The 115,343-nt window shown below is 38.7% G+C and carries 97 protein-coding genes (2 of these 97 cut by a window edge); 66 read left to right on the forward strand and 31 right to left on the reverse strand.

The window, feature by feature from the left end; translation table 11 throughout:
• From ABJH98_RS04325 to ABJH98_RS04350, 6 genes are all read left to right on the forward strand, one after another.
• On the forward strand, positions 1-862 hold the 3' portion of the coding sequence (locus ABJH98_RS04325; protein WP_348306403.1) for a sugar phosphate isomerase/epimerase family protein. 86 nt of this gene lie to the left of the window's left edge; 862 of the gene's 948 nt are visible here — the last part of the coding sequence; its start codon lies beyond the left edge, outside the window; the stop codon is at positions 860-862.
• Between the two features lie 52 nt (positions 863-914).
• Positions 915-3,230: a chondroitinase-B domain-containing protein gene (locus tag ABJH98_RS04330; protein ID WP_348306404.1), complete on the forward strand. Its 2,316-nt coding sequence runs from the start codon at positions 915-917 to the stop codon at positions 3,228-3,230.
• The gene (locus tag ABJH98_RS04335) at positions 3,230-5,464 is read left to right on the forward strand and encodes a heparinase II/III family protein (protein ID WP_348306405.1); all 2,235 of its coding nucleotides are present in this window, start codon (positions 3,230-3,232) and stop codon (positions 5,462-5,464) included. Before ABJH98_RS04330 ends, ABJH98_RS04335 begins: the two co-directional genes overlap by 1 nt.
• Positions 5,465-5,524: 60 nt before the next feature.
• Positions 5,525-6,232 (forward strand): membrane or secreted protein, encoded by a 708-nt coding sequence (locus ABJH98_RS04340; protein ID WP_348306406.1) that lies wholly within the window; start codon positions 5,525-5,527, stop codon positions 6,230-6,232.
• Between the two features lie 23 nt (positions 6,233-6,255).
• Positions 6,256-6,648: a DUF1801 domain-containing protein gene (locus ABJH98_RS04345; protein ID WP_348306407.1), complete on the forward strand. Its 393-nt coding sequence runs from the start codon at positions 6,256-6,258 to the stop codon at positions 6,646-6,648.
• A 158-nt stretch (positions 6,649-6,806) separates the two neighbouring features.
• Positions 6,807-7,793, forward strand: coding sequence for a hypothetical protein (locus tag ABJH98_RS04350; protein ID WP_348306408.1), 987 nt, complete (start codon positions 6,807-6,809; stop codon positions 7,791-7,793).
• Positions 7,794-7,916: 123 nt separating this feature from the next.
• On the opposite strand, the gene ABJH98_RS04355 is transcribed toward ABJH98_RS04350, so the two are convergent.
• The 3 genes from ABJH98_RS04355 to tilS form a co-directional block, all read right to left on the reverse strand.
• Entirely contained in the window at positions 7,917-8,843 is a 927-nt protein-coding gene (locus tag ABJH98_RS04355; RefSeq protein WP_348306409.1) for a malate dehydrogenase, read from the reverse strand.
• A 103-nt stretch (positions 8,844-8,946) separates the two neighbouring features.
• Entirely contained in the window at positions 8,947-9,471 is a 525-nt protein-coding gene (locus tag ABJH98_RS04360; protein WP_348306410.1) for a cyclic nucleotide-binding domain-containing protein, read from the reverse strand.
• On the reverse strand, positions 9,464-10,804 hold the full coding sequence (tilS, locus tag ABJH98_RS04365; protein ID WP_348306411.1) for a tRNA lysidine(34) synthetase TilS: 1,341 nt from the start codon (positions 10,802-10,804) through the stop codon (positions 9,464-9,466). The genes ABJH98_RS04360 and tilS overlap by 8 nt, the downstream gene beginning before the upstream one ends.
• Positions 10,805-10,956: 152 nt before the next feature.
• Here tilS and ABJH98_RS04370 point away from each other — a divergent pair, with 152 nt between their 5' ends.
• The 8 genes from ABJH98_RS04370 to ispE all read left to right on the forward strand — a co-directional run bounded on the left by ABJH98_RS04370 (position 10,957) and on the right by ispE (position 19,670).
• Complete coding sequence (locus tag ABJH98_RS04370; protein ID WP_348306412.1) at positions 10,957-12,630, forward strand: OstA-like protein; 1,674 nt, start codon at positions 10,957-10,959, stop codon at positions 12,628-12,630.
• 74 nt (positions 12,631-12,704) lie between these two features.
• Positions 12,705-13,520, forward strand: coding sequence for an outer membrane protein assembly factor BamD (bamD, locus tag ABJH98_RS04375; protein WP_348306413.1), 816 nt, complete (start codon positions 12,705-12,707; stop codon positions 13,518-13,520).
• A 2-nt stretch (positions 13,521-13,522) separates the two neighbouring features.
• On the forward strand, positions 13,523-13,846 hold the full coding sequence (locus ABJH98_RS04380) for a DNA-directed RNA polymerase subunit omega (protein WP_348306414.1): 324 nt from the start codon (positions 13,523-13,525) through the stop codon (positions 13,844-13,846).
• A gap of 11 nt (positions 13,847-13,857) precedes the next feature.
• Positions 13,858-15,060 (forward strand): bifunctional phosphopantothenoylcysteine decarboxylase/phosphopantothenate--cysteine ligase CoaBC, encoded by a 1,203-nt coding sequence (gene coaBC / locus ABJH98_RS04385; RefSeq protein WP_348306415.1) that lies wholly within the window; start codon positions 13,858-13,860, stop codon positions 15,058-15,060.
• Entirely contained in the window at positions 15,041-15,949 is a 909-nt protein-coding gene (locus ABJH98_RS04390; RefSeq protein ID WP_348306416.1) for a DUF4835 family protein, read from the forward strand. Before coaBC ends, ABJH98_RS04390 begins: the two co-directional genes overlap by 20 nt.
• 107 nt (positions 15,950-16,056) lie before the next feature.
• Positions 16,057-17,712 carry a DNA repair protein RecN gene (gene recN / locus ABJH98_RS04395; RefSeq protein WP_348306417.1) on the forward strand — a complete coding sequence of 552 codons (1,656 nt, stop codon included), beginning with the start codon at positions 16,057-16,059 and terminating at the stop codon, positions 17,710-17,712.
• Positions 17,713-17,898: 186 nt separating this feature from the next.
• Positions 17,899-18,711: an SDR family oxidoreductase gene (locus ABJH98_RS04400; protein ID WP_348306418.1), complete on the forward strand. Its 813-nt coding sequence runs from the start codon at positions 17,899-17,901 to the stop codon at positions 18,709-18,711.
• 146 nt (positions 18,712-18,857) lie between these two features.
• Positions 18,858-19,670: a 4-(cytidine 5'-diphospho)-2-C-methyl-D-erythritol kinase gene (gene ispE / locus ABJH98_RS04405; RefSeq protein WP_348306419.1), complete on the forward strand. Its 813-nt coding sequence runs from the start codon at positions 18,858-18,860 to the stop codon at positions 19,668-19,670.
• A 29-nt stretch (positions 19,671-19,699) separates the two neighbouring features.
• On the opposite strand, the gene ABJH98_RS04410 is transcribed toward ispE, so the two are convergent.
• Entirely contained in the window at positions 19,700-20,098 is a 399-nt protein-coding gene (locus ABJH98_RS04410; RefSeq protein WP_348306420.1) for a hypothetical protein, read from the reverse strand.
• A gap of 432 nt (positions 20,099-20,530) precedes the next feature.
• Between ABJH98_RS04410 and ABJH98_RS04415 the strand changes: the two genes are divergently transcribed.
• Entirely contained in the window at positions 20,531-20,866 is a 336-nt protein-coding gene (locus tag ABJH98_RS04415) for a T9SS type A sorting domain-containing protein (RefSeq protein ID WP_348306421.1), read from the forward strand.
• Between the two features lie 659 nt (positions 20,867-21,525).
• Entirely contained in the window at positions 21,526-21,864 is a 339-nt protein-coding gene (locus tag ABJH98_RS04420; protein ID WP_348306422.1) for a T9SS type A sorting domain-containing protein, read from the forward strand.
• A gap of 106 nt (positions 21,865-21,970) precedes the next feature.
• On the opposite strand, the gene ABJH98_RS04425 is transcribed toward ABJH98_RS04420, so the two are convergent.
• From ABJH98_RS04425 to ABJH98_RS04440, 4 genes are all read right to left on the reverse strand, one after another.
• Positions 21,971-22,165, reverse strand: coding sequence for a helix-turn-helix transcriptional regulator (locus ABJH98_RS04425; protein WP_348306423.1), 195 nt, complete (start codon positions 22,163-22,165; stop codon positions 21,971-21,973).
• Positions 22,162-22,575 (reverse strand): hypothetical protein, encoded by a 414-nt coding sequence (locus tag ABJH98_RS04430; RefSeq protein ID WP_348306424.1) that lies wholly within the window; start codon positions 22,573-22,575, stop codon positions 22,162-22,164. Before ABJH98_RS04430 ends, ABJH98_RS04425 begins: the two co-directional genes overlap by 4 nt.
• Positions 22,576-22,684: 109 nt before the next feature.
• Positions 22,685-23,575: an oxygen-dependent coproporphyrinogen oxidase gene (gene hemF / locus ABJH98_RS04435; protein WP_348306425.1), complete on the reverse strand. Its 891-nt coding sequence runs from the start codon at positions 23,573-23,575 to the stop codon at positions 22,685-22,687.
• Between the two features lie 9 nt (positions 23,576-23,584).
• A complete protein-coding gene (locus ABJH98_RS04440) occupies positions 23,585-25,960 on the reverse strand; it encodes a BamA/TamA family outer membrane protein (protein ID WP_348306426.1) in 2,376 nt (791 codons plus the stop codon).
• A gap of 182 nt (positions 25,961-26,142) precedes the next feature.
• Between ABJH98_RS04440 and ABJH98_RS04445 the strand changes: the two genes are divergently transcribed.
• Positions 26,143-26,886 carry an RNA methyltransferase gene (locus ABJH98_RS04445; protein ID WP_348306427.1) on the forward strand — a complete coding sequence of 248 codons (744 nt, stop codon included), beginning with the start codon at positions 26,143-26,145 and terminating at the stop codon, positions 26,884-26,886.
• Positions 26,887-27,056: 170 nt separating this feature from the next.
• Entirely contained in the window at positions 27,057-27,446 is a 390-nt protein-coding gene (locus ABJH98_RS04450; RefSeq protein WP_348306428.1) for a hypothetical protein, read from the forward strand.
• A 35-nt stretch (positions 27,447-27,481) separates the two neighbouring features.
• Here the strand turns inward: ABJH98_RS04450 and ABJH98_RS04455 are convergent, their stop codons facing one another.
• Entirely contained in the window at positions 27,482-28,366 is an 885-nt protein-coding gene (locus tag ABJH98_RS04455) for a LysR family transcriptional regulator (protein ID WP_348306429.1), read from the reverse strand.
• Between the two features lie 145 nt (positions 28,367-28,511).
• On the opposite strand from ABJH98_RS04455, the gene hutH reads away from it, so the two are divergent.
• From hutH to ABJH98_RS04475, 4 genes are all read left to right on the forward strand, one after another.
• Complete coding sequence (gene hutH / locus ABJH98_RS04460; RefSeq protein WP_348306430.1) at positions 28,512-30,074, forward strand: histidine ammonia-lyase; 1,563 nt, start codon at positions 28,512-28,514, stop codon at positions 30,072-30,074.
• Positions 30,052-31,728, forward strand: a complete 1,677-nt coding sequence (gene hutU, locus ABJH98_RS04465; protein WP_348306431.1) for a urocanate hydratase — start codon at positions 30,052-30,054, stop codon at positions 31,726-31,728. Before hutH ends, hutU begins: the two co-directional genes overlap by 23 nt.
• 65 nt (positions 31,729-31,793) lie before the next feature.
• Positions 31,794-32,639: an SDR family oxidoreductase gene (locus ABJH98_RS04470; RefSeq protein WP_348306432.1), complete on the forward strand. Its 846-nt coding sequence runs from the start codon at positions 31,794-31,796 to the stop codon at positions 32,637-32,639.
• Between the two features lie 2 nt (positions 32,640-32,641).
• Positions 32,642-33,118, forward strand: coding sequence for a nuclear transport factor 2 family protein (locus ABJH98_RS04475; protein WP_348306433.1), 477 nt, complete (start codon positions 32,642-32,644; stop codon positions 33,116-33,118).
• Here ABJH98_RS04475 and ABJH98_RS04480 read toward each other — a convergent pair whose 3' ends face one another.
• Complete coding sequence (locus tag ABJH98_RS04480) at positions 33,119-34,186, reverse strand: AI-2E family transporter (RefSeq protein ID WP_348306434.1); 1,068 nt, start codon at positions 34,184-34,186, stop codon at positions 33,119-33,121.
• Positions 34,187-34,217: 31 nt separating this feature from the next.
• Positions 34,218-35,129, reverse strand: coding sequence for a DUF58 domain-containing protein (locus ABJH98_RS04485; protein ID WP_348306435.1), 912 nt, complete (start codon positions 35,127-35,129; stop codon positions 34,218-34,220).
• 241 nt (positions 35,130-35,370) lie between these two features.
• Between ABJH98_RS04485 and ABJH98_RS04490 the strand changes: the two genes are divergently transcribed.
• From ABJH98_RS04490 to ABJH98_RS04555, 14 genes are all read left to right on the forward strand, one after another.
• The gene (locus ABJH98_RS04490; protein WP_348306436.1) at positions 35,371-35,727 is read left to right on the forward strand and encodes a DUF3276 family protein; all 357 of its coding nucleotides are present in this window, start codon (positions 35,371-35,373) and stop codon (positions 35,725-35,727) included.
• A gap of 67 nt (positions 35,728-35,794) precedes the next feature.
• The gene (locus ABJH98_RS04495) at positions 35,795-36,898 is read left to right on the forward strand and encodes an AI-2E family transporter (RefSeq protein WP_348306437.1); all 1,104 of its coding nucleotides are present in this window, start codon (positions 35,795-35,797) and stop codon (positions 36,896-36,898) included.
• Complete coding sequence (gene ychF / locus ABJH98_RS04500) at positions 36,899-37,996, forward strand: redox-regulated ATPase YchF (RefSeq protein ID WP_348306438.1); 1,098 nt, start codon at positions 36,899-36,901, stop codon at positions 37,994-37,996.
• A 134-nt stretch (positions 37,997-38,130) separates the two neighbouring features.
• Positions 38,131-38,538 (forward strand): CBS domain-containing protein, encoded by a 408-nt coding sequence (locus tag ABJH98_RS04505; RefSeq protein WP_348306439.1) that lies wholly within the window; start codon positions 38,131-38,133, stop codon positions 38,536-38,538.
• A 185-nt stretch (positions 38,539-38,723) separates the two neighbouring features.
• Positions 38,724-40,991, forward strand: coding sequence for an aconitate hydratase (locus ABJH98_RS04510; RefSeq protein WP_348306440.1), 2,268 nt, complete (start codon positions 38,724-38,726; stop codon positions 40,989-40,991).
• Between the two features lie 135 nt (positions 40,992-41,126).
• Positions 41,127-41,600 (forward strand): transcription elongation factor GreA, encoded by a 474-nt coding sequence (gene greA, locus ABJH98_RS04515; protein WP_348306441.1) that lies wholly within the window; start codon positions 41,127-41,129, stop codon positions 41,598-41,600.
• Positions 41,601-41,602: 2 nt separating this feature from the next.
• Entirely contained in the window at positions 41,603-42,001 is a 399-nt protein-coding gene (locus tag ABJH98_RS04520) for an HIT family protein (RefSeq protein WP_348306442.1), read from the forward strand.
• A 9-nt stretch (positions 42,002-42,010) separates the two neighbouring features.
• Complete coding sequence (locus tag ABJH98_RS04525) at positions 42,011-42,910, forward strand: WD40 repeat domain-containing protein (RefSeq protein WP_348306443.1); 900 nt, start codon at positions 42,011-42,013, stop codon at positions 42,908-42,910.
• 187 nt (positions 42,911-43,097) lie between these two features.
• Positions 43,098-43,934 carry a DivIVA domain-containing protein gene (locus ABJH98_RS04530; RefSeq protein ID WP_348306444.1) on the forward strand — a complete coding sequence of 279 codons (837 nt, stop codon included), beginning with the start codon at positions 43,098-43,100 and terminating at the stop codon, positions 43,932-43,934.
• 3 nt (positions 43,935-43,937) lie between these two features.
• Positions 43,938-44,291: a dihydroneopterin aldolase gene (gene folB / locus ABJH98_RS04535; protein WP_348306445.1), complete on the forward strand. Its 354-nt coding sequence runs from the start codon at positions 43,938-43,940 to the stop codon at positions 44,289-44,291.
• Positions 44,292-44,365: 74 nt separating this feature from the next.
• Positions 44,366-45,451, forward strand: coding sequence for a DUF4097 family beta strand repeat-containing protein (locus tag ABJH98_RS04540; protein WP_348306446.1), 1,086 nt, complete (start codon positions 44,366-44,368; stop codon positions 45,449-45,451).
• A gap of 141 nt (positions 45,452-45,592) precedes the next feature.
• Positions 45,593-46,807 (forward strand): di-heme oxidoredictase family protein, encoded by a 1,215-nt coding sequence (locus tag ABJH98_RS04545; protein WP_348306447.1) that lies wholly within the window; start codon positions 45,593-45,595, stop codon positions 46,805-46,807.
• A 1-nt stretch (position 46,808) separates the two neighbouring features.
• Entirely contained in the window at positions 46,809-47,216 is a 408-nt protein-coding gene (locus ABJH98_RS04550) for a Rieske (2Fe-2S) protein (protein ID WP_348306448.1), read from the forward strand.
• A 24-nt stretch (positions 47,217-47,240) separates the two neighbouring features.
• Positions 47,241-48,437, forward strand: coding sequence for a hypothetical protein (locus tag ABJH98_RS04555; protein ID WP_348306449.1), 1,197 nt, complete (start codon positions 47,241-47,243; stop codon positions 48,435-48,437).
• 109 nt (positions 48,438-48,546) lie between these two features.
• On the opposite strand, the gene ABJH98_RS04560 is transcribed toward ABJH98_RS04555, so the two are convergent.
• From ABJH98_RS04560 to ABJH98_RS04590, 7 genes are all read right to left on the reverse strand, one after another.
• A complete protein-coding gene (locus tag ABJH98_RS04560; RefSeq protein WP_348306450.1) occupies positions 48,547-48,846 on the reverse strand; it encodes a hypothetical protein in 300 nt (99 codons plus the stop codon).
• A 344-nt stretch (positions 48,847-49,190) separates the two neighbouring features.
• Positions 49,191-50,102: a PhnD/SsuA/transferrin family substrate-binding protein gene (locus tag ABJH98_RS04565; protein ID WP_348306451.1), complete on the reverse strand. Its 912-nt coding sequence runs from the start codon at positions 50,100-50,102 to the stop codon at positions 49,191-49,193.
• A gap of 185 nt (positions 50,103-50,287) precedes the next feature.
• Entirely contained in the window at positions 50,288-51,610 is a 1,323-nt protein-coding gene (locus ABJH98_RS04570; RefSeq protein WP_348306452.1) for an MFS transporter, read from the reverse strand.
• Positions 51,611-51,613: 3 nt separating this feature from the next.
• Complete coding sequence (locus ABJH98_RS04575; RefSeq protein ID WP_348306453.1) at positions 51,614-52,972, reverse strand: alpha-amylase family glycosyl hydrolase; 1,359 nt, start codon at positions 52,970-52,972, stop codon at positions 51,614-51,616.
• The gene (locus tag ABJH98_RS04580; protein WP_348306454.1) at positions 52,972-54,975 is read right to left on the reverse strand and encodes a glycoside hydrolase family 97 protein; all 2,004 of its coding nucleotides are present in this window, start codon (positions 54,973-54,975) and stop codon (positions 52,972-52,974) included. Before ABJH98_RS04580 ends, ABJH98_RS04575 begins: the two co-directional genes overlap by 1 nt.
• A gap of 10 nt (positions 54,976-54,985) precedes the next feature.
• Positions 54,986-57,403, reverse strand: coding sequence for a glycoside hydrolase family 31 protein (locus tag ABJH98_RS04585; protein ID WP_348306455.1), 2,418 nt, complete (start codon positions 57,401-57,403; stop codon positions 54,986-54,988).
• Positions 57,404-58,359: 956 nt separating this feature from the next.
• Positions 58,360-59,382: a LacI family DNA-binding transcriptional regulator gene (locus ABJH98_RS04590; RefSeq protein WP_348306456.1), complete on the reverse strand. Its 1,023-nt coding sequence runs from the start codon at positions 59,380-59,382 to the stop codon at positions 58,360-58,362.
• Between the two features lie 637 nt (positions 59,383-60,019).
• Between ABJH98_RS04590 and ABJH98_RS04595 the strand changes: the two genes are divergently transcribed.
• The 5 genes from ABJH98_RS04595 to ABJH98_RS04615 all read left to right on the forward strand — a co-directional run bounded on the left by ABJH98_RS04595 (position 60,020) and on the right by ABJH98_RS04615 (position 70,283).
• Positions 60,020-63,028 (forward strand): TonB-dependent receptor, encoded by a 3,009-nt coding sequence (locus tag ABJH98_RS04595; RefSeq protein ID WP_348306457.1) that lies wholly within the window; start codon positions 60,020-60,022, stop codon positions 63,026-63,028.
• 11 nt (positions 63,029-63,039) lie between these two features.
• Positions 63,040-64,641, forward strand: coding sequence for a RagB/SusD family nutrient uptake outer membrane protein (locus ABJH98_RS04600; protein WP_348306458.1), 1,602 nt, complete (start codon positions 63,040-63,042; stop codon positions 64,639-64,641).
• Between the two features lie 72 nt (positions 64,642-64,713).
• On the forward strand, positions 64,714-65,763 hold the full coding sequence (locus ABJH98_RS04605) for a SusE domain-containing protein (protein WP_348306459.1): 1,050 nt from the start codon (positions 64,714-64,716) through the stop codon (positions 65,761-65,763).
• 115 nt (positions 65,764-65,878) lie between these two features.
• Entirely contained in the window at positions 65,879-68,647 is a 2,769-nt protein-coding gene (locus ABJH98_RS04610) for an alpha-amylase family glycosyl hydrolase (protein WP_348306460.1), read from the forward strand.
• A gap of 25 nt (positions 68,648-68,672) precedes the next feature.
• Entirely contained in the window at positions 68,673-70,283 is a 1,611-nt protein-coding gene (locus tag ABJH98_RS04615) for an alpha-amylase family glycosyl hydrolase (protein ID WP_348306461.1), read from the forward strand.
• Between the two features lie 49 nt (positions 70,284-70,332).
• Here ABJH98_RS04615 and ABJH98_RS04620 read toward each other — a convergent pair whose 3' ends face one another.
• Complete coding sequence (locus ABJH98_RS04620; protein ID WP_348306462.1) at positions 70,333-72,120, reverse strand: ATP-binding protein; 1,788 nt, start codon at positions 72,118-72,120, stop codon at positions 70,333-70,335.
• 185 nt (positions 72,121-72,305) lie between these two features.
• Between ABJH98_RS04620 and ABJH98_RS04625 the strand changes: the two genes are divergently transcribed.
• Entirely contained in the window at positions 72,306-72,983 is a 678-nt protein-coding gene (locus ABJH98_RS04625) for a SiaB family protein kinase (RefSeq protein ID WP_348306463.1), read from the forward strand.
• 53 nt (positions 72,984-73,036) lie between these two features.
• Here ABJH98_RS04625 and ABJH98_RS04630 read toward each other — a convergent pair whose 3' ends face one another.
• Complete coding sequence (locus ABJH98_RS04630) at positions 73,037-73,462, reverse strand: OsmC family protein (RefSeq protein WP_348306464.1); 426 nt, start codon at positions 73,460-73,462, stop codon at positions 73,037-73,039.
• A 126-nt stretch (positions 73,463-73,588) separates the two neighbouring features.
• Positions 73,589-75,073 carry an NAD(P)/FAD-dependent oxidoreductase gene (locus tag ABJH98_RS04635; RefSeq protein WP_348306465.1) on the reverse strand — a complete coding sequence of 495 codons (1,485 nt, stop codon included), beginning with the start codon at positions 75,071-75,073 and terminating at the stop codon, positions 73,589-73,591.
• 214 nt (positions 75,074-75,287) lie between these two features.
• Here ABJH98_RS04635 and ABJH98_RS04640 point away from each other — a divergent pair, with 214 nt between their 5' ends.
• Together ABJH98_RS04640 and ABJH98_RS04645 are read left to right on the forward strand one after the other, a co-directional pair.
• Positions 75,288-75,791 carry a paraquat-inducible protein A gene (locus ABJH98_RS04640; RefSeq protein ID WP_348306466.1) on the forward strand — a complete coding sequence of 168 codons (504 nt, stop codon included), beginning with the start codon at positions 75,288-75,290 and terminating at the stop codon, positions 75,789-75,791.
• A complete protein-coding gene (locus tag ABJH98_RS04645; protein ID WP_348306467.1) occupies positions 75,784-76,545 on the forward strand; it encodes a hypothetical protein in 762 nt (253 codons plus the stop codon). Before ABJH98_RS04640 ends, ABJH98_RS04645 begins: the two co-directional genes overlap by 8 nt.
• Positions 76,546-76,607: 62 nt before the next feature.
• Here ABJH98_RS04645 and ABJH98_RS04650 read toward each other — a convergent pair whose 3' ends face one another.
• On the reverse strand, positions 76,608-77,690 hold the full coding sequence (locus tag ABJH98_RS04650; protein ID WP_348306468.1) for a DUF2911 domain-containing protein: 1,083 nt from the start codon (positions 77,688-77,690) through the stop codon (positions 76,608-76,610).
• 218 nt (positions 77,691-77,908) lie between these two features.
• Between ABJH98_RS04650 and ABJH98_RS04655 the strand changes: the two genes are divergently transcribed.
• The 10 genes from ABJH98_RS04655 to ABJH98_RS04700 all read left to right on the forward strand — a co-directional run bounded on the left by ABJH98_RS04655 (position 77,909) and on the right by ABJH98_RS04700 (position 94,307).
• Positions 77,909-78,946 carry a histidine kinase gene (locus tag ABJH98_RS04655; RefSeq protein ID WP_348306469.1) on the forward strand — a complete coding sequence of 346 codons (1,038 nt, stop codon included), beginning with the start codon at positions 77,909-77,911 and terminating at the stop codon, positions 78,944-78,946.
• Complete coding sequence (locus ABJH98_RS04660; RefSeq protein ID WP_348306470.1) at positions 78,933-79,655, forward strand: LytTR family DNA-binding domain-containing protein; 723 nt, start codon at positions 78,933-78,935, stop codon at positions 79,653-79,655. The genes ABJH98_RS04655 and ABJH98_RS04660 overlap by 14 nt, the downstream gene beginning before the upstream one ends.
• A 78-nt stretch (positions 79,656-79,733) precedes the next feature.
• Positions 79,734-80,759 carry a DUF4421 domain-containing protein gene (locus ABJH98_RS04665; RefSeq protein WP_348307241.1) on the forward strand — a complete coding sequence of 342 codons (1,026 nt, stop codon included), beginning with the start codon at positions 79,734-79,736 and terminating at the stop codon, positions 80,757-80,759.
• Positions 80,760-80,818: 59 nt separating this feature from the next.
• Complete coding sequence (locus ABJH98_RS04670) at positions 80,819-81,259, forward strand: IPExxxVDY family protein (protein WP_348306471.1); 441 nt, start codon at positions 80,819-80,821, stop codon at positions 81,257-81,259.
• 16 nt (positions 81,260-81,275) lie between these two features.
• Entirely contained in the window at positions 81,276-82,697 is a 1,422-nt protein-coding gene (gene pyk, locus ABJH98_RS04675; RefSeq protein ID WP_348306472.1) for a pyruvate kinase, read from the forward strand.
• An 83-nt stretch (positions 82,698-82,780) separates the two neighbouring features.
• Positions 82,781-84,610 carry an ABC transporter substrate-binding protein gene (locus ABJH98_RS04680; RefSeq protein ID WP_348306473.1) on the forward strand — a complete coding sequence of 610 codons (1,830 nt, stop codon included), beginning with the start codon at positions 82,781-82,783 and terminating at the stop codon, positions 84,608-84,610.
• Positions 84,594-85,889 (forward strand): glutamate-1-semialdehyde 2,1-aminomutase, encoded by a 1,296-nt coding sequence (gene hemL, locus ABJH98_RS04685; RefSeq protein WP_348306474.1) that lies wholly within the window; start codon positions 84,594-84,596, stop codon positions 85,887-85,889. The genes ABJH98_RS04680 and hemL overlap by 17 nt, the downstream gene beginning before the upstream one ends.
• A gap of 17 nt (positions 85,890-85,906) precedes the next feature.
• Entirely contained in the window at positions 85,907-88,432 is a 2,526-nt protein-coding gene (gene priA, locus ABJH98_RS04690) for a primosomal protein N' (protein ID WP_348306475.1), read from the forward strand.
• Between the two features lie 157 nt (positions 88,433-88,589).
• Complete coding sequence (locus ABJH98_RS04695; RefSeq protein ID WP_348306476.1) at positions 88,590-92,849, forward strand: CHAT domain-containing tetratricopeptide repeat protein; 4,260 nt, start codon at positions 88,590-88,592, stop codon at positions 92,847-92,849.
• A gap of 186 nt (positions 92,850-93,035) precedes the next feature.
• Positions 93,036-94,307: a M48 family metalloprotease gene (locus ABJH98_RS04700; RefSeq protein WP_348306477.1), complete on the forward strand. Its 1,272-nt coding sequence runs from the start codon at positions 93,036-93,038 to the stop codon at positions 94,305-94,307.
• Positions 94,308-94,393: 86 nt separating this feature from the next.
• Here ABJH98_RS04700 and smc read toward each other — a convergent pair whose 3' ends face one another.
• The gene (gene smc, locus ABJH98_RS04705; protein WP_348306478.1) at positions 94,394-97,942 is read right to left on the reverse strand and encodes a chromosome segregation protein SMC; all 3,549 of its coding nucleotides are present in this window, start codon (positions 97,940-97,942) and stop codon (positions 94,394-94,396) included.
• A gap of 200 nt (positions 97,943-98,142) precedes the next feature.
• Positions 98,143-99,288, reverse strand: a complete 1,146-nt coding sequence (locus ABJH98_RS04710; protein WP_348306479.1) for a N(5)-(carboxyethyl)ornithine synthase — start codon at positions 99,286-99,288, stop codon at positions 98,143-98,145.
• Between the two features lie 330 nt (positions 99,289-99,618).
• On the opposite strand from ABJH98_RS04710, the gene ABJH98_RS04715 reads away from it, so the two are divergent.
• Positions 99,619-100,107: a hypothetical protein gene (locus ABJH98_RS04715; protein ID WP_348306480.1), complete on the forward strand. Its 489-nt coding sequence runs from the start codon at positions 99,619-99,621 to the stop codon at positions 100,105-100,107.
• On the opposite strand, the gene ABJH98_RS04720 is transcribed toward ABJH98_RS04715, so the two are convergent.
• The 4 genes from ABJH98_RS04720 to ABJH98_RS04735 are packed head-to-tail and all read right to left on the reverse strand — an operon-like array spanning position 100,104 to position 104,249.
• On the reverse strand, positions 100,104-101,966 hold the full coding sequence (locus ABJH98_RS04720; RefSeq protein ID WP_348306481.1) for a nitrilase-related carbon-nitrogen hydrolase: 1,863 nt from the start codon (positions 101,964-101,966) through the stop codon (positions 100,104-100,106). The genes ABJH98_RS04715 and ABJH98_RS04720 overlap by 4 nt on opposite strands.
• Before the next feature lie 18 nt (positions 101,967-101,984).
• Positions 101,985-102,701, reverse strand: a complete 717-nt coding sequence (gene rnc / locus ABJH98_RS04725) for a ribonuclease III (protein ID WP_348307242.1) — start codon at positions 102,699-102,701, stop codon at positions 101,985-101,987.
• A 25-nt stretch (positions 102,702-102,726) separates the two neighbouring features.
• Complete coding sequence (gene fabF, locus ABJH98_RS04730; RefSeq protein ID WP_348306482.1) at positions 102,727-103,980, reverse strand: beta-ketoacyl-ACP synthase II; 1,254 nt, start codon at positions 103,978-103,980, stop codon at positions 102,727-102,729.
• Positions 103,981-104,012: 32 nt separating this feature from the next.
• Positions 104,013-104,249 carry an acyl carrier protein gene (locus tag ABJH98_RS04735; protein ID WP_084373960.1) on the reverse strand — a complete coding sequence of 79 codons (237 nt, stop codon included), beginning with the start codon at positions 104,247-104,249 and terminating at the stop codon, positions 104,013-104,015.
• Between the two features lie 314 nt (positions 104,250-104,563).
• On the opposite strand from ABJH98_RS04735, the gene infC reads away from it, so the two are divergent.
• From infC to ABJH98_RS04765, 6 genes are all read left to right on the forward strand, one after another.
• A complete protein-coding gene (gene infC, locus ABJH98_RS04740) occupies positions 104,564-105,124 on the forward strand; it encodes a translation initiation factor IF-3 (RefSeq protein ID WP_084373961.1) in 561 nt (186 codons plus the stop codon).
• A 20-nt stretch (positions 105,125-105,144) separates the two neighbouring features.
• A complete protein-coding gene (gene rpmI, locus ABJH98_RS04745; protein WP_084373962.1) occupies positions 105,145-105,339 on the forward strand; it encodes a 50S ribosomal protein L35 in 195 nt (64 codons plus the stop codon).
• Between the two features lie 100 nt (positions 105,340-105,439).
• Positions 105,440-105,784, forward strand: a complete 345-nt coding sequence (gene rplT / locus ABJH98_RS04750) for a 50S ribosomal protein L20 (protein ID WP_348306483.1) — start codon at positions 105,440-105,442, stop codon at positions 105,782-105,784.
• A 203-nt stretch (positions 105,785-105,987) separates the two neighbouring features.
• A complete protein-coding gene (locus ABJH98_RS04755; protein WP_348306484.1) occupies positions 105,988-106,623 on the forward strand; it encodes a DUF998 domain-containing protein in 636 nt (211 codons plus the stop codon).
• A 4-nt stretch (positions 106,624-106,627) separates the two neighbouring features.
• Positions 106,628-107,275: a hypothetical protein gene (locus ABJH98_RS04760; protein ID WP_348306485.1), complete on the forward strand. Its 648-nt coding sequence runs from the start codon at positions 106,628-106,630 to the stop codon at positions 107,273-107,275.
• A gap of 10 nt (positions 107,276-107,285) precedes the next feature.
• Positions 107,286-108,443 carry a DUF2235 domain-containing protein gene (locus ABJH98_RS04765; protein WP_348306486.1) on the forward strand — a complete coding sequence of 386 codons (1,158 nt, stop codon included), beginning with the start codon at positions 107,286-107,288 and terminating at the stop codon, positions 108,441-108,443.
• A gap of 2 nt (positions 108,444-108,445) precedes the next feature.
• On the opposite strand, the gene ABJH98_RS04770 is transcribed toward ABJH98_RS04765, so the two are convergent.
• Positions 108,446-108,961 carry a DUF350 domain-containing protein gene (locus ABJH98_RS04770; RefSeq protein WP_348306487.1) on the reverse strand — a complete coding sequence of 172 codons (516 nt, stop codon included), beginning with the start codon at positions 108,959-108,961 and terminating at the stop codon, positions 108,446-108,448.
• Complete coding sequence (locus ABJH98_RS04775) at positions 108,951-109,748, reverse strand: hypothetical protein (RefSeq protein ID WP_348306488.1); 798 nt, start codon at positions 109,746-109,748, stop codon at positions 108,951-108,953. The genes ABJH98_RS04770 and ABJH98_RS04775 overlap by 11 nt, the downstream gene beginning before the upstream one ends.
• Before the next feature lie 92 nt (positions 109,749-109,840).
• Here ABJH98_RS04775 and ABJH98_RS04780 point away from each other — a divergent pair, with 92 nt between their 5' ends.
• Positions 109,841-110,629, forward strand: a complete 789-nt coding sequence (locus tag ABJH98_RS04780; protein ID WP_348306489.1) for an RMD1 family protein — start codon at positions 109,841-109,843, stop codon at positions 110,627-110,629.
• 7 nt (positions 110,630-110,636) lie between these two features.
• Here ABJH98_RS04780 and ABJH98_RS04785 read toward each other — a convergent pair whose 3' ends face one another.
• Positions 110,637-111,197: an RNA polymerase sigma factor gene (locus tag ABJH98_RS04785; protein WP_348306490.1), complete on the reverse strand. Its 561-nt coding sequence runs from the start codon at positions 111,195-111,197 to the stop codon at positions 110,637-110,639.
• Between the two features lie 69 nt (positions 111,198-111,266).
• Here ABJH98_RS04785 and ABJH98_RS04790 point away from each other — a divergent pair, with 69 nt between their 5' ends.
• The 4 genes in view from ABJH98_RS04790 to ABJH98_RS04805 are tightly spaced (at most 3 nt apart) and all read left to right on the forward strand, a layout consistent with a single transcriptional unit that may run on beyond the window.
• Entirely contained in the window at positions 111,267-111,992 is a 726-nt protein-coding gene (locus ABJH98_RS04790; RefSeq protein WP_348306491.1) for a C39 family peptidase, read from the forward strand.
• 3 nt (positions 111,993-111,995) lie between these two features.
• Entirely contained in the window at positions 111,996-113,432 is a 1,437-nt protein-coding gene (locus ABJH98_RS04795) for a RimK family protein (RefSeq protein WP_348306492.1), read from the forward strand.
• Between the two features lies 1 nt (position 113,433).
• Entirely contained in the window at positions 113,434-114,690 is a 1,257-nt protein-coding gene (locus ABJH98_RS04800) for a glutamate-cysteine ligase family protein (protein ID WP_348306493.1), read from the forward strand.
• A protein-coding gene (locus ABJH98_RS04805) for an N-formylglutamate amidohydrolase (RefSeq protein WP_348306494.1) crosses the window boundary here: on the forward strand, positions 114,669-115,343 show its 5' portion. The gene runs 33 nt beyond the window's last position; 675 of the gene's 708 nt are visible here — the first part of the coding sequence; the start codon lies at positions 114,669-114,671; the stop codon falls past the right edge of the window. The genes ABJH98_RS04800 and ABJH98_RS04805 overlap by 22 nt, the downstream gene beginning before the upstream one ends.

Genomic DNA, 115,343 nt, shown 5'->3' on the forward strand with positions numbered 1-115,343 from the left:
GAGTTCTGATGAATTGGATAAACCACTAACCGTTCATCTCTTTTCCAAACACCTTCATTTTCTCGATTGGAAAGAAGCTGCTCAGTCAGCAGCGAAAATAGGCTTTCAAGGGCTGGATCTGACGGTTCGGCCTAAGGGGCATGTGCTACCTGAAAATGTAAAAAGAGACCTGCCAAAAGCTGTTCGTGATATCAATGGAGCTGGCCTTTCCTGTGATATGATTACTACAGCCATTTCGGATGCCAATAGTCTGGTGGATGAAGAGGTGATTAAGACTGCTGCCGCAGAAGGTGTAAAATTTTACAGGAGCAATTGGTTTAGTTACATGAACGATATTTCTCTGGAAGAATCGCTGGACTACTACAAGGCGACGGTTCGTCAGCTAGCCGAACTTAATAAGTCCTATGGTATCGTAGGATGCTATCAAAACCACTCCGGATTGAAAATAGGCGCTTCGGTCTGGGAAGTGAAGAAAATTCTAGAGGATGCAGACCCAAAGTATTTTGGTGCGCAGTACGATATCCGTCATGCGATTGCAGAAGGAGGCAAGTCATGGCCGAATGGCGTACAATTGCTGCGGTCACAGATCAAAACCATCGCACTGAAAGACTTCAAATGGGATAAGGTAGAGGGGAAATGGAACATCGTGAACGTTCCCATAGGGGAAGGTATGGTAGATTTCAAAACCTATTTCAAGCAATTGAAAAGCTATGGGCTAAACCCTCCGGTCAGTCTGCATCTGGAATACCCACTGGGTGGAGCAGAAAAAGGACGAACCGAAATTAAAGTTGATCAGCAGGTGGTTTTTGATGCCATGAATAAAGACTTAGACACTATTCAGCGATTTTGGAAGGAGGCTTAAATACATACAAGACAAAAACACTCAATCAGTACGATTAATAAATTTGATACAAATGAAACACTTACTTTTAATACTCACACTTGTTGCGACAATGGTGAGTTGCGAACAAACAACAACTAAAAACAGCGTAAAAGTCTCAGATGCCAAAGAACTAAAGGCTGCCATCACTAATGCTCAGCCCGGAACAGAAATTGTGATGGCCAATGGAGAATGGGATGATATTGAGATTCGGTTTTATGCTAGCGGAACAGAGAAACAGCCCATTACGCTTAGAGCGGAAACGCCTGGGCAGGTCATCATTCAAGGCCAATCGGATCTGAAGCTGGCTGGAGAGTATCTGGTAGTAGACGGATTATATTTCACCAATGGTGCTTCTCCCTCTCGTACCGTGATCCAGTTTGCAAAAGATAGTAAACGAGTGGCCAACCACAGTCGCGTCACCAATTGTGTGATCAAAGACTTCAATAAAGCACAGCGTAATGAAGCTGATTTATGGGTGCAATTCAGAGGCCGACACAATCAGCTTGATCATTGTTATATAGAAGGAAAGTCTAATCGAGGACCAACCATCAGAGTAGACTTAGCCGGAAATAAAAGCATCAAAAACTACCACAAGATCAACAACAACCACTTTGGACCCAGACCGCCAAAAGGCGGCCCAAGTGCAGAGACCATCCAGATAGGGAATAGCGGAACCTCGATGTCTCCAAGCCATACGCTAGTAGAGAGTAATCTATTCGATCGCTGCAATGGTGAAGTGGAGATCATTTCTAGTAAAACGAATTTCAATGAATTTAGAAATAACGTATTCTACAAGAGTCAAGGGTCATTGGTGACCAGACATGGCAACTACTGCATCGTGGATGGCAATTATTTCATAGGAGATGAAAATTCTCCACAAGTTGGTGGTATACGATTGATCGGCACCGGTCACTGGGTGATGAACAACTACTTCTACAAATTACGAGGTGAAATCTTCAGAGCGCCATTGGCTATGATGAACGGGATCCGACGGCCTGCGGTTAATCGCTATTTTCAGGTGACTGATGTGGTAGTGGCTTATAATACTTGGGTGGATTGTACTTCGCCATGGCAATTTGGTGTAGGGTCAAATGTAGATCAAAAGGACGTTTTGCCAGCCTCAGAAATCAGATCGGAAAGACCTATTCGCACCTTGCTGGCCAATAATGTGATTTACAATAGTACTGGTGACAAGATGCCGATTTTCCGTCACGATTCCATCAACGGGATTGACTTCAAGAGCAACGTGATCAATAACCAAGGAGTATCGTTTCAAGGTGTGGAAGGCCTTGAAACCAAGGATTTTAGTTTGAATGAAATTGATGAGAATATCTGGGTGCCTACCAGCGACTTCCCTTCCATAGCACCATATCAAGGGTTTGAATTTGAACAGATTACAAAAGATTTGTTTGGAAATAGTCGAAAAGGCAACAATTCTATAGGAGCGATCAATGGGTCAAAGGTGCAGAAGCCAAATATCATGGATCAGTCTCAATATGGGCCAGATTGGTATGATCCAAGTGCTATAACAGAAACATCTAAAACGTACTTAGCAAGCACAACTTCAGAATTGATAGATGCTATCGAAAATGCCAATGATGGTGATGTGGTAACGCTTTCTGCGGATAGTTATGAACTCAATGCACCATTAAAAATTGCTAAAAAGTTGACCATCCAATCAGCAGATTCTACGAAGAAATCGACCATCGTTTACCAAGGGCCGGCAGCTACTCCGGCATTCGAAATGAACCCCAAGGGTATGCTTAAGTTGAAGTCTATCGTGCTGACTGGGTCGGGAGAGAATTATGCTTTTGCTAGTTTGAAGGAAAATATGTCTAGTTTATACAATCTGAAGGTGAAGGATGTAGAAATATCCAACTTTGATTACGTGCTGAAAGGATATAAATTTTCTTTTGCTGAGTTCATCAAGTTCAAATCCACAAGCATTAAAAACTGCAACAATGGTATCGAACTGGCCGCTGAAGATGAAGACAAAGGAGAATACAATGCGGAGAATGTATTTATAACGGATTGTCAATTTGAAAATGTAGGAGCGAATGTAATCGACTACTACCGAGGCGGCTATGATGAGTCTACGGTTGGAGGCAATTTGCTTGTAAAAGGAAGCTCATTTAGCAATTGCGGAGCGAAAGATAAGTCAGGCATTTTGATCAATACCTACGGGATCATCAATGTAGCATTGATTGAAAACTCTTTTGAGAATAACCAAGTGGAATTAGTTGCCAGACTCTGGGGAGCTAAAAACAATTCGGCTTCTAACAACATAATCGAAAACTCAGGAAAAATGATCACTGAGCAAAATTTACCAATGAAATTGATGTACTAATGAGGAAGTTTGTCTTTGTTTTAATATTTCTTGGCATTGGAGAAAATGCCTTTTCTCAGCTCATAGTTTCTGATCGTGTAGTAGATAATCAGGAATTGGTAGGGTTGCTGAAAGCAGACATACGTAAGCAAATAGCTTCCGGAAATGAGATATCTGAGAGCGATCTGGCGGAATACTTCCGTCAGAAGTTCTCCGAGCGTTTCTTTTATGATTACCAATCCTTTGCTCAAAGGCTACCACATTACAATGCGGTATTCAATAAGCAGGAAGATCATGCCAAACGAGCGCTGGATCATATGGGTAAGTATGCGGATTCCACCCTATGGAAGTTGCCTTTTAATTACCTGAATGGTGAGCCAGTGAATGCGTATGCTTTACGACACTTGGCACGTCAGCACAAGATGGTCGACATTGCACTGCATTATTTTAACACGGACAAAGATCCAAAGTATATCCAATACTTTGAAAACCAGATGGGTTCATTAAATGCGGCTTTGGAAACGGGTGAGTACGAGAAAATTGAGGATGGAAATGGAGTTTACGAAGCATTTAGGTCGGGTTATCGAATCCTAAATTGGCTCTGGATTCACAATATGTTTCTGAACGAACCTGAATACTCCGATCAGGATCAGTTGACCACGATAGCTACTTTGCTTCAGCACGGACAACACCTCTACGAAGACAATGATCGCTTTGTGCCGGGTAATCATCAAACACGAGGCATGTCCGCTTTGGCCATGCTGGCTATTTTGCTTAGGGATTTTCGAGGAACTGACCTGTGGATGGATCGTTCGATGCTTCGGCTCAAAGAGCACATAGACAAGGAAGTGAATGACGATGGCTTTCAGTTTGAGCGTACCGTTCATTACCATATGAGCGACATTAACAATTATTACTATGTTTATCAGTTAGCCAAATTAAATGACATTCCGATTGATCAGGCATGGGAAGAAAAACTCAGAGGTTTATTTACTACGCTAGTCAAAGTAGCTTATCCTGACCGGACGGCACCCGTGCTGCAGGACGACACGGAGATTCCTTGGGCTGAGAAAAATGATATTTCTGGCGCCATGACCCTAGGGTATTTGTTATTTGAAGATCCTGAATTCGGGTATTTTGCTACTGATAAAGTAGATGATCGGGTGTATTGGTTTCTTAGCAATGACCAAATTAAGATGCTAGAAAACATCCAAAGAAAGCAACCAACCTATGGTTCATTGTCTTTTGATGATACGGGATATTTCATCATGCGAGAAGGTTGGGATGAAGAGGACAAAATGATGATTGTATCAGCAGGTTTGGATGAGGATAAGCCTGATCATCAGCATGGCGATATGTTAGGCATTCAAGCCATAGCCAATGGGCATGTCATTCTTCCTAATTATCAGGTGCGCTATTCGCTTGAAGACTACGGGTTTTTCAAGAATTCGATGGTCAAGAATGTGGCCTTGGTAGATGATCAACTTCAGGGAAAAAATTACACCTCCAATAGAGGAGGAAGTGGATTTGGTAAATTCAAGGGATTGCCAAACCCTGAAGTGATTGCCTGGGAGACCAATGATCATTTTGACTTTTTTGCTGGACGTCATGATGGATTTAAAAATATTGGGGTCACGTATACTAGGCAAGTGATTTTTGTTAATGATGAGTTTTGGATAGTCAAAGACGATTTCAATTCTGAAAATCAACACAACTACAAACAGGTATGGCAGGGGCACTATACGGTTGAAAATGGCCCTGGACTCTTACGATCGTTTGCACCAGACGCAAGCGGACACGATATTTTGCAGTTGATGGATGTGGATACCGTGATGAGTGATGGTACGCGTGGCAAACAATGGCGTGTGATAGTAAAAGAGAATCAAAAGGATTTCAGTTTTCTTACCGTTATATACCCCTACAAGGGATACAGCAACCGCTTGGATGAAAACTCGATAGGGCGGATAAATGATTGGAAAGTGGGTCTATCTGAATGGGAATTGGAGGGAGATGCTGCCAATAGTCTCAGTTCAGATAGCAGTACATATGTATTCGATGCGACAGCTATTAAAGGACAAAAATTTACTATACAAGCAGAAGGAGTATTGGATGTGTTTATTAAGCGCACCGAAAATCAACTTTTTATTTATTCCTTGGATTCAGAAAGTCAATCAATTACTTTGATTCCAAAAGGAAAAGGAAAGAAGGAAAGAAAGACGCTGGAGCCAGGATCGCGTTGGGTTGTAGATTATTAAATTAAGGAATTGATTAAATTGTAGAAACCCTATTTAACGAGACCAAAACCATCAATCATCATGAAAAAGCTGTTTTTACTTTTGAGTTTGTTCCTTTCTTTAAAAGCAACGGCGCAAAGCCCGATAGGAGCATGGGAAGCATTAACCACATCTGATCAGGGTGTACAATTAAGAAACGTGCTGATTTTTTCTGACGGTTATCAAGTATTGAGTATCTACGAAGCAGAATCAGGGAAATTCATCCATTCCAATGGAGGTACTTGGAAGCTGGAAGGAAGCATCATGACAGAGGAGGTAGAGTTTCATACCGATAATCCCGACAAAGTAGGTACTACTCCCAACTTTGAAATAGTGCTCACAGAGGATTTTATCCAAATTGTAGGCAGTGAGGTAAAGTTCAAAAGAATAGATAATGGAAGTCCTGGGGCACTTCAAGGAGCTTGGCTGATGTCTGGTCGAGTAAGAGATGGGAAAACTCAGACACGTGATACCACCCGACCTCGAAAAACCATGAAAATATTGTCAGGCACTAGATTCCAATGGATTGCTTACAATACAGAAACGAAGGAGTTTAAAGGAACCGGAGGTGGTACCTACACAACTGAAGACGGTGTTTATACCGAAAACATAGTGTTTTTTTCACGTGATGATACCAAGGCTGGTTTGAGTTTGAAATTTGACTACGAACTGAACAATGGCCAGTGGAATCATAAAGGCCTTTCCAGTAAAGGTGATCCTATTCACGAAATTTGGAGTGTGAGGGAGTAGGGTGGTTAACCAGCTCAATACAAATGAATCTTGAAATCAAAACATATCATCAAAAACAAAATTCTATAGATGAAGCCATTTGTGATGCCTTGTATGAAGTGATTGACCACGAATTAGCAGAATCCGAAAGTAAAATTTGGCATGCTCATCCCGTTTGGTTTTTGGATGGTAATCCGATTGTAGGCTATAGCAAACAAAAGAAAGGCTTGCGATTGATGTTTTGGAGCGGGGCAGATTTTGAGGAGGAGAGACTGAATGTAAGAGGAGTTAAGTTTAAAGATGCTTCTATGTTTTATCAGTCTGTTAATGAGATTAATCAAGTCGAACTAAAGAGATGGCTTGCAAAATCCAGAGACATTCAATGGGATTACAAAAACATCGTAAAAAGTAAGGGAGTGCTCGAACGGATAAAATAAACCTATGAAAACTCCCGCCTGATTACTCAGATGGGAGTTTTTTGTTTAAGTAGCAGTATCGCTTGAATCAAAACCGAACTAAATATCCGTACTACTAGGTATTGAAGCTGTTTGATTAGGAAATTAACTTTCAACAAATTAATCTAAACATCAAGCAAATGAAGAAATGTATTCTTAGCCTCATGGCTGTATCTATTAGCGTCATGGGATACTCACAAGACTGCCTGCCAGTGAAAAAAGGACAGAATTACAAGCTCTCCTCTATATCCTATGATACTCCCGTAGCACAGGATATTAATAAATGGACAAAAACTAAGCCAGCTAAAAGGGAAGGAATAATCGCTGAACATAATGAAAAAGTGATGGCAGGAAAGATGAAGCCAAAATATACTTTTGATATGACCTATGTGGCCACAGAAGTTGATAATAAGGAAGGGTTAGACCATGCAAAAATGGTAGCAACGATTAATAATGTTGAGTACGAATCCCATATCTCATGTACGGCTGATACGTTATACCTGGCCAGAAGAATTGGTTTTCAAGAGTCCATGAGTCCACAGGGTAAAAAGGTGGGATATTCCTTATTAGGAGTCAATAAGCTTCCAAAAGCTATCAAGGTTGGAGATCAATTGGAGCCCTATATGGATTACCTGTGGACTTATCCAGAAACTGATGTTATAGAAGTGAACGTTGTTTCAGCAAAAGGCACAAGTTATGCTGGTTTCGGAATGAATAAAAGTTGGGTTCAATATACGCCCACTAAGGTTCTTCAAACCAAATCTTTTCTGACGTTACAAATCAATAATGCGAATGCGCAGGTAACTGGAACTGTTGAGTATGCCTTAGGTAAGAAGAAATACACGGCTTATGTTATTGAGTCTGAATTGTGGACTAAAACCTTTGCGGATTTTGATTATCAGTCGAATGATAGCCGTGTGGCGGTAGAAAAAATGAATACAACCGTAGAGGACTATTGGACCAAAAAGGTGGCTAATCGTTTAGATAAAAATAAATTGGTCAATAACGATGGTTACATTGTTTCTTACAAAACAGAGTGGTTTGTGCCTGAGTTAGGTATGGTCAATCTCATAGTAAAGTCTCAAGGGTTTATTACGAATGAAACCAAATTGGTAGAATTGAAATAACACTTGATGATCAGTCAAATCACAACAAAAAACTCCCGCCTGAATAATCAGGCGGGAGTTTGTATTTTCATCAGTCTCCCTGAGTGATTAAAAGGGCAAACTTTTTACTTTAGAACTTTCAACTTATAGCTCAAGTGCGTCATTCATTTTTCTAACGGCAGTGGCACTAGCTTCGAATTTCGCTTTTTCGTCTTCGTTCAAATCCAACTCTACGATTTTTTCGATACCGTTTCTACCCAATATTACGGGCACACCAATACAGATATCTTTTTGTCCATACTCACCTTCTAAGTAAACAGAACATGGCATCATGATTTTTTTATCTCTGATGATCGCCTCAACTACTTCAGCGCCAGCAGCACCAGGAGCATACCATGCAGACGTGCCTAGAAGACCAGTCAATGTAGCTCCTCCTACCATCGTATCAGCAGCCACTTTTTCCATTCTCTCTGCAGAGATATAGTTAGAAGCAGGAGTAGCGTTGTAAGAGGCCAATCTTGTCAATGGAATCATAGTCGTATCGCCGTGTCCACCTATCACCATTCCTTTTACATCATTTGGATTACAATCTAATGCTTCAGACAATCTGTACTTAAATCTCGCACTGTCCAAAGTACCACCCATACCGATCACTTTGTTTTTAGCCAATCCACTAGTTTTAACAGACAAGTAAGTCATTGTATCCATAGGATTACTGATTACTACAAGCACGGCGTCAGGAGAGTGCTTCACTAAGTTTTCAGTCACAGATTTTACAATGCCTGCATTAGTTCCAATCAATTCTTCTCTTGTCATCCCTGGTTTTCTTGGGATACCTGATGTGATCACTACTACAGAAGAACCTGCAGTTTTAGAATAGTCGCCCGTAGTACCAATTACTTTTGCGTTGAATCCATTAAGGGTGGCACATTGGTTTAGATCCATGGCTTTACCTTCTGCAAAACCTTCTTTGATGTCTAGGATCACTACTTCATCAGCCAATTCTTTCATGGCTACATACTCAGCTACACTGGCGCCTACGTTTCCGGCACCTACTACGGTTACTTTCATTTTGTTTGTATTTTTTAATTCTAAATTAGGGATCTTTTCTTGCCGCAAAAATAGCCAAATTATGGGCTTAATTGACAAAAAGGAATGATTTCTTGAGGGCTGCTTATATTTTTCCCTGGTAGACTTTGCTCAGCTCGAAGAATCCAAAGTGAGACTTATAAGTTTTGAAAAGTTGAGTGGTGTACTCATTGTAAATTTCAGAAAAAGCACTCATCATTTTGGCTTTTACTTCTGGGTGATTTTGAAAAATCTCAAGCAAATTGATCTGAGGTATGACATAAAGCTGTGCCTTTTCAGACGTGATTACAGTAGTGTAAATTCTTTTGGCGTCTTCAATTAAGCAATTGTCCCCAAAAATACTCCCTCTATGTGATTCGGCTAATTGTTCAAATCTATTGTTTACATCTATAGAAAGAGATACTGATCCTCTTTTTATGATATAAAGTGCATGGCTGGGGTCGCCTGAGAAAAAAATCACTTCGTCTTGCTGGTAAGTTCTTAGGTGCATGCATGGAAGAAAAAGAGCCAGTTCATCTTCATTCAATTTTTCGAAGTGCCTGGTCTGAGCCAAAAATGCGATCAGTTCAAGTTCTTCTTTGTTATATTTTTTCTTAAATGGATTAAACATGATCAGTCATTTTTATGATCAATACGCGTTTAGTTTTAGGTGTGACTTTGTATCGATCGTCAATTCGGTACCCCGCCACCCAGATGATGTCATCATTTGATTCAAATAGCGTAACCCTTGATTTCAAGTTTACGGGAATTTTCTCATCAATCATAAAATCACTGATCTTTTTTTTGCCCTTCATTCCCAAGGGGATGAAGAAATCTCCTTGATTCCAATTCCTGATTTTTAGAGGTAAACTAATAAGGTCTGCATCTAGATTGGCGACTTTGGTGTCTTTAGACCAGCTTTCATTTTTATCGGTTATTTCTAAAGTAAAATCAGCAAACGGCACCGTGGCTAATTGGTTTATGTCGCTTATGAGTATCGAAAACGATTCGTTCGATTGTTGTGGTACAATACTGATTTTTTCTCTGTCAATGGCAAGTACAAATTTTCTGGAATAGAATTGTTTGCCAATGGCCTGAGCATTTGTCGCCTCTCCAATTGAAATGCATTGATCAAAATTAAATCCGTAAGGTTTTAATATCTCGGTAAGAACCGAAAGCCCGCCTTTGGATTCATCGTACCATTCCATGCCCAGAGAGTAAGTAGTATTCTTTTGTTTGAAGAATTGGCCCTTGATGCTAGACACCTCTTTCATTAATAGTTTTTCTAAAGCATCAAACCTGCGACTGTTTTGGAGCATCGTTTGCTCTAAGCCCGGATTGATCTCCTTTAGCTCTGGTATTACATTTAGCCGTAAATGATTTCGACTGTATTTGTCTTGCTGGTTAGAAGCATCTTCTCGCCATTCTAACTGATGCTCTTTGGCATACAGTTCAATCTCCTCTCGATTAGCAAATAATAAGGGTCGTCTGACATAATTATTCTTTAATGGAATACCACGCAATCCTGCTATTCCTGTGCCTTTGGTCAGGTTGTACAGCATGGTTTCCACTTGATCATTGGCGTGATGTGCGGTGAGTAGATATTTGTATTTGTGAGAAGCAAGTAGTTCTTCAAACCAGCGGTATCTTAATTCCCTTGCTGCCAACTGTGTGGATACCTGATGGTTTTCCGCATAAGTTGTTGTGTCGAATTTTTGCAAGTGAACTTTTGCATGATATGATTTCCCTAGACCTTCAATAAATGTGGCATCTTGATCTGAATCTTTACCCCTCAACTGAAAGTTGCAATGTGCAATTGCTGTTGAATACTTCAATGACATTAAAAGATGCAGTAAAACCACAGAATCTAATCCACCGCTGACGGCTATCAGCAGGTCATCTTCTGTCGTGAAGAGCGCTTCTTTATTGACGAATTTTTCGAATGATTGGAGTAATGTGCTCAACCTTTAGAATTTTGGATCAAACTTAGTTTTTTTTCGTTAGGTAAGCGAACGAACACTGCTTCATTTGGTGTGCAATTTGCTTATCGAGTTGAATGCGCTATAGTTTATTTATATCATGGTTTCCATGTAGTTTTGCTCCATATTTTTTCACTATGCGAAATACATTTCTGTTTTGGTTGGTTTGTGCCCTTCTTTTTTCTTCTGGCGTCATGGCTCAGAAAGGAGATAGAATAAAGTATAAAGCCGATAGATTAACGAATTCACGAGCTGGCAAAGTTCGATTCAAAAAGCTCTTGTACAACGTTGTTTTTACCCAAAAGTCAACTACAGTATATTGTGATTCAGCTTATTTTTATTCCAAATCGAATGAAATGGAGGCTTTTGGTCGGGTAAGAATAGTCGACGATTCAGTGACTATTACCTCCAAAAAGTTAATATACAAAGGAGATGAAGGTATGGCTCTGCTTCGAGAAGACGTGGTTTATCGAAAAGGAAGAAAAGTACTCTATACAGATATTCTTGATTATAATCTTCTTACAGAAGTGGGGGAATTCAAAGAGCATGGTAAGCTTGTGGACGAGCGAAATACCCTCACCAGTACCTATGGGGTTTATCACTCCAAGAGCAGTCAGGCATTTTTCTATAAAGACGTGTTATTGGTTGCACCAGACTTTAACCTGAAGGCAGATACATTGGAATATTCGTCGATTTCGAAAGTGGCAGTAACCAAAGGTCCTACCTATATCGTAAGGAGAGATGGAACCACCGTAGATGCAGACGGAGGAAGGTTTAGGACAGCACATGATCAGACCATATTTGATGAAGGTACAATTGAAACCAAAAACTATGTAGTAACTGGGGATGAGATTTTTATTGACGACAAAAGAAAAATTTATACAGCTAAAGGTAATGTAGTTATGACCTCAAAAAAGGATGATATCTTCATTCTAGGAGATAAGGCTGTTTATGAAAAGAGCAAAGGTTTAAGTACGGTATATGGAAGGCCATTGATGAAACGAGTGATGAAACAGGATACTTTTTTCATGGTTTCGGATACATTGATTTCCATAGAAAATGTGGACAAGGATAAGGAGAGAATTTTAGCCTTTCATAATATTCTTATGTACAAACTCAATATGCAGGGAAAATGTGATTCGGTGGCGTACTTTCTTTCTGATTCAATTATACACATGTACAATGATCCCGTTATCTGGAATAAAAGCAGTCAGATGGTGTCCGATAGTATAGAACTATTCTTTCAAGAAGATATTCTAAGAACCATGACACTCAAGAGAAATGCTTTTTTGATATCAATTGATACACTCGGTCAGCACAATCAGATCAAGGGTCGCAAAATGATCGGTGACTTCAATGAGTATGGAGATATTCAGGAAATGGATATCGACGGAAATGGCGAGAGTCACTATTTCGTTTTGAAGGGTGACAGTTTGATGATTGGTATGAATAAGATTTTTTGTAGCTCTATGACTTTGCGGTTTGATGAAAATGTAATGAAGAATATCACTTTTTACACACAGCCAGAAGCCAAGTTTATACCCCCACATGAGTTAGAGGAAAGTGAGATGTTTCTTGAAGAATTCGATTGGCGAGCTGACGAACGTCCAGAATTGTATGAAGTAGCGACATATTACAAACCTGGAGATCAGGTATCAAAACAAGAATTGATTGAAAAGAAGGCCAAAGAATTAATGGATGATCACCCTGACGCTTTGAAGAAGGGGGAGGAGTTAATGAAAAAGGGAAAAAAAATTGGAATCGACAAGCAACTAAAGCAAGCGGAACAACATTTACCTAAAGGGCGCTAAACCGTCAGAAAGGTGGATGAATCTCATCTCAATTTTTATTGTATTTAAACTAAAGAAGCTATATTTGCAGGCTTATGCGAAAAATGAGGGTTTTAGGGAATTTTGTACTGGTTTTTGCGTCGATTTTGGCTATTTCTTGTAGTGAATTCAAAAGACTACAAAAAAGTACCGATTGGCAGTTGAAGTATGAGGCCGCACTTCGCTACTACGAAGAAGAGGAGTATTACAAAGCAGGAGTCCTGTTTGATCAGGTATTACCAATCATCAAAGGTACCCTCGATGCAGAAAAAGCTAGTTTCTATAGAGCTTATTCTTATTATCACCAAAGACAATACATTCTAAGCGGAAGCTATTTCAAGGAGTTTGCGACGATCTATTCACGAAGTGACTGGGCCATAGAAGCGGCATATATGTCTGCTTATTCGGCATACTTGCAGAGCCCAGATTACAATCTGGATCAGAGTAGTACTTACTTGGCGATCAATGAGTTTCAGGTTTTCATCAATAGAAACCCTTATAGCGAATATGCTCAGCCCGCCACAAAGTACATAGATGAGCTACAGAGAAAATTAGAAAAGAAAGCATTTGAAAATGCTAAACAATATCATAAGCTAGAAAGATGGGAAGCTGCCAGGGTAGCTTTCGAAACTTTCGCTGATGAGTTTCCAGATTCTAAACTAAACGAAGAAATTCTGTACTATGCAGTCGATTCAGAGTTTAGTTATGCCAAGCAGAGTATTCGTGCGAAGCAAAAAGAACGGTTTCAAAAAACTATTGAAATCTACGAAGATTTTGTAGACAGGTATCCAGATAGTGAGTTCGTAAAAAAGGCTGAGAAGTTTTATGTGGAGTCACTAGAACAAACGAAAAAATTATCTAAAAATTCATAATAATGGCGGTTAAACCATCAATTGTAACAAGAGATATTACTGAATTGTCAAATTCTACTGGCAATATTTATAAGTCTCTAAATGTAATTTCTAAAAGAGCTAGACAAATTTCTTCTAACGTGAGAGAAGAGTTGAGCGGGAAATTGGCAGAATTTGCATCTACTGTAGACAATTTGGAAGAGATTTTTGAAAACAGAGAGCAAATCGAAATTTCTAAGTTTTACGAAAGAATGCCAAAGCCTACTGTAGTGGCTATCGAAGAATTTTCTGAAGGGAAAATTTTGGTTCGAGATGCTGTGAAAGAAGAAGGCGGCATCGAAATTTAATTCGCGCCCCAATGCTAAAGGGGAAGAAAATATTACTAGGAGTATGCGGCAGCATAGCCGCATACAAATCCGCTCTTTTGATCAGACTCCTGGTCAAGGCTGACTGTGATGTGAAGGTCGTAATGACTTCGTCAGCCAAATCATTTATTACTCCACTTACGCTTTCTACGCTGTCCAAAAATCCAGTGGTTTCTTCTTTCGAGAAAGATGATCAAGGGCAATGGGAGAACCATGTTGAATTGGGTCTTTGGGCTGATCTTATGATCCTAGCACCGGCCAGCGCCAATTCCATAGCCAAGATGGCTCATGGGCTATGTGACAACCTGTTGATGGCTACTTATTTGTCAGCCAAATGCCCGGTGATGATTGCCCCAGCGATGGATTTGGATATGTACAAACATCCTTCTACATGCACTAATCTTAAAACTTTACAATCTTATGGACATCAGGTACTGGATGCTGAGCATGGAGAATTGGCGAGTGGATTAATTGGTGAAGGCAGAATGGCTGAGCCAGAGGAGCTTTTCAACCACATTACAGCTCATTTTTCAAAAAAAAAACGATTCGAAGGTCAACGGGTGTTGATTACCGCTGGACCAACCTACGAAAAAATTGATCCTGTCCGATTTATTGGCAATCATTCTTCAGGTAAAATGGGATTGGCATTGGCTCACGCCATGGCAGATGAAGGCGCCCAAGTCCAGTTAATTGCGGGGCCAGGTAATTATGAATTAGTGACTGACGCTATTTCCCTCATACAAGTATCATCTGCTGATGAAATGTACGAAGCAGTAGCCAAATCTTATGATGAGACAAACATTGCCATTTTCGCAGCTGCAGTTGCAGATTATAAGCCGGTTTCTCAAGCAGTAGAAAAGATAAAAAAGGCAGGTCAGTCGATGACTATTGAGTTGGTGAAGAATAAGGATATTGCCGCTGAAATGGGTAAGCGCAAAGGAACTCATCAAATCAATGTTGGATTTGCTTTAGAAACAGAAAAGGAGGAGCAGTATGCCAAAGAGAAAATGTCTAAAAAGAACTTTGACCTCATCGTACTCAATTCTTTGAATGATAATGGTGCAGGATTTTCTGTGGATACTAATAAAATTACTATCTTCAGCGTTGATCAAAAACCGAAGTACTTTGAGCTTAAATCGAAGCAAAAAGTTGCCAATGACATCCTTAACTGTATTCATGAAAAAATCCAGTCTTAGCATTTTATTTCTTTTAATTTTCATCGCTTCCATTACGGGTAGCTATGCACAAGAATTGAATTGTCAAGTCAATGTGGAGGCCATTCAGATCGAAACTACAGAGCGGCGGGTGTTTGAAGAAATGGAAATTGAATTTGCTAAATTCCTCAATGACAGGAAATGGGCAGAGGATCGTTTTGAAAATAATGAGCGAATCAATTGCGGAATAAATATTACGCTAGAATCTCAGCCTTCGATTGGCAACTATCAAGCGACTGTACAAGTAGTTTCAGCTCGTCCAGTGTACAATTCTTCTTATGAAGCTGTTTTGATCAATTTTGCAGATCGTGACTTCAATTTTGAGTACACGGAGTCTCAGCCTTTGGATTTTCAACCGAACACCTATTTGTCTAATATTACTTCAATGCTAGGGTTTTATGCCTATATGATTCTAGCCAATGATTTCGATTCTTTTGAAAACCTGGGAGGACAGCCGTACTATGAGGCGGCCTGGCAAGTGGTGAACAATGCTCAGCAATCCGGTATACCTGGTTGGGATCAGTTTAATAGTGTAAGGAATCGATATTGGTGGGCTGAGAATAGCATTGATCAAGTGATGGAACCTATGCGGGAAGTGACGTATGAGTATCACCTCAAAGGATTGGATTTGATGGCTGATGATCCGGAAACTGCAAGAACTAATATTTTAGAAGCTTTGAAAAAAGTGCAAGCCGTAAACAGAGCCAAACCGCGTTCAATATTGATCATATCGTTCCTTGATGCGAAAATGGACGAAATAGTGAGCATTTTTTCACAGGGAGATTTAGCTCAAAGACGTGAAGTGTACAATATTCTAAAAGCTTTAGAACCTTCGAAAACAGAAGAGTTTAAGAAGATTTTAGAAAACTAATCCAACATCTTCTTCTTAGTGTTGAACTTTGAAAAAGATTCGTACTTAGATCGGTCTAAAATTTTTATTTTTGATTTCATTTTCAACTGAATAAGGGAAAGCATTTCATGATTTCAAGTTTGTCCATTAGTAATTACGCATTGATAAAAAAACTGCAACTCGAACCAGATGCAGGACTTAATATTATCACTGGAGAAACAGGAGCAGGAAAGTCCATCATGCTTGGTGCAGTTGGTTTGCTCTTAGGAAAAAGGGCTGATACCAAGGCTTTACTTGATAAAGACAAAAAATGTGTGGTAGAAGGGGAGTTTGATATTTCCAAACTTGACTTGGAGACTTTGTTTGAAGAGGAGGACTTGGACTACGAGGCTTCGACTATCATCAGAAGAGAAATCAACCCTAAAGGTAAATCCAGAGCATTTATCAATGATGTGCCTGTCACTTTAGAGATCATGAAAACTGTCGGGCTTCGATTGATTGATATTCATTCTCAAAATGAAAGCATACAATTGGGTAATAAGTCTGTGAAGGTGAAGCTGATTGATGACTTTGCTCAGACGTCCAAAGAACTCCATCAATTTCAATCGGATTTTCAAACCTTTAGCCAATTAGCCAAAAAATTAACCGATCTGTTGGATGAAGAGAAAAACGCTAAGTCAGACGAGGATTATAAAAAATACCTCCTTGACGAATTGGTTGCAGCAGATTTGAAAAAAGGAGAGCAAAATGACTTGGAAGAGGAACTAAAGCTCTTAGAACATGCCGAAGAGATCAAACTCAAATTATCGCAAATTTCAGGTGAATTTGATGAAAGTGAGATGGCGATCAACGACAAATTGAGAGAGGCAGCTGCTTCCTTAAAGAATATTTCTGGGTTTTCTAAAGAATTGGAATCCTTAAGCAAGAGATTCGAATCAGCAACAGAAGAGATTATAGATGTCATTCGAGATGTAGTCAATATCCAGGATAATGTAGAACACAATCCAGCGCGATTAGAAGAAGTTAGCCAAAGGCTGGACCTTATCTATAAACTACAACAAAAACACAAAGTATCTGATGTAAATGGTTTGATCGAGATTCAGACCAAATTGGAATCCGAAACCATAGGAGTCATCAACTTAGAAGAAGAAATCAAAGCGTTGAAATTAGAAAGTGAAAGGTTGAAAAAGCAAGTGATACAATCAGCTGAAATCCTTTCTGAAAAACGTCGCAGTCAGATCGATACTTTTTCTTCTTCACTCAATGACTTGCTGGCTGAAGTGGGGATGCCCGATGGTCATGTGGAGTTTGTTTACAAAAGAGTTGAGCCTTGGAAATTGGGCATAGATGAAATAGAAATTCTGTTCAGTGCCAATAAAGGGATCAAGCCTGAACCTGTAGGCAATGTGGCCTCAGGAGGAGAATTTTCCAGACTGATGTTCTGCATCAAGTATTTACTAGCCAGCAAAACGGCCATGCCAACGGTGGTGTTTGATGAGATCGATACTGGAGTTTCTGGAGAGATTGCATTGAAAATGGCCAACATGATGAGACGAATGTCAGAGAATCATCAGATTATTTCGATCAGTCATTTACCACAGATCGCCGCACGAGGCAAGGCGCATTATTTTGTGTATAAAAATAATGAAGCAGAAAAAGCAGAGAGTATGATTCGCAAACTGGAACCTGCAGACCGACTAGAAGAAATTGCCAAAATGATCGGAGGAGAGAATCCTTCAGATACGGCACGAAAGAGCGCGAAGGAACTCATAGAAATGAAATAACTTTTAACTTTTCCAAAGTTGTTTTGTCGAACTGTGCGAACAGTTCAAACTGGTGGCTTCTGAATTTGGAACTTTGAAAAAGTTGATAAGAGTAGCGTGAAAACTCACTTAATGCCAAATACTAAATACGAAATAGGGAGTAAAGTTTATCTTTACGATTTTTAAAACAAATAGAAACTAAATCAAATGTCTAATAATCTATTAAAAGGAAAAAGAGGGATCATTTTTGGTGCTTTGGATGAAAATTCAATTGCTTGGAAAGTTGCCTTGAAGGCAAAAGAGCAAGGAGCCACATTCACACTTACTAATGCGCCTATCGCATTGAGAATGGGAGCGATCAACCAGTTGGCTGAGCAATGTGGATCTGAAGTGATTCCTGCAGATGCTACCTCTATGGAGGATTTGGAGAATCTTTTTACCAAGTCTCAAGAAGTATTAGGTGGAAAATTGGATTTTGTATTACACTCGATTGGCATGAGTCCGAATGTAAGAAAAAATAAAGGATACAATGAATTGAACTACGATTGGATGCTCAAGACGATGGACATCTCAGCGATTTCATTTCATAAAGTAATGGCAGTAGCTGAAAAGCAAGATGCCATGAATGAATGGGGTTCTATCTTGGCGTTGACTTACATCGCTGCCCAAAAAACATTCCCTGATTATTCTGATATGGCTCAAGCCAAAGCCATGTTGGAGTCTATCGCACGTAGCTATGGCGAAAGATTTGCCAGATTGAAAAAAGTAAGAGTAAATACCATTTCTCAGTCTCCAACCATGACCACTGCCGGTTCTGGTGTGGGTGGTTTTGATGTATTTATGGATTATGCTGAAAAAATGTCGCCACTTGGTAATGCATCTGCTGCTGCTTGTGCAGACTACTGTGTATCCATGTTTTCAGACTTGACCAAAATGGTCACTATGCAAAATTTGATGCATGACGGTGGGTTCTCTTCTTCTGGGATTACTCAGGACATCATTGATCAAATGACTAAGTAAAACTTGAATGATCGCATCAAAAAAGTACGTCATTGCGAACGACGTGAAGCAATCTTATAGCTTGATTGGTATTCGAATTTTAAAATCACTTCGTACTCTCGTGATGACGGATTATATTTTTTGATGCGATTAATGACACTCTCGACATGATCGCCTTCCCCAACGCCAAGATCAACATCGGTCTCAATATCACCTCTAAGCGGGCGGATGGCTATCACAATCTTTCTTCCTGTTTTTTGCCTATCGATTGGAAGGATGCATTGGAAATTGTACCAGCAGACCAGTTTGAATTCACTTCTTCGGGATTAGAAATCCCAGGCGATAGCAGTGGCAATCTCTGCGTGAAGGCTTATGAGTTACTAAAAGAAAATCATGACATCCCACCCGTAAAAATGCACTTGCACAAAGTGATCCCTATGGGAGCTGGCTTAGGAGGCGGTTCGGCCGATGGTGCTTTTGCCTTGAAGCTGCTCAACGACCAGTTTGAGCTTGGTTTATCCAATGTCCAACTTGCAGCTTACGCCAAAACTTTAGGAGCTGATTGCCCTTTCTTTATAGAAAACCAACCCAAACTGGTGACAGGCATAGGAGAGGTGATGGAGGACATCAAAGTCGATTTATCAGAATATAAGATTGTGTTGGTATTTCCAGGTATGCAAGTAAATACCAAAACTGCTTTCGGAGGAATTACACCTAAAGCACCCAAGTACGATCTGAAAACCATACTCCTACAATCTCCCAAACACTGGCAAGGCACTATTATCAACGACTTTGAAGAAACGGTTTTCGTTGCTCATCCTGAAATTCAAACTATCAAAACACAGCTTCTTGAGTTAGGAGCTGATTATGCTTCTATGACTGGGACTGGGTCGGCAGTTTTTGGGGTGTTTCATGATTCGGTAGCTATGGAAAAGATGAAGAAGGAGTTTGGCCAGCATAGGATTTACTTTAAAGCGTAAACGTAGTTTTTTTGGTTGAGCTCCTATGTCTAGTTATTTGTAAACCAAAAAAATGAACCCAATACTAAAGTTATCATTAGTTGAATTGCAATCCAGTGATAACCGCTATTTGTTTTTTTGCTATCTAATTCAATTTTAATATCATCATTATTGGAGTCATTTAATTGGCTTATAATTTGATCATTTTGACGCTTATCATAGTCGAGTGAGACCTGAATTGAAATAATAAACCACATATAAACTCCAATAATTATAACTGATGAAATTAGAACTGCACAATCATTGGATAAAGCCAGTTTTGATTTATGATAGGTGGCAAATACAAATAGTGTCCAAATTGCAATGTTCATTTTCCATTGAATGGATCGTGTATTGAAAAATTTGCCTTTACGGAGTTTATAAAATTCGAGTGCTTCTTGACGGGTCATAGTATAATGTTGGTTAGTGACTTACAAGATAATATAGTATTCCTTCAAATGAAATTCCGATTTCCCTCCTAATAGCATTGATTTACAATTCGTGATTAATTGCCAGAAACCGAGTCATTCCATAGCTCCGTGAAGAAATCTCATCATTGACTTGGAGGCCAAACCTATAAGGTTTCCCAAAACCTTATAGGTTTAAAATCATTCGTTTATTCTATTTATCTGCTGTTTTCATACTTATTATCTGTCACATGACAGAAAATAATATGTGTATAGTTAGTGCCTGATTTTTACTCCAAAATGCCTCAATAAATTCATCCGAAAACGTCTACATTTCACCTATGAAATTGTGAAGCTCACCGGAAATAGCTTTCGCCAGTCGAAAATCGCCGTTAATCTTGCTACATAATTATTAAACAAGAAAAACAAATTCTTATGAAAGCTTTATCATTATTAGTGATCGCCACATTAACCTTTTCAACTGTATCAATGGCTGAGATTCACGGTGTAGAAACCAAAGAAGTTTCAGAAGTAAAGGCAAACATTTTCACTCAGAACAATGGTATGGTATTTATCCAGCTAGAGAACTCAACTGACGGCAAAGTAAGAATTGCTATCAAGGACGACGCTGGTGTTCTACTTCACGGTGAGACGGTAAAAAAAGACAAAACGCTCAAGAGATTTGACGTGTCTAACCTACCTGCAGGTACTTACTCTTACGAAGTGAATAGCGCTAATTATAGCGTAAAGAAAGAAATTGTAAAGAAATAACCGAAGCCGTCGGTTCGTAAAAAATACTTAATCGTTAAGTAGTTTTGTTTTTGTATCATGCAAAGAATCCTAGCCTGGCCGCTAGGATTCTTTTTTTGTTCAATCTATACATTTTTATTAAGTAATCCCGCTCTGGTTGGTGTTGTTATCACAAAAGTATCTAAGGACCTATGATAATAGTAGTATGTAGGTCACGCCAAAGAATCCCTTAGGGATCAGATCAACATAGGTCGCCAAATAAGACACACCGCATCTGGTAATTTCTTCTCTCACTAGAAAGCCATTCCGTAGCTAAGCAAAGGAATATCCTCGCTGACTTACAGACTGCTATGAGTTGAGGTTTCGTCTGTTGCCAATCCCCGCAGGAAGAGGCAATGATTAAAGAGGATATTTCAAGAAATCTCTTTGCAATGAATCACATAGATTATGCTCGGTATTATGACTTATATGTACTTTTCTTGCTAATTACCTGTGGTATCACAGGTAATAATATGTGTATTGTTCGAGCTATGTTTTTGTATGAAAAAGCACCCATAAATTCATCTGGAAACGTCTACATTTCACCTATCAAATTATGAAGCTCACCGGAAATAGCTTTCGCCAATTGGAAATCGCCGTTAACCTTGCTACATAATTAATAACAAGAAAAACAAATTCTTATGAAAGCTTTATCATTATTAGTGATCGCCACATTAACCTTCTCAACGGTAACTTTTGCTGAGATCCATGGTGTAACAGCCACAAAGGAAACTTCAGAAGTAAAGGCAAACATTTTCACTCAGAACAATGGTATGGTACTTATCCAGTTGGAGAATTCGACTGACGGCAAAGTAAGAATTGCTATCAAGGACGACGCTGGAGTTTTACTTCACGGTGAGACGGTGAAAAAAGACAAAACGCTCAAGAGATTTGACGTGTCCAACCTGCCTGCAGGTACTTACTCTTACGAAGTAAAAAGCGCTGATTATAGCGTAAAAAAGAAAATTGTAAAGAAATAACCGAAGCCGTCGGTTTATAAAAAATACTTAATCGTTAAGTAGTTTTGTTTTTGTATCATGCAAAGAATCCTAGCCTGGCCGCTAGGATTCTTTTTTTTTATACTATCTATTCTTCGTAAAGAAATATTTGCTCAATGGAAGTTTCGAATAGCTTAGATGCTTTGAATGCCAAAGGTAAACTGGGGTCGAATTTTCCTTTTTCAATGGCATTAATAGTTTGCCTAGAGACGGCTAGAAGATTTGCCAATTGTGCTTGAGTCATGTCTCGCTCAGCCCGGAGTACTTTCAATCTGTTTTTCATTTGTATCTGATTCTTCCTACAAATACGCCTATGGCGTAAGTTATACTTATGAGCATCAAAAGATAAGATATCTGAGCATCAGATTGTATAATGTTCTTTTGATCCAATAGCGAATAGCTCAACCCTGCAATCACTCCAATTCCTAATGCAATGGCCAAAGCTTCTAGCTGAATTTTCTTCTGCATTTCGTCTAAGCCATTGAGGTGACGCTTATTGGCTAGAATCATTCCCACGCCTAATCCGAGGTTTACTAGAATTCCTGTAATGGTCAAGGCCTGATTGTCCCATAAATACTCGGGCCCAAATGTGGCTAGTGCTAAAGATGAAGTCCAGGCCATGGTCCAAATGGCCAGGTTGACCGTGTTCTTCTTCATGGCTTTGGCCCAACTGTTATTTTGATTTGATGTCATGTATGTTTTATATTATGTAAAATAAACTTGACACAAATATACAAGTAAAATTCATAATGACAAATAAACTTTACATTATGACAATGTGACTTGAATTATTAATAAGAAATTAAACCCAATCAATGCCTTTTATGAGTAGATCCAGGGTCTGCTGTTCTTTTGAACCATCTACTGGGGTATGATTATACTCCCAATTGGCTTGTGGGGGTAAACTCATCAAAATGGACTCAGTGCGTCCATCGGTATCTAGCCCGAACTTGGTGCCTTTGTCCCATACCAAATTGAATTCCGCATAACGGCCACGCCGTAGATATTGCCACTGTTTTTGATCTTCTCCGAAAGGTAAATCCTTGTTTTTGGTCATCAAATGTGTATAAATAGGAGCAAATTGGCTTCCCACATCCTGCACAAATTTCCATCGATCTTCTTTGCTGAATTGATCATTGGCTGATAATCGATCAAAGAAAATACCGCCTACACCGCGCGTTTCTTTTCTATGTTTGATATAGAAGTAATCGTCGGCCCATTTTTTGAATTCTGGGTAAAAGGAGGCGTCATGTCGATCACAGCACTCTTTCATTTGGTTGTGAAAATATTTCGCATCTTCATCATTGATATAATGGGGCGTAAGATCGATACCACCTCCAAACCAGCTGATCCCATTGCTCATTTCAAAATAGCGAACATTCATGTGAATGATCGGTACCATTGGGCTAAGTGGATGCATGACGATGGATACACCGGTAGCGAAAAAATCAGCCTCATCAATCTTTAAAGCTTCCAATATTTTTGTAGGAGTAGGGCCATAGACTGCAGAAAAGTTGACACCACCTTTTTCAATGATATGGCCTTCTTTGATGACTCGTGTTCTACCGCCGCCACCTTCTGGTCTTGACCATAGGTCTTCTTGAAACCTACCTTTGCCATCTGTTTCTTCTAGTTGAGCACAGATATCATCTTGCAATCCTTTGAACCAGTTTTGTATTTCTTCTTTAGTCATTATTTTATATTAAAAAGGATAGCCAATTCCCAGATTCCAAACCAGACGATTGTAGTCCTTGTAATCAGGAAGCTCAAAGCTTCCGTGAGAGAGGTTTTTTTCATAGCGAGATTGGTTGCCAGGGTCATGAATTTTCCAAGCAGCATCCAATCTGAGTAAGAGGAATGAAAAATCTAATCGAAGTCCATATCCCGCACCAATAGCAATCTCTTGTAGAAAGTCATTAAACTCAAACTGTCCACCTGGTCTTGCTTCCTCATTATTTATGGTCCATACATTACCCATGTCTACGAAAACCGCGCCGAAGAGAAATCCGAAAATCTTGTGTCGGAGTTCGATGCTGGTTTCTAATAGAATCTCGCCTGGTTGCTCGAAGTCATTGCTATACACACCTAGAGAGTCTACAGGCAAGTAGGAACCAGGGCCTAGTCGTCTAGGCTGCCAAGCTCGAATACTATTGCTTCCGCCTGCAAAAAAGAACTCTTCGTACGGTAAGGTTTGGTTGCTTCCATAAGGGTATGCCACGCCCAGATGCGCTCTATACGCCAATATAATTTGTGAGTTGACTGGTGTAGAATGCCGGTAGTCTACGTCTACTTTTGCGAATTTGAAATACTCCAATTCTTCAGATTTATCAAAAGTATTCTTAGCAAGTAAGCTGTACACATTGCCTCCAGCTTCTATTTGATATCGGAAGAATCCAGACTTTACTTTTTTATTACCATAATCATTGATGTTATGCGTGACGGATAGCCATGTGCTACTGACGAATGAAGGTAAAAATGAATTTTTAAGATTATTGCCATTGAGGGCCAGAGTGTCGAGAAAGTCCTGATATTCGTCTGTGACGTTAGAATCAATCAAACTAATGTCGGCTATATTCAACGAATAGCTTCTGCGTTTTTTATAATTCTGCCAACTCAATATCAAAGAGGTATTAATATTGGTTCTAAGATATTCAGTCCTATTGGTGTAGTTTAGACCAAATGAAAGTCTGGTTTTAGGGTTTAGATGACCAAGTTTTGATCTGAAACTTGATGTAAGTGGTACCATAAATTGTGGAAACGTAAAGGCCAGATTTGCACCATAGTCCAATGATGAATAGGGGTTGCCGGTTTCTGTAGCACCAGATAGTCCTTCAAATCCCACTCGGCCACTTAACTCCATGACCTCCAGTCCTTTGAATGTATTTCTGTTTTTTATAGAAGCATTAAAAAATGGCCCCGGAAGCCCTTTGCTTACATTTAGCCCTAATTCAGATGAAGTTTGAAATTTTTTCAAAGGACTTGTGAATACATAAGGGATAAATTGCCCCCCTGTGGTGTCATAGTTGATATTGATAAATTTGAAAATATCCATGTTCGAAAGCTGTTTTTGCGTTTCGAGTGTGTTGGATTTTTGATATAAATCTCCAGGCTTCAAAAATATTCTTCGATCCAGAATTTTCTCTGAGTATCTCTTACTATAAAACTGATAAGTGACTCCTTCAAAGTTTTCTGTTTGTCTACTGGTAGCTAGTCCTGTGATATTGGCATCAGTCGTAAAAATGACGGAATCAATCGTGTAAGTTTTATGTTTCGGCTGATTGTTAGGGTTTCGAATAGTCAGACCAATAATTACTTTTTTATCTCCTAGGTAAGACGAATCAACAACGAAACTGATAAACTGTCGGTTGAAATTGTAGTAGCCATTATTGAGCATGACATCATTGAGTCGATCACGCTCCTTCACCAGATTGGCCTGTTCATAATTATTGTCAAGCTTTAAAAAGGATTCCTCCTCCGATTCTATGACTCTATTGTATATCGCGCTATCAGGAATGTTGTAAAACATGGAATCAATCACATAGGGCTGGTTTCTTTCGATGTTGTAAATTGTAGTAACCATCCTGAATGTGTTTTCAGAGGTGTAAGAGACTTTAGAATTGAAATACCCTTTGGTCTCCATGTATCCTTTTATTTTCTTTATTGTCGCTTCTTCTTTGGCGGTGTCGTAGATAGCCAATGGTTCGCCCATACGCATACCAAAATTACCTTCCTTGATGTTTCGGGTTTGTTTATTGATCTTTTTAGTCATTTTGGAACGTAGCTTTTTCTGCTTTTTTTCCTTATCTGTTTTGGCTATTTTCTGGTTGTATTTTTCACGAATGTCTTCTTTTTTGCTTTCATATTTAGCTGAGTCATATCTCTTGAGACCACGCTGGTAAATTCCCACATAGGGAGACCAAGGAATGAATAGGATTTTTCTATTGGGAGTGTAGGCATACAGGGACTGAATTTCTTCCTTGTCCAGTTTGTCTGCGCCATCCAGTTTTTGTTCGACCAGCAAGGATTCTCCAGCAGGCAAAAACCTTCGACCCATGCATCCTGTCAGCAACAGAAACATGACCAAAATGATTGGCCCATATGAAGGTTTGAAATTGTTAATACTTTTCTCTGTCTAGTCGATGATCAATTGCCTTGATTTACTGAATATCCATTAAGTTTGGAAAAATGTCAGCTGTCGGTTTTAGATCTCTGTGAATGCCGCGCAAAAGCTAAATTTTGATAAATAAAGCACAACAATTGATGATTTCAAATCGAGAGTCAAAATTCATTAAATCCCTACAATTAAAAAAATTCAGGCAACTGGAAAATCAATTTGTCGTGGAGGGGGCAAAAAATGTGCTAGAATTGATTCAGTCGGGTTTTGAGATTACAAAAATTTATGCGACTAATGAATTCCTAACCAAAAATAAGATTGAACTTAATTCTTATTCCTCCATTTTGATTGAGGCCAAAGAAGCAGAACTCAATAAAGTGGGCACTTTTACCAACAATAATGCCGCACTTGCACTGGTGAAGATTCCAAAAGATACGAAAATCGATAGCTCACAATCTATATTAGCATTCGATCGGATCAAAGATCCAGGCAATTTGGGGACAGTGATTCGTATCGCTGATTGGTATGGGTTCGAGCAGATTGTCTGTTCGCCAGAGTCGGTTGATTGCTACAATCCAAAAGTCATATCGGCAACTATGGGCTCATTCGCAAGAGTGCAGGTGCATTATGCTGATCTTGGAGAACTGCTACAAAAGTCAGATCGCGTTTATGGCACCACCTTGCAAGGTGACAATATCCACGAACTGACATTCGAAGAACCAGCAGTGGTTGTTTTTGGCAACGAGTCTGAAGGCTTGGCAGACGACTTGAAGCAATACCTCACTCAGGAAGTCTACATTCCTGGTTATGGCGGAGCAGAGTCATTGAATGTGGCTGTTTCAACCGCTGTTTTCTGTGATAATTTTAGGCGGTTGTTGAAGCTTCAATAGCATTTGTCGTCGACCACACTTACGCGTCATCACCTGATTTATTCAGGTGATCTCTTGCGGACTACTACTGCAGCCATTTTTTGATCTTTGGCTAAAAGAAACTATTCTTGAGTTATAGAGCTGCTTAGAAAAATTAAGTTATCAATTAGTGTACCGTTTAAAATTTCAATATGTCTTACGTATTAGCATTTATATTAACTCTTTTTCAAATACCAGCTGAACTCGATTGTGATTCAATAAAGTTGGGGAAATTTAAAACTGTAAACTATGTGGAAAATTCAGAACCAATAGTTACAATAATTGAGCGAACAAAAGATTTTCAAATAGAAAGGAGTGAGCAACTTGGTGTTGAGCATAAATTTAAAATTGACTGGATGAGCGATTGTAGTTATAGGCTCACATGGGCAGAAACAATTAGAGATACCAACAATTTTGGGTATCCAACAGATCAGGTATTAACTATTGAAATTATTGAGATAGGATCTGGATACTATAATTTAGTTGCTAGTTCCAACCTATTTGAACAAAAAATAGAAGGAAAAGTAGAAATACTAGAATAAAAAGCCCTTACTGTCGGAATTTTCCATATCATACCTCATTCACCCACCAAACTCACAAACTTCTTAATCAACTCATTGGTTGTGCCCTCTTTCCAAATCAGCGAGAGATAAGTAATCTGCTTTACGTTTTTGAGTTCTATGAATTTGATGTCCAGGTCATAGCCATGCTGAAGCGAAGTAGGTACGATGGCTACACCGAGACCATTTTCTACTAATCGAAAGATCGTATTGGCATGCACAGACTTATGTGAGATTTTAGGAGCAAAACCGTGATCATCGAAAATACTCATCACTTTGTTGTAATACGTACGGCTGTAGTCACTGGAGAATAAGATGAAATTATCCTGAGCAAATTGACTTAAGTCTTTGAAGTTTTCTTCACTGATTTTGTGATTTTTTGGTAATACGATAGAGAAATTGTCCTTGAAAATTTGGCGTGAAGCGATACCATCTGGTGCTTGCTTGGCTCGGATGAATCCAATATCTAGTTTGTTGTGTTCGATAGCAAAGATTTGATCTTCGTTGCTCATTTCCTCTAAGCTGGTGTGTATCTTCGGAAAATGCTCATTCAGTTTCAATAATAAATGAGGGATTACGGCCTGCATGGCCGAACCTACAAAACCGATATTCAATTCTCCTTCCTCGCCCTTGTCAATGAGTTGGATAGAGCGTTTGATAGATTCCAATTGATTCAGAAGATTTGAGCTTTCGTCTTGTAGATATCTGCCTGCATCAGTCAGTTCCACTTGTCGCTTGTTTCTGATAAATAGCTGTACACCCAATTCATCTTCCAATTGCTTGATCTGACGGCTCAACCCAGGTTGGGTAATAAAGAGTCTCTCAGAAGCCTTTCGAAAGTGAAGCTCCTGAGCCACAATCATAAAATATCGGAGGTGTCTAAATTCTATTTGATTACTCATGGTTATCAATTGTTGATCTACAAAGTATTTTCAGTAATCAAAATTAGCGTTTAATATTGTTACTGAATTAAAAGCAGAGACTTTTTCATTCATCCCGCATGGATATAGTGGGAAACAACAACCCCAATTGATAAACAACAACATCATGCCGATTTTCAATTATGGAATCGATTATTTGACCCCGGGTGTGGCCATCGACATCGCCGAAGGCCGCACACAGGGCACTTTGAATGAAGAGGCCATACAAAAGATTTTAGCCAGCAGGCAAAATGTACTGGACATTACCGAGCAAGAAAAGATCGTCTACGGTGTAAATACCGGTTTCGGTTCGCTCTGTACTACCATCATCAACAAAGCCGATGCAGGTAAACTGCAAGAGAATATACTACGAAGCCATAGTGTAGGCGTAGGGGCAGAGACTCCGCTCGACGTTGCGAAACTGATGATGATTCTAAAAGTACATGCCTTGTCTAAAGGATATTCGGGTGTGGCTTTGGAGACGCTAGAAAGAATCATATGGCACATAGAAAATGATTTCATTCCTTATGTACCACAACAAGGATCTGTAGGTGCCTCTGGTGATTTGGCACCATTGGCCCATTTGTTTTTGCCACTCATAGGAGAGGGCAAAGTTTGGAAAGAAGGTCAATGGGTTTCAACAAAGAAGCTATTCCAAAAAGAAAATAAAACCTCACTTCAATTAGGTCCAAAAGAAGGACTAGCGCTTATTAATGGCACCCAGTTCATTGCGGCTTATGCGCTGAAAGGATTTGTTCGAATGAGCAATTGTTTGGATTCTGCTGATATTATCGGTGCGATGAGCTTGGAGGCTTTGAAAGGTTCTATGAAACCTTTTGACAAGGAGTTGCATCAGATCAGACCTTATCAAGGGTCTATCTATGTGGCGGATCGTTTGGAGAAATTGGTTGCTGGTTCTGAGATTATCAATTCACATCAGAATTGCAGCAGAGTACAAGATCCGTATTCCTTGCGCTGTATGCCGCAAGTGCATGGGGCTTCGAGAAATGCCTGGTTACACCTGAAAGAGATGTTGACTATTGAGCTCAATTCAGTAACAGACAATCCGATCATTTGCAGTGTTGACAAGACCATCAGTGGTGGCAACTTCCATGGTCAGCCGATGGCTATGCCGATAGACTATGCGGCGCTAGCTTCTTCCGAAATTGGCAATATCTCAGATCGTCGCGTCTATTTGATGCTGGAAGGTGATGTCGAAGGGTTGCCTGCTTTGTTGATGAATAATACCGGATTGAATTCTGGATTTATGATCCCGCAATATACCTCAGCGGCTTTAGTGAGCGAAAACAAAGGTTTGTGCTTCCCTTCGAGTGCGGATAGTGTACCTACTTCGTTGGGTCAGGAAGATCATGTCAGTATGGGGTCGATAGGAGGGCGTAAGTTCAACACGATCCTCGACAACTTAGAAAATATTTTGGGCATCGAATTATTCTGTGCAGCGCAAGGGTTTGATTTCAGAAAACCATTGAAGTCAAGTGCTATCCTAGAAGAAGTACATGCGCATGTTCGTAAACAGATTTCGTTCGCTACGGAGGATAGAATCTTCGGAGACGATATGGTCATCGCCACGGACATCATCAGAAATAAAGAAATTGTATCTGTAGCACATGCGGCAGCAGATCGTCACAACATTAACTTATACAACCATGAAGTATTCGGAATTTATTAAAAAGTACGCTTCGCACCCTAATTATAAAGCACCTACTGGCAATCAATTACATGCCAAGTCTTGGCAAACTGAGTCAGCGCTTCGTATGCTACTTAATAACTTAGATGCTGAAGTGGCGGAAGATCCCTCTGAATTGGTGGTGTATGGCGGCACGGGGCAAGCGGCTAGAAATGTAGAATCGCTTCAGAAAATCATTGAGCTATTGCTCAAACTGGAGAACAACGAAAGTTTGCTCGTGCAGTCAGGCAAACCTGTTGGTATTGTGCGGACACATGCCGAGGCACCAAGGGTTCTGATTGCTAATTCTAACCTAGTGCCAGCTTGGTCGAACTGGGAGCATTTTCAGTCTTTGAAAGAAAGAGGACTGATGATGTATGGACAGATGACTGCTGGTAGCTGGATCTACATCGGTTCGCAAGGCATTTTACAAGGTACTTATGAGACTTTTGTAGCCTGTGGAGAAAAACATTTTGGCGGAAGCCTTAAAGGAAAATTGGTGGCAACTGCCGGGCTTGGTGGCATGGGAGGTGCTCAACCTCTGGCGGCTACAATGGCAGGTGCTACATTCTTAGGAGCTGACATAGATCCGGCAAGAATTCAAAAACGTTTGGACACCAAATACATCGATCGCATGACACATTCTTACGAAGAAGCACGTGATTGGGTGATGGAGGCGAAAGCTAAAGGCGAAAACTTATCAGTCGGGTTGGTAGCCGATGCTGGTGATATGTTGGAGCAATTGATGGCGGATGGTATCGTGCCAGAAGTATTGACTGATCAGACTTCCGCCCACGATCCAGTATTTGGCTATGTGCCAAATGGGATGACTCTAGAAGAGGCTTCTGAATTGCGAAATAAAGATCAGGCAAAATACAAAGACCTCTCTTTGAAAAGTATGGCACGTCATGTCGGTTTGATGTTGGATCTGCAGAAAAAGGGAAGTAAAACTTTTGACTACGGAAATAACATTCGAGAATTCGCCAAACAAGGAGGAGAACTTAATGCGTTTGATTTCAATGGATTTGTACCTGAGTATGTACGACCGCTGTTCTGCGAAGGGAAAGGACCTTTTCGATGGGCAGCTTTGTCTGGTGATGCAGAAGATATTTATGTGACAGATCAGGCGCTAATCGAAGCTTTTCCAGAAAACAAGCATATGATTAACTGGCTACAAGAGGCGCAGAAGAAAGTGGCTTTCCAGGGCTTGCCGTGTAGAATTTGTTGGTTGGGCATGGGAGAAAGAGAAAAGGCTGGATTGATTTTCAATGACTTGGTAAAATCAGGAAAGGTAAAAGCGCCTATCGTTATTGGCCGTGACCATTTGGATTGTGGTTCTGTAGCTTCACCGAATAGGGAGACAGAAGGAATGAAGGATGGGACTGATGCTGTATCTGATTGGCCATTGTTGAATTTGATGTCGAACGCTACTGGTGGAGCGACCTGGATATCCTTCCATCATGGAGGGGGTGTGGGCATGGGCTATTCGCAACACGCAGGTATGGTAGTGCTAGCTGATGGAACGGAGAGGGCTGAAAAATGCTTGAAGCGAGTGCTTCACAATGATCCCGCCATGGGAATTTTCCGTCATCACGATGCTGGATACGAAAAGGCATCGGAGTTTGCCAATGACTTCGATTTGAATGTCTGGAAATAAAGATTAGAATTAATACTTAATTAAGGGGGCTGTAATACGGCCCCTTTTTTTGTTATATTCGAAAGATGACCAAAGGCAATATATTAATCACAGGGGCTTCTACTGGAATTGGTGCAGCGTGTGCCAAAAAGTTTATACAAGAAGGGTATACCGTATATGGAAGTGTAAGAAAACAAGAGGATGCAGATCGTCTGTCGACCGAACTTGGCGATGCATTTCATTCTTTGATTTTTGATGTAACTGACCAATCAGGAATTGATGAGGCCGCCGAGCAGTTAAACAAAGATTTGGCTGACCAGGGGCTAAGCCTGTTGATCAATAATGCTGGCGTTGCTGTAACAGGTCCAGCGGAGTTGCTTGACTTGGCCGATTATCGACGTCAATTCGATATCAACTATTTTGGGCTGATTGCTGTGACCAAAGCTTTTTTACCTTTGTTGGGTACAAAAGAAAATGGTTCGTTTCCTGCTGGTAAAATCATCAACATGAGCTCGATTGCCAGTAAAAGAGCGATGCCATTTATGACACCTTATGGAAGTTCAAAAGCGGCGGTTGACAGTTTTTCACAGGGACTAAGAAGAGAACTGATGATTTTTGGAATTGATGTGGTTACATTCAATCCTGGCCCAATTAAAACGCCAATCTGGGAAAAAATTGACACCGATACTTCCAAATCGGATCAGTCGCCTTATAAAAATGTTTTGAGACGTTTTATGAAATTGGCGGATAAGGAGTCTACCCATGCGATTGAGGTGGATGTATTTGCCAAAAAAGTGTATAAAACATTTATGAAATCTAGTCCAGCTACCTCGGATGTAGTAGTTAAAAATAAATTCTTTAAATATTCGATTCCAAGTTTATTTTCAGAACGAACTATGGATTACTTTGTAAAGAAAATGCTTAAAATATAATTATGCTCATCAAGGAACACGTTGCTCTCATTGAAAAATTTTACACGGCCTTCAATGAAAAAGATGCCAAAACAATGGCTGAATGTTATCACGAGGATTTGGAGTTTGAAGATCCTGCTTTTGGCGTATTGGATTACAACGAGGCTTGCGCCATGTGGGCGATGCTATTGAGTGGAAATAATGACATTGAAATTACTTTCAAAAATGCCTGGTCTGAAAATGAATTTGGAGGAGTAGACTGGGAAGCTAAATATCCATTTTCTAAAACAGGCAGAAAAGTACACAACGTAATTGATGCTAAATTTGAATTTAAAGATGGATTGATTGTAGGCCATCGCGACTACTTCGATTTCTACAAATGGAGTAGAATGGCTTTAGGTATGCCTGGGATATTGCTAGGTTGGACTGGCTATCTGCATAAAAAGGTGCAAACACAATGTACTTCTATGCTAGATAAATACATGAATGAGAGTAAGTAGTTATTCGTTTTTTTCTTTGCCAAAATGAATTTCCCCATTCTTTGAAAGTAAAATAGCTAATGGTCGAGTATTGTCGAACTGGCCAAAAATTATAATCAGAGTAGCAGTAATAGGGACGGACAAAATCATACCGACGACTCCCCATAGAAATCCCCATAGTGTAAGGCTCAATAGCACCACGAGTGGGCTAATATTGAGTTTGCTTCCCATCAAACGGGGGTCAAGCACATTGCCTACGAGTATTTGAATAGCACCTACTGCAATCAATACGGTAAGTGCTACAGATGGCTCGCCGTATTGAATAAGGCCAAATAATGTAGGAAACAGCGTAGCTACTATGGACCCAATAGAAGGAATGAAATTGAATAGAAATATGATAAAGGCCCACAATGCTGGTAATTCGATTCCAATAATCAAAAGTGCAAAGTAACTCAATAACCCAGTGAGAAAACTGGTGAATATTTTTACAGATAGGTAGTCATCAAAAAGATTGGTTACTGCAGTGAATGTTTTGTAAATACTTCCACCTGCCGCAGTAGTTTTTAATACCTTTTGAATTTTCTTTTGAAACAAAGTTTCTTCTAAAAGAAGAAAGACCACATAGATCAAAATGATGATAAACTGCCCCACAGCTCCGGCAAAAGAACCAGCGTAGGTCACAATAGTGGCTTTGTACTCTGAAAATAGCGATGTGAATGATTGATTTAGATTATCTATTCCAGTCAAATCTCCTAGAGAAATAAGAGCCATAGATATATTGTCACTATACTGCGGTAGGTTTTGTGCTAAGCTTTGAAAATTTGAACTTATAATTTTTGCAAAGGTGTAGATCCCTAGAAATACCGCAGCCGTGCTGATTCCTGTCACTAGCCATTTTGGTAGTTTGAACTTTCCAATTTTTATTTTGCTCACTAGGTCTCTCAATTTCTTGACGATGTACCATATCAAAAAAGAAATACAGAATACCTTTAGAAAGTTCTGAAAATACATCAAGACTCCTACAGTGCCGGCCACTACGATCATCCAATAGGCTACATTGGCAAGTTTAAGTTCGTTGGAATTTTGCATGAATTAAAGATATGTATTTTGATGGTTTTGCTTACCCCATCTTGGCTCTTTTGGTTAGATAGGTACTTAGAATTTTATCAAATCCACCTTTGATATCAGCATCAATAAAATCAATTTTCAGTTGTGAACATTTCAAGAATAGGTTTTTGAAAGCCTCATCCATGTGTTTTTTATAGGCTTTTTTAATTTCCGTAGGAGTCAGCTTAACCACTTGGCCAGTCTCTAAGTCTTCAAATCGATAAGGCCGATCTTCAAATTCAAAATCAAGTTCAGTTTCTTTATCATTTACATGAAAAAGCAGGACTTCATGCTTATTGTGTTTTAGGTGATTCAGTGCGGAGAAGACTTCTTCTTGATCAGTTTCGTTTTGCAGCATGTCCGAAAATATCACAACCAATGACCTTTTGGGAATCTTTTCTGCTACTTCATGTAGCACCTGAGCCACATTCGTTTTGTGATGTATCGGTGGCTTCTCAAATAACTGTTGATACTTATTGAGCAGATTGTGCACATGAGTTGATGTGGACTTGGTGTCAGATTGAAAATCAATTTTATCACTGAAAGTGAATAGTCCAACAGCATCTCGCTGTTTTTGCAATAAAAATGAAATCGCTGCACCAGCTAATATGGAGAATTTGATTTTCCCATGTTCGGGCTTGGGATAATACATAGATGAAGAAGTGTCTAGCACAATATAGCATCGCAGATTGGTCTCTTCTTCATATCGTTTTGTATACAGGCGATCAGTTTTAGCAAATACTTTCCAGTCTATATGCCTTGTACTTTCGCCGAAATTATACAATCTATGCTCTGCAAATTCCACTGAAAATCCATGATAGGGGGATTTGTGTAATCCAGTGATAAAACCTTCTACCAGTTGCCTGGCCAAAAGTTCCACATTGGCATACTCTTTTAGTTTGTTTATGTCTATATCTAACTTCACAAAAATGTATTTACCTCGTCAACGTATGTAATTTATAAATGATCTGCATGGTTGCAAATATTATAATGCAGAACGGCTTTTGGAGTAATATTTTTAATCCAGATTTAAGCTAGATACCTACAGGTTCATAATATAAGTAGTGATTTGCTTTTCTGATTTAAAAAACATTATATTTAAAGCTTTTAAGAATTTAAATAATCATCAAAATCTAAATTCTAGGAACTTAAACATACTGATAAAAGTGGAAGATCATAAGGATAACGAAAGAGCAGAAATATTTTCTGAGAGAGTAAGAGCGGGGAAAAGAACCTATTTTTTTGATGTAAAAGCCACACGTTCAAATGACTACTATTTGACCATTACCGAAAGCAAGAGGCGCTATAAGGATGATGGTTATTTCTACGAAAAGCATAAAATTTTCTTGTATAAAGAAGACTTCAATAAGTTCGTTCAAGCACTCAATGATACGGTAAACCATGTCAAAGAAGAGTTGATGCCAGAAGTTGACTTTGAACAATTTGATAGAGAAAAGGAAGAATCAGATAAACAACCAGAAGTCGTTGCTTCGAATGACGACAGTGAGTTGAAATGGGATTAATCTAATTCTAACAAGAAGAAATTAAAAAGCTCTTGGGTACTCCTGGAGCTTTTTCTATTTTTAGACCATGATCAGAAGAACGCTAGTTTTTATTGTAGTTTTTGTTGCACTATTTTTATTTAGTGCCTGGCTATTTAGCGACATTTTTATTTATTTATGTGTTTCTATCGTTCTGGCTACCATTTTGAGGCCACTTACCAATTTGATCAATCGGACTCATCTCTATCGGATGAGAATGCCCAGGTTTATCGCCATATTAATTTCTTATTGTGTAGTTGTAGCTGTGGTGTTTTCTTTTGTTCTGCTTTTTATTCCATTGATAGCTGAACAAGTCAATGTATTATCAAAAGTGAGTTTTGATGAGGTGTACACGAATTTATCACAACCCATCGTATCGATTGAAAATTTTCTGATAGAATATCAACTAGTAAGTGAAGACGAACATAGTCTCACTGAAACTATCCGATCAAGCGTTTTCGAATTTGTGAGCAATCTCAACTTTAGGAACATTATCAATAATTTATTGACTTTTACTGGAGGGTTTTTTGTTGCTGTTTTAGCCATAGCCTTTATTACTTTCTTTTTGCTTCTGGAAAATGGACTATTGAGCCGACGGCTAATTGCTATAGTGCCCAATCAATACTTCGAATTGTTTATTTCTGCAATACATAAAATAGAACATTTACTTTCCAATTACTTGATTGGATTGGTTTTGCAGATGATGGCTATATTCTCAATGGCTGGTTTAGGATTGTCTATTTTTGGAGTCAAATATGCACTGACGATTGCGGTTTTCGCTGCCGTAGCGAATTTAATCCCGTATATGGGGCCTTTGTTGGGTGCTACTTTTGGTATTATAGTTGGACTTTCTACTAGTGGGCATTTTGCCTTCGATCAAGTGGCGGTTATTCTAATTCTAAAAATTGTTTCCGTGTTTGCAGTGGTTCAGGCAACCGATAATGTGTTGCTCCAACCCCTTATCTTTTCTAAAAGTGTCAAGGCACATCCTTTAGAGATTTTTGTTGTTATCTTTGCGGCCGCAAGTTTAGCAGGTATTCCAGGTATGATAGCCGCTATTCCTGTGTACACGATTTTACGTGTATCAGTGATAGAAATCAGAGATGGATTCAAAAGCTATAGGATTTTTCAAGTTTCAAAAAATATTATATAAATGGGATTGCAATGTGGGATTGTGGGTTTGCCTAACGTAGGTAAATCAACCCTTTTTAATGCATTATCTAATGCTAAGGCAGAAGCTGCCAATTTTCCTTTCTGTACAATAGAGCCTAATGTGGGCGTGATTACGGTGCCAGATGAAAGACTCGGCATATTGGAGAAATTAGTCAAGCCTCAAAAGGTTTTGCCTACTGTTATCGAATTTGTGGATATCGCAGGCTTGGTGAAAGGAGCGAGTAAAGGTGAAGGACTTGGAAATAAGTTTTTGGCCAATATCCGTGAAGTAGACGCGATCGTGCATGTCACTCGATGTTTCAATGACGATAACATTGTTCATGTAGATGGTCATGTGAACCCAGTAGCAGATAAGGATGTAATTGATACAGAACTTCAGCTCAAAGATTTGGAGTCGATCGACAAGCAACTTCAAAAGAATGAAAAGGCTGCAAAATCGGGTGATGCGAAGCTCAAAGTGATGGTAGAAATCCTTAAAGAATACAAGGAGCTCTTAGAGTCTGGTCAAAATGCGAGAGCTTTAGAGTTGACCAAAGAACGAAGGGAAGTAGTTGGCCCATTGCAGTTATTGACTATCAAGCCTGTGATTTATGTCGCTAACGTAGAAGAATCAGCCATTCATACTGGCAACGAACATGTGGAGGCATTAAAAGCAGCTGTTGCTGATGAAAATGCACAAGTGGTTTTGGTGAGTGCGGCGATTGAGTCTCAGATTGCGGAATTTGATGAGCCAGAAGAAAAGGAAATGTTCTTAGAAGAATATGGACTGAAAGAATCAGGTCTCGATAAATTAATCCGTGCGGCTTACGAATTACTTGATTTGATTACCTATTTCACAGCTGGGGTCACAGAGGTAAGAGCCTGGACAATAAAAAAAGGTTGGAAAGCCCCTCAAGCCGCAGGTGTAATTCATACAGACTTTGAAAAAGGTTTTATCAAGGCTGAGGTAATTAAGATTCCGGATTATGAACAATACGGTTCTGAAGCTGGATGTAAAGATGCAGGAAAGCTAGCGATAGAAGGAAAAGACTATGTAGTGAAGGATGGTGATGTGATGCATTTTAGGTTTAATGTCTAAACGTTCTAAAGTAAATTGTAAAAATACAAAGCATGGCGAGAGCTATGCTTTTTTATTTACAGGGAATTGTAGAGTAGACTCTTTGATTGCACACGGAATCAAATTAAGTTTGATATAAACTAATCAATTTATCTATGTCAAACTTAGTGTCAGATATTATGATCACGGATCTCATTACCGTGACTCTGGGAGATAATCTTAAAGAGGTTGCGAACGTCTTTGATAATATCAAAATCCGACACGTGCCTGTTGTTTCTGGAGACACCTTGCTTGGAATGGTGAGCAAGTCTGATGTGGCTATGATGAAGCAGTTTTGTCAAGTACTAGATTCAGGAGGTCGAGCGTTATTTGAAGAGTTAGAGGTGGTAAGTGTCAAAGCACTGATGAAAAAGCCTGTAACAATTGTCCCTAAGGCAACAGTAGAAGCAGCAGCAGATATTTTTCTTAAGAATCATTTTCATGCTTTGCCTGTAGTAGATGGTACTAGATTAATTGGAATTGTCACATCTACAGATTTAATAAAGCATTATAAGAATAAATAGGGATAGTTTTATTGATTGCTTCTTATTTAGAGATTGTATGTGATTTCAAAAGTCACACCTCATTTTTAAGGACTTGGGGTATGATTTACAGGTAAAACTTCGTACTTTTGCCACCTTAAAAATTAACAATTGACCCTCCAAATTAATTTTTAAAACAAAATTTCAACTAATTAAAAGTAGCGATTATGGCATTTGATCTTGACATGATTAAAAAAGTCTATTCCCAAATGGGTGATAGAATCAACAAGGCTAAAGAATTGACGGGCAAGCCGTTGACTTTGGCAGAAAAAATATTGTATTCTCATTTGTCTGAAGGTCAGCCTAAAGAGACCTATACCAGAGGAGAGTCATATGTTGATTTTGCTCCGGATAGAATTGCATGTCAGGATGCTACGGCACAAATGGCCCTTTTGCAATTCATGCAAGCTGGAAAAGCTAAAGTTGCTGTACCTACTACGGTACACTGTGATCACTTGATCCAGGCCAAAGTAGGAGCTGACGAAGATTTGCAAAATGCAATCAACATTTCCAATGAGGTTTTCAACTTCTTGGATTCAGTTTCTAATAAGTACGGCATTGGATTCTGGAAGCCAGGAGCTGGTATTATTCACCAAGTAGTATTAGAAAACTATGCATTTCCTGGTGGAATGATGATCGGAACAGATTCACACACAGTAAATGCAGGTGGTCTGGGAATGGTCGCAGTCGGTGTTGGCGGTGCAGACGCCGTAGATGTAATGGCTGGAATGGCTTGGGAATTAAAATTCCCTAAGCTAATTGGAGTAAAACTAACTGGTAAGCTGAATGGATGGGCATCTTCCAAAGACGTAATCTTGAAAGTGGCTGGTATCCTCACTGTAAAAGGCGGAACTGGTGCTATCGTGGAGTATTTCGGAGAAGGAGCTAAAAACCTGTCTTGTACTGGAAAAGGAACGATTTGTAACATGGGTGCCGAGATAGGAGCGACTACTTCTACTTTCGGGTATGACGATTCCATGGAAAGATATTTAAGAGCTACGGATAGGTCTGAAGTAGCTGACTTGGCGAATGGCATTAAAGAACATTTGACAGGTGATGATGAAGTTTATGCCAATCCTGAAAAATATTTTGATCAAGTAATTGAAATTGACCTTTCAACTTTGGCTCCTCATGTCAATGGTCCATTTACGCCTGATTTGGCAACACCAATCAGCGAAATGAGAGAAAAAGCGGCAGCAAATGACTGGCCAACTAAAGTGGAGTGGGGATTGATCGGATCTTGTACGAACTCATCATATGAAGATATGTCACGTGCGGCTTCTATTGTGGAGCAGGCTGTGGCGCATGGTATCAAACCTAAAGCTGAATTTGGAATCAATCCAGGTTCTGAGCAAGTGAGATATACGATAGAAAGAGATGGAATCATCGAAACTTTCGAGAAAATGGGTACTAAGGTATTCACAAATGCCTGTGGGCCATGTATTGGACAATGGGCAAGAGCTGGCGCTGACAAGCAAGAGAAGAATACGATTGTTCACTCTTTTAATAGAAACTTTGCAAAAAGAGCGGATGGTAACCCAAACACACATGCGTTTGTGACTTCTCCTGAAATGGTAGCTGCTATCGCTATCTCCGGTGATTTAGGATTTAATCCAATCACGGATACCTTGACTAATGATGCTGGTGAACAAATCAAATTGAATCCTCCTAAAGGGGATGAATTGCCAACCAAAGGATTTGATGTGGAAGATCCAGGTTATCAAGCACCTGCGGAAGATGGATCTGGCGTGACTATTTCTGTCGCAGAAGACTCTAAAAGATTGCAATTGCTTGCTGGTTTTGCTCCTTGGGATGGAGAAAACATCACGGGTGCTAAATTGTTAATCAAAGCGCAAGGAAAATGTACCACTGACCATATTTCTATGGCAGGCCCATGGTTGAGATTCAGAGGACACTTGGATAACATTGCTGACAATACTTTGATAGGTGCTGTGAACGCATTCAATGGCGAAACGGATAAGGTAAAAAGCCAAATCGATGGTAACTACGATGCCGTACCAGCAACGCAGAGAAAATATAAAGCAGCTGGAATCCCTACTATTGTGGTGGGAGATCAGAATTACGGTGAAGGTTCTTCAAGAGAACATGCTGCGATGCAACCTAGACATTTGGGTGTAAGAGCGGTTTTAGTGAAGTCATTTGCAAGAATCCATGAAACCAACTTGAAAAAGCAAGGGATGCTTGGTTTGACATTTGCAAACGAAGCTGATTATGACAAAATCCAAGAAGATGATACTTTCGACTTCATCGATTTGAAAGATTTTGCTCCTGGAAAACCTTTGACAATTTTGGCTAAGCACGCAGATGGTTCTGAAGATACAATCGTAACGAATCATACTTATAATGAGGGTCAAATAGAATGGTTCAAGGCTGGATCAGCATTGAATTTGATCAAAAGACAAAATAACGGGTAAGGCGAGTCGTTAGGTTCGGTACTGGTTAGACCAACCGAATGCTTAAAAACTCGTATCTTTAAACAAACTTTTAAGAAAATACCAAGCAACGGTTTCAGCAATGAGACCGTTCTTTTTTATTATAAATCAAACAACATGAGTGTATCATATTATACAGCAGAAGGGCTTCAGAAATTAAAAGATGAACTGAATCACCTTCAAACACATGGAAGAACTGATATCGCTAAACAGATTGCAGAAGCAAGAGATAAAGGCGATTTGAGTGAAAATGCCGAATACGATGCGGCAAAGGATGCGCAAGGCTTATTGGAATTGAAAATTGCAAAATTGGAAGTTGTAGTAGGAAATGCTAGAGTAATTGACGAGTCTCAAATAGATACTTCTAAAGCGTCAATACTTTCAACTGTGAAAATTAAAAACAAGAAAAACGGCATGGAAGTGAAATATACACTAGTAGCCGAAGAAGAGGCAGACTTGAAAGCTGCAAAAATTTCAGTGAAATCTCCTTTCGGAAAAGGTCTTTTAGGAAAGAAAGTGGGAGAAACTGCAATTGTGGAAGCACCAGCAGGTAAGATAGAATTTGAGATATTAGAAATAGGACTAGCCTAATTATGCCTAGCATATTCAGTAAAATTATAAATCGAGAAATACCTGCGCACATCGTTGCTGAAAATGATGATTTTCTGGCATTTCTCGATATCAACCCTCTGATGGAAGGTCATTGTTTGGCTATTCCAAAAGTAGATGTGGACTATATCTATGATTTGGAGGATGAAACTTTAGCAGGATTGCATTTATTTGCTAAAAGAGTGGCGCTTGGTATTCAAGCAGCTATTCCATGTGAGCGAATTGCAGTATCTGTTTTGGGACTTGAGGTACCACATGCACATGTACATCTAATTCCTATGAATAGCATGGATGATGCAAATTTTGCTCGTCCAAAATTGAAACCTTCACAAGAAGAATTAGCTGAAACAGCACAAATGATAAAATCAGCCATTGAGCTGTAACCTGACCTAATGGTCCAAATCGAAAAAGCCATAACTTATACTGGGCATTCTGATGCCGTTTATACCCTTGAAAAAGGTGTAGAGCCCCATTTGTTTTATTCAGCTGGTGGAGATGGAAATATCGTAGAATGGGATCTGAATAAGACTGAAACTGGACGTTTGATAGCCAAGGTTGCCGCATCGGTTTATGCCATTCGATTAGTTCCCCAACGTCATTTGCTTATCGTCGCTCAAAATTACGAAGGCATACATTTGATTGATGTACTTTCTAATAAGGAAGTGGGTTCATTGCAGTTTACGACTTCTGCTATTTTCGATATGAAAGTAGTAAAGGATTTGTTGATTGTAGGGACTGGAGATGGGAAATTGGTTGTTATTGATTTGCCAAAATTGAAAGTGCTGCATGAAGTAGAGGTATGCGATCAGAATATTCGTGATATTCTAATCACAGAAGATAATCATTGCCTAGTAGCATCAAGTGATAGTTTTATCCGGAAATATCAATTACCAAACTTCGAATTGGTAGAGGAAATCCATGCCCATGAAAACTCGGTATTTGCCTTATTGGCAAAAGAAAATACATTAATAAGTGCCAGTAGAGACGCTAGATTAAAATTTTGGGATCTTGATGGTCTTAAGTTGGATGAATCTATCAATGCTCATATGTATGCTATAAACGATATAGTAGAAAGACAAGACGGAGCATATCTGGCGACGGCGAGCATGGATAAAACGATCAAAATTTGGGACTACGCACAACGAAAATTGATCAAAGTTATTGACAAAGCACGGCATAAAGGGCACTTCACTTCAGTTAATAAATTGCTATGGATGGAGCATAAGGACTATTTAATCTCCTGTAGCGATGATCGTTCTATAGGGGTTTGGCGCATTGATATTAAGAAATAATGTTTATAATTGCATTATAAGCCGCCACTTAAGTAATTAAACTACCAGTTTGTACGTATTAATATAAGTATATTAAGATTGATAGGTATAGAAAACTACTAATCGAAAATAGCTTGGACCAAACATCTTTCGGATGAGGTGATGCATTCACAATTGACCCATTTGGTGTTTAAAGATCTATAGACAGATGAAGATTACTCCATTAGAAATTAGGCAAAAGACGTTCGAGAAGTCTTTTAGAGGACTGGACAAGGACGAAGTAACAGCATTTTTATTATCCCTTTCACACGAATGGGAACGTTTTCTTGACGAAAACAAGGACTTAAAGCAGCAGCGAGAAAAGCTGGAAAAAGAAGTTCAAAAACTGAGAGAAGTAGAAACTACGCTTTTCAAAACCTTAAAAACAGCTGAAGATACTGGTGCAAGTGTGGTTGATCAGGCCAACAAAACTGCAGCACTTCATTTGAAGGAAACGCAAATTAATGCGGATGCCATGATTAGCGATGCTAAAAACAAGGCTAGAGCGATTATCGAAAGGGCTGAAATGGAAGCTCGAGACGTCATGGAAGAGATGACTGGAGAGGTGAAAGAATTGGAGGAAAATTACCGCATCATAGAAAATCAAAGAGATAATATCATTTCTCAACTGAAAATGCTCTCAGGAGATGTGATGAGTAAGGTGGAGAAAGTAAAATATCAGGAATCTGGCATTGAAACTCACGTAAAAAAGGTAAAGCAATTGCTTAGAGAAACTTCAGAGCGTGTAAGTAATCATTCTGATGAAAGCGTGTCAAGAATTGAATCGATCAAGCTTGATGAAGTAAAAAAGGAGCCAACCCAGGAAGAAAACCTGGTTGAAGCTAGACCAGTAGTCGATGATCAATCTGCGGTCAAGAAAAATTACATATCTGATGAGAATCCAATAACAAGAACAGCTCCAGCGCCTGCCGTAGCTAAACCTAAGGTGAAGAAAGAGCCTGTGGTAGAAGGTGGATTGTCTTTTTTCGATGAATTGGAAGACTAATAAATGACAACAATAAGGTTGGAGGGATTGGACTTCTTTGCCCATCATGGGTATTATGAAGAGGAGAGAAAAGTAGGGAATAAATATACCGTAGACGTAGAAGTAACTGTAGACAATACAGTCTTTACGGATGATGATTTGGATCAAACCATTAACTACGAAGAGATATATTTGACAGTGTCTACGATCATGTCAGTTTCCACAAAATTATTGGAAACATTGGCCTCATCCATGTGTCGAGAGTTATTGAAACAGTTCTCTTCTATATCCCAAGTGCGATCTACTGTAAGTAAACATAATCCACCAATCAAAGGAGTTTGTAAAAAAGCTTCCGTTACGATAACTCAATCCAGATAATTTATTTGCCAGCTATGCAACTTCTTTAGAAGTGTCATGTCTTTTGATTGTATTTATTTACAAACCATAAAGTCATGAAAAAAACACTAGTAGCAATATTCACTTTAAGCGCTGTTTTCCTCTCATTAAGTAGTTTAGCTCAAAAGAAAAAATTCTCTTTTAATGAAGTGTATCAAGTCGATGGCTCGCCCAAATTGACCGTCACAACTAATGATGGCGACATAGAAGTATTCCCTTCTGATCGTAATGAAATAGAAGTATTCTACATAGTAGAAAGGAATAATGAGGTTATAAATATTTCACCGAAGGAGTTGGAAGAAGACTTTATTATTGATATTTCTTCAGACCAGGGTTTTCTAAATATATCAGTAAAACAGCGATATCAATACCGAAACAATGATTGGCGGAATAGAATCAATGTATCATTTGATATTTATTGTCCGATTAAATCTTCATGTGATCTGCAATCTTCGGATGGAGATATAAAGCTAAGAGGTTTGACAGCCGATCAGAAATTACAAACCAGCGACGGAGACGTAGAAATAATCAAAGTAACTGGAGATGTTTACGCTCGAACTTCAGACGGAGATATTACAATTCGGCAAGTGGTTGGCAATGTAGAATCCATCACCAGTGATGGAGATATAGAGTTGGGAAATATTGAAGGCAATGTAGAAGGAAAAACCTCTGATGGTGATGTAGACCTAGAAGATATAAATGGACGAGTGGATTTGGTGACCAGCGATGGTGATATCAATGCAGAAAAAATAGTAGGGGATATGAAATTGACCAGTAGTGATGGTGACTTACGTATAGGACAATCTGAAGGCGAAATGATTATTAACACCTCAGATGGTGATATCTCTTTCAGAAATCTGTCAGGATCTTTAAAAGCAAGAACGTCTGATGGAGAGATCAAAGGGAACATCGTGCGGTTAGACGATAGTTTGGAGCTTCGCACCTCTGATGGCAATATAGTAGTTACCATTCCAGATGCTATGGGATTGGATTTGGTGTTGCGAGGAGAAACGATCAGAACTGTATTGGATAACTTTTCTGGTACATCCAAGGATCATATAGTAGAAGGTGAAGTGAATGGAGGGGGTATGTTGGTCGATTTGCATGCATCAGATGGTACAGTAAGTTTGTCTTATGATTAATTAGCTTGATAGAAATGAATAGAAAGGCTTCTTGTGGAAACAGGAAGCCTTTTTTGGCTTAAGTGACTTTTCTAATAATATTTTTAGACAAATCTAAAAAATAAACTAGTTTTGCTTTAAAATATTATTAGAATAGTAGAAATGAAAAGAATTTACTTTCTGTCGCTTTATATGATCATCATGCTAAGCTGTGAAGAGATCATGCCAAGCGCTCCCGCAGACAATGAAGTACTAGATGGACCGATAGAAGGCTTGTCAGCGGCTCAGATGCGAGTATTCTTAGCTGGAGATGAAAGGTTTTCGGAGGTGTTTACTCCTGAAACTGGTTTGGGGCCATATTTTGTAACCTCTTCATGTATTGCCTGTCACCCAGGAGATGGAAAAGGTCACCCATCGTCCGGATTGACTCGGTTTGGAAAATTTACTAATGGCAGTTTTGATCACATGTTGGATCAAGGTGGTCCGCAGTTACAAAATAGAGCTATTCCAGGTTTTGAAGCCGAGCTTATTCCCTCTGAGGCTACAGGCGTCACGACTTTTCTGGCACCGGCAGTTACCGGCCTTGGTTTACTAGACGCTGTTTCCGACGCGGATATATTAGCGAATGCTGATCCTAATGATTTAGATGGAGATGGCATCTCAGGAGTTCCTAATTACATAGAAGCGCCAGATTTTTTCGAACCACGAGCAATTCATCTAGCTAACGGAACTTCTTACATCGGCCGATTTGGTAAAAAAGCTGGGGCTATCGATTTGAAAATGCAGACAGTGGGTGCTTATAAGCAGGATATGGGGATCACTTCTGATTTTGATCTCGAAGACCCTATTAATTTCAACGATTCAGATATTACAATAGGTAATGTAGATGATCCTGAAGTGTCTGCCGCCACTGTAAATGAAGTAGTATTTTATTTGAGTACTCTCAAACCTCCTTTGAGAAGGAACGAAAATGATCCGGCAGTGAAAAATGGGGAGGAGCTATTTGAACAAATAGGGTGTACTTCTTGTCATTTACCAACCTTGCAAACTGGAGATCATGCCGTATCTGCTTTATCCAATCAAACTTTTCATCCCTATACGGATTTGCTCATGCATGATATGGGACCTGAATTGGACGATGGCTATACCGAAGGCATAGCTGACACGGATGAATGGAAAACCCCAGCACTTTGGGGACTTGGATTGTCAAAAGATGCACAAGGCGGAACCTACTTTTTACTGCATGATGGAAGGGCGAGAAGCATCGAAGAAGCTATTTTACTTCATGGTGGCGAAGCCGCTCTATCGGCTATAAATTTCTCAGAATTATCAGAAGAGAATCGCGCATTTGTCATCCAATTTTTAGAATCCTTATAATATGGAAAGAAGAAAATTCATTAGGAAAACAGGTATGGCGTGCCTAGGTACATTGGCAGGTGGAGCGTTGCTGTCTTCGTGCGCAAAAGTCTACTACGCTCAATATTCAGTTGAAAATAATAGTATCAAGGTGGCAAAATCTGAGTTTGACGAGCGGACAGCAGTTGTCGTGAAGGACGATCGACTGCCAGCACCCATCTATCTCATCAAGCAAGACGAAGCCTATTCAGCAGTCTTGATGTTGTGCACGCACAAGGAATGCGAAGTGACGCCGTTTGGTCAAGAGCTCCACTGTCCGTGCCATGGCAGTGAATTCACTAACACGGGTCAAGTACTTACAGGACCTGCCGAAGAAGACCTCAAAAAATTTAAAGTAACTACAAACGAAGACTTCATATTTATTACCTGATTGGGTAATCTGATTTTAATAGACATGAAAAATTATCTAGCACTTTTCATATTATATATTTTGGTGATCAGTCCGGTTTTCTCACAAGAAGCTGATTCTAGTTATACCAACCTCGAAGCCATATTTAATAGACCATTTATTTACGAAGCTCAGCGTGGGGCTTCTTCCGCTTCTATAGGTGGTTACATTGAAGGCAATACTAATTATTTCACAACCGACGGTGTTTCGGATGGTTTCAGCATGGAATTGAGAAGGTTCAATATCTTCCTATTTGCTACTGTACATGAACGAGTTAAATTCATATCTGAGTTGGAGTTTGAGCATGGAACGGAAGAAATAGCATTAGAAACAGCACTGTTAGATTTCGAAATCCATCCAGCATTTGTTTTCCGTATGGGAATTTTGTTGCCACCTATTGGTTATTTCAATCAAAATCATGACAGCCCAAAATGGGAATTTATTGATCGACCGTTGGTCTCTACAGATGTGATTCCCTCTACGTTGTCCGAAATGGGAATGGGTTTCTATGGAAAGGTTCCGGTAGGCAAACACAAAATGACTTATGAATTGTATATCACGAATGGTTTGCAAGCTGGCATCATTGCCAATACAGAAAATCGCACCTTTTTGGGTGCTGGCAAGTCCGAAGAAATGTTTGCAGAAGACAATAACGGGGTACCTTCTCTTTCCAGTCGTGTAGCTTTCAATGTGTCAGGTCTGGGAGAGTTTGGAGTATCGGGCTACTCTGGGATCTACAATGAATTTGAAATAGAAGGAGAGTCAGTCGATGACAAACGTAGAGTGAGTTTGTTTGCGTTGGATTACAATTTTCAATTAGCCAAATTAAAATTGATAGGGGAGACCGCTTGGGCTTTCATTGATATACCAGATGCTTATGGACAGCAATTTGGTAAAAAACAGGTAGGCACTCATTTGGATCTGATTTATCCAATTCTCAAAAGGGATATATTGGGTTGGAAAAGCGTCACTCTTAACCTCATCAACCGCTTAGAATATGTGGATTACAATGTGGATGAATTTGAATCAACAGAAAGTAATATCTATGATGAAATCTATGCTATCGTACCCGGCTTGAGTTTGAGATTTTCAAGCAATACCTTACTCAGATTTAATTATAGAAGACATTGGGAAAGAGATTTTCTTGGTAATCCAGTTTCTAAGACAGCTGGGGTTCAATTTGGATTTGCAAGTTACTTTTAAACAAAAAAAATTGAGACCTGTCTTTAACACCCGTTTGGTGTACTAGAGCAAGTCTCAATGTGCATAAGAAGAAAATTGATCTTTTGGGGTGATTTATATCACCCTAATTTTATTTCCAAGGTTTGAAATTCTTGGCTGCTGGCCCCTTTAGGCTATTCTTTCTAGTGTCTCTTTTGATAGTTACTTTGTTTTCATCGGCTGTAGCGTCAGCCCATACTTTTTGATTTTTAGCCTCAGGACCTTTTACGGCAGTTTGGTCAGCGTCAGTGTACACTACAGCTGATTTGCTATCGTCTTGCCAAACTTTATAATTCTTAGCTTTTGGTCCTTTTAAATCATTCTTGCTTTGTGCTTGACTAACCGTGCAAGCAATAAATAGAGTGGCGAATACAAATATTAACTTTTTCATCGTTGCGTTATTTATTGGGTTGAACATCTCTTGATTAATTACATAGGCAAGTTAGTAGTATATGTCTTTCATCAGGCTCTATATTAACGCTGAAATTGTGCTAAGTAAATATACGGATATGGCTTAAAATAGCCTTGAGGCCAGTTTTTTCGATGTTTCGAGAGTGAGGGTAAATGTTCAACCTATAAAATGTAAATCAACAATTTCATGATGAAAATGAGTTGAAAAATGAACGAAAAATGATTTAGAAACTGAATAATTGAGGGTTATTGGTAAATATGAAATTGGGTTGTTTTACACAATAGAGTTTCTTTTTATTTTTTGATTATTGAAATGCTAAAACGTTATTCCGAAAAAGATTCATAGTAATACAAGTAGAATTCTAATTCGTTATCTTTTTTTAGTTGATCAATTAAATAATTGAAACCATCTTGCGAAGCAGGACTGTATTGATTCAATTGTGGTAAGTCTACAATTTTTCTAATCTCACTTTTATTGAGCATAGCATTAAGTGTGATGTCTAAATTGTTAAACAAACTAGGGTTTGAGGTTTGGTTTGTCGCCCACACTGCATGTGGAATAGGGATAGATTCCCACAATACATTGATGGAATTTTTAAGTTGTGCATTGGCTTTAATCTCTTCTCTGATCCACTGACAGGAACAAGCACCCAAAGCGATACTTCCTTCACTTACTTTTTTTATAACGTCTTGATGTGCAGATTCAAATTTCACTCCTTTGAAACCGCTTTCCAGACTCTGCTCTATCAGTTGCGTCAGATAGATTCTTGGAATAATGTGTCCTGATGTGGATGAAGCATAGGTGAATGAAACTTCAATAGATTTACTATCATCAGCGATGTCTTTGGTCGATTTGATCATGGATTTTTTATTTGCAATTAGACAGCTCTTGTAGGTTAGCGTCTTACCGTCTTTGTCTGCGCGAACCAAGTAGGGTTGAAATGGCAATTCAGTCACTTGAGCGAATGCGTATCCAAAAGCACTAGTGTAAATCAGGTCGTATTGGGATGGATTGCTGCTTAGTTCTAATAAAGAGTTGAAATTTTCAAACTGTACATAAGCATCAAGTTTCTCGTTTAGAAAATCTGCAATGGGTTTGAACTTTTCTGCAGGCATGAATCGATCAAGACCAATAGATAATGTGTCTCCAGATGTTTGTGCAAAAGAAATTGTCGTACATGAAAGTAGACTAAACAATATGATGATATTGCATTTTGAGGTAATGTGCTTTCTCATAGCAATAGGGTTAAATGAATGGTAGGAGGCTTATTTAAATATACTCATTTTTGGTCGGAATTGTCTTGTAGGTGACGTTTTGTAACTTGAAAGAGCATACAGGGGCATTAAAAACAAAAAGTCCCGATGGCAATCGGGACTTTTTTACTATTCACTAAAATCTATCAGTTTCCTGATGAGTTTCTTTAAATGTCTTTGACTTTTAGGTTGAGTATTCCAGCGATGATGAAGGCTACACCGCTAGTGACTAATGCAAATACGGGATTCCCAGCATAAAGATACTTGACTAGTGGGCCACCGATCAATGCATTAATGATTTGTGGTATCACAATGAAGAAATTGAAGATGCCCATATACACGCCCATTTTATGTGCTGGGATAGAACCAACGAGCATGGCATAAGGCATGGCTAGAATACTTGCCCAAGAAATTCCGATCAAAACCATCGAAAAAATAAGGAAAGTAGGATCCGGTGCCAGATAAATGCTGATCAGGCCAAACCCTCCTAAAATAAGAGAGTAAGTGTGTGTGGCTTTTCTTCCTAATTTTTTTGCTATAGCTGGAAGGAAGAAAGCATAGATCGCAGACACACCATTGTAAATGCCAAACAGAATGCCTACCCAATCACCAGCATCTTGATACAGCTTAGAAGAATGATCGGATAGAGGAAGCCCGTAGACATGATGGGCAATGGCCGGCGTAGCATACACCCACATGCCAAACAAACCAAACCAAGAGAAGAACTGCACCCAGCTCAATTGCCTCATGGTAAACGGCATATTTTTGAAATCTGTGAAAATGTTGAGGAGGCCTTTGTCATTGGCTGTATCTTCTTGACTCGCATCGGAAAAATTTGCTAATTCTTCTGGTGTATATTCTTTGGTCGTTAGAATGGTCACCATGATACAGCCAACCAAAGTCAATGCGCCTATCACAAAGGATAGAATCAGATTGAGGGGTACATCTCCAGCTGCAGCTTCGTTTGATATGCCAAACCAGTTGGTGAGGGCATAAGGCAACCATGAGCCTACTACAGCTCCAAGGCCGATCAATACGGTCTGAATACTAAAGCCTAAGGTTCGCTGGTCAGCGGGCATCATATCTGCCACCAAAGCTCGGAAAGGCTCCATCGCGATATTGAAAGAGGCATCCATCACCATCAGCATGCCTGCGCCAATCCATAAGGCCGGAAAGATTGCGGTGAGCGCTCCCGCATTTGGCATGGCAATCAGACCAATAGCAGCCAGTATGGCTCCGGTTAGGAAAAAGGGCTTTCTGCGACCCATTTTAGTCCAGGTCTTGTCACTATAGTGACCAACAATAGGTTGGACAATTAATCCCATCAAAGGGGCTACAATCCAAAACCAAGACAACTCGTGCACATCTGCTCCAAAAATCTGGAGGATTCTACTGGCATTGGCATTCTGTAGGGCAAAGCCCATCTGTATACCCAAGAATCCAAAGCTCAGATTCCATACTTCCCAAAAGCTTAGCTGTCGTTTCTCCATCAATTAGTTATTCTCAAAAATTAAATATTGCCATGGTTCTATTTCCAATGGCAGATCTGTAGCTAAAGTAAATGAAGCATTGGTAAAAGTATCTGTGTAGGTGCCTGCAGATGATGCATCAGTTAGATTAAAAGTCTGCTTTTCGTCTGACATATTGATCAAACCAATCACCTGATTGCGGTTCTTTTCTCGTTTGAAAGCATAAATCCACTCGTCGCTATTGATGCGCTTAGGTGTACCTCCGTAGCCACCATTCCAGAGGGCTTCGTTGTCTTTTTTCAACTTTACCAATTGTTGATAGAAAGGGGTGAGACTTTTTGGGTCTTCCCAATTAATCGTGTCTTTTTCAAAGAACAATAAACGTTTGTCCAGACCAACTTCCTGCCCACTGTAGATCATAGGAAATCCATAAGCCGTGAAGATGAAAGTGGCAAACGCTTGATGACCATCTCCGTATCTTTCGAATACCGTGCCTGCCCATGAGTTTTCGTCGTGGTTGGTCGTGATCGTCATTCTGAATGGATTTTTGCCGTACAAGGCCAAATCCTTGTTGATGAATTTGTTTATGTCATGTGCGGTTTTTTCTCCTTTGGCAACATGCTCCGTCAGGTGCAGCAACTCCCAAGAATACGATGCATGGAAATTGGCGTGCAATCTGGGTTCATCCCATTCAGCCAACCAAAACAAGTCCTTTAGTGGGTCTAGTGCTGCTGTAGCTTCTTCCCAGAAGTAAAGCGGAATTTCGTGTGCTGCGTGATCACACCTGAATCCATCGATATCTGTTTCCGTGATCCAAAACTTCATCTCTTCGATCATACTTTTTCTGGTGCCTTCGTTCGTGTGATCGAGTAGTGCGATGTCCTCCCAATCCGCTTCATACGTGATGTTTCCTAAGCTGTCCTTGGCGTAATACTCTGGATTGGATTGGATCCATGGATGATCCCAGGCCGTATGATTCGGCACCCAGTCCAGGATAATGACCATGTCCAGTTCGTGTACCTTCTGGACAAGCGCCTTGAAGTCTTCCAGCGTTCCGAATTCTGGATTGACTGCTGAATAGTCGGAAATCGAATAATAGCTACCCAGAGAGCCTTTTCTTTTTTCCTTACCAATCGGTTGTACTGGCATGATCCAAAGCATCTCAACGCCCAATTCTTTCAATCGGGGTAAGTGCTCTGCAAAAGCATTGATAGTTCCTTCTGGCGTGTACTGGCGGATATTGACCTCGTAAATGGTCATATCTGCCGCACGCTCTGGGAAGGTAATTGGAGGCTCTTCTACTTGCTGTTCTTTTGGCTCACAAGCCAACATAAAGCTCAAAGAAGCTAAAAGGATGATGGCTAATAATTGAATTTTTGTCATTAGTTCTTGGGGTATAGGCTAATCGCTGCTCCACCGCCGGCAGCTAATTTCATATCTAATATAGTGGCTTTAGTTACTACCATTTCATTGATTTGATAAGAAATAGGGTTGTCGATATAGTGACAATCCTCTCCGTCTGCATAAATGGTCGCTTGGTAAGTCACCCCTTCTTTTAAGAAATCCAATGGCAATTTAAAGGCTCTTGGGTTTTCATCCGTAATTGTTCCTACAAACCAGTTGTCTGTTTTGCGTTCCTGACGAGCTATCGTTACGAAGTCTCCAATTTCCCCATCAATTACTTGGGTAGTTTCCCAGTCCGTCGGAACTGCTTTGATGTACTCAAAGGCAGGATGTCCTTCATAGTTTTCTGGTAAATCATTTGCCATCATCATGGGTGCATATATGATGGTGTAAAGTGCTAATTCTTTCCCAATTGTAGTTTTTACTTGATCAGGGCTTGTTTTGATACGAATATCAAATACCCCCGGCGTGTAGTCAAATGGTCCTGACAATGATCTGGTAAATGGAATGGTTACCACGTGATCTGTTGGGCTACCTCCCATGGCGTTGTATTCCTGTCCCTTAGCGCCTTCACGTGAGACCATGTTAGGCCAGGTTCTTCTTTTTCCGGTGTCTTTGATTGGCTCGTGGGCGACGATCATGGTTTTGTGCTTGGCACCCATTTCTATCACACGCTGGAAGTGCTGTACGAAGTATTGCCCGTGATGGTAAATGCCATTGGGCAAAGTGTCACCATTTTCTACATATCCCGTTTTTACCGCTTTCATACCATGATCTTCCAGAAACTGATAAGCATCTTCGAGCTGCTCGTCGTAGTTTTCGGTATCGGCGCCAGTTTCGTGATGACCAATGATATAAACGCCTTTGTCAGCGGCATATTTACTCAAAAACTCAATGTCGTAATCTGGGTAAGGCTTTGAAAATTCGAATTTGGTACCGCCACCCATCCAGTTGCCGTCCCAGCCATAGTTCCAGCCTTCGACTAAAACGCCTGAGAATCCATTGGCTGCAGCGAAATCGATGTATTTTTTTACGTTTTCTGTATTCGCAGCATGTTTAGGCCCCTTGTGCCAGGTGCCTATGTTGATGAACATTTCCCACCACACGCCAATGTATTTGCCAGGTTGGATCCATGATGTGTCCTCGATTTTGCTTGGCTCATTCAAGTTTAAGATCGTATAGTTGGTAATTAAATCGCCAGGAGTTTCACCGATCTGAAGTGTTCTCCATGGGGTACTGAACGGCGTTTTTAAATACGCTTTTACAGGGTTGGTTTTGCTGTAGGGTACCAAATCACACTTGAGTTTAGTGCCACCCATATTTTTGACTACCATACTTGGGTAGTCATATAACGCTGCTTCATGCATGTGAAAGAACAGTCCGTTCTTGGCCTCGATAGTCAATGGCGTATGAACCATTCCAAATTCGGAAATAGGGGCCTTTTGATACAAATACTCATATCTGTTGCCAGCGTAGGCAGGAATAGACCAGGCATCGTGATCTTCAGGAAAATTGAATTCAGTTAATTCATCCATGATTTCAAATTCACCCAATTTTTCTTGTTCAGGGAATTCATATCTGAACCCTATACCATCATCGAATAAACGAAAGATAACGTTTAATCTGATTTGACTGGCATTGATCAATTCTACTTTCAGTTCATTGTAGTTGTTGCGGATCAATCTTTGCTCACCCCAAGGTTGTTCCCAGGTTTCGTCAAAAGATGAAGTACTCGTTTTAACGATTTCAAAGCCATTTTTTAAACTGACTTGGTTTCCCAGTTCAAATCCAAGTCTGGCACTATCCAACACAGCTTTTTCTCCATAATTGACTAGATAGCCTGGGGATCCGTCTGCCTCAAGGTAAAATTCCATGGAAATTTTGACACTTGGAGAGGAGAGAGCTGTTTGTAATTTTTGAGTTTGATCTGTTCCACAACCTATTAGGTTGAGGGTAAGCATAAATAGTATTATTTTTTTCATATTGAGATTCTTATTTCCAATTAATTGAAAACTCTTCGTTTTTCAGTTTGAATGTGGTGAATGGTAGGTTTGTGATTTTGTAATCTTCTCTCGCTCCATTATCGATTGGATCGAAATTCGAAAGTGGCGAAATGAAATGATAGTCTTCATGGTCAATGTTAAGAGTCTGAAGCTCTTTAGATTCGAAGCCGTGGAAGTACAGTTTCACTTCGTTGAAACTACTCTTGAAGCTACCAAGAGCTTTGCTAAAACTCAACTGGTGGTTTTTTGCCTTGTAGCTAATGTCTCGCTTGTAGTACTTTCCTGATTCGAATTCATAGGAATCACCATCATCCTCGTAATAAGAAAAACTGTTGTCGTGTTTTCCTTTATACAAATGTAATTCTAGTTGACCTGAGGGCTTTTCTTGATTGCTGAAAACTTGAGATTGTACAGGTATGATAGCCGATGACTTAGCAAATACAGGTAATTTTTCAACCGGACATTCTATTAATGGTTCTTTATTGCCTTGATATTTTTCATCGGTAAACAAATCATACCACTCTCCTTTAGGGAGGTAAATTTTCTCTATTTCTTTTTCGCTTGATACTGGAGCCACTAATATGGAATCACCAAATAGGAACTCATTCTCATAAGCTTCTTTGTAGATATTTTCGTCATACGTGTAGTCTATAGCCAACGAGCGATTGACTGGGGTTCCAGTTTCACTAGCTTCAAAAAAAGTAGAGTAGACGTAAGGCATCAAACGGTAGCGAAGACTAATGTAGTTTCTCGAAATTTCCTCTGTATGTTCTCCGTGAGTCCAGGGTTCGCTTGATTTTGTGTTTACATTGGAGTGACCTCTAAAGAAAGGGGTAAAAGCTGCCATTGAAATCCATCTTGCAAATAGATTTTCTGAAGCATTACCAATAAAACCACCTGCATCGAATCCAGCGAAAGGAACACCAGATAGTCCCATGCTATTGAGCATGCGCATGCCCAAAAGCATGTGCTCATCTGAGGCTACATTATCTCCAGTCCAAACTGCGGCATACTTTTGAATACCCGCGAATCCAGCTCTGGTTAGATTGAATGGTCGTTTGCCTTTTAGATTTTTTCTTGCCCCTTCCCAGGTGCTTTTTGCCATCATCAATCCATAAATGTTTCTTGCGTTTCGAGTGGTGCCTTTATCTCCATCGAAGTCGAATTCAATTAATTCAGGTAAAGACTGTCCCCAGGTAGCGATTTCATTCATGTCATTCCAAAAACCTTCAATGCCAATGTCACTGTAAGATTTGAGCTGGTTTGTCCACCAATCTCTGGTTTCTGGTTTGGTAAAATCTGGGAAGTGACACCATCCAGGCCAAACTTCGCCTTCATAGTTGCTTCCATCTGGATATTTGATAAAAACGTCTTTGGCCAACCCATCTTCATAGGTGCAGTAGCCTTTTTCCACTTTTATCCCAGGGTCACACATGACGACTACTTTGAAGCCCAAGGCTTTCAATTTTTCAATCATAGTTTCTGGGCATGGAAATCTTTCCTTATCCCAAGTGAATATTTTGTACTTCTCCATATAGTGGATGTCAAGTACAATGACATCAGCTGGAATTTCTTTGTCTCTAAAGTTCTGTGCTGTATTGAGCACTTCAGCTTCTGGATAATAGCTATAACGACATTGCTGATAGCCTAGAGACCACTTTGGAGGAAGACTCATCTTTCCCGTCAACCGGCTATACGCTCCAATGATTTCATTTACTGAATCGTAATGGATGAAAAAGTAGTCCATATCTCCTGCATCAGCTGAAAAGCTAGAAAACCGATTGTTGGAAGCTCCAAAGTTGAAGTGAGACTTGTGTGAGTTGTTGAGATAGATGCCATAAGACATCCCACTATGAATGCCCATATAAAATGGAATAGAACAGTATAACGGATCTGTTTCTTTGCCATATCCGAAATGATCTGTGTTCCAGTTTTGATAGCCTCTTCCTTTTTTATTGAGTGGACCGGTTTTTTCACCTAGTCCTATAAATTTTTCGTTAGGTTGTAGTTTTTTGTAGGTTGTGACTTGTTCACCAATCCAATTTGTACCGAAAGACGCATCATCTTCATTGATGACTTCACCTTTTTCATTTCTGAAAGTAATTCGAAAGGGAGCTTTCATAATTGACACTTCTACCTTTCCCGTAGAAATAATGATACTGTCTTCTTTTTCTAAAAAGTCTATAGATTTTTGGCTGATATCGGTAGCCAGTGCATAGTGGAAATTATCAAATTTCTCTTTCTTGGAAATCCTAACACGGACCATTCCTTCCTCATATACTTCAATGCATATGTTTTCGGTATCCGTACGACCATAGAAGCCGTAAGTGTCCAGCTGATAAGATAATAACGACCCTCGAACAAGTGTTCCGTTAGTAGTTATATTTTTTCTCTCTTCAACAATCATAAGGCAATTATATCTTCAATAAGAGCTTGAAAGATGTTTTCCGAAGAGGACACGAAATGTTTCAAAAAGCTTTTAAAGCTAGACCCGTTTTTAAGTCAATCACAAATGATTTTGAAAACTAAAAGATGAAAAATGGCTAATTGGTGGTCTTTTTGAGGGTTTTTACTCTGTTTCAATCGTTTGCAGAGAAAAGCAAAATAATTAAGGCCGTTTGGAAGATTTTCTGATAATAAAGGTTGTTTTGAAAATTTTGGTTCCAGTCAAAGATAGAATCATTGATGTTGAATGAATGATTTAGGTGGAGTATTACGGGAATAGGAAGGCTGCATACAAATGAAATAGGTTTGCTAAGTTCTATCATAGGTTCATTGTCGGACATTGTCCTCAAGCCAGACTGGCTCTTACTTTTTTCATTACCAAAAAAGTAAGCAAAAAGGCTAGAAAATTTCAAAACTCCCCCTGTCGGGGTCAAACAGTGAAATTTTCAATTTGGTATTGTTTTGTATCATTCAAAATAGGATAGTACACTACTTTTAGTTGGCCTCTATTCATTTTAGTTTTTCTTAGCTTAAAATCAGATTAGAAACATAAGACTGTTTGAGTCATTAAAATGATAAGAAATTTTAGGTTGTCGACTTGACGAGTTTCTTTTGTTTCCTGATATTAAGCTAAGAAAAGCGTTAAGAAATGTATAGAGACATTGACTTCTTTGCTTACTTTCTTCGTCAAGGAAGAAAGTAAGGCCTGCTGGCGAGCAAAGGTATCGGTATGAGCTGAATTCTATTTGTAACTAAAATTAACCTTGTATAAGTCAAGATTTAATACATTCTTCAAGTTGTGATGTGATAATTTTTGGTCGTTCCATTCCATCAGAATGCTAAGCACATCTGATTTAAGGCCAATTTATAAGAAATAAGTTGGCATTTTCATTATTATCATTTTCGATAACCCTTCTCTTATGGACGTTTGGAAGATTTTCTGATAATTAGATCTGTTTTCAATACCTGTCTTATGGGTTGCTCTCTCAGTTCTTTGTCTTGAAGTTCTGCAATTAAGCGTTTGGCAGCGGCTCTTCCCATGTCCACTCCAGGTTGAGAAACAGTAGTCAATTGAGGTTCAATCAATGAAGAAAATTGCCAATTACTAAATCCAACGATAGCAATATCCTTTGGGATCTCCAGGCCAGCTTCCTTAATTGCTTTCATGGCTCCATATGCCGCAGTATCGTTGGTGCAGAAAACTGCATCTGGAGGATTTGGTAAATCTAGCAGCCTTTGCATGGCATGAAAACCTTCATCCAATGTGCCTCGAAAACAAGGTAATATATAATCAGGATTGACTTTTCTGTTGTTTTTCTTCAATGTATCCTCATAACCTTTTTTTCGTTCGGCTCCAATTGTTAAGTTGTCTGGACCTGCCAGATGTGCAATACGCTCGCTTTTCTGGTTAATAAGGTGCTGAGTGGCCATAGCAGCTCCATCATAGTCGTCGACGACAATTTTACTGACATTGAGTTCGTCTGTCTCTCTGTCGAACAAAACCACTGGAATTTTTTTAGCTACTTCTTGAAAATGCTCAAAGTCTTGAGTTTCTTTTGAAAAGGATACTATTAAACCATCTATTCGCTGGTTAAGTAGCGCTTTGGTGTCTTTGACTTCGCGTTCATAAGATTCACTGGTTTGACAAAACATGACTGTGTATCCTGCTTTGTAAGCCACTTCTTCAATGCCTGAAATAACTGTTGAAAAGAAGAAATGAACGATCTCAGGAATGATTACACCAATGGTGTTCGTTTTTTGACTTCTGAGATTCTGAGCAACTACATTAGGTTGGTAGTCTAATTTTTTGGCTAATTCATTGACTTCTTTTTTTGTTTCAGGACTAATGTCTGGATGATCATTTAAGGCACGAGAGACCGTAGAAGGGGATATGCCTAATGTTTTGGCTAGATCCTTAATCGTAACTTGACTGCTTTTCATTCTCTTATGCTTTAATTTTTACGCTGGTATTTTGTCCGATCCAAATCACCTTAATTCGGGAGTAAGAAATAGCGAAAAATTCAATACCACGAGTGATATGGCACTTTAACCATTCAATTGGTGTTAAACCTAGTGTATAATCTCACAAATCCCAATTACCGAATCTAAACTATTACGTTATTCTTAAGTAATTGATTATCACTTGAGGTTAAACCTATCTGAGAGTAAATTTGATTATTTATTACAATAATACAATTAATTGATTAATTATTGACTGGCTTTATGCTTTCTAATGTAGAGCATGCCAAGAATTGATTAATAAAAAAATAATGAAAAAAAAATATGTTCCGAAATCGTTTGCGGAATCGTTTGCATGCGAAAATGCATAAAAAAAACTGTGAATATGACTTGTATTCTATGTTTTTAGGTTTATTATTGAATATGCAAGAACGAAGAAAAGTTGAAGAAGTCCTTACGTTATTGGATAGTCAGCAACATTTGAATCGGTTTTGCAAGAAGTTAACATTAATTAATTATTAGCGCTTGAATTAGATGTTTTTTTCGAAGAGGACGAGATGTTCAGAAAGCAAATCTTAGAAAAGTACAATTAACAAAACTCGTAATTAATTAAAACACTATGAAAAACTATTACCAGTTAGTTTTCAGCATGTTGTTTGGAATGGGTGTATTACTCATCCTTTCAAGTTCTAGTGCGATTGCACAAGGAAACATGGTATCTGGAACAATCAAAGATGCAGAATCCGGCGAAGCCATCCCCGGAGTGAATGTAATTGTAAAGGGCACCTCCAATGGAGCGGTCACTGATATCGATGGAAATTATAGCCTGCAAGTAGAAGAAAATACCGTTTTGGTGATTTCTTATGTTGGTTTTGAAACTCAGGAAATCAATGTAGGTTCTAGAACTACTGTTGATGTTAGTTTGGGTTATGACGTTTCTCAGTTAGGAGAAGTTGTAGTAATCGGTTATGGAGAGGTAGATCGCGGAGATGTGACGGGCTCAGTTGTTGCCATTGATTCGGATGACTTTAACAAAGGTGCTATCTCAACTCCTCAAGAGCTATTGATGGGTAAGGTCGCTGGTGTTGTTGTTACTGCACCAACAGGCCAACCAGGCGGTAATTCGACTATTAGAATTAGAGGAGGATCGTCTCTTAGAGCTAGCAATGATCCATTAATTGTTGTGGATGGTGTACCATTGACAAACAAGACAATTGATGGTTTCGCAAACCCATTAGCCACTGTAAATCCAAATGACATTGAGACTTTCACTGTATTGAAAGATGCTTCGGCTACTGCTATTTACGGTTCTCGAGCATCTAATGGTGTGATAATCATTACTACCAAAAAAGGTAAATCGGGACAGGATATGAAAGTGAGCTACAATGGAAACATCTCGGTTGGTGTGCCAATTGATTATACGGATGTTTACTCAGGCGATGAGTTCAGACAGGTGGTTGCAGATCATACGATTGATCCTTCAATCACCACTGCCTTGCTTGGAAGTGATAATACGGATTGGCAAAAGAAGGTTTACAGAAATGCCATTTCAACTGATCATAATGTGAGCGTAACTGGCGCCATTGATGCGATGCCTTACAGAGCTTCTGTTGGTTATACCAATCAAAATGGTATGCTAGAGGATTCGAAAATGGAAAGAACTACGCTTTCATTAGGGTTGAGCCCAAGTTTGTTGAATGGTGACTTGATTTTTGATGTCAACATTAAAGGTATGTTGACAGACAACAATTTCTCGAATGACGGAGCGATTGGTGCTTCTACCAGTTTTGATCCAACACAATCTGTTTATGATGAGTCTTCACCTTATGGTGGATATTTTACTTGGGTAAATGAAGTAGACGGAACGCCTAATTTTATTGCAACTGATAATCCAGTGGCGATGATTAACCAAAAAAATAACACTTCTCAAGTGTTAAGAAGTATTGGTAATGTCAATACAAGCTATAGGTTGCCCTTCTTACCAGAATTAAAAGCTGTAGTGAATCTTGGATATGATTACTATAAAAGTGAAGGAACTGATAATACAGATTCTCTTGCTGCCTTTTCACATAGAAGTCCTCAGACTAATGTAAAGACATACGATGTGCTTGGTAAAAATGAGTTGTTAGATGCCTATTTGAACTATTCGAAAGAAATCACATCAATAGATAGTAAAATAGATGTAACTGCTGGATATTCTTGGCAGCACTTTTATGAGGAAAAGGAAAATGCGAATAGACCATGGTTGGCAGATGATACAGGTGAGTATATCGGATCTGATACCACAATAGATAAAACCGAGAGTTACTTAGTGTCCTTTTTTGGTAGAGTGAATTATACATTCAAAGGCCGTTACCTAGTAACAGGTACTTTGCGAAGGGATGGTTCATCCAAATTCTCTGAGTCTAACCGATGGGGATTGTTTCCATCCGTAGCAGTAGCATGGCAAGTTGGAGAGGAATCATTTTTGAAAACTGTCAATGCATTGAATGAATTGAAGGTTAGAGCTGGATATGGTGTCACGGGACAACAAGACATTACAGATAATGATTATCCAGCCATAGCTGGTTATAACGGAAGTACCAGTACTTCTCTGTATGGTTTTGGAGGCCAGCTTTATACGCAGTGGAAGCCGTTGGCTTATGATCCTAATATCAAATGGGAAGAAACTACCACAATTAACGCTGGTATTGATTTTAGTATTCTTGAGAATAGAATAAGTGGATCTTTTGATTACTATAAGAGAACAACAGATGATTTGTTGAACGAAATTCCTGTGCCAGTCGGTACTAACTTTGCAAACAGAGTGGTTACTAACGTTGGTTCTTTGGAAAACCAGGGATATGAGATTTCATTGAATGGTTATGTGATTTCAAATGAAGATATGAGCTGGCAAATCGGTGCTAACTTCTCTAAAAATGAGAACAAAATCACTAAGCTGACTGCTTTTGATGATCCGAACTATATCGGATACGAAGCAGGAGAAATTGACGGCGGTAGTAACAACCGGGTTCAGATTAACAGTGTGGGTTATCCAACTAATACTTTTTATCTGTACAAGCAAGTGTATAATGAGGATGGTATGCCAATCGAAGGTCTTTATGTTGATAAAACCGGAGAAGGTGGTCAGGTAGATGGGAATGACTTAAACAGATATTATCTAGGCAATCCAGCACCAGACTTTATGATTGGCTTGTCTTCTAGATTTGCTTACAAGAATTTTGACTTTTCTTTTGCTGGTCGTTTAAGTGTAGGCAACGATGTGTACAACAACATTGCGTCTAGCAAAGGTTTGTATGCTAATCTTTATAACCAATCTGGATACTTGTCGAACATCTCGACTTTCGTTGAAGAATCTCAATTCTTTAACGCACAGTACAAGAGTGACTTTTATATAGAGGACGGTTCATTTTTTAGAATGGACAACATCAGTGCAGGGTATAACTTTCCAAAAGTATTCTCTGATAAAATTTCAGCTCGCGTGAGTTTTACTGTTCAGAATGCATTCATAATTACGAACTATTCTGGACTAGATCCTGAGATCAATGATGCGTTGGCTCCAGGTATCGACAAGAATGTTTACCCACGTCCTAGAACGTATGTACTAGGGGTTAATTTCAATTTTTAAGCTAGATGAAAATGAAAAACATTAAATATATATATATAGCCTTGACGGCGATCATTTTGACTTCGTGCGTCAACGATTTGGATGTATCTCCAATAGATCCTGATTCTAATAATGCCTCTACAGTTTTTTCTACTGAAGAAGGAACGAAAGGTGCTTTGGCAAAAATTTATTCTTCTTTCGCCTACAATGGGCAGGGAGATGGAGCAGAAGAAATTCAAGGATTAAGAGAGGATTTTGGAAACTTCCTTAGACAATATTTCTTATTACAAGAATGCACTACTGAAGAAGCGATTGTGGCTTGGGATGACCAAACTATCAAAAACTTTCACTACCATACTTGGCAACCGAATGATGTTTTTAACGATGCCGTATATTCCAGACTTTTCTTTTCAGTGGCATTGGCTAATGAGTTTTTAAGAAATGTGGGAAATGCAGCAGTATCTGATGAGGACAAAGTGTTGTTTGCAGCAGAAGCTAGATTTTTAAGGGCATTTGCTTACTCCATAGGAGTTGATTTTTATGGTAATATTCCAATCATTGATGAGAACTCTTCCTTGAGTGACTTGCCAGTACAATCTACTAGAGCAGAGGTTTTCAGCTATGTGGAAACTGAACTGACTGAGATCGAATCTTTACTAGCTGCCCCTCAAACCAATGAATATGGTAGAGTAGATAGAACGGCTGCTTGGATGCTTTTGGGTAAGCTTTATTTGAACGCAGAAGTGTTTATTGGAGAGGATAGATATTCTGACGCATTGACCTACACAAATCAAGTGATAGGATCAGGATATGCATTGGATCCAGTCTATGAAAATGTGTTTAAAGCAGATAACAATAACAGTCCTGAGATTATATTCCCATTGGTGTTCAATGGTGTTCATAGTCAATCACATGGAACCACATTTATTGTACAATCCTCTAGTGGTGGTGGCCTTGATGTCGCAAATGTCCGTGGTGTTGGAGGATCTGGCTGGGGAGGTTTCAGAGCTGTCAAAGAATTGCCAGAAAAATTTGGTTTGACTGAAGGTGACTTCTCTCTGGCCAATCCGTTAGCAAACATTGCAGATAGCCGTGCGCTATTCTATTTCAATTCTAACGATGCGTGGGAATGGAGTGTTGAAAATGTAGGGACTTTCACTGAGGGAGTTGGTGTTTATAAGTATAGCAACTTGAATTCTGACGGTTCGCAGGCTGAGTATTACAACCCAGATTTTGTAAGTATCGATTTTCCAGTGTTCAGACTGGCAGATGCATACTTGATGTATGCTGAGATATTTTTGAGAGGTGGAGGTGGCGATGCCAATACTGCCAGAGGTTATATCAATGACCTAAGACAGAGAGCCTATGGTGATGCTTCAGGCAATATCACTAATGCAGATCTTACACTTGATTTTATTCTTGAAGAAAGGGGTAGAGAATTTTATTGGGAAGCACAGAGAAGAACAGATTTGATCCGTTTTGGGAAATACTCAAGTGGTAGCTATGTATGGGAGTGGAAAGGAAACTCTCAAACAGGTACTGGATTTGATGACTATCGAGCACTTTTCCCAATTCCTGCGGCTCAGATTACAGCTAATCCTAATTTGCTTCAAAACGACGGTTATACCAATTAAGAAACAGACTTTGAGGGTCTGGCTTGAATCAGACCTTCATTTAAGTTTTCTCTTAAACATAAAAATATCGCAATGAAAAAATTAACATATATATATATCCTTATTTTGGCGGTCCTGTTTGGCGCATGCGAAGATGAGGCTGAAAAAGTAATAATCAGCAGTAATCCTGTAGGCCCTACATTAACAGGCCCAGGAGCTGATGGAATGGAATTCGTAAAAGCGGATGCGGCTAATACAATTGAATATAGCTGGTCAATGTCTGACTATGGTTTTGATGCCTCGGTTACCTACTATGTGCAAATTGCCATGGACGAAACCTTTTCAGGTAGCGCTAATTTAGTTAGTTCGCAAGAATCAAATGGGTCAGCAGTGATTGGAGATATAAATGGTATTCTTTTGTCATGGGGACTTCCTATTGACGAGCAAGCAACAATCAAGTGCAGAGTGTTCTCTACAGTGAATGCTAATGTAGATACGATTTTCTCAGAAGTAACTGACTTTACAGTAACTCCTTACGAAACTCTGATCGATTACCCCATGATTTATGTGCCAGGAGCTTACCAAGGTTGGTCTCCCGGAGCTGATAACGGTAGACTCTATTCTTATGGTTTCAATAGTGTTTATGAAGGTATTCTACGAATTGTAGAAGGAGCAAACCCTACATCTTCATTCAAAGTGACTCCAGAAGCCAATTGGGACAATGCCTGGGGCGGAGTTCTAACTGCAGCCGGATCTGTGTTCACTGGTGCTCTCGATCCTTCGGGAGCTGATTATACGATTGATGCTGGTACTTATTTTGTTACTGTGGACGTAAGTGCATTAACTATAGAACTAGAAAAAACAGATGACTGGGGAATAATAGGTGATGCTACTCCAAATGGGTGGTCTGATCCTGATACCGATATGATGTACAATGGTCAGAGACAAGTTTGGGAAATCACCACGGACCTTACTGATGGCTTTCTCAAATTTCGAGCGAATGACGATTGGGGTGTCAATTATGGGGACAACGAACCCGATGGCACTATCGATGGTTCAGGTAGTGATATTCCGGTTACCGCTGGCAATTACACTATCAGATTGGATCTCAATAATGAAAAATACGAATTAATCGAGAATTAATTCAATAGATTAAAAGAAAGACTGATGGGGTCTTGTGCTCCATCAGTCTTTCTTTTCCTTATCTGAAAAGGCTAATCAGCCTTTCTGTTTTCAAAACTTTCAATGGACTAACCATATGAACAAACTCATACTTTGTCTAATTTTTATCACTTCCATTAGTTACGCTCAGGTCACTACTGATCCTGCTTTTCCATCAGCTGATCAAGAAGTTACTATCACAGTGGATGTATCTGATACAGAACTCTCTGGTTATACGGACGACGTATGGTTATGGACCTGGATAGAGCAAGGTGCTACAGATACCAATGCACCAACCAACGTAAACCCAGCAACCGATGATGAAAGCGATGCTTTGATGACCAGATCATCAAATGATGGAGATATTTATACCATCACACTTACCCTCACAGACTTTTTTCAACTGGATGCCGATGAAATTGAGACAGTAGGACTATTACTTAAAGGTCGTAGCTGGGAGGATGGACAAACGCCAGATTACAGTTTTGATGTACACTCTGATCAGCTGGCTATTGACTTTACGAGCCCTTCTACTTTTCCATTATTGGTAGATGCAGAAGAAACTATCGAAATATCCATAGTAGCTTCAGAATCGGCCAGTATAGTTTTGAAAGTTGATGATGTAGAGGTAGCCTCTGCAAGTAATGTCACAACACTTGAGCATACGATACAGGCTGCATCAGATGGAATTCATGAGGTTTCTGTAGAAGCGAGTACAAGCGATGAGGAAGCGGAAGAAAGTTTTATATACACGGTACGATCTACTACCGTAGAGCAAGCCAGGCCTGCTGGAATCATAGATGGGATTAACTATGATTCAGATCCGACTATGGTCACCCTGAGTCTTTTGGCTCCATTGAAATCATCTGTGTATGTGGTTGGGGATTTTACAGATTGGAAAATTGATCCTGATTATCAAATGTTTAAAGATGGAGAACATTTTTGGTTAGAAATAGAAGAGCTAACAAGTGGCCAAGAATATGCCTATCAGTATTTAGTGGATGAAGAAATATGGATAGCAGATCCTTATGCTGACAAAATACTTGACACCGATGATCAATGGATCCCTGAATCAACCTATCCAGATTTAATGACTTATCCTGATGGTGCGGTGCATACCCATTGGTATCAAAACCGAGCTGCAATCATCCAAACCAATCAAACCAAATACACTTGGGAAAACACCGATTTTGAACAGCCAGAGAAAGAAGATCTTATCGTGTATGAATTGCTCGTCAGAGATTTTCTGGGGGAAGATAAAATGGATTATCAATCACTAATAGATACGCTAGATTATATAAAGGACTTAGGAGTCAATACGATTGAACTCATGCCGATAATGGAATTTGGCGGAAATGATAGCTGGGGCTATAATCCTACCTTCATGTTTGCGGTTGATAAAGCCTATGGGACTAAAAACGACCTCAAAGAATTTATAGACAAAGCACATGGAATGGGAATGGCAGTCATTCTAGATATGGTTATGAATCAAAATGATATTCCTTCACCTTATGCTCAGATGTATTTTGATTTTGATGACTTTAAGCCTACGGAAGAAAACCCTTGGTTTAATCAAGAGGCCAAACATCCATATAATGTATTTTTAGATATCAATCATGAAAGCAGTTACACGCAAACTTGGTTGGATTCCATTAATCATTATTGGTTGAATGAGTTTCATTTTGATGGTTACCGTTTTGATTTGTCAAAAGGATTTACACAACAAGACAATTCTGGAAGTGTCAGCAATTGGGGCAAAAAAGATCCTACAAGAATTGCAATCCTAAAAAGAATGGCAGATGCGATTTGGGAGCATTCACCAAACGCTTATGTGATATTAGAGCATTTCGCAGATAATGACGAAGAAAAGGAATTGTCTGATTATGGCATGATGTTATGGGGCAATAGCTATCATGATTTTAATGAAGCAGCTCTGGGCTTTGGGGAAGGTAAGTCAATTGAGTGGGCTTATTTTAAAGAACGAGGTTGGACAAACAACTATTTGATTTCATACATGGAAAGTCATGATGAAGAAAGACAAATGTATCAAATGCTCAATTTTGGTAATTCTGATGGAGATTACAATATTAAAGATTTCGACACAGCCATCGAGCGGTTGAAGCTTTCTGCTGCTTTCTTTTTTACCATTCCCGGGCCTAAAATGTTTTGGCAATGGGGGGAATTTGGTTATGACATTCCGATTGAAGAAAATGGTAGGACAGGTCGCAAACCAGTAAAATGGGAGTACTTGGAAAATAACTCGAGAAGAGAATTGTTTTTGACGTATAAAGAATTGATTAAGTTGAGAAACGAATATGATGTATTCACAGATGGCACATTTACTTGGTCTCCTGACGGTGTGCACAAAACTATTCATATCTCAAACTCGGATACGAGCGTGGTCATTGTGGGCAACTTTGATGTTGTCGAAAGTTCGATAGATCTAGAATTTCAACACACTGGTATCTGGTATGATTTTATTTCCGGCAGCGCATTAGAAGTATCTGATGAGCATGCAAATCTTACTTTGAGCCCTGGAGAATTTCATATTTATACTGATCATGCCTTGCACACTCCTGAAAAAGGAATTGTAACTTCAGTAGATCGTATTGATCTCTTCAATAATCTAACATTTTACCCTAATCCTACAGATGATTATCTGAATATTGATATGGGCGAATTGTCAGGTAGAATGCTAAACCAGACATGGGTCATATCTAATATTCTAGGACAAGAAGTATTGAAGGGAAGTATAGAATCTAACAATTTGCAACAACTAAATGTGTCCTCACTACCCAAAGGATTATATACATTCAGATTGCCAGAAGGAAATCAAGTGATCACAAGAAAATTCATAAAAAATTGACTTAAAACGTCAAATAAATAATCAAATGAAACTACAGCAACTATCAATATTAATTTTATGTTTGATTATGGCAATGGCTTGCTCTCAAACACAGACCGCTCAAGAGGAATCAGTACCATCAACTGATTGGAGTAAAAAAGTGTTCTACGAAATTTTCGTTCAGTCTTTTGCAGACTCGAATGGAGATGGTATAGGAGACATTCCAGGTATGACCTCGAAGTTAGATTACCTAAAAGATTTGGGAATTGATGCCATTTGGCTCATGCCGATGTCTCCGTCTCCAAGTTATCATAAATATGATGTGGTGGACTATAGAGGTATCCACCCTGATTATGGGACTTTGGAAGATTTTAAGAAATTTTTAGATGAGGCACACGCCAGAGACATTAAGGTTGTCATGGATTTTGTGATCAATCACAGCGGTTATGACCACCCATGGTTTCAAGATGCCATGTCAGGCAAGGATGCCAAATACAGGGACTATTATGTGTGGGCAGACAAGGATTCGGTTGCCGAGCAAATCGCCAAGAAGGAGACTTCTTTTGACTCAGATAATATCCGCCAATGGCACCCTGTAGCTGGTGATACGACTATGGAACACTACTACGGTTTTTTCTATGGTGGAATGCCAGATTTGAATTATGATAATCCAGCCGTTAGAACTGAAATGTATGATGCTGGCAAATTCTGGTTGGAACAAATAGGAGTGGATGGATTTAGGCTGGATGCAGCCAAGCATATTTATCCTGATGACCGAGCGAAGGATAGTCATGCCTTTTGGAAGGAATTCAAAACTGAAATGGAAAAGGCGAATCCTGATGTGTACTTAATTGGAGAGGTATGGGCGGATGCCAGCACGGCATCGCCATACGCAGCTGGGTTTACTTCTTTATTCAATTTTGACAGGGCATTTAGCATCTTGGAGTCTGTCAATAAAGAAAAAGTAGTAGCAGCCAATATCGAAGGGCATGGCTATGAGATAGATTCTAGTGCCAATATTGCTGATGTGATCAACACTTCTCTTCCTTGGTTCAAAAAGTACAATGCTGACTTTGTAGAAGCTAGCTTTTTGAGTAATCACGATCAAAATAGAGTGGCCTCTGTTTTAGGTGACGATGAAGCAAAGATAAAATTGGCCGCTTCATTATTATTTACCTTGCCGGGTACTCCTTACATCTATTATGGGGAAGAAATCGGTATGTTAGGTATGAAACCTGACGAAAATATAAGAGAGCCCATGCTTTGGGAAATGGTCTCGTCAGACCAAATGCGAACTTCCTGGATGGAGGCTGTATACACTACCGACGATTCAGTTAGTCCAGTGGCAGTTCAGCAAGCTGATGATGGGTCAATTTTGAACCATTACAAAGCTTTAGTAGCACTCAAAAAAGAGGACGTATTCTCCTTAGGCGATATTCAAAATCTAGATTTCAAGAAGTCTGGCATTATCGCATTTACTCGTTCATATAATGGCGAATCTGTAGCTGTAGTTCATAATCTTTCGAATCAATCAATTGAATTGAATGATGATTTGCTGAGTCTATATAAGACCTTGGTATGGCAAGAGGGAGATGCAGAAAGAGCAGAATCTTTCCTTAAACTTCCTGCCCGAGGAAGCGTGGTTTACAAAAAATAAATGAAGATAGTTTTGGGTTACAGGGGATGTCGGGGGGCATTCCCTTTTTTTATGCTGTTTTGAGTAGAACGGTGAACGTGGTTCCTTCGTTGGGAGCTGATTTCCAAGTTAATTTACCTCCGAGGAGCTCCGTGTATTTGGCTACTATCGAAAGTCCAAGACCTGTAGACCTTTCTCCTGCAGTTGGTTTAGCACTTAATCGTTGAAATTTCTTGAACATCAATTGTTGATCTTCTTTGGTCATACCCGGTCCACCGTCAGTAAAATTGATGTGATGGAATCCATCCTTTACAAATACTCTTATCCATATGGCTTCGCCTAAAGGTGAAAACTTTATTGCATTAGAGAGTAAGTTTTCGAAAACATGAAAAAGGTATTGCTCTAGACCCATCACGTTGTGCTCTCCTTCAGAATCAAAGGCCAGTGTAATCTTTTTGTCCAGTGCTTGTTTTTCGTAGTTGGCAATTACTTTTTCGATTACTTCAGTCAAATTAATAACGCGAAAGTCTTCGGTCGATTTTGACTCTATTCGCTCTACATCAAGTATTCTAGTCACCATTTTATTGAGTCTTCTAGACTCATCTGCCATATGTTTGATAGATCCTATTTGGCTTTCAGTTAGATTTTCGTCCATTTGGAGCAACCCAGCCAGAGCCGTTATGTTATTGATTGGCGCTCGTAAATCATGCGATAGAATGCTTATGAAGTTGTTTTTTTCTTCATCAAGCTCTAATAATTCATTGTTCCTGTTGCTGAGAAGTTCATTTTGATTTTCTATCATGGCTCGATGCGCAGTCAGGATTTTATTAGCCTTAGATTTGATTTTACTTCTGTTGTACAAAGCATAGGCAATGAGAAAAACAATAATCACACAAGCAATAAGCATGTTAGTTATGTATTCTTGTTGTTGGATTTGTCTCGACGTTTCAACTAATTCTTTATCAACTAATTCCTTCTCTTTTAGAAGCAGCACCATATCTTCGTTTTCACCTTGGGAAATACTCTCAATTAAATCATATACGTCATTTCCCAGATACTTTTGTATGCCTTTATTTCTTAATATTTGATATTCAGGACTTGCTAGATATTCGTTGATAGGTTCTTCCCAATCGCTTCCTTTTTTGAAGATGACACTGAAACCAATGCCTTTTATAGGCAAAATAGGTTGTCGTTTTATCGCTAGATTTTGATTTAAGGCAATTAAATAATTAGGTAAATCCATGTAGCCGAATCGACCTGGCTGCTCAAGAATGCCAGGGACTATTTCATTGCTGGTTTGTTTGTATATGATATTAAACGCAACGTCATATTTCTCTTTCAAATTCTTGAGATATTTGTCATAGGTGGTTTCCAAAACAGAAACGGCCGTGTATTGCTCGAATTTATCTTTAAACTCATCAATGGAGTTAATTGTAGGAATGGATTTGTCTGAAACTAAAACTTGAATGTCTGGAAAATAGGGGTTAGAAAAACCGACTTCTTGTTCTCTTTCCGACGTTCTAGAAATAATATCCAGTCCGAACTCGCCAGCTTTTGGGTTGTTTTTGATTAAACCAAATACATATTTGAAACTTTCTTGAGATTGCCAATCGAGGTTTACTCGAATTCCATACTTATTCCATAAAAAGTACTTGAACCCAACCATCATTTCATATTCTAATCCACGCAGAGAACCATCCGTTTCTTTAATAAGAAATGGCTCTGTGCTTCGATAGTATATGGTCAAATTACCCTCTTTTTCCTTTTGAATTTCGGCCCAAGTCTGATCGGCTCCCGATGCACTAAACGCGAAATAAAAGAATAGAATTGTAAAGAAAATGCTTCTAATTACCCTCACGATTCAAAGATAGCTAAACTGTTTGGAGCAGAAGTCTTTGCCGGATAATTATTAAAACTCATTGAATGAATGTTAATAATAGCCTCCTTATTTTCTCAAAAACCAAATAATTGGAGTTTAACATATTATTTTTGTAGATTTAACGCTGAGTGCATAATGTACTCTAGTATTCTGTTTTCGGCTATATGGATAATGAATCAAATGAAATGCTAGGGGCCTTCGATGAATGGAAGGAAGAAAAAACGACTAAACAGGACATGACTGAAGATGTAAAGAAAAAAAGCGAATCTGTGACGGAACCTATTCACGCAAATAGCTTCGATTTGTATAATAAAATTTACAATGAGAATGTACTCCTTATGTACAAAGGAGCTATCACGTTTGATTTAGTGACTTCTGTGATCGAAACGCTTGACCGAAAGGTGAATATGACAGAATCTGATAAGAAGGTTCAAAAGTTGTTTTATAGTGCAGCAGTAGAATGTGTGCACAACCTCTATCATCATATGGATGAAGTCAAAGGTCACTTTGAAGAAATCTCTGAGCATGATGCTAAGTCAGGATTAATAACTGTCATTGCTAAAGAGAAATATTATAATATCATCACGGGTAATTTTATTCCTACAAAACATACTTATGATTTGAAGGATAAGATCGAAGAGGTGAACAATACCGATAAGAACGGTCTTAGGACACTTTACAAAGAAACACTAAGCAACGGTGAGTTTTCTGAAAAAGGAACAGCTGGGCTTGGATTAATTCAATTGGCAAGAAAAACTGGTGAAAGATTGAATTATAAGTTTGACAAAGTAAATAGCGAATACTCGTATTTCACTTTTCAGATCAAAATCAATAGGGTATAAGCCTTTTTAAAATATCTGTAAAATGAAAAAATCCTGCTTCTGGCAGGATTTTTTCATTTAGCAAGAGTAGTTCTTATCACAGTATCAGATTCGAGCGTGCGATGCACTGGACATTTATTGGCTATCTGAAGCATTCGTTGTTTTTTGTCTTCATCCAGATTTCCTTCGATAGAAATGATGCGCTCAAAGGTGTCCACTTTTTGAGATTTTTCATCACAGGATTCGCAGTCTTCTTTATACTCTTTTGCATATTTTACTTCTACTCTGATTCTGGTTATGTCCCATTCTTTTCGGTTGGCATATAGTCTCAGTGTGATCGAAGTACAACTTGCTAAAGCCCCACAAAGCAAATCGTATGGGGTTGGCCCTTTATTTAATCCTCCAATTTCTATAGGCTCATCGACAAGGCCCATGTGTCCATCTGTATTCAGTTGGGTGGTCAATTCGTCCTTGGTTATCGCTACTGCAAATGTGCTCATGATTTAATTATTTATTTTTCACTTATTACAACAATCAGATCAGTGATTGGTTCCATACACACGAAAGAGCCAACAAAAAAAGGGCAATAGAATTTCTATTACCCTTTCTTGTAGAGTTACTATCAATCAAGCAAACGCTACATTTTTTATTTCACCATCAGCATAGCTTGTACACCTCATCGCATCTCGTAGCACACCAGGTTTCAACATAGATTTGTTGAGTAGCATACGTACGCATTCTTGGATCCCTTCAATGATGGATGGGTGAGGGTGAATCAATTCTGCTAATTCCTCAATTCCCTTGTTCATAGAGATCAGCAAGGCAACGGCTTCAATCGAACTCGACGCATGTTCACCAACTACACGCATGCCAAGCACTCGCATTTCTTCATCGTTAGATACAATGACTTTGATGAATCCTTCGGTGTTTCTCATTGCGATGGCTCTGGAAATACAGCTGTAGTCCAAACTCACCACCTTATGTGGAATATTTTGTTCCCGGGCTTTAATTTCATTTAATCCTACACCAGCTACTTCAGGTGCCAAGAACATAATCGTTGAAATGTTTTCATAGATTAAGTCTTTTTCAGGTTTGCCAAAGATTTTTTCAATTGAGTACCTTCCTTCTAATTCACCTACGTTCACAAGTGCAATATCTGCTGTGATATCTCCAACGGCATAAATATTAGGAACAGAAGTTTGAGTCAAGTCATCAATGATTCCTCTGCTGTCCATATTGATTTTTACGGAAGCGGAAAGTAGATTTTCATAATTTGGAATACGCCCTACGGATACCAATGCTTTCTCTACATGGAAAATTTCTTTTGATCCATTTTCATATTCTAAAGTGTAAACGACCATTCCGTTTTCCACTTTCATATCTACTAATTTGGAACTTCTATGGATCAATACTTCTTTACTTTCTAGATTTTGTTCAATGATTTTTACGATATCTTCATCCTCAAAAGGCAGAATTCGATCGCCTTTATCAATCATATGAACTTTGGTCTGGCCAAAGTTCGAGAAGATAGTCGCAAACTCACATCCAATCACCCCAGCACCAACGATCACCATACTTTTTGGGAATTCTTTGAGGTTTTCTATCCCATCACTGGTTAGAATGATGTTTTCATCAATTGGAATATTATCTAATTTTCTCGGTCTACTTCCTGTAGCTAGTATAATATTATCAGCTTCAATTTCAAACTCGCCATCATCTGTGCGTACCACCACCACATTTTCTCCTACTACTTTTGCTATGCCTTGTCGGAAATGAAAAAGATCAGCTCCAGAGTTGAGATTGATATTGTGCATATGGTGCTCTAATAACTCTCGTCTTTTTCCTACGGCCTTATTTACCTCTTCTTTCAGAATTTGAAAATTGTGCTTGGGAGTAGGGACATTGGTGGCTTTGCAATGAGTTCGGAGAGCAAAAGCTTCTCTGGAAAGCTCCCACCACGTTTTACTGGAGAGCGCTCCATTGTGGATGCCTGCTCCTCCTATTTTATTCTTTTCAATAAGTAATACTTTTTTCTTGAAATCTACAGCTCTCATAGCGGCAGCATAGCCTGCTGGTCCTCCACCAATTACACATACATCGTACTTATCCATGTTGAATATCTCGTTTTTAAATTAGGGTAGCTGATTGAGTCCTATATAAAATTTAAGAATAAAAATTAATATTAGTAATAAAATGACACTTATATCTGATAATTCCGGTTCTATTTTAATTCAAGTCGACAATTGTCATAATATGATTATAATTGTATATCCTGAACTATTTACTTCCTAACCTTCATGTCAAAAATTACAAAATAAACTCCCGATGCTTAAGAGAAATATTGCAGCATTAATACTCACCATAGTGTCTTTAAGCTTGTTATATCCTGGTCTTACGAAGCCCATATTACAAGTTGTGATATCAGCTGAATTGCCTATCATAGGAAAGACAACTTTTTACGAGCAAACTCAGAGTATATTAGAAACTGTAGATACACTTTATAATACGAATAATAAATTCGTCGCTATTCTAATCTTTTTGTTTAGTGTGATTATTCCATTTACAAAAGGAGTCATCCTCCTAGGAGTCTTATTGATCAGGAATTTTGCATTCAAAGCAAAACTTTATCGGTTCGTGTTCATTATTGGCAAATGGTCTATGGCAGATGTATTTGTCGTAGGAGTCTTTATGGCATTTTTATCTACCCAGTCCAATAATTCCATAGAAGCTAATTTATTGGAGGGCTTCAATTATTTTGCCTTCTATTGTATTTTATCCCTATTAGGTATTCAAATGACTACATTGGAAAAACCAGAATCGAATGCTTAAAAAACTCAAAATCCTTTGGGTGACCTTGTTAGCTATATTTCTGGCTGCTTTTTTATTGTTTGAATATATGGATGAAGGTTTACCGAAAGGTGAGCAAGGAGCAGAGGCGGATCAGTTGGCTCGAACCATGATGGCTTCAATCAATGATCAAGCCTGGCAAAATACAGGTGCACTAAGTTGGGGATATGACGATCGCACATTTGTATGGGATAAAAAGAAGCATCTTGCAAAAGTAAATTACAATGAACATCAGGTCTTGTTGGATATTGATAACCGTAGAGGATTAATCGTCAATGAAAATCCAGAATTAAGCCTTGAAGAGAAAAAGGAGATTTGTCATTGGGCATGGAGATATTGGTGCAATGATTCTTTCTGGTTGAACCCTGTCAGTAAGGTGTTTGACCCTGGAACTGAAAGAAGCCTAGTAACATGGCATGGCCAAAAAACTCTCCTAGTTACTTATACCTCAGGTGGTTCTACGCCTGGTGATTCTTATTTATGGATTTTGGATGAAAACGGAAGGCCGAAAAGTTGGAAACTATGGGTTTCTATAATTCCGATTGGTGGGATGAGATTCAGCTGGGATAAGTGGGTGGAATTAGAAACGGGTGTCATGGTATCCACATATCATTTTAATCCAGTGAAAACTATTCCTTTACATAATCCAGTAGGCAAGACTAATTTGAGCGATATGTTTGAAGAAGATATATTCACTCCCTTATTTTCTGATTCTTCTGCGTTAATTCCTTTTTAAGAATTGAGCAAGCGCTCGATGATATAAACCATAACCTAATCGAACGCTTGTCAATTCAAATTTTAAATGGTTTCTCCGTTTTTAATTTTTTGTTCTATACCGTTCAGGTATTCTCCATAATTACTAGGAGCCATATCTTTGGTTTTGCCCAAGTTCTTTAACGCCTTTTTTATGTTTCCATTGATGTATTCAGCTCGTGTAGCTCCTAGATAGACATACCAGGTGTCCGGAAATTTTTCAATCATTTGATTAAAAAACTTCAATGACAATTCATTCCTGCCTTGGTCTGATAATTTTTTTCCTACCCAATAATCGTTTTGAACATTATTCATCATTGGAAGGGCTTTGGACATAATCTCGTCGGCTTCAGTTTTCTTTCCAAGTGCCCATAGAATGGAAGATTTGGTGCTCAAGTTGGTGAAATTAGTGTTTGCGGCATAACCCCCATATCCGCCTTCAATAGAGCGATTGGACCAGGCAAGTGCTTCTTCAAGATTTGTGTTGTGGTTTAAGCACCATTGCGCTGCTGCATCCCAAGCTTCCCATGCATAGGTGGTGATACCTTTAAGTTGATATCTGAAACTTTCTATCACCGTTTTATTCAAGTCTACACTTACGGTGAATGGAATGCTTAATTTTTCCCATTCAATGGCAACTGACAAGGAACTATCGGTTCTATTTTTAAATTCAAAGTCAAGTTGTTCAGAGTGTTCATTTTCTACTGGAGATACCTCAACTTTTATGGTCACGTCTTTATCAGTGTCTAAGTAATAGCTGCCCCACATGTTGTCATTGCTAGCAAATAGAATAGTCCAATCTTCTTTAGTTGGAATGGCATGTAGACCATAACTACCTGCTTTCAGAGCCTGACCTTCTATAAGTACATCTGTCGAAAAAGCTATAGTTGTATTCATGTTAGCTCCGATTCGCCACGGAATAGGGTCTCCGTTTTGAGGAACTACAGTTTGCCATACATCTCTTCCATTTACTTTCGGTGAGCTGTAATTGACCGTAATATCTGTAATGCCAAGTCGCTGTGATTCTGTTACTTTCGGACTGATTTGAGGCATATCCAGAGAGTGATACTGAGCAATTGTGCTCCAATTGACTGCAAGCAGTAGAATAATAAAGAATGATTTTTTCATATTTTGAGTCTTTTATTCGAAAGTATTCAGTTCTAAAGCCTAAAAATAGGCTAGCATCCCAACCAACAGTTTGGTTCGCCTCAATGACTGGTTCCATACAAGGAACGAAGTTTATCGATTAGGACAAGGCGTTTGTCTTATCCATTGAGTGATATAGCTGAATGGTCTCCATTTCGATCATTGAATTATCGAAATTCTCCATATTTGTGATTCTATTTATGAGAGAATTTCAAAAAGAATGGATTTGGCACGTATTATTTTGGCTAGTTTATTTAGCAGTCAAAATATTCATTGTCGAATATTTTAGAGATGATTTTGGAACTGTACTTTTAGTGGAGCTAATCAGTTTACCACTAAAGATGTTTTTGGTCTATGTTTTGATTTTTTATCTCATCCCAGAACTTCTTCTAAATAAGCAATATCTAAAATTTTCTCTTTGGCTGATTGTGCTGGTCATTTTTGCAGCACTGGCTCGGCGTTTGACTGATATTTATTTAGTGTACCCAATTAGTATGCTCTATTTCGATCGAGCCATTTTATTGGACTATGGCACTGCTTTTCGCAATTTGGTCTTTGTATATCCGGTCGTGGGTTTGGCTACTGCTATTTATTTGATGACGCATTGGATCAAGGATTATCAAATGCGCACCCTATTACAACGAGAAAAATTAGAGACAGAGCTCAAATATCTCAAAGCTCAAGTACATCCTCATTTTCTCTTCAATACTATCAATAACATTTATTCATTGTCATTGGATCAATCTCCTAAGACTTCTCAAGCACTTTTAGAATTGTCTGACCTATTAAGTTATATGTTGTACGAATGCAACGTGAATCGTATACCACTCAAAAAGGAAATTGAATTACTAGAAAATTACATCAACTTAGAACGTCTACGATATAGCGACAGACTTGATCTTAAATTTAGCATCAGTGGAAATATTGAAACAGTACAAATAGCTCCTTTGATATTGTTGCCATTTGTAGATAATTGCTTTAAGCACGGAGCAGGAGATAGTATGGCAGAATGCTTTGTGCATTTTGATCTAAAAGTGGAAGATGGAGACTTGAGAATGAACCTTAAAAATAGTGTTGACCAATCGAAAAATGAGTCTCAAGAAAACTCTGGAATTGGACTGACAAATGCAAAAAAAAGGCTTCAAGGTGAATATCCTAACAGTCACGAATTGATAATCAACGAGAAATCGGATCTATTTGAAGTAATTCTAACCATTAGCTTGGATGAAAAAAATTAATTGTATCATAGTGGACGATGAGCCTCTAGCCGCTAATGTTCTAGAGAAATACATTCAGAGATTAGATCATCTGAATTTAGTAGGTAAAGCAGAAAATGCAGTGGATGCTTTTAATTTGATAAACATGGAAAACATAGATTTGATGTTCCTGGATATCAAAATGCCACAAATTACAGGCATTGAATTTATGAAATCACTGAATAGACCACCTGCGGTTATATTTACAACAGCCTATCGGGATTTTGCATTAGAAGGTTTTGAGTTGGCTGCTCTCGATTATCTATTGAAGCCTATTTCATTCGAAAGGTTTATTAAAGCAATAGGGAAAGTAAAAATCGATGATTATCAAAAACCAGCTCCTAACAGTCAAACTTCTTCCCATACTTTGACACGTGATTATATTTTCGTGCGCGAAGATAAGCGTATGAAAAAAGTAATGTTGACAGATATTCTGTTTATAGAAAGTATTAAAGACTATGTAAAAATAATTTCTAAAGAAAGTACGGTTTTGACTTATTTGAAAATGAGTTATCTAGAAGAAAATTTACCAAACAGGCAGTTCATACGGGTTCATAAATCATTCATCATCAATGTGGAAGCCATACAAAGGTATACAGCAACTGAGGCTGAAATTGAAGGAACAGTTATTCCCATTGGCAGATATTACAAACAAAAAGTACATCAAGTATTAGATGATTTAGCGCTCTGAGTAGATCAACCTATTATTTTTTGAATATTTTCGAATATGAAATATTTGATGTTGTTATGCTCACTGATTTTGAGTTCAATGCTATTGGCTCAAAATGATCTGCCTAGTGAGCATTTTCATAAACAAGACACTAATTATATAACATCATACACTTCAGAATTGGATTTAACAACCAGATTTTACAATTCAGTTAAATTTTCAAGGTATGTGCTTAGAGATAGTCGTTACGATGAACGGCTGAAATACGCTTCTAATGAAAACTTAATTCTCGGAGTAGGAGTTAGTTACAGACGAGTCACATTCAACTTGGGACTTAATTTTCCATTCGTCAATAGTTGGGACGAAGAGGAAAAAGGCAAAACAAAATATCTCGATGCACAGATTCATTATTACTTGGACAAATATGTATTTGATGCCTGGTTGAGTACATACAAAGGCTACCACCTTACAAATCCTCATGAAACTACTCTGCAATCCCCTGATGACGATTCTTACCCCATACGGCAGGATGTCCGAAATACGAATTTTAGTTTCAATCTCATGAGGATTTTAAATAGTGAGAAATTTTCATTTAGAGCAGCATTTGCTCAAGATGAATGGCAGAAGAAGAGTGCAGGTTCATTTCTGATAGGGGCTGAATACAATATGATGCTTTCAAGCGCAGATTCTACTTTGATTCCATTGAATGTGAAGGAGTCAGATTTTTTTGATGGTTATCAAATGAAAAAAAGCGCCATAGTCAACATAGGAGTTAGTGGAGGATATGGACACACTTTCGTTGTGGCGAAACATTTTTATTTCTCCATAGTGGCAACGATGGCAGTTGGAGGATCCTATACATCTTTAGAATCTAGTGATTCTACACAAGAGGATATCAATGGCTTAACTTTAAATGTAAATTATTCTACAAAAGTCGGTTTAGGCTACAATAGCAGAACTTTTCAAGTTGGTCTAGCTACGGTTCAAACCTTCATGACCAATCACACCCCATTGGATCATGCAAAAATCACAGAAAACCCAGGAAATGTCCGGATTAATTTAATAAAGAGATTTGTACTGAAAAAGCCAATTAAGATGCCTATTCTTAATAAAATTCTATTTTAGTATTATTAGTTGCAATGAAAGTTTGAATTCATTGAAAATGTTATCAATTTTGACCTTCAATGAGCCGATCAGTGAAAAAGCTAAAACTAAAAGCAGATTATAGCTATGATTTTCATTTGATAGGTATTATTTCTCAATCTAAAGATTATACCGTTTCGTGGGCTATTAATAGAGCACTAAACATTGGATTGAAGAAAGAGTCAGATCTTGTAGTGGATTTGAAAAATGCTGAAAAACTAACTATTTCAAATTTTGTTTTTGAAAATGATTTTCGACGTTTTACTCTTTTAGCTAACAAGATATTGACTGAGACTGCAATGACCCAAAAACTATTTGTTCCGTCTCTGGGAACTTTTGATTTTTTATTGAAGATAGAAGAGTTTGAAGAAACCTCCGATTTGGAATTGCTCTTCACAGCGTTGCGACGATCAGAAAAGATCGACTCAATCGTAAAATTGGATGTAAAAAAAATCAAAGAAAAAGAGAGTTTTTTATTCTAAACAAACACACAAATTGATGCATTCGAAACGGGCGAAAATCATTGCCACACTGGGTCCGGCAAGTGAAAAAAAAGAAGTAATCATACAATTGATTGAGGCTGGGGCTGATGTCTTTCGACTCAATTTCTCCCATGGTACACACCAAGATCATTTAGAGCGTATCCAAATGATTGATGAAATTAATGAAGAGTTGGGCACTAATATTTGTACCCTTCAAGATCTTCAAGGCCCTAAAATCAGAATTGGTCGGATGGAAAATGACGAAGCTGAAATCGTCCCTGGCGAGCAGCTCGTTATTAGTACCGAAGATGTTTTGGGTACCAGTCGAAAAGTAAGCACTACCTACAAACCATTAGCTACTGATGTAGTTCCTGGGGATTTAATTTTAGTAGACGATGGGAAATTACAACTTAAGGTAATTTCATCAGATGGTAAAGAGGTGACCACCGAAGTTGTATATGGTGGAATGCTTAAGTCTAGAAAGGGCATTAATCTTCCAAATACTGCCATTTCAGCACCATCTCTAACAGAAAAAGACAGAGAAGATTTAGAATTTGGATTAGAACATGGCGTACAATGGATAGCACTATCTTTTGTTAGAAATGCCAAGGACATTACCGAACTCCGAGAAATTATCAATAGCAAAGGAAAACAAGCTAAGATCATTGCGAAAATAGAAAAGCCTGAGGCAGTAGCTGATATTGACGAGATTATTGAAGCGACAGATGCCATTATGGTAGCTCGAGGCGATTTGGGCGTAGAGGTGCTAATGGAAGATGTACCAATGATCCAAAAGAGAATTGTGAGCAAATGTAATATGCTGGGCAAGCCAGTCATTATTGCTACTCAAATGCTCGAAAGCATGATCGACAATCCTAGACCAACTCGAGCTGAAGCCAATGATGTAGCCAATTCTATATTGGATGGAGCAGATACAGTTATGCTTTCTGCGGAATCGGCTTCAGGAAGCTTTCCTGTAGAGTCGGTTAGAGCTATGGCTAAATGTATTTCATCAGTGGAAGAACGGGCTAGTGTGATATTCAATAAGTTTTGGGAGGACAACAAAAGCGCCACCGCAAAAAATGACATGCTTGTTAAGTCTGCTTGCCAGCTGAGCAAATCCGTAGGTGCACGTGCGATCATTGGGATGACTAAATCAGGTTATACCGCTTTTAGTTTAGCTAAGAATAGGCCAGAAGCAAATATTTACATATTTACCAGTGACAAGCATTTACTTAAGACAGTCAATTTAATTTGGGGTGTGAGAGGATTTTATTATGATGAGCACAAGCCAATTGACGAGACTTTCGATGATGTACTAGAAGTATTGAAAGGAAAAGGACTAGTAGAAACTGGCGATGTTTACATCAATACGGCCTCAATGCCATTGCATTGGGAAGAGCGTACCAATATGATGAAATTAGATGTGGTAAAATAATTTACCACATTCATAGATTCAGATAGCCAAATTTTATAGTTTTAAGCCTCATTTATTGATTTCCATTTTCAAATCAAACCGGCTTGTTACGACTACTAAAATTTGTCCTTTTTTGTCCACTATTTTCATTGCTAGCTTGGCAGGCAGTTGCTCAGAGCGAGCAGTCTGATTACTTAAAAGCTAAGCAGTATTTTGCTGAAGGCAACTATCGATTTGCTATGGATTATTTCAGGCGTTTAGCTGGTAATAATCAAGACCATGCCTTTCAAGAATATGCAGCTTACTATTATGGGTTGTCCGCTTACAAAAATGGAGACACCACCAATGCCAAGGCGATGTGGCTTCAGATGGATGAGGAAAATGAGGATTGGAAGCAAATCCGAGAGGTACATCACTATTTAGCGGAAATTTACTTTGCTCAAAGTAATTTCAATCGAGGAGTTTATTATGCTAAAAAATCTGGCTTGGATGAATCCAAAGCCATGATGAAGCAAAGTCTGACTAAAATTGATAGTCTGCCAGTTCTGGAAGCTTTGAATGATCGGTTTCCTGAAGATGAAATGATCGCGAGAATAGTCGCCGACCAAATCAATGCCCAACCCATGTCAGCGCGTGATTTTCAATTGCTCAATAGATTGGTCAATCAATTCAACTTGAATAAAGAAAAGTATGGTTTGCCAGAAATCGGGGAAAGCCAGATGAAAGAATCTTACCATGTAGCTGTTTTACTTCCGTTTATGTTTGAGGATTTGAGTTACACGGCCAGAGTCGAGCGAAATAAGTTTGTCATGGAGCTGTATGCAGGTATGCTGATGGCAGTGGATTCAATCAACTTAGATGGAAAACACATCAAGATTTTTCCTTATGACACCAAAAGAAATAGTGAGATCACAGAGGCCATTTTCTCAAGCCCTGAAATGAAGTCCATGGATTTGATAGTTGGTCCGTTGTTTCCCGGACCTTCTAAGGTAGCGAATAACTTTAGCTTTGAAAATCAGATTAATATGATCAATCCGTTGATTTCAAATTCTGATGCCATTCAAAATAATCCTTTCTCCTTTCTGTTTAAAGCGGATACTGAGACTCAAGCTTTGGCTGCAGCTCAGTTGACCATCGATAGCGTAAAAAACAAATACGCTATGATTTTCTATGAAAATAATGAAAGAGATTCACTTAATGCATACACCTATAGTCAACGCATCCAGGAGGCTGGATTTGAAGTGCTAATCAACGCTGGTGTAGTAGACACAACTGTGCGTCAGGCTTATAATCTACTCACCGAGAAGTATGAAGTGGGTTATACAAAAGATGAGGTAGATTCGATATTGGCTATGACTTTATCAGGCAAAGAAAGATTTATCAAGGAACGTAAATCGAGTACTAAAAAGGACAGTATAGAATACTATGAAGAATTTTTCACACTGGCACCAGATAGTATAGGACATGTATATGTTGCTTCTTCAGAAGCACTTTTTGCTTCCAATTTTATTAGCGCTTTGTCGATTAGAGCAGACAGTACGCAATTGATAGGGCGTGGCAATTGGAAGGAATTTCCTACACTCACACTTGAAGAAATGGAGAGATTAGGGATCTATTTTATTGATCCTGAATTTGTTGATCCTACTAACGAAATTTTTAAAAAATTTAGAAGGAATTATTTGAAAACGTATAAGAAAGAGCCCTCGTTCAATGCAATCATAGGTTATGAGATGATGTACTACGTAGGTAATATGATGAAGCAATACGGTCACTATTTTCAAAAAGGAAATCCAGAAGTGGGCTTTGTAAAAGGCCAGTTATTACAGGGAACGGAATTCAATTTCAGGAATAGTAATCAGTATGTTCCAATCACGATCTTATCTAATTCAAAACAAAAAGTAGTTAATACAAGAAGTAATGGACAAAACCAATAGTCTCAGGAGTTTTAAACAAGCGCAAAATCACATTCCGGGAGGTGTAAATTCTCCTGTACGAGCGTTTAAGGCAGTGGGAGGTGAGCCTATTTTTATGAAGTCTGCTAAAGGTGCCTATATGCACGACGTAGATGGAAACAAATACATTGATCTAATCAACTCTTGGGGGCCTATGATCTTGGGTCATGGCAAGATTCAAATTGAAAGAGCTGTTATTGAAGCCGTAAAACACTCTTTGTCTTTTGGAACACCAACAACTGCGGAAATTGAAATGGCTGACCTGATTGCCAATATGATGCCGAGTATTGAAAAGGTGAGAATGGTAAACTCAGGTACTGAAGCTACCATGTCTGCGATCCGATTGGCAAGAGGATATACCAAAAGAGATAAAATCATAAAATTTGAAGGTTGTTACCACGGACATGGAGATTCCTTCTTGATAGCTGCGGGAAGCGGAGCTGCTACTTTGGGAGAACCAGATAGTCCAGGCGTTACCGAAGGTACCGCTAAAGATACTATTACAGTTCCTTTCAACGACCTGGAAAAGGTGCAGGAAGTAGTCATGGAGAATCAAGATCAAATAGCGGCAATCATTCTTGAACCTATTGGCGGAAATATGGGATGTGTGCCTCCCGTCAATGGATATTTACAAGGTTTGCGTTCACTTTGTGATGAGAACAATATCGTATTAATATTTGATGAAGTAATGACCGGTTTTAGAATCTCCAAAGCAGGTGCTCAGCAGTACTATGGAGTAAAACCAGATCTAACCACTTTAGGAAAAATTATAGGTGGAGGTATGCCAGTAGGAGCATACGGCGGCAAAGCAGAAATAATGAATATGGTTTCTCCTAGTGGTCCGGTATATCAAGCAGGTACATTATCTGGAAACCCTGTGGCGATGGCTGCTGGACTGGCCATGTTGAAGTATTTGAATGAAAATACAGAGATCTATACCAGACTTGAAACCATGACCGAATATATTGTTCAAGGCATAAAACTGAATATCTTAAAGTTGGGGTTGAAATACACGGTCAATTCTGTCGGCTCAATGTTTAGCTTGTTTTTCACAGATGAGAAAGTGATAGACTTTGAAGGAGCAAAAAAATCAGATTTGAATAGGTTTGGCAAATACTTCAACTCTATGCTTGAAAAAGGGATATATTTGGCACCTTCTCAATTCGAAACTTTGTTTGTTTCTTCCGCTATCGATGAAATAGAAGCGGATTTGATTATTCAAGCTAATTATGATTCCTTGAGGGAAATTCACAAACGATGATTATCATCAGCAGCTAATTGTCACAACTCGAATTAAATAGTGATCTGGACGATAATTTTGAGGAGCGAATCACCTATTTCGCGGATGTAATTTTACCGATTCCTTTACCTGGAACATACACCTATCGCATTCCCAAAGATCTGGAGCCACATATTGAAAAGGGAAGTCGAGTGGTTGTACAGTTTGGGAAGAAGAAAATTGTAACAGGGATAGTTCAGGAAGTACACCAAACAGTTCCTAAAGTTTATGAGGCAAAGTATGTCTTAGACAGTTTAGATCATGCCCCTGTAGTCAACGCCTATCAATTAGATTTTTTTGCATGGTTAGCACAGTATTATATGTGCACTATAGGTGAAGTGCTAAATGCCGCTATGCCGAGTGGGTTAAAATTGACCAGCGAGTCGCTTATTCAACTCAATCCTGAATCAGATGTCTTTAGATCTGAAATGGAATATTCTGAAAAGGAGTTGGCTATTTTGAATGCACTAAAATCCAGTGATCGACTAAGTTTTGATCAGGTTTCGGATTTGTTGGGTGTGAAAATGATTCATCCCGTGTTAAAATCTCTTTTACAAAAAGAAAGCATCCTGCTTTTCGAACAAGTAAAAGATAAATTCAAGCCTAAAACTGTAAAAACAATTTGTTTGGCTGGCCAATTTCTGGAAGACGAATCTGCTATGCAGCTACTCTTTGAGCAATTGGAAAAGAAGCCTAAACAACAGGCCATCCTACTCAAATACTTGAGTTTGACTCGAATAGATGAAGGAGAGGATAAGGATAAAAACATATTGAAATCAAGCCTGTTGACTGGTGATCTTTCTGCGTCTTCTTTGAAAACATTGGTGAAAAATGAAATTTTCGTTGAAAATGAAAAGGTGATTTCAAGGCTGGAAGAAATAGACGGTGTCCTGGAGGAGAATCATACACTATCAGATGAGCAACAAAATTCATTAGACAAAATTCTTTCTGCATTTCAAAAAAATAAACCTGTACTTCTTCATGGTGTAACGGGAAGTGGAAAAACAGAAATTTATGTTAACCTTATTCAGCAAGCTCTTGAAAGCGGAGGACAAGTACTTTATCTATTGCCTGAAATTGCACTCACCACACAGATTGTATCTCGATTGCATAAAGTATTTGGTAGTGCTTTAGGCGTGTATCATTCCAAGTATTCGGACAACGAACGTGTAGAGATTTGGAATGGTGTAAATAATGGGAAAATCAATTTGGTTGCTGGTGTTCGTTCGTCTGTGTTTCTTCCTTTTGATAACCTGAGCCTAATTATAGTGGATGAAGAACACGAATCTTCGTTCAAACAGTACGAGCCTGCTCCTAGATATCATGCTCGCGACGCGGCCATTTGGCTATCACATTTACATCAAGCGAATGTCCTCATGGGTACGGCTACTCCGTCTGTTGATAGCTATCAAAATGCGCTAGATGGTAAATACGAACTTGTTAAGCTTGAGCAAAGATTTGGGTCAGGCAAATTGCCTGAATTCGAACTAGCCAATATTTTGACCTCTCGCAAAAGTAAAAGAATGAAGGGTGATTTTACACCTGAGTTGTTGGAAGGCATCAAAAATGCCTTAGAAAAGAAAGAACAAGTCATCTTATTTCAAAACAGAAGAGGATATTCTCCATATCTTATTTGTCATGACTGTAATCACGTTCCAAAATGCCAAAGCTGTGATGTTAGTTTGACTTATCACATGGGCAATAACGTACTGATTTGCCATTACTGTGGTCATAAAGAATCAGTGCCTGCTATTTGCGATGCTTGTGGTTCTACGGCTATTCGTACCGTCGGATTTGGGACGGAAAAGCTAGAGGAAGATCTTAAAATATTATTTCCAGAAGCTCATATCCAACGAATGGATCAGGATACCACAAGAAGTAAATATGGTTATCAGCATATTATTGATCGATTTGAAAGGGGAGAGACTGATATTTTGGTAGGCACTCAGATGCTCAGTAAAGGTCTGGATTTTGATAAAGTCTCTTTGGTGGGTGTCTTTGATTATGACCGAATCGTACATTTTCCTGATTTCAGATCTCATGAACGAGCATTTCAACTCATTACACAGGTGAGTGGCAGAGCAGGGAGAAAGGATGATCAAGGGAAAGTGATCTTACAAACTGGAGAGCCTGATGAGCCACTTTTATATAAAATCAGAACAGGAGACTATAAATCCTTCTTTCAGTCTGAAATTTTGGAACGACAAAACTTTCAATACCCGCCGTTTTATCGTTTGATCAAAGTGATTCTGAAACACAAAGAGAAAAATATATTACAACAAGCATCTAAGCAATACGCCAGCCGATTGATCGGAGAATTAGGTCGCCAAAGAGTCCTAGGCCCGCAGCAACCTGTGATTTCAAGAATCCGAAATTTATATATCGAAGAGATTTATATCAAAGTTGAGAAAAAGAAGATCAATATTAATAAAGTAAAAGAGTTGGTGTACAAACTTGGGTTGGAAGTCAAACAGCATCGAGATTACAAAACACTGCGACTGTTTTTTGACGTGGATCCAGTCTAGCATGACCTTTTGCTAATAGGTTGTGAAATGGTGTTGAACCAATCTTTTCAGTATTTAGTCGAATATTGGCTTAACTTGAGATAATTCGTAAATTCTTCTCGGATCAATTGACTAAAAATTAATTAATTTTATAAGAAGAATCGTAATTCAAGACAGGATGAATAAATTCGTTTGTCTTGTAGAAAAACTAATCAACATGGAACAAATGAAGCACATATCTCTACTTCTCATACTGTCATTTCTTTGTGTCATCACATCATTGGCCCAAACTAAATATGATAAAAAGCTTGAAAAAGCCGCAGATGCCTATGAAATAGGGGACTACGAGAAGGCCAGGTCCGAAATAGAAAAAATCAAAAAGCAGTCTACCAAGAAAATTGGTGGAGTCAATGAGTTTTTGCCAATCGCTCGAATCAAAGAGGCTAAGTACGATGTGGCACTCGGCATTGTAGGAGGTGTTCATCAGTCAGTAGCCGAAGGACTTGAAATGAGTGAAGTAGTCAATGGTGCAGATTCTGAAGTTCACGCTTTACTCCTCAAAGAATCAACAGAAGTGATGATTCTGTATGGAGATTATTTAAAGGCAAAAGAATACTTAGATATTGCTCGCCCCATTCTAGAAGAGGCAGGAATGGATGAAAACCTGGCAGCATCAATAGATGTACTGGAAGCTCAAATAAAAGTGGGGAGAGGATATTATACAGAGGCCATTGAATTGATCAACGGCAAAATGGACTTTTATCAGGGTCGTGCATATTTGGACGATGGAGCTAAGAAAAGTGTAGAACGCGAGCGAATGAGAGAATTTGCCCGAATGATGTTGTTTAAAGGAGATGCCTATCGTAAGATGGGAAATTACTTAAGTGCTGATTCGGCATTTGTGTTTGCCACAGATTGGGTAAAGGATAATTTAGGCAAGGCAGACATACTTTATAGCGAAGCTCAATATTTGAACACTTTACTTTTAGAAGAAAACGGATTGGAAATAAGTGCTGTTGTAGATCTTTATGAAGGCGCCTACATTCATACCGTCAGAAAATATCTACCTCAGCATTATGTTACGGTTAGGATTCGCGAGCGCCTAATTAAAAGCTATATCAAGAATGATAACAAGGCAAAGCTTAATAATCACATGACGGAATTTAAGAAAGTGATTAAGCAAAATTATGATAAAAACAGCCTCTATAGCATCGTGCTTGAAACGCTCGATTATGATGTGCTGCTAGGAGGAAAGGATGTAGGCTTGGAAAATGATGTATCGGAAATGTTAGGTGCAGAGTCTGTCATTCCAAAATATCACCCTAAACGTATTGAATTGTTAGAATTTGCAAATAGCGTAGCAGTAATCAATGGAAGGCATGACAATTCGTACCAATATCTTACTGAGATTTTGGATATCAAGCTGAACCTCTATGGTGAAGAATCTCCAGAATACAATTTGTCTAAGGTTAGGATGGCGAATTACTATGTGGATTTCACAGAGAAGTTTACCGAAGCTTTAGAAATCTACAATACCAGCTGGGATCAGATTGTAAGAAAAGAAATTCATGAAGGTCATCTGGATTATGTTGATATTTTAGATCATCAGGCTATTTTCTACGAAGAAAATGACCAGTACGAAAAAGCGTCTGAAATATTGGATGTGGCATTGGAAGCATCACGAAGAAAGTATGATAATCAGGATGTAGAGTACGCCATAGAACTGGATAAAATTGCTAACCTTCAGTTTAAAATTGGTCAATATAGTGATGCGGAAAACAATATAAATGAAGCCTTAAAAATTTTAGAAAAAGCCGATAAAGAATTGGCCGGTGGTTACTATGCGCAGTCTTTAATCACGCAGGCTACACTTTTTGCAATCAAAGGGGAATATGACGAAGCTGAAGATAACATTAGTAAGTCAGAAAGATTGCAAAAATCTGGGATTCGCACTGTCGAAACTTCAGGTATAGAAATCGAAGACGAATTGGCAGAAGTCTATGTGGATATTGGTAGATATCGAGATGCCGAAAAGTTAATTGAAGGAGATCTAAAGAAAAAAGAAAGAAGATTCGGCTCAACAAGTCGGCATTTGAACGATCCTTTAATTTTAAAAGCCCGACTAAAAATGATACTTGGGGATTATACTTTGGCCGAAAAAATTGCGACTAGAGCGTACAATATTACCTATGATATATTCGGAGAAGAGTCATCCAAAATAACTCCCAGTTTAGTGACACTCGCAAAAATTAATACGACTATTGGCGATTATGATGCTGCTGAAACCCAGTTGGAACAAGTTATTGATATTCGTGAGAAACAGTTTGGAAGAGACCATATCGATGTGGCAAGGGCAGTATCTGATTTAGCTTTGGTGAGGTTTTATAATGATGCACCTACATTGGAAGTAGAGGATCTATTCTTACGCGCTGAAAAAATCATTGGAAAAAAATTAGGAGGGTCTAACCCTCATTATGCTGAAGTTTTAAAGAATCTGGCCATAGTCTATGTGGCGGAGCGCAGGTTTGACGAGGCTTTTGTGTACTTAGAAGATGCTGCGAATATTTGGGACAAAAGAATCGGAAGAAGAAATAATATCAACGCAGCAACAATTAACATCCTACGAGGCGATATCTATTACAGTCAAAGACAGTATGAGGAGGCTGAAGGCTACTATAACAAAGCCAAAAGCTTGTATGAGAGCTTTTTTAGTAAATCACATCCAGAGTATGTGAAGGTGCTGTCAAAAATGAGTAAGACTTATTTTATGCAAGGAGATATCAAGAAATCTCAAGAGTCGATAGAAGAGGTGCTCAGTAATTATGCTGTATTTATCAAAGATTATTTTCCTTCATTGTCAGAAAGAGAGAAGGCTAAATTTTGGAATACAATTAAACAAGATTATGAGTTTTACAACACGATTGTTATCAATTACAACAAAAAGAACAGCGATCTGGTTGGTTCCTTGTACAACAATGCATTGTTGACCAAAGCCTTACTGCTTAGCTCATCGATCAAAATCAGACAACGAATCCTTGCTTCTGGAGATGAAGCATTGATTTCTACCTATCGAGAATGGGAAGCTAAAAAGGAAACACTGACTCAAGTGCTTTCTATGAGTACCGATCAGTTGGCTCAAGCCGGAATAGATGGAAATGTATTGCAGGTTGAAGTGGAAGATTTAGAAAAACAGCTTAGTCAACAATCTGAAGATTTTAGTTCTGGATTTGATTCAAAAGTAGTGACATGGGAAGATGTACAGAAATCTTTGAACCCCAATGAAGTGGCTCTTGAGATGGTTAGGTTTCGTGTTTTTGATCACAATTTCTCGAAAGATTCCATCATGTATGCTGTGATGTACGTGAAAAATGAGAAGAAAAGTACACCAGGTTTAATTCTATTGAAGAATGGTAAAGACATGGAGTCTAAATATTTGAAACTGTATAGAAACAGTATCAAATTTAGGATTGATGACCAGAAATCCTATGATAATTTTTGGAGACCTATTCAAGATGTCGTTGGTAACCCTGGACGAATCTATGTATCAGCAGATGGAGTTTATAATCAGTTGAACCTGGAAGCTATTAAGCTTGAAGATGGCAGCTTTGTTTTGGATAGGTCAAATATTATTTTGGTAAGTAATACCAAAGATTTGTTCTTTGACAAGATCACTACAAATGTCGTGCAGGAAGCAAACACAGCCGAAATGTTCGGAAACCCAACTTATTATGTTTCATCGAAGCCAGGAAATTGGACGGGTCGTGCTACCACTAGGGGAGGTAATCCGGATGTGATTGGTCAATTGCCAGGAACTGAAAAGGAAGTAACAGAACTCAAAGATTTGCTACGAAAGGATGGATGGGTGACTACCGATCACAAAGAAAAGCAGGCCACAGAACAAGCCATAAAAGCAATGGATAATCCTAAAATTTTTCATATAGCTACACATGGATTTTTCCAGCCTGACGCGGATTTGAGTGCGGAAGACATAGCTATGAATGAAAATCTGGCTGCTCAAAATCCCCTATTGAAAACAGGTTTGTTGATGAGTGGAGCAGGAGATATATTAAATGAAACGACTTCGAATTTCAATTTGGATGACGGAATCCTTACGGCATACGAAGCGATGAATCTAAATTTAGATAAAACGGATTTGGTAGTATTGTCTGCATGTGAGACTGGTTTGGGAGAGATTCAAGCAGGTGAAGGTGTCTATGGCCTACAGAGAGCCTTCTTAGTGGCTGGTGCACGCACGATTATTATGAGTTTGTTTAAAGTGTCAGATGAAGCTACACAAAAACTAATGGTGAAATTCTACTCCAAATGGTTAGATACTGGAGATAAGCGCGCTTCATTTATAGAAGCAAAACAAGAAATTCGTGATGAATACAAAGACCCGATCTTCTGGGGTCCATTTATTATGATTGGATTGGATTGATGAATCAAGATTTTACATTAATTCTGATGGCTCTACTAAATTTGTGGAGCCATTTTTTGTTATATATATCAAATGATACGTAATATTTTCAACTGCATTCTGTGCTTAATCAGTGCTATATCGTTCGGTTATTCTCAGTCACCTATTCCAAAACCTTGGAATTTAAGCTCTAAAGCTTCAAATGGAATGATTTCGGAATTTGAGGATCACAAAATCTATCAACGAAAAAATAAGGATGAATACGACTTGAGTTACTTCAGACAAGTAGAAGAAGGTATGGTGAAATTGATCAAACAAGGTCGGTTTTATGATGATGAGAATCTTACCAATTACCTTCTTTACCTGAAAAATAAACTGATAGATGGTCGGTATACTGATAGGTCTATGCAGGTGCATATATTGGTAGATAAAACCAGTTCTGTTAATGCATTCACATTGGGGAGATGCACAATTGTGGTGAATAATGGTCTTTTGTCGAAAATGGAAACTGAAGAACAATTTGCATTTGTTTTGGCTCATGAAATTGCTCACATAGAATTAAAACATGTATATAAAAAACTGAATACAATTGATCAAAACAAGATTGACCAAGATTTGAATATGATTCTTTTAGAGGATGTCAATACAGAGGATATGGAAGAGTTCAAGAATCAAATGTATGACTTCGCTTCATTTAACCGAGAGTTGGAAGCAGCTGCAGATTCATTAGGCTATCTTATATACTCCAATGTTTATAACAATCCCAGAGCTCCTATTGAGGCATTAGGAAAAATAGATTCAAATAACCCTGAAAGGGACAAGATAGGATTAGAATTGTTTAAGCCTTTTAATTTTAGGCTACACCCATTTGATAGAAAATGGATTCGTGAAGACTTAAATCACTTTAGTGATAGATCAGATAGAGTATTGTTTTTGAAGATGGATTCGATCACTTCTCACCCAGAAATGAGTCTTAGGTTAGACAGGCTTTTAGATCAAATTTCAGTTCATGTCTATGATTCTATCAATACAGAAACAGATATTGCTTGGCTTAATAAAACATCATCATTTGAAATTGTTAATTTCAGTTTGAAGACTAATGCTTACGCAAGAGGTTTGTATGAAGCCTTGAAAATGAAATATTATTACCCAGATGATAAAATGATCTCAACCTTATTAGCTGAGGTTTTAATTCAAATTCATGACCATAAACGAGATGGTCTTTTTGATATGTATTTTTCAAGATATACCATAGGCTATTCTTCAGACCTTAGAATGGTACATAATTTCATCAGAAATATTTCATATCAAGAGATTTCTGGAGTGGCATTTAACTTTCTAGGACAAGCTAAAAATTTTGATATTCTGGAGCCAATGCACTACAAACTATTGGTGTCGATATGCGAGAGGATGGGGAGAACCAATCAGGCTAAAAAAATCAAATACCAATACGAAGCTAAGTTTGACCGCAAGTGGTGAGATCATATTGAAGTCACATTTCAAATTTGATATCAAGTCTTTTACAATAAAAAAAATTAATGATCATAGATCGTGGTTGATAGGTGTTAAGCCAACTCCTTCAAATCCACAGGAACTACTCTAGAAACTCCTTGCTCTACCATGGTGACTCCATAGATTACATCGGTAGATATCATGGTGCGCTTGTTGTGTGTCACGATGATGAACTGAGATTCGCTAGAGAAGTCGCGGATGATATTATTGAACTTATCAATGTTGGCATCATCCAATGGTGCATCTACTTCATCGAAAATACAGAATGGTGCTGGTTTCAACAGATAGATGGCAAACAAGAGCGAAGTTGCTGTTAGCGTTTTTTCCCCTCCTGATAATTGATTGATACTCAAAGGTCTTTTGCCTTTTGGCTTTGCCATAATCTCAATGGCAGATTCCAACGGATCATCTGGATTTGAAAGGCGCAAGTCACACTGATCTTCCTCAGTAAAAAGTGATCGGAATACACGAATAAAATTAGTTTTAATGTTTTCGAATGCTTCAACAAAGGTTTCTTTAGCCACTGCATCAATCTCGCTGATGGTCTCCATCAATGAGTCTTTAGCCTTCAGTAAGTCTTCTTTTTGTGCGATAATGAAGTCGTGGCGTTCTTTGATTTCTTCGTAAGCTTCCATGGCCATCGGGTTGATTGGCCCCATGGTTTCCATTCGACTTTTTAGTTTTTCTACATGTGCTCTCAGTTCTTCTTCGCTCATGTCTTTGAGCGCAGCGGTTTTTTCTTCATCTTCCTTGCCGTCAATCAGTAGTTGGTCAATATCAATATTGAATTCTACTGAAAGTCTTTCTTTTACACTAGTCAGTTGAAGGCGAGTTTCGTTGAGCTGGTTTTGTACCTCCATGGTATTCATGTCAGTTTGCTCACGTTCGCGTTGGACTTCTCGTGCTTCTTTTTCTACTGTTTCTATCAACTCTCTTTCGGAGTAGTAGTCTTTTTCAGCTTCGGTAACCGCTTTTTCAATCGAGTCTTTCTCCTCATACATTTCGATGAGTTGATCATCGTTAGAGTCTGATTTTTCGATCAACTGTCTAACTTCTTCATCTGTCTGTTTGAGATCGGACTGATTTTTTTCTATTCGTTCTTTTGCTGAATCTAGATTCGCCTGCTTGTGTGAAATTTCCTGATCAATACTTGCTACTTTATTTTGCTGCTGATGATAAAGGATGTTTTCCTGATTGAATGCTGTAGACTTTTCATTCAGCTGTTCATTGTAAGTACTCAGCTCAGCTTTGAAATTCGTGTGCTTTAATTCAAGTTCATCAAGCAGTTTTTGCTCAGTTTCTTTTTTTGGAGTAAGCTCAGCAATCTCTTCATTGAGCGCATTGATATTTTCTAGAATGTCCTCGCTTTTGTTCGTGTTTTCTGTCAATAAATTAGAAAACTGCTCTTGCTTGGTGGTAAACGAGACGTACTCTTCTTTGATTTGCGTGAGTTCTACTTGAACTTGTTCCAGCTGTTCGTCATAGTTGTTTTCCTTCAAGCGATTTAGATCAGAAACCTTTTCTTCCAAGTTTGACTTGACCTCATTGAGCTTGCTTGTTAATTTTTTAATTGATGCAGAGAGCTTTTCTAAGTTCTTGGCTCTACCTATTCTTTTTCCTTCAAATAGGCCAACAGAACCACCAGAAATACTGAACTGTCTGTCTATCACCTTACCGTTTTTGGTGATGAGTACAGTATCTCTATGATCTACACCTTCGGGGTCGTTGAAATTGCTGATATAGACATTATCTAATATATAGCCGATCAACTTCTTATATTTTGGGTCGTACTCTACCACTTCGGTGGCCGGTACGGCATTTTCCATGATTTCTGTCTGTGTGGATTTGAATTTTTCAAATCGATCGAGAATGAAGAAATGTGCCTTCCCCTTAGAGGCATCACTCAAGATATTGATAGCCTTAAAGGCCTCTGCTTCGGTGTCTACAATGTAGTAATTCATGTATGACTCCAAGTAGTTTTCTACCGTCACACGATATTCCTCTGGACAAGTAAGAATGTCAGATAGGAGTGGTGCGTTTTTACTCCAGCCTGTTTCTTTCTTTAGAAATTTAATAGCTTCAGGGAAACCTTCCAAGTTGTCTACCAGGGATTTCGTCAGGTTGTATTCGTTTTGAGAAGCATCAAGCTTTCGATTGACTTGTGTCAATTCCTCCTTTATGACTTCAATAGTTCTTTCAGAATGTGTGATTCTGTTTTTTAGTTCCTCGTCTTTTGATTTGAGGTAATCGTATTGCTCTTGTTTTTCTTTTTTCTCTAATTCAATTTCAGCGATTCGCTTTTCGAAATTCTGCAGGTTTTCCGTTTTGGAGGAGGTGTCTGTGGCTGCTTTTTCAAGTTCCTGCTTTAAAGAACTCACTTGAATAGACTTGATTTCAAGTGATTTGATTAGTTGATAAACTTCTTCTTTCTTATTGATGAAGTTGAGATTTAGCTCTTCGCCTTCATTTTTAAGTGCTTCATTCTTTGCTTTTTCTTCTTCGAAATCCTGTTTTAGTGTTTCAAGTTTATGATACACCTCGCTTAATATTTTTTCGGAAGAAAGTTTCTCATTGCTTAGACCTGAGATAGAAAATGCAGATCGTTCGCTGCTCTTTCTGTCTAGTTCTATGGTTTCCTTCAAGCTATCACTTCGATCATTTAAAAAACGAAGACGTTCATTTTTGATTTTCTTTTCGCTTTCGTACTGCCGTATTTTATTGACATGTTCGTTGAGCGTTTTTTGTCTGGTAGCGAGGGTTTTTTCTTTGCTTACCAAGTCTGCTTTGGCTTTTTCCGTTTGAGCTTCTTTTTCGGCTAACTGCTTGTTGAGGCTGATTTTTTTGTCGTTGTTGACTTCAGTAGCCTTTTTGAGACTTTCAAGTTTCTCTTTTTGTTGTTGTAAAGTGGATTTAGCAAGCTCTACGCTGTAAGTTTTGTAGTCTTCTTTTACCTGATAATATTTTTTAGCCTGTTTGGCCTGACGTTCTAATGATTTGAGATTCTTATCAATTTCGAAAAGTAAATCTTCTACTCGATCCAAATCGGCATCCGTATCATTGAGTTTTCTGAGCGTCTCTTTTTTACGAATTTTGAATTTGGATATACCCGCGGCTTCTTCGAATAGACCTCTTCTTGAATTGTCCTTGTCGTTCAAAATATTATCCACCATACCAAGCTCTATAATAGCGTAGCTATTGGAGGCTATACCTGTGTCAAGGAATAGGCTTGTAATGTCTTTCAATCTACAAGTCACGCCGTTGAGCTGATACTCACTTTCGCCAGATCGATAGTATCGTCTAGTTATTGTTACGTTTGAATATTCAGTAGGGAGTAGATTTTTTGTGTTTTTGAATGAAAGAGATACTTCTGCTAGCTGAGTAGGTTTTCTGTTTTTGGTTCCATTGAAAATGATGTTGTCCATCTTTTCTGAGCGCAATGATTTTACTTTTTGCTCACCTAGTACCCAGCGAATGGAGTCTACTACATTAGACTTTCCACAACCATTTGGCCCTACAATTCCCGTTATGCCTTCATCAAAATTGATAACTACTTTGTCACCAAAACTCTTGAATCCTTTAATCTCTAATTTAGTCAGTTGCATTCAGTGTACACATTTTTCAGAACCAACAAATTTATTAGTATTTCTGAAAGACCAATTGAGTCAATTATCAAACTTATTAACAATTAAACCACATTTAGCTTGATGAGATCAATTGTACCTAATCACCTTATTCATGATTTTTACACTTAACTTTTCAGACAACCTGATTACTGATGTCCGAAAAGTTATTTTATAGAGTCTTAGTCCTTGATTAAGTGAGGGAAATTGTTTTCCCGATTTTGAAATCTTAAAATGTGATCTTTCACTATGACTCCTTTGTCAACATTGATGGCATTTTGAATGGTTTTGTTTTCAGCCCAACTTATTCGTCCCTCAATGACAGAAGGTAGATGCACCACCAAGGCTGCAGAAATAGATCTGGTTGCACTTTCCCAATAGTAACTTGGTGTATGGTCTACAGCATAATAGTCTATTTGGTCTACTGAGATCATTGGATTCTTGAAGGTAGTTGGCTTGGCGCAATAAAAACCCATGCCTTCATCGCAGCTCACATCGATGATTAAGGTGCCTGGATTTAGATAGTCTTTCTCCTTTTCTTTCACATAGTCGATCGGATCGTCTGTGTCTTGATACGTGCCATTGATGATGATTTCTGATTCTTTAATGAGCTCAAGCAAGGGGCGTTCGGAGCCATCATGTTCGACCACTATGAGTCGAGCTTCACCTGGTTTGCCTTTTCTTATTCGGCTGTAATGCACATCTAACACTTCTTCCCTCACTTCATGATCAGGCCGTTGAATACAAATGGTAATATCTCTAAATCCATGTGCTTTAAGTGCATATATGGCACCACGACTCACTGCACCAAAACTAAAGATGATCACCTTTCTTTGGTTCCCATAATGACCATCGATGCCTTTGAGTTGTAGGGCGTGTATGACTGCACTATATCCAGCCATTTCATTGTTTTTGTAAAAGGTGTGCCTTCCCATTTGACCAGATGGGTGCCAAACATACATGTCTTCAAATGCAATGAGTGTCAATTTTTTGTCTATGGCCGTTTGCGTAATCGCTGCTTGTTGGGCGCAATGAGGATAGCCCCAAAGCACACCCTCGGGTTTCATGTTTTCCAAGTCAGCTTGCACAGGTTTTGCAATAATAGCTGAGCCGATATCAGATAGAATTTCATTTCTAGAGGCTATTCCACCTGTTTGTGCTCCAATTTCTTCATCTGGTATATTGAATGGTATGCCGTAACCCTGCTCGAAGATCAGTTGCTGACGAATATGTTTAGGGAGTCTACTGAGGTGCTCGGGATGGATAGGAACACGACGCTCGTCTTGTTTTTTTGACGTGCCTATGACACCCATGGTTAATAAAGTCATGTGATTTTGATTTAAGAAATGATTACAAATCACAGAGCAATGAATTAAGTGATTCGTTAAATAATAAAAAACAGACGGGTTACTTTTCAGAGGTCATACATTAAGTGACCTTGATGTCTCATTAATCAAAAGCGGACTAGAACAGTCTTGGCCATTCCGAAAAGGTTGTAAGCGGGAATGATCAATAAAAACGGATAAACAATCCAATACAAAGGTAGCTCTTTATTTGTTAGCAATATTTTATGGAAAAAAGGAGACCATGATATGAGTGGAAGTAAAATACTTTAGGCGTGATAAAATTAAAGGTCGGGATTTACTTACATTTGAAACATGGATGATTCAGTACTGTACTATCTGGTTTTAGGGGCTATCTATCTTTTGTCAAAATTCTTTAAAAAGAAAAAGAGTCAGGATATTCCGGCTGAAGTAGAGGAATATGAGGAATTGGATACTCCAAGACCTGCCAGGAAGCCTACACCAACTTTTGAAGATATTCTCAAAGAGCTAACAGGAGAAGAAACGCCTGCTTTCACTAAAAAAGAAAAAGAAGAGCCATTACAACCTACTCCAGTTTTGGCTACAGACTTAGTGGACTATCAGGAGCGAAATATTGAAGCTGTTGACAAGGATGAACTTATAGATATCGTACCACACAAACCTCTGGAACGTAAAAAAATTGAATTCATGCGTGATTCACATTTTGAAGTTGAAGAGGAGGCTGATGGTGAAATGAAGGATAATATAGATGAGATGCTTTCAGATTATGACGGTATTCGCCAAGCTTTCGTTCTTAAAGAAGTGCTTGATAGAAAATATTAAACCAAATCCAACTGCTTCAATTCTTCAGCAAAACTTCCTGACAAAATAGGGAACCTGCACCAGGTTTTTGGATCCACATTAAAATCATCTAGATGGAAAGAAGGAGCTAATCTTTCACGCTTCCACTGGTTGATAGACCACAGCTTAAAAAACTTTCTGATATAGCTCTTCAATAGTTCTGATTCAATAATTAGCTCTTGACTTAGGCTGTGATAAACTTCTAATGGAGACTTTCGTTGAAAAATTCCCAATCGCTCTATTTTGACCATGATGGGATAGGGCATCAGATCATCCTCATCTGTTTGTGTGAATTCCTTTGGACGTAATTCAGCCGTTGGAGTTAAGCTATTGACATGAGATAACCCTTCATATCCTAACTCTTTCTCTGCATATTGGAGCCATTGTAGAATGAAGGGTTTGTCTACACCTGCAATCGGCGCGAGACTACCGCTGGTATCTCCATCCATAGTGGTGTAACCCACATCTCCTTCACTTCGATTGGAAGTGGTGAGGAGGATTGTGCCAGTAATATTGGCCATCATCCAAATCAGCGGAGATCTAGTTCGAGCTTGAATGTTTTGCATGGCAATATCATCTTCTTCCCAAGTCAATTGACGACCTATGGCTTTTTCAATGATTTGATGATTGGTATTAACTGCATCATCTACTTCCCACAACTTGAATTGTGCGCCTATAGATTCAGCCAAAGACCTAGCGGAATTCAATGTCTCTTCAGATGAATTTTTCGTGCCTTGGTAAGCAGTAATTAATATTTTATTGACAATTTTCTTAATTGCCTCCTTTTCTTCAATATCGTTTCTCCAGTTAGTTTTTAGATTGAGTGATTCTAGAAATTTCACCCTGCCTAAATCTTGTACGCCATTCTTAACCATTTCAGCGACTAATACCGCGATGGAAGAAGAGTCTGCACCGCCACTCAATGATAAAGTGTAACCTTTGGTTTTGCTTTTTCTGAGATAATCGAATAAAGCCAGTGAGGCTGCTTTGCCAAAGTCTCGATTGTTGTTCAAATCATCGACATGATCGCTTTGATCATATTTTTTGTTTTTGACATCGATATCAAAAGTCATCAATTGATAGGGTAGAAAAGAGAGCCTTGTATTCGTGGCTAACAATTGACCATGACTAGCTAAAATAATGTCTCCGTCATAGATCACTCTTCCAGATTCATTACCTAGTTGATTGACATATAAATAGTGGCACTTGAATTTTTCACTACTAGAAACGATCAGTTCTTCTCTAATTTTATGTTTGCCGAAGGCAAAATGGCTGGCACTCGGGTTGAGTATCAATTCAACTCCTTTTTCTAAAAGTCTGCAAGCCGGTCGGACTTCATTCCAAGCATCTTCACAGATTTCAAAGCCAATATGAATACCTTCTATTTTAAAAGTCAAATCGCCAATAGGATAAGAGGTGTTATCAATAGTAATTGATTCTTCTACTCCATTGGGCCAGGGAGAAAACCACCTATGTTCATAATGAATGCCATCATTGGCAAGCATTTGCTTGGCATAAAATCCTAAAATCTGACCATTTTGGATAAGGCAAGTGGTATTGTAAGTCTTTTGATTGTGTTGAATAGGTAGACCAATGGCCACAGTAATATTTTCACAAAGAGGCACTATAGCAAGCAATTGTTTAATCGCCTCTTCTGTTAACCATTCGCTTAGGAATAAATCCTGGCATCCATAGGCGGTAATGCAAAGCTCCGGTAAACAAAGAATTTTGACATTCTCATTTTTAGCATCACTGATAGCATTCCTTATATTAGAAATGTTATTGCTCCAGTCGATTGGCGTTTGATTGAGGCATGCCCCAGCAATTCGGATTTGGCTCATAGGTAGATTTAGAAAATTCTAATCAATTTTAAGCACTTGACAGGACTTTTCAGCTGCATTTTGCTCAGCTTTTTTCTTACTTAAGCCGTGACCCACGCTGATTTCTTTTTTACCTACAAACACTTTAGCTTCAAATTTTTTGAAATGCTTTTGATTGTCTTGTTCTTCTACTTCAAATCGAAGGTCTTTGTTTTCCTTTTGTGACCATTCAATGATTTTACTTTTGAAGTTGGTGTTGTTGTTGATGATTTCATCCAAATCAATGTGGGGGATGATCAACATCTTGAAAATAAACGCTTTAGTCGCTGAATAGCCTTTATCTAAATACACTGCACCAACAAGTGCTTCTAAAGCATCACCATAAATAGACTTAAAGGATTGCCCATTGGCCTTGAGTTGTCCATTGTACTTGATCACATCTGCTAAACCAATTTTTCGAGCCAGTTGATTTAGGTGTTCACGATTGACCATTCGAGAACGTACCTCAGTCAAAAAGCCTTCATCTTTGAATGGATATTTGTTGAATAGATATTCGGCAACAGCCATACCCAAAACGGCATCTCCGAGATATTCGAGACGTTCGTTTGATTCAAGAAAACCTTTTCGACTCTCTTGTGCTGCCGAACTGTGCCTCATCGCTAGGGCATACAGTTTCAGATTGGATGGATTAAATCCAATGATTCGTTTTAATAAAACGGCAAAATTCCGGTCCTTAGCGTTTCTGAATAACAGCAGCTGCTTTTAAATTAGTTTCACAAAATTACCCTTCAAATTTACGGAAAATGATGGAAGTATTGTGACCTCCAAACCCGAAGGTGTTACTTAGTGCCACCTTAATGTCTCTTTTTTGGGATTTGTTAAATGTGAAATTCAGTTTGGAATCAAACTGTTCATCATCTGTGAAATGGTTGATGGTAGGAGGTACTTCTCCATTTTGTATGGCCATTACACATGCTGCTGCCTCAATAGCTCCAGCTGCACCTAAAAGGTGGCCAGTCATTGACTTAGTAGATGAAATATTGAGCTTGTAAGCATGGTCTTTGAATACATTTTGTATAGCCATAGCTTCACTGATATCTCCGAGTGGAGTGGAAGTACCATGTACATTTATGTAATCAACATCTTCAGGCTTCAAGTTAGCATTTTTCAATGCGTTGATCATTACATTCGTAGCGCCAATCCCTTCAGGGTGTGGTGCAGTCATATGATAAGCATCAGCAGACATTCCGCTACCTATTAGTTCAGCATATATCTTTGCTCCACGAGCTACTGCATGATCGTAATCCTCCAATATAAGTGACGCGGCACCTTCACCAAGTACAAATCCATTTCTGTCTTTGTCGAATGGCCTTGATGCCGTTTCTGGAGAGTCATTTCTTTCGGATAATGCTTTTAAGGCATTAAATCCCCCGACACCAGATTCGCACACTGCAGCTTCTGATCCGCCGGTAATAAATACATCTGCCATTCCCAATCGAATGTAGTTGTATGAGTCAATAATTGCATTTGTTCCTGAGGCACATGCGCTTACGGTAGTAAAATTTGGGCCTCTGAATCCATACTTAATAGAGATCATGCCTGGAGCAATGTCTGCGATCATCTTCGGAATGAAGAAAGGATTATAACGTGGAGTACCATCACCACTGGCGAAGTTCATGACTTCGTCTTGGAATGTTTTTAATCCACCTATACCAGCTCCCCAAATCACACCAGCTCGATCTCTGTCTATTTTCTCAAGATCTAATCCTGAGTCTAGAACAGCCTCATCTGCTACAATATGAGCAAACTGAGTGAAAAGATCCATTTTACGAGCATCCTTGCGATCAAAATGATCGTTTGGCTCGTAATTTTTCAATTCACATGCAAACTGGGTTTTGAATTTTTCCGCGTCGAAACGGGTGATAGGAGCAGCGCCGCTTACACCTTTAGAAAGTCCCTGCCAATATTCATCAGCAGTATTTCCTATAGGTGTAAGAGCTCCAATGCCGGTAACTACAACTCGCTTTAATTGCATAAATGCTAGTTCCCTTTTTAGGTATGTTTAAATTATTTTGCGTTCGCTTCTAGGTATTCGATAGCCTGTCCTACAGTACCGATATTTTCAGCTTGATCGTCTGGAATAGAAATATTGAATTCCTTTTCAAATTCCATAATCAATTCGACAGTGTCCAAAGAGTCAGCACCCAAGTCGTTTGTGAAGCTCGCTTCATTGCTTACCTCAGACTCTTCTACTCCTAATTTGTCGATAATAATTGATTTAACTTTTTGTGCTATATCAGACATTTTATTATTGTTTGGTTTAAAAATCTGTGCAAAGAAAGATATTAAAAGTCTTAATGCCAAACTAATTTTTGTAATCCCCAAGTCGTACATAAAGGGGGTGAATTTTCGCTGATTTTTACCAATTAAAAGCATTAATAATATACACCATATAATAAGGTGTCTTGAAAAAGAGTAATTAATTTTGAGTCCTTGTTCAATTTGAAAAGATTGGTGATAAATAAAATGTGCATTACGGTACTCTGGTATTGTTTTTATATAAATAATGTTGATATTTGCACCTCGAAATTTTTTGTAAATCTAAAACTTAAGTAAAAATCGCTAAACAAAGATTCCAAAGACGTGGCTTTAGAGGTCGTGTTGAAGAACCCTACAAAGTAAATGATCGAATTACTGCCAGAGAAGTTAGGGTAGTAGGTGAAAACGTAAAGGTCGATGTATATCAGACTTCACAAGCCATCAATATGGCCAAAGATCAAGGGTTGGACTTAGTGGAGATATCGCCTAATGCTGATCCTCCGGTTTGTAAAATTACCGATTATTCGAAGTTTAAGTACGAGCAAAAGAAGAAGCAAAAGGAGATCAAATCCAAAGCGCATAAAAGTGTTTTGAAGGAGATTAGGTTCGGTCCCAATACTGATGATCATGATTTTAATTTCAAATTAAATCATGCCATTAAGTTTTTGAAAGAAGGTGCAAAGGTGAAAGCTTATGTGCATTTTGTTGGCCGTACGATTGTGTTCAAGGATAGAGGGGAAATTTTGTTATTGAAATTTGCTCAGTCTCTCGAAGAACATGCGAAGGTGGAGCAACTTCCTAAATTGGAAGGTAAACGAATGTTTTTGATGCTTTCTCCTAAAGTTCAAAAGAAGAATTAATTTTTTATCAATATATACAAATGCCAAAAGTTAAAACTAAAGCAGGAGCTAAGAAAAGGTTTAAGCTGACAGGATCTGGAAAAATCAAAAGAAAGCATGCTTTCAAAAGCCACATCTTGACAAAGAAAGAAACCAAGCAAAAGCGAAACTTGACTAAAATGGGCCTAGTCCACAAGTCAGATGTAGCTAATGTTAAAGAAATGCTCAACATTTAATTTCGATTAGATCGGAATTAGGTTCAAATTTTCACCAGAGTATTGGTTCATAAGTATCTGACGGAAGTGAGATCGCCAATAATCAAAAAAGTTAAAAATTATGCCAAGATCGGTAAACACAGTAGCGAGTAGAGCTCGTAGAAAAAAGGTTCTGAAATTAGCCAAGGGTTATTTCGGAAGAAGAAAGAATGTATGGACGGTTGCTAAAAACGCCGTTGAAAAAGGTCTCAACTACGCTTACAGAGACAGAAAAGTTAAGAAAAGAGAATTCAGAAAGTTGTGGATTCAGAGAATCAACGCTGGTGCAAGAGAGCATGGCTTGTCATACTCTCAATTCATGGGCAAATTGTCTGCATCTGAAATCGAATTGAACAGAAAAGTATTGGCTGACTTAGCAATGAATCACCCAGAAGCTTTCAAAGCAGTGATTGATCAGTTGAAATAAACTGAATCTAACTGATAGATATTGAGACCCTGACGGTAAACGTCAGGGTTTTTTTGTGCCTCAACTTGTTGAATGCTTGATACAACTTGAATTAATTCTTAATTCTTAATCTGGAAACAAGAGTTAAGACATTCCAAATAGGTAGTTGTGAGTTGTTGTTAGTTTTTCTAACTTTCAATACGAACTACTCATACCAACCTATCATGTCAACACCAACTAAATACCTAAATCATACTTATTCATATTTGGCCCTGCGAAAGACAGTAGGTTGGATTGGTATTTCCTTACCTTTTGTTTTGCTCATCGGCACCTATTTATTGGATTGTAATTCTTGGGAGTCCATTAGCCATTACTATTATTCTACAATGGGTCGCGTTTTTATCGGTGCGCTTTGTGCCGTCGCTCTTTTTATGTTTTTTTATACGGGCTTTGATTGGAGGGATGATTGGACTGGAAATTTTGCAGGCGTATTTGCGCTGGGCGTAGCTTGGTTTCCAACTACTGAAGTTGATCCCATAGATACCATTGGATGGATTCATTATGGTATGGCAGCTTCTTTATTTGTCACATTCGCTATTTTTTCATTGTTGCTTTTTACAAAAACTAAAGATGACAACGATGCCAACAGAACTCCAAATAAGAGATCTAGAGATCGTATTTATAGAGTTTGTGGTTGGCTGATCTTATTTTGTATTGTGAGTATTCCCATATACAGTATGCTATTTCCAAAATCAAAATTTGAATATACTTTTTGGGCAGAAACGGCAGCCTTAGTAGCGTTTGGATTTTCTTGGTTAACTAAAGGTGGGGCTATACTTTCTGATAGTGAAACTAAATAAATAGATGATGTATCAAAGACTATTAATTATTTCCTTTTTAGTATTATCGGCTTGTAGCCAGCGATATTTTGATCAAGCTCAGCCTGTAGATGGGAAAAATATTTATGCTTTTCCGGAGCCTTTTCGAGGTATTTGGACGGATGAAAAAGACTCATTGATCGTGGGAAAGTTCTACTTTGCGAATATTGAATATAAAAATATATCAATTCCATACACCGAATCAGATACCACAACATTTTCAATTTTTAAAAACAACAAAGTTTACCCTTATGACTCAGTTCGTCAAAAAATCATGGGTAGAGGTCGTGCATTTGAGATTCGAAATGATTCGATTCATTATGTAACAAGAGAAATTTTAGAAGTGCAATTGGGAAAAAAAGCATTTTTGCGACAAGTTGGAAATCAGTTCGTGTTGAACGTAAAAGATGATAACGAGTGGTGGGAACTGTTTTTGATGGGAGTTACAAATCAGAATAAAATATTAGTGACGTATCCCGATATAGATCAATTGATTGATTTAGATATAAAACCGGTTTTATCTAATTCGGAAGAAGAATTTTTTGAAGTACGATGGACAACCGAAGAATTCGAAAAACTGATAAGGAATAATATTTTCTCAGACACGCTATTATTTATTGACCAACAAAACTAAACCTACTTACATGCGAAAATCAACTTATAGCCAACACTACGTAAAGGATCATCATGCCACTGAAAAGGAACGTAAGCATATCATACTTTTAGATGGTACTTGGAATGATGAAACTGGTTTGGACGGAAGTGGACTTGTTACCAATATTGTGCAACTTTCAAGAATTTTGATCAATGATCCGGAAAAGCAAATTGTCAGATATCATCGAGGGGTCGGCAATGACAATGATAATAAGTGGCTAAGCCACAATTGGAAAGGGGCAGATGGCAAGGCGATACGTCTTATTGTAGATCGTGCTTATGCCAGACTCGTAAAGGACTGGCAAAATGGTGATAGAATTTACATTTTTGGTTTTAGTCGAGGGGCTGCCGCTGCGCGACTATTAGCAGCAAAAATTAATAGAGAGGGTATTCCTAAAAGTGTGGATATCAGCTTAAAACCAGTTGAAAATCGTGAAACCAGAGTGGTAGAGCAGCGAATAGATAAAGTCAAATTCGATAGGAGCGAGAAAAAAGAGGTTGATATCGAATTCTTGGGTGTTTGGGATACCGTAAGTGCACTGGGGCTGCTCAATAATATCCTGGCCACTTTTAAATTGAGCAAAAAAGACCTGTTTACAGATCAACATATCGCAGCAAATATCCAGCGAGCCGTTCATCTGGTTAGTATTGACGAGACCAGAAATTCATTTAGACCTTCACTCATGAATCACAAAAAACAAGTGACGCATGAAGTTTGGTTTCCAGGTGTTCATTCGGATATAGGTGGGACTTATCTAAAAAAGGAATTGTCTCAAGTCAATCTACACTATATGATAGGCCAGTTGTTTCAATGGAATGAAAAAAGAAAGTTGAATGACTTTTTAATTGATCAAAATGCATATGAAGAGTCTGCTAAGTTGAATGTTGAAAGGGCTCATTTTCATTTTCAAGGTCATGGATTTGGTAAAAGCCTGCGGGAAGTGAAAGTGCAAATTGATGGAGAAAAAACAGAGACTTTATCTCCAAAAATTCACCAGCTGTATCAAGATATTGCGTACAAACGAAACTCTTATTCAGTCGTAGAAGTCAAAGGATTGTTCAAACGGAAATCCACAGCTATTACAAATTTCCAATACATGCCTTTTAATGTAAAAGTATTAAAAGGAAAATATGAAGTGGTAAAATGATTTTAACGAGGAGGCAATTCTGGATAAGGAATCAATGATTCAATGACTAGAGCCACACCATCTTTAGTCAAAAGAATCAAAGTAATGATGATGGCTCCTGAGATGAGTGCTACTCCAATATTGTTGTTTTTCATTTCTACGAATTCATCAATGGGCGTTAGTTTAGAGTAGATCATTATTCCGATTATGCTAATAAACAAGCCTGCTGAATACGCTATGAAAATGTAAATACCTCCGCGTAACAAAAAGGAAACAAATAATCCTGTGGTACTTTCTTCCGTGTTTGATAGGAGCCTGAATGAAGAAACGATCGGCTCGATGGTGCCACTTACCATCAGTCCCATTCCGAATAATACACTGGCTATAAATATGCTATAGGCTACGTTGTTATGACCTATGTCAAATCGTTTTTTGCCATACCATTTGAGCATTTTGTAAGTAGTTGATAGTATGACTAATCCCATACTGATTGCCGAAAGGATCTCGATCAGGCCGAGTAGAAAGACGTTAGAGTTCATGTTTGAGTGCGATGTTCCAATATTTCTTATTTTCCATTCCGGGTGGAATGATACCTGGTTCCCAACCCGTAGCGGTAGTTTCCCAAAAGTAGTATTTTTTACCAGCAATCATGAGGTGCTCACCAGCTGCTGCAATGTTTAGAGCTAGCATCGAATGCCGATATTCTTTGCTTATGAGCACTACTGGGTCGTAATCAAAGTGTCTGAGAATGGTATAAATCAATACGGTTCGGGAGTCACAGTCCCCTTTTAGCGTATAAAGGAATTCGACCGGGGAGGTGATGCCGTAGCGCTGATTGCTATAGCAAGGGTAATCACTATGTTCGCTGGTGCATGAACCAGAAATAATATACTGATAGGGGATGTCCTGAACCATTTTTACGACCGCATGAGCAAATGAAGTGTAGTCCAGCGAATCATTTTTAGCCATTTGGTCTAGTGAATCGACGATGGAAAGAATCTGGTTACTGTCTGTATCTGCTAATTGTTTATAAACCATGCCCCAAAATTCATGATAAGAATGAGCTTTAGGGTCATTCATTCTCTTTTTAAAAAGGGAGGCTTTCTGATTGGAAGAATTGTCGACTTCATAAGACACGCAATAATCAGCTCGATATTTTAGGTCTTCCCAATTCCGTTGATGTCTGATGGATTCAGTACCCGGATATTGAAACTCCTCGCACGAACTAAAAGATGCTGGAATAGACTGCTTGAATAAAGATATGATCACTGATTTATTGATAAACAGGATCACTAACACCCAAATGAGAAATTTCCATCCTTTCACTTCGTCAATAATAAATATTCATAAGGAATGATTGGCTTCTTGGAGTGACTTTTTTGAAAAGCTGCGTCCAACATCGAAAAAAGAATAGAAAAATGCCTGATTCAATAAATACCCTAAAAGCTTTTCACGTTCAAAATCCGATCAATTTGAAGGAATGTAAAACGATTCTCTCCAGTATGGTTTTAGAGACCAGTACAACTGATCTGTTTTTCAGCATAGGTGATGGTAAATATGGCCGAATATTTAACTACGGAGTGATTGTGTTTTATGGCTGTAGCCAAGAAGAAATATCTAAGGTACTGATGGAATTGGCTATTGTAAAAGACATAAATGAGTTGGAGTATTATTCAGATGATTTTGGTATCAAGTTGTCTGATGGAGATTATAAAATCGAATTTCACTATATCACACTTCCGGAAATTAATGAAGAGGTGATTCGAATCGCGATGTTGAATTTGGGACAGAGTCTGGCTCTAAAATATTACGATACGGTTTCTCAAGAATTACTCACAAGTATTAGAGAATTTACGGGAGAACTCGAAATTAAGGGCAAATTGAAGATAGGTCAGAAGAGTATTTTGAAATTTGTAGGCAAAGCACTCAACACTCAAAACCGAATAGCTGAAAATCTCTACATTTTTGATGCACCTGCTGTGACATGGGAAAATGAATATTTAGAGAAATTAAACCTTACCTTATCCAAACATTTTGAGCTGAGCTCAAGGTATCGTTCGATTGACAGCACTTTCAAAATCATTAAGGATAACTTATCTGCGTACCTGGATTTATATCATCACAAGGAAAGTAGCAGGCTGGAGTGGATTATTATCATTTTGATTCTGGTAGAAGTATTGGATACTTTCATATCCAAGATGCTCTAATCTATTACTATTGAAGCTTTTGATAGAGCTCATTGACATGGGTGCGTGCTCGTTTGAGCCGCATCTTTACCGCACTTTCAGACAGTCCCAAACTTGTTTGAATGTCTTTGATGGAATGCTTTTCCTTATATTTTAGGAGTAATAGCATTTTTTCTTCAGGCGAAATAACCTCAAGGAGCTCTTCTAGTATTTGAAAGGAGAGTTCCTCTGGAATTTCATCCACACCCTCTATCATCTCTGCTACCTCATCAGCCATTTTTTCTGTAATGACTTTGAGTACTTGACTTTTTTTGTTTTTTCTCAAGTAGTCCATGCAGGTGTTGTGCACGATAGCAAAAAGCCAGGTGGAGAACCTTGCTTCCCCTCGAAAATATTTGAGTTTTAAGAAGACTTTAATCAGCACCTCTTGGCAAAGATCCTCCGCTGTATCCTCATCCTTCACATAACTCTTGCATTTGTTTAGAATGCCTTTTTCATGTCTCTCAGTCAAAATTGAGAAATAGGAGAGGTTTCCTTCAGACTGAAGGATAGCGATCAAATCTTCATCAGAAATATTTTTGTCTATCATGAATGAGTTTTGTGACTTTTTCTAAACCCTGCGTCCAATGTTGAAATATAGATAAAGTAATAGCATAAAATGCAAACTACAATCAAAGAAAAGATACTAAACGTAGATATAAAAGCACAGCCAAATGATGTGACTTGTGGTCCTACATGTCTACATGGTGTGTACAACTACTATAGAGATGTAATTCCATTGAAAGAGGTCATTCAGCAAGTCAGCTCATTATCCACAGGTGGTACCTTGGCGGTTCTACTAGGTATTCATGCACTCCAAAGGGGTTATGAAGCCACCATTTATACCTTCAATCTCCATGTGTTTGACCCCTCCTGGTTTAAAGGGAAGGTAGATTTAGTAGCCAAATTGAAAGCTCAAATGGAGGCCAAAGCTGATAACGAAGTTTTAGTAGCAGCGAGTCAGGCCTATCTTGATTTTTTGTACTTGGGAGGAACAATTAAATACGAAGCGTTAACTCCCGCTTTGATTAGATCCTATTTGGCAAAAGATATACCCATTCTTTCAGGTTTGAGCGCTACCTATCTATACGACAGCCCTAGAGAATATGGTGAGTTTGACGTAGTATATGATGATATCAAAGGGGAGCCGAGTGGTCATTTTGTAATAGTGAATGGCTATGATCCAGACAGCCGTCAAGTCTATATTGCAGACCCTTTAAAGTATAATCCTATTAGTGATTATCAGTATTATAAGGTGAGCTATCAGAAAATGATTACCTCTATCATGCTTGGTGTGGTGACTTATGATGCCAACTTATTGATGATCAGACCAAAACTAAACTAACACATGGCAAAGCTTATTATAACCGAAAACCCTGAAAAATGGGACTTAAATTTTGAAGGAGTAACCGTCGTTACGCCAACTATTTATTTTGGGGAAGCGGAATATCAATCCAAGAAATTCAAGATCATCAACTTATGCAAATCGCACCAGTATCAAAGTGTGGGCTATTATGTTTCCTTATTAGCTGAAGCTAGAGGACACAAGGTTATTCCTGAAATAGCCACCCTTCAGGACTTTAGATTTCCTTCGTTGATCAAGGATGATGCAGACGATTTTGAAGATATGATTAATGAAAGTCTGAAAGGTATTCTAGAAAACAAATTTGAGTTGACGGTCTATTTTGGTCATACCGGCGAATCTGCATTTAGTCGATTGGGTGCTTTGATATTTAATCTTTATCAGGTGCCGATCATTAAAGTAGTATTTCTTAGAAAAGATAAGTGGCAGCTACAGTCTTTGAAGACTTTGCACATGAATGAGATAGGAGAAAGTGAATTCCCTATGCTTCAAAAGGCGCTTCACTTCTATGTAATGGGTAAAAATGTGGTGCGTAAAAAGTACGCACGCAAGAAATACGATCTGGCGATATTGTTGAGCCCAGAGGATCAAACACCGCCGTCTTGTCCAAAAGCGATTCAAAAATTCATTGCTGCTGCGGAAAAGAAAGGATTCAATGTAGAAATTATCACCAAAAACGACATAGGCAAGTTGGTTCAATTTGATGCCTTGCTCATTCGGGTGACCACCAATGTGAACCACTACACTTATCGTTTTGCCAAAAAAGCTGAATCCGAAGGGTTGGTTGTGTTTGACGACCCAAACTCAATATTGAAATGCACGAACAAAGTGTATTTGCATGAGCTGTTGGTGGCCAACAAAATCAAAGTGCCAAAGTCGCATATATTGAGAAAAGATCATCAAGAGATTCCAAATGCGTTCAATTACCCTTTGGTAATCAAACAGCCTGATGGTTCTTTCTCAAAAGGAGTAAAGAAGATTGCCAATGAAGGCGAGTTGAAGCCAGCATTAAAGGAATTGTTTAGCAAATCTGAACTATTGATTCTGCAGGAGTTTGTACCAACCACTTATGACTGGAGAGTGGGTGTCATTGGCGGTAAGCCGCTATATGTATGTAAATACTATATGGCACAAAACCACTGGCAGATTGTGGACTGGAAGACGAATGGTGAGCATAGAGAAGGAAAGAGTGAAACCATAAAAGTAGAAGATGCACCTCCTAAATTGATTGAAACTGCACTTAAAGCTACATCCCTTATTGGAAAAGGACTTTATGGAGTAGACATCAAGGAGATTGATGGTGTTTTTTGTGTAATAGAAGTAAATGACAACCCCAGCATAGACGCAGGAGTGGAGGACAAAGTCCTTAAAAATGAGTTGTATGCCAGAATAATGGATACGTTTTTAGAAAGATTGAATTGATATGAATACAAGAATGCACCTGTTTCAGCGCTATGGGATAGAGCTGGAATATATGATCGTAGATATTGATACGTTGGCTATTAAGCCGATCACGGACGATTTTATCAAAAGCGTATTTGGAGAATATAGCAACGAAGTAGATTGTGGACTTGTGACTTGGAGCAATGAATTGGTGCTTCATGTGTTGGAATTGAAATGTTCTAAGCCCGAAGGAGATCTCATCGGTTTATGTGAGGGTTTTCAGCAAAATATCAAGAATATCAATCAAAAGCTCTTGGCATACAATGCAAAACTCTTGCCTAGTGCAGCTCATCCGTTGATGAACCCAGAGGAGGAGACTTTCTTATGGCCGCATGACAACAATGAGATTTATGATATCTACAATCGTATCTTCAATTGCAAGGGTCACGGCTGGTCGAATTTGCAAAGTACACACCTCAATTTGCCGTTTTATGACGACGAGGAGTTTGCTCGTTTACATGCGGCAATCCGCCTGATCTTGCCGATTTTACCTGGTATTGCCGCCAGTTCGCCCATCTTGGATGGGCAGGCTACTGGCTATTTGGATAAGCGTTTGGACTATTATCAGTCCAACCAAAAAGTGATACCTGAGATTACTGGCAAAGTGATTCCAGAAAGAGCTTTCTCCAAAAGGCATTATCACAAGATGATTTATGACCCGATCCAGAAGGCCGTTGCACCTTATGATAATGAGCATATCCTGGAGCCAGTATGGCTCAATTCTCGAGGGGCCATTGCACGTTTCGACCGAGGTTCGATCGAAATCAGATTGCTCGATATTCAGGAATGTCCTAAAGCAGATATGGCTATTGTCGCACTGATAATAGGTGTGCTGAAAGTACTGGTGGCAGAGAAAACCTGTAGCGAACATGATCAACAGAGTTGGTCTGCCATACCATTGAATAAGATATTTCAACAGATGATGGTAACGGCTGAGCATACACAAATCACCAATTCGGATTATTTGAAGGTCTTTGGATTGAATAAGGAGCAAGCCAGTGCCAAAGAACTTTGGGGCTATTTGTTGGAATTAGTGAAAGTACATCACTCATCTTTCATAGGTCCCTGGTTAGACACGCTACATGAAATATTAGAAGCGGGTACCTTGGCGACCAGAATTATGACGGCTTTGGATGGTATTTATACTGAAGAAAATATCAAGCTCGTGTATAATGAGCTTTCGGATTGTTTGTCTAACAATGAAATTTTCGAGTCATGCGTAAAAGAAAAGTTATAATCACATGCGAACATGGTGGCAACTACATTCCTCGTGAGTTTAGGTATTTATTTGCAAAATATGAGAAAGAATTAAATTCTCACAGCGGGTGGGATATTGGCGCCTTAGAAGTGGCTAAGTACATGTCAAGGCACATTCCGGCACCTTTGTCTTATCAGCGAGTATCTCGGCTATTAGTGGAGTCTAACCGCTCATTGCATCATGATGAGCTGTTTTCTCAGTACTCAAGGGAATTGGAAAAACCAATTAAAAAATATGTGCTGAGTAAATATTATCATCCCTATCGTAATGCTATAGAAAAGAACATTTCAAGATGTATCAACGAAGGGCAAGAGGTATTACACTTGTCCGTTCATAGTTTTACTCCCGTCTTGAACGGCGTAGAAAGGCAAGTGGATATCGGTTTGTTATGTGATGAGTCTCGATGGAACGAGATGGAATTTTGTCAACTATGGAAGCGACAAATTGAACAGTTATTGCCTGATAAGCTTGTCATGGTTAATGTTCCTTACAACGGAGCTGATGACGGATTTACTACTTATTTGAGAAAACAATTTTCTACTGATCAATATTTAGGGATTGAAATAGAGCTTAATCAAAAGTATGCAGGCACTGAAGAGATGTCAATTATTAGGTCAGGTTTGGCAAATAGT

The organism is Reichenbachiella sp. (assembly GCF_039969095.1).
In the GTDB taxonomy this organism is placed as follows: Bacteria; Bacteroidota; Bacteroidia; order Cytophagales; family Cyclobacteriaceae; genus Reichenbachiella.

Bases quoted from the DNA above. Each gene is read 5' to 3' on its own strand.
- ABJH98_RS04330 (WP_348306404.1), top strand. From the start codon at position 915: ATGAAACACTTACTTTTAATACTCACACTTGTTGCGACAATGGTGAGT.
- ABJH98_RS04335 (WP_348306405.1), top strand. From the start codon at position 3,230: ATGAGGAAGTTTGTCTTTGTTTTAATATTTCTTGGCATTGGAGAAAAT.
- ABJH98_RS04340 (WP_348306406.1), top strand. From the start codon at position 5,525: ATGAAAAAGCTGTTTTTACTTTTGAGTTTGTTCCTTTCTTTAAAAGCA.
- ABJH98_RS04345 (WP_348306407.1), top strand. From the start codon at position 6,256: ATGAATCTTGAAATCAAAACATATCATCAAAAACAAAATTCTATAGAT.
- ABJH98_RS04350 (WP_348306408.1), top strand. From the start codon at position 6,807: ATGAAGAAATGTATTCTTAGCCTCATGGCTGTATCTATTAGCGTCATG.
- ABJH98_RS04355 (WP_348306409.1), bottom strand. From the start codon at position 8,843: ATGAAAGTAACCGTAGTAGGTGCCGGAAACGTAGGCGCCAGTGTAGCT.
- ABJH98_RS04360 (WP_348306410.1), bottom strand. From the start codon at position 9,471: ATGTTTAATCCATTTAAGAAAAAATATAACAAAGAAGAACTTGAACTG.
- ABJH98_RS04370 (WP_348306412.1), top strand. From the start codon at position 10,957: ATGCGAAATACATTTCTGTTTTGGTTGGTTTGTGCCCTTCTTTTTTCT.
- bamD (WP_348306413.1), top strand. From the start codon at position 12,705: ATGCGAAAAATGAGGGTTTTAGGGAATTTTGTACTGGTTTTTGCGTCG.
- ABJH98_RS04380 (WP_348306414.1), top strand. From the start codon at position 13,523: ATGGCGGTTAAACCATCAATTGTAACAAGAGATATTACTGAATTGTCA.
- coaBC (WP_348306415.1), top strand. From the start codon at position 13,858: ATGCTAAAGGGGAAGAAAATATTACTAGGAGTATGCGGCAGCATAGCC.
- ABJH98_RS04390 (WP_348306416.1), top strand. From the start codon at position 15,041: ATGAAAAAATCCAGTCTTAGCATTTTATTTCTTTTAATTTTCATCGCT.
- recN (WP_348306417.1), top strand. From the start codon at position 16,057: ATGATTTCAAGTTTGTCCATTAGTAATTACGCATTGATAAAAAAACTG.
- ABJH98_RS04400 (WP_348306418.1), top strand. From the start codon at position 17,899: ATGTCTAATAATCTATTAAAAGGAAAAAGAGGGATCATTTTTGGTGCT.
- ispE (WP_348306419.1), top strand. From the start codon at position 18,858: ATGATCGCCTTCCCCAACGCCAAGATCAACATCGGTCTCAATATCACC.
- ABJH98_RS04410 (WP_348306420.1), bottom strand. From the start codon at position 20,098: ATGACCCGTCAAGAAGCACTCGAATTTTATAAACTCCGTAAAGGCAAA.
- ABJH98_RS04415 (WP_348306421.1), top strand. From the start codon at position 20,531: ATGAAAGCTTTATCATTATTAGTGATCGCCACATTAACCTTTTCAACT.
- ABJH98_RS04420 (WP_348306422.1), top strand. From the start codon at position 21,526: ATGAAAGCTTTATCATTATTAGTGATCGCCACATTAACCTTCTCAACG.
- ABJH98_RS04425 (WP_348306423.1), bottom strand. From the start codon at position 22,165: ATGAAAAACAGATTGAAAGTACTCCGGGCTGAGCGAGACATGACTCAA.
- ABJH98_RS04430 (WP_348306424.1), bottom strand. From the start codon at position 22,575: ATGACATCAAATCAAAATAACAGTTGGGCCAAAGCCATGAAGAAGAAC.
- hemF (WP_348306425.1), bottom strand. From the start codon at position 23,575: ATGACTAAAGAAGAAATACAAAACTGGTTCAAAGGATTGCAAGATGAT.
- ABJH98_RS04440 (WP_348306426.1), bottom strand. From the start codon at position 25,960: ATGTTTCTGTTGCTGACAGGATGCATGGGTCGAAGGTTTTTGCCTGCT.
- ABJH98_RS04445 (WP_348306427.1), top strand. From the start codon at position 26,143: ATGATTTCAAATCGAGAGTCAAAATTCATTAAATCCCTACAATTAAAA.
- ABJH98_RS04450 (WP_348306428.1), top strand. From the start codon at position 27,057: ATGTCTTACGTATTAGCATTTATATTAACTCTTTTTCAAATACCAGCT.
- ABJH98_RS04455 (WP_348306429.1), bottom strand. From the start codon at position 28,366: ATGAGTAATCAAATAGAATTTAGACACCTCCGATATTTTATGATTGTG.
- hutH (WP_348306430.1), top strand. From the start codon at position 28,512: ATGCCGATTTTCAATTATGGAATCGATTATTTGACCCCGGGTGTGGCC.
- hutU (WP_348306431.1), top strand. From the start codon at position 30,052: ATGAAGTATTCGGAATTTATTAAAAAGTACGCTTCGCACCCTAATTAT.
- ABJH98_RS04470 (WP_348306432.1), top strand. From the start codon at position 31,794: ATGACCAAAGGCAATATATTAATCACAGGGGCTTCTACTGGAATTGGT.
- ABJH98_RS04475 (WP_348306433.1), top strand. From the start codon at position 32,642: ATGCTCATCAAGGAACACGTTGCTCTCATTGAAAAATTTTACACGGCC.
- ABJH98_RS04480 (WP_348306434.1), bottom strand. From the start codon at position 34,186: ATGCAAAATTCCAACGAACTTAAACTTGCCAATGTAGCCTATTGGATG.
- ABJH98_RS04495 (WP_348306437.1), top strand. From the start codon at position 35,795: ATGATCAGAAGAACGCTAGTTTTTATTGTAGTTTTTGTTGCACTATTT.
- ychF (WP_348306438.1), top strand. From the start codon at position 36,899: ATGGGATTGCAATGTGGGATTGTGGGTTTGCCTAACGTAGGTAAATCA.
- ABJH98_RS04505 (WP_348306439.1), top strand. From the start codon at position 38,131: ATGTCAAACTTAGTGTCAGATATTATGATCACGGATCTCATTACCGTG.
- ABJH98_RS04510 (WP_348306440.1), top strand. From the start codon at position 38,724: ATGGCATTTGATCTTGACATGATTAAAAAAGTCTATTCCCAAATGGGT.
- greA (WP_348306441.1), top strand. From the start codon at position 41,127: ATGAGTGTATCATATTATACAGCAGAAGGGCTTCAGAAATTAAAAGAT.
- ABJH98_RS04520 (WP_348306442.1), top strand. From the start codon at position 41,603: ATGCCTAGCATATTCAGTAAAATTATAAATCGAGAAATACCTGCGCAC.
- ABJH98_RS04525 (WP_348306443.1), top strand. From the start codon at position 42,011: ATGGTCCAAATCGAAAAAGCCATAACTTATACTGGGCATTCTGATGCC.
- ABJH98_RS04530 (WP_348306444.1), top strand. From the start codon at position 43,098: ATGAAGATTACTCCATTAGAAATTAGGCAAAAGACGTTCGAGAAGTCT.
- folB (WP_348306445.1), top strand. From the start codon at position 43,938: ATGACAACAATAAGGTTGGAGGGATTGGACTTCTTTGCCCATCATGGG.
- ABJH98_RS04540 (WP_348306446.1), top strand. From the start codon at position 44,366: ATGAAAAAAACACTAGTAGCAATATTCACTTTAAGCGCTGTTTTCCTC.
- ABJH98_RS04545 (WP_348306447.1), top strand. From the start codon at position 45,593: ATGAAAAGAATTTACTTTCTGTCGCTTTATATGATCATCATGCTAAGC.
- ABJH98_RS04550 (WP_348306448.1), top strand. From the start codon at position 46,809: ATGGAAAGAAGAAAATTCATTAGGAAAACAGGTATGGCGTGCCTAGGT.
- ABJH98_RS04555 (WP_348306449.1), top strand. From the start codon at position 47,241: ATGAAAAATTATCTAGCACTTTTCATATTATATATTTTGGTGATCAGT.
- ABJH98_RS04560 (WP_348306450.1), bottom strand. From the start codon at position 48,846: ATGAAAAAGTTAATATTTGTATTCGCCACTCTATTTATTGCTTGCACG.
- ABJH98_RS04565 (WP_348306451.1), bottom strand. From the start codon at position 50,102: ATGAGAAAGCACATTACCTCAAAATGCAATATCATCATATTGTTTAGT.
- ABJH98_RS04570 (WP_348306452.1), bottom strand. From the start codon at position 51,610: ATGGAGAAACGACAGCTAAGCTTTTGGGAAGTATGGAATCTGAGCTTT.
- ABJH98_RS04575 (WP_348306453.1), bottom strand. From the start codon at position 52,972: ATGACAAAAATTCAATTATTAGCCATCATCCTTTTAGCTTCTTTGAGC.
- ABJH98_RS04580 (WP_348306454.1), bottom strand. From the start codon at position 54,975: ATGAAAAAAATAATACTATTTATGCTTACCCTCAACCTAATAGGTTGT.
- ABJH98_RS04585 (WP_348306455.1), bottom strand. From the start codon at position 57,403: ATGATTGTTGAAGAGAGAAAAAATATAACTACTAACGGAACACTTGTT.
- ABJH98_RS04590 (WP_348306456.1), bottom strand. From the start codon at position 59,382: ATGAAAAGCAGTCAAGTTACGATTAAGGATCTAGCCAAAACATTAGGC.
- ABJH98_RS04595 (WP_348306457.1), top strand. From the start codon at position 60,020: ATGAAAAACTATTACCAGTTAGTTTTCAGCATGTTGTTTGGAATGGGT.
- ABJH98_RS04600 (WP_348306458.1), top strand. From the start codon at position 63,040: ATGAAAAACATTAAATATATATATATAGCCTTGACGGCGATCATTTTG.
- ABJH98_RS04605 (WP_348306459.1), top strand. From the start codon at position 64,714: ATGAAAAAATTAACATATATATATATCCTTATTTTGGCGGTCCTGTTT.
- ABJH98_RS04610 (WP_348306460.1), top strand. From the start codon at position 65,879: ATGAACAAACTCATACTTTGTCTAATTTTTATCACTTCCATTAGTTAC.
- ABJH98_RS04615 (WP_348306461.1), top strand. From the start codon at position 68,673: ATGAAACTACAGCAACTATCAATATTAATTTTATGTTTGATTATGGCA.
- ABJH98_RS04625 (WP_348306463.1), top strand. From the start codon at position 72,306: ATGGATAATGAATCAAATGAAATGCTAGGGGCCTTCGATGAATGGAAG.
- ABJH98_RS04630 (WP_348306464.1), bottom strand. From the start codon at position 73,462: ATGAGCACATTTGCAGTAGCGATAACCAAGGACGAATTGACCACCCAA.
- ABJH98_RS04635 (WP_348306465.1), bottom strand. From the start codon at position 75,073: ATGGATAAGTACGATGTATGTGTAATTGGTGGAGGACCAGCAGGCTAT.
- ABJH98_RS04640 (WP_348306466.1), top strand. From the start codon at position 75,288: ATGCTTAAGAGAAATATTGCAGCATTAATACTCACCATAGTGTCTTTA.
- ABJH98_RS04645 (WP_348306467.1), top strand. From the start codon at position 75,784: ATGCTTAAAAAACTCAAAATCCTTTGGGTGACCTTGTTAGCTATATTT.
- ABJH98_RS04650 (WP_348306468.1), bottom strand. From the start codon at position 77,690: ATGAAAAAATCATTCTTTATTATTCTACTGCTTGCAGTCAATTGGAGC.
- ABJH98_RS04655 (WP_348306469.1), top strand. From the start codon at position 77,909: ATGAGAGAATTTCAAAAAGAATGGATTTGGCACGTATTATTTTGGCTA.
- ABJH98_RS04660 (WP_348306470.1), top strand. From the start codon at position 78,933: ATGAAAAAAATTAATTGTATCATAGTGGACGATGAGCCTCTAGCCGCT.
- ABJH98_RS04665 (WP_348307241.1), top strand. From the start codon at position 79,734: ATGCTATTGGCTCAAAATGATCTGCCTAGTGAGCATTTTCATAAACAA.
- ABJH98_RS04670 (WP_348306471.1), top strand. From the start codon at position 80,819: ATGAGCCGATCAGTGAAAAAGCTAAAACTAAAAGCAGATTATAGCTAT.
- pyk (WP_348306472.1), top strand. From the start codon at position 81,276: ATGCATTCGAAACGGGCGAAAATCATTGCCACACTGGGTCCGGCAAGT.
- hemL (WP_348306474.1), top strand. From the start codon at position 84,594: ATGGACAAAACCAATAGTCTCAGGAGTTTTAAACAAGCGCAAAATCAC.
- ABJH98_RS04695 (WP_348306476.1), top strand. From the start codon at position 88,590: ATGAATAAATTCGTTTGTCTTGTAGAAAAACTAATCAACATGGAACAA.
- ABJH98_RS04700 (WP_348306477.1), top strand. From the start codon at position 93,036: ATGATTTCGGAATTTGAGGATCACAAAATCTATCAACGAAAAAATAAG.
- smc (WP_348306478.1), bottom strand. From the start codon at position 97,942: ATGCAACTGACTAAATTAGAGATTAAAGGATTCAAGAGTTTTGGTGAC.
- ABJH98_RS04710 (WP_348306479.1), bottom strand. From the start codon at position 99,288: ATGACTTTATTAACCATGGGTGTCATAGGCACGTCAAAAAAACAAGAC.
- ABJH98_RS04715 (WP_348306480.1), top strand. From the start codon at position 99,619: ATGGATGATTCAGTACTGTACTATCTGGTTTTAGGGGCTATCTATCTT.
- ABJH98_RS04720 (WP_348306481.1), bottom strand. From the start codon at position 101,966: ATGAGCCAAATCCGAATTGCTGGGGCATGCCTCAATCAAACGCCAATC.
- fabF (WP_348306482.1), bottom strand. From the start codon at position 103,980: ATGCAATTAAAGCGAGTTGTAGTTACCGGCATTGGAGCTCTTACACCT.
- ABJH98_RS04735 (WP_084373960.1), bottom strand. From the start codon at position 104,249: ATGTCTGATATAGCACAAAAAGTTAAATCAATTATTATCGACAAATTA.
- rpmI (WP_084373962.1), top strand. From the start codon at position 105,145: ATGCCAAAAGTTAAAACTAAAGCAGGAGCTAAGAAAAGGTTTAAGCTG.
- rplT (WP_348306483.1), top strand. From the start codon at position 105,440: ATGCCAAGATCGGTAAACACAGTAGCGAGTAGAGCTCGTAGAAAAAAG.
- ABJH98_RS04755 (WP_348306484.1), top strand. From the start codon at position 105,988: ATGTCAACACCAACTAAATACCTAAATCATACTTATTCATATTTGGCC.
- ABJH98_RS04760 (WP_348306485.1), top strand. From the start codon at position 106,628: ATGATGTATCAAAGACTATTAATTATTTCCTTTTTAGTATTATCGGCT.
- ABJH98_RS04765 (WP_348306486.1), top strand. From the start codon at position 107,286: ATGCGAAAATCAACTTATAGCCAACACTACGTAAAGGATCATCATGCC.
- ABJH98_RS04770 (WP_348306487.1), bottom strand. From the start codon at position 108,961: ATGAACTCTAACGTCTTTCTACTCGGCCTGATCGAGATCCTTTCGGCA.
- ABJH98_RS04780 (WP_348306489.1), top strand. From the start codon at position 109,841: ATGCCTGATTCAATAAATACCCTAAAAGCTTTTCACGTTCAAAATCCG.
- ABJH98_RS04785 (WP_348306490.1), bottom strand. From the start codon at position 111,197: ATGATAGACAAAAATATTTCTGATGAAGATTTGATCGCTATCCTTCAG.
- ABJH98_RS04790 (WP_348306491.1), top strand. From the start codon at position 111,267: ATGCAAACTACAATCAAAGAAAAGATACTAAACGTAGATATAAAAGCA.
- ABJH98_RS04795 (WP_348306492.1), top strand. From the start codon at position 111,996: ATGGCAAAGCTTATTATAACCGAAAACCCTGAAAAATGGGACTTAAAT.
- ABJH98_RS04800 (WP_348306493.1), top strand. From the start codon at position 113,434: ATGAATACAAGAATGCACCTGTTTCAGCGCTATGGGATAGAGCTGGAA.